The organism is Actinoplanes sp. TFC3, assembly GCF_001553785.1.
Lineage (GTDB): Bacteria > Actinomycetota > Actinomycetes > Mycobacteriales > Micromonosporaceae > Actinoplanes.
The window spans coordinates 5,462,299-5,549,340 of record NZ_LOJP01000001.1 but is presented as its reverse complement, the minus strand read 5'-3'; the positions used below and the strand labels follow the sequence as shown (position 1 = coordinate 5,549,340).

69 protein-coding genes and 3 pseudogenes (1 of these 72 only partly in view) are annotated in these 87,042 nt (G+C 66.4%); 34 read left to right on the top strand and 38 right to left on the bottom strand.

The features are described 5' to 3' along the window. From TFC3_RS24905 to TFC3_RS24850, 12 genes and pseudogenes are all read right to left on the bottom strand, one after another. Nucleotides 1-435 (bottom strand): annotated as a pseudogene (locus tag TFC3_RS24905) (hypothetical protein); the annotation flags it as partial. A gap of 39 nt (nucleotides 436-474) precedes the next feature. After that, the gene (locus TFC3_RS24900) at nucleotides 475-864 is read right to left on the bottom strand and encodes a pilus assembly protein TadG-related protein (RefSeq protein WP_082772526.1); all 390 of its coding nucleotides are present in this window, start codon (nucleotides 862-864) and stop codon (nucleotides 475-477) included. A 65-nt stretch (nucleotides 865-929) separates the two neighbouring features. After that, nucleotides 930-1,418 (bottom strand): TadE/TadG family type IV pilus assembly protein, encoded by a 489-nt coding sequence (locus TFC3_RS24895; protein ID WP_067507480.1) that lies wholly within the window; start codon nucleotides 1,416-1,418, stop codon nucleotides 930-932. Next, complete coding sequence (locus TFC3_RS24890) at nucleotides 1,415-1,885, bottom strand: TadE/TadG family type IV pilus assembly protein (RefSeq protein ID WP_082772287.1); 471 nt, start codon at nucleotides 1,883-1,885, stop codon at nucleotides 1,415-1,417. The genes TFC3_RS24895 and TFC3_RS24890 overlap by 4 nt, the downstream gene beginning before the upstream one ends. A 6-nt stretch (nucleotides 1,886-1,891) precedes the next feature. Continuing rightward, nucleotides 1,892-2,083, bottom strand: coding sequence for a hypothetical protein (locus TFC3_RS24885; protein WP_067504561.1), 192 nt, complete (start codon nucleotides 2,081-2,083; stop codon nucleotides 1,892-1,894). A 59-nt stretch (nucleotides 2,084-2,142) separates the two neighbouring features. Beyond that, nucleotides 2,143-3,039, bottom strand: coding sequence for a type II secretion system F family protein (locus TFC3_RS24880; RefSeq protein WP_067504557.1), 897 nt, complete (start codon nucleotides 3,037-3,039; stop codon nucleotides 2,143-2,145). Further along, nucleotides 3,036-3,956, bottom strand: coding sequence for a type II secretion system F family protein (locus tag TFC3_RS24875; RefSeq protein WP_067504553.1), 921 nt, complete (start codon nucleotides 3,954-3,956; stop codon nucleotides 3,036-3,038). Before TFC3_RS24875 ends, TFC3_RS24880 begins: the two co-directional genes overlap by 4 nt. Next, nucleotides 3,944-5,359 (bottom strand): CpaF family protein, encoded by a 1,416-nt coding sequence (locus TFC3_RS24870; protein ID WP_067504550.1) that lies wholly within the window; start codon nucleotides 5,357-5,359, stop codon nucleotides 3,944-3,946. The genes TFC3_RS24875 and TFC3_RS24870 overlap by 13 nt, the downstream gene beginning before the upstream one ends. Then, nucleotides 5,356-6,159 carry a hypothetical protein gene (locus TFC3_RS24865; protein ID WP_067504547.1) on the bottom strand — a complete coding sequence of 268 codons (804 nt, stop codon included), beginning with the start codon at nucleotides 6,157-6,159 and terminating at the stop codon, nucleotides 5,356-5,358. Before TFC3_RS24865 ends, TFC3_RS24870 begins: the two co-directional genes overlap by 4 nt. A 1-nt stretch (nucleotide 6,160) precedes the next feature. Further along, on the bottom strand, nucleotides 6,161-6,763 hold the full coding sequence (locus tag TFC3_RS24860; RefSeq protein ID WP_067507472.1) for an SAF domain-containing protein: 603 nt from the start codon (nucleotides 6,761-6,763) through the stop codon (nucleotides 6,161-6,163). 169 nt (nucleotides 6,764-6,932) lie between these two features. Further along, nucleotides 6,933-7,865, bottom strand: a complete 933-nt coding sequence (locus TFC3_RS24855) for a hypothetical protein (protein WP_067504544.1) — start codon at nucleotides 7,863-7,865, stop codon at nucleotides 6,933-6,935. After that, on the bottom strand, nucleotides 7,859-8,407 hold the full coding sequence (locus TFC3_RS24850; protein WP_236718301.1) for a hypothetical protein: 549 nt from the start codon (nucleotides 8,405-8,407) through the stop codon (nucleotides 7,859-7,861). The genes TFC3_RS24855 and TFC3_RS24850 overlap by 7 nt, the downstream gene beginning before the upstream one ends. Nucleotides 8,408-8,736: 329 nt before the next feature. Between TFC3_RS24850 and TFC3_RS36235 the strand changes: the two genes are divergently transcribed. From TFC3_RS36235 to TFC3_RS36230, 3 genes are all read left to right on the top strand, one after another. After that, nucleotides 8,737-9,069, top strand: coding sequence for a hypothetical protein (locus TFC3_RS36235; protein ID WP_082772286.1), 333 nt, complete (start codon nucleotides 8,737-8,739; stop codon nucleotides 9,067-9,069). A 174-nt stretch (nucleotides 9,070-9,243) separates the two neighbouring features. Next, nucleotides 9,244-9,570, top strand: a complete 327-nt coding sequence (locus TFC3_RS24845; RefSeq protein ID WP_369819690.1) for a winged helix-turn-helix transcriptional regulator — start codon at nucleotides 9,244-9,246, stop codon at nucleotides 9,568-9,570. 159 nt (nucleotides 9,571-9,729) lie between these two features. After that, nucleotides 9,730-10,242 carry a prepilin peptidase gene (locus tag TFC3_RS36230; RefSeq protein WP_236718300.1) on the top strand — a complete coding sequence of 171 codons (513 nt, stop codon included), beginning with the start codon at nucleotides 9,730-9,732 and terminating at the stop codon, nucleotides 10,240-10,242. Between the two features lie 190 nt (nucleotides 10,243-10,432). Here TFC3_RS36230 and TFC3_RS37335 read toward each other — a convergent pair whose 3' ends face one another. Further along, nucleotides 10,433-10,624, bottom strand: coding sequence for a hypothetical protein (locus TFC3_RS37335; RefSeq protein ID WP_153040381.1), 192 nt, complete (start codon nucleotides 10,622-10,624; stop codon nucleotides 10,433-10,435). Nucleotides 10,625-11,050: 426 nt separating this feature from the next. Between TFC3_RS37335 and TFC3_RS24835 the strand changes: the two genes are divergently transcribed. Together TFC3_RS24835 and TFC3_RS24830 are read left to right on the top strand one after the other, a co-directional pair. After that, nucleotides 11,051-11,908, top strand: coding sequence for a helix-turn-helix transcriptional regulator (locus TFC3_RS24835; protein WP_082772283.1), 858 nt, complete (start codon nucleotides 11,051-11,053; stop codon nucleotides 11,906-11,908). A 15-nt stretch (nucleotides 11,909-11,923) separates the two neighbouring features. Continuing rightward, the gene (locus TFC3_RS24830; RefSeq protein ID WP_067504533.1) at nucleotides 11,924-12,124 is read left to right on the top strand and encodes a DUF397 domain-containing protein; all 201 of its coding nucleotides are present in this window, start codon (nucleotides 11,924-11,926) and stop codon (nucleotides 12,122-12,124) included. A gap of 154 nt (nucleotides 12,125-12,278) precedes the next feature. Here the strand turns inward: TFC3_RS24830 and TFC3_RS24825 are convergent, their stop codons facing one another. Continuing rightward, on the bottom strand, nucleotides 12,279-12,746 hold the full coding sequence (locus TFC3_RS24825) for an NUDIX domain-containing protein (RefSeq protein WP_067504530.1): 468 nt from the start codon (nucleotides 12,744-12,746) through the stop codon (nucleotides 12,279-12,281). A gap of 2 nt (nucleotides 12,747-12,748) precedes the next feature. Beyond that, nucleotides 12,749-13,498: a helix-turn-helix transcriptional regulator gene (locus TFC3_RS36225; RefSeq protein WP_082772525.1), complete on the bottom strand. Its 750-nt coding sequence runs from the start codon at nucleotides 13,496-13,498 to the stop codon at nucleotides 12,749-12,751. A gap of 295 nt (nucleotides 13,499-13,793) precedes the next feature. Between TFC3_RS36225 and TFC3_RS24820 the strand changes: the two genes are divergently transcribed. The 16 genes from TFC3_RS24820 to TFC3_RS24750 all read left to right on the top strand — a co-directional run bounded on the left by TFC3_RS24820 (nucleotide 13,794) and on the right by TFC3_RS24750 (nucleotide 27,299). After that, nucleotides 13,794-15,221, top strand: coding sequence for an APC family permease (locus TFC3_RS24820; protein WP_236718298.1), 1,428 nt, complete (start codon nucleotides 13,794-13,796; stop codon nucleotides 15,219-15,221). Continuing rightward, nucleotides 15,214-16,218 (top strand): acetamidase/formamidase family protein, encoded by a 1,005-nt coding sequence (locus TFC3_RS24815; protein WP_067504524.1) that lies wholly within the window; start codon nucleotides 15,214-15,216, stop codon nucleotides 16,216-16,218. Before TFC3_RS24820 ends, TFC3_RS24815 begins: the two co-directional genes overlap by 8 nt. Further along, on the top strand, nucleotides 16,215-16,925 hold the full coding sequence (locus TFC3_RS24810) for a GPP34 family phosphoprotein (RefSeq protein WP_067504521.1): 711 nt from the start codon (nucleotides 16,215-16,217) through the stop codon (nucleotides 16,923-16,925). The genes TFC3_RS24815 and TFC3_RS24810 overlap by 4 nt, the downstream gene beginning before the upstream one ends. 34 nt (nucleotides 16,926-16,959) lie before the next feature. Continuing rightward, entirely contained in the window at nucleotides 16,960-17,649 is a 690-nt protein-coding gene (locus TFC3_RS24805; RefSeq protein ID WP_153040380.1) for a hypothetical protein, read from the top strand. After that, complete coding sequence (locus tag TFC3_RS24800) at nucleotides 17,646-17,984, top strand: hypothetical protein (protein WP_067504514.1); 339 nt, start codon at nucleotides 17,646-17,648, stop codon at nucleotides 17,982-17,984. The genes TFC3_RS24805 and TFC3_RS24800 overlap by 4 nt, the downstream gene beginning before the upstream one ends. Beyond that, on the top strand, nucleotides 17,981-18,862 hold the full coding sequence (locus TFC3_RS24795; RefSeq protein WP_067504511.1) for an SAM-dependent methyltransferase: 882 nt from the start codon (nucleotides 17,981-17,983) through the stop codon (nucleotides 18,860-18,862). The genes TFC3_RS24800 and TFC3_RS24795 overlap by 4 nt, the downstream gene beginning before the upstream one ends. 106 nt (nucleotides 18,863-18,968) lie before the next feature. Then, nucleotides 18,969-19,799 (top strand): hypothetical protein, encoded by an 831-nt coding sequence (locus tag TFC3_RS24790; RefSeq protein WP_153040379.1) that lies wholly within the window; start codon nucleotides 18,969-18,971, stop codon nucleotides 19,797-19,799. Next, nucleotides 19,796-20,086 carry a hypothetical protein gene (locus TFC3_RS24785; RefSeq protein ID WP_067504506.1) on the top strand — a complete coding sequence of 97 codons (291 nt, stop codon included), beginning with the start codon at nucleotides 19,796-19,798 and terminating at the stop codon, nucleotides 20,084-20,086. Before TFC3_RS24790 ends, TFC3_RS24785 begins: the two co-directional genes overlap by 4 nt. Nucleotides 20,087-20,350: 264 nt before the next feature. Continuing rightward, the gene (locus tag TFC3_RS38210; protein ID WP_161952674.1) at nucleotides 20,351-20,524 is read left to right on the top strand and encodes a hypothetical protein; all 174 of its coding nucleotides are present in this window, start codon (nucleotides 20,351-20,353) and stop codon (nucleotides 20,522-20,524) included. A 105-nt stretch (nucleotides 20,525-20,629) separates the two neighbouring features. After that, nucleotides 20,630-21,490, top strand: coding sequence for a 50S ribosomal protein L11 methyltransferase (locus TFC3_RS24780; RefSeq protein ID WP_067504503.1), 861 nt, complete (start codon nucleotides 20,630-20,632; stop codon nucleotides 21,488-21,490). Between the two features lie 5 nt (nucleotides 21,491-21,495). Next, the gene (locus TFC3_RS24775; protein WP_067507464.1) at nucleotides 21,496-22,908 is read left to right on the top strand and encodes an FAD-binding oxidoreductase; all 1,413 of its coding nucleotides are present in this window, start codon (nucleotides 21,496-21,498) and stop codon (nucleotides 22,906-22,908) included. Further along, a complete protein-coding gene (locus TFC3_RS24770; protein WP_067504500.1) occupies nucleotides 22,905-23,144 on the top strand; it encodes an acyl carrier protein in 240 nt (79 codons plus the stop codon). Before TFC3_RS24775 ends, TFC3_RS24770 begins: the two co-directional genes overlap by 4 nt. After that, nucleotides 23,141-23,758 (top strand): acyltransferase, encoded by a 618-nt coding sequence (locus tag TFC3_RS24765; RefSeq protein ID WP_067504496.1) that lies wholly within the window; start codon nucleotides 23,141-23,143, stop codon nucleotides 23,756-23,758. The genes TFC3_RS24770 and TFC3_RS24765 overlap by 4 nt, the downstream gene beginning before the upstream one ends. A 76-nt stretch (nucleotides 23,759-23,834) precedes the next feature. Next, nucleotides 23,835-25,109, top strand: a complete 1,275-nt coding sequence (gene murA, locus TFC3_RS24760) for a UDP-N-acetylglucosamine 1-carboxyvinyltransferase (protein WP_067504493.1) — start codon at nucleotides 23,835-23,837, stop codon at nucleotides 25,107-25,109. A 67-nt stretch (nucleotides 25,110-25,176) separates the two neighbouring features. Beyond that, a complete protein-coding gene (locus tag TFC3_RS24755) occupies nucleotides 25,177-26,238 on the top strand; it encodes a DegT/DnrJ/EryC1/StrS aminotransferase family protein (protein WP_067504489.1) in 1,062 nt (353 codons plus the stop codon). After that, nucleotides 26,235-27,299: a Gfo/Idh/MocA family protein gene (locus tag TFC3_RS24750; protein ID WP_067504486.1), complete on the top strand. Its 1,065-nt coding sequence runs from the start codon at nucleotides 26,235-26,237 to the stop codon at nucleotides 27,297-27,299. The genes TFC3_RS24755 and TFC3_RS24750 overlap by 4 nt, the downstream gene beginning before the upstream one ends. Here TFC3_RS24750 and TFC3_RS24745 read toward each other — a convergent pair. From TFC3_RS24745 to TFC3_RS24710, 8 genes are all read right to left on the bottom strand, one after another. Next, nucleotides 27,263-27,763 carry an NUDIX hydrolase gene (locus TFC3_RS24745; RefSeq protein WP_236718297.1) on the bottom strand — a complete coding sequence of 167 codons (501 nt, stop codon included), beginning with the start codon at nucleotides 27,761-27,763 and terminating at the stop codon, nucleotides 27,263-27,265. The genes TFC3_RS24750 and TFC3_RS24745 overlap by 37 nt on opposite strands. A gap of 235 nt (nucleotides 27,764-27,998) precedes the next feature. After that, nucleotides 27,999-28,472 (bottom strand): hypothetical protein, encoded by a 474-nt coding sequence (locus TFC3_RS24740; protein ID WP_067504480.1) that lies wholly within the window; start codon nucleotides 28,470-28,472, stop codon nucleotides 27,999-28,001. Nucleotides 28,473-29,552: 1,080 nt separating this feature from the next. Then, nucleotides 29,553-30,479 (bottom strand): GIY-YIG nuclease family protein, encoded by a 927-nt coding sequence (locus TFC3_RS24735; protein ID WP_067504477.1) that lies wholly within the window; start codon nucleotides 30,477-30,479, stop codon nucleotides 29,553-29,555. 158 nt (nucleotides 30,480-30,637) lie between these two features. Next, complete coding sequence (locus tag TFC3_RS24730) at nucleotides 30,638-31,183, bottom strand: hypothetical protein (protein ID WP_067504473.1); 546 nt, start codon at nucleotides 31,181-31,183, stop codon at nucleotides 30,638-30,640. After that, the gene (locus TFC3_RS24725; protein ID WP_153040378.1) at nucleotides 31,155-32,168 is read right to left on the bottom strand and encodes a hypothetical protein; all 1,014 of its coding nucleotides are present in this window, start codon (nucleotides 32,166-32,168) and stop codon (nucleotides 31,155-31,157) included. The genes TFC3_RS24730 and TFC3_RS24725 overlap by 29 nt, the downstream gene beginning before the upstream one ends. A gap of 143 nt (nucleotides 32,169-32,311) precedes the next feature. Then, nucleotides 32,312-35,446, bottom strand: coding sequence for a type I restriction endonuclease subunit R (locus TFC3_RS24720; RefSeq protein WP_067504467.1), 3,135 nt, complete (start codon nucleotides 35,444-35,446; stop codon nucleotides 32,312-32,314). Continuing rightward, the gene (locus TFC3_RS24715) at nucleotides 35,446-36,654 is read right to left on the bottom strand and encodes a restriction endonuclease subunit S (protein WP_067504463.1); all 1,209 of its coding nucleotides are present in this window, start codon (nucleotides 36,652-36,654) and stop codon (nucleotides 35,446-35,448) included. The genes TFC3_RS24720 and TFC3_RS24715 overlap by 1 nt, the downstream gene beginning before the upstream one ends. After that, the gene (locus TFC3_RS24710) at nucleotides 36,651-38,396 is read right to left on the bottom strand and encodes a class I SAM-dependent DNA methyltransferase (RefSeq protein ID WP_067504461.1); all 1,746 of its coding nucleotides are present in this window, start codon (nucleotides 38,394-38,396) and stop codon (nucleotides 36,651-36,653) included. Before TFC3_RS24710 ends, TFC3_RS24715 begins: the two co-directional genes overlap by 4 nt. Nucleotides 38,397-38,976: 580 nt before the next feature. On the opposite strand from TFC3_RS24710, the gene TFC3_RS24705 reads away from it, so the two are divergent. The 7 genes from TFC3_RS24705 to TFC3_RS24675 all read left to right on the top strand — a co-directional run bounded on the left by TFC3_RS24705 (nucleotide 38,977) and on the right by TFC3_RS24675 (nucleotide 47,639). Further along, nucleotides 38,977-39,687 (top strand): TIGR02391 family protein, encoded by a 711-nt coding sequence (locus TFC3_RS24705; protein ID WP_153040377.1) that lies wholly within the window; start codon nucleotides 38,977-38,979, stop codon nucleotides 39,685-39,687. 1,035 nt (nucleotides 39,688-40,722) lie between these two features. After that, nucleotides 40,723-41,487, top strand: a complete 765-nt coding sequence (locus TFC3_RS24700) for a toll/interleukin-1 receptor domain-containing protein (protein ID WP_082772281.1) — start codon at nucleotides 40,723-40,725, stop codon at nucleotides 41,485-41,487. After that, a complete protein-coding gene (locus TFC3_RS24695; protein ID WP_067504422.1) occupies nucleotides 41,484-43,640 on the top strand; it encodes a hypothetical protein in 2,157 nt (718 codons plus the stop codon). Before TFC3_RS24700 ends, TFC3_RS24695 begins: the two co-directional genes overlap by 4 nt. A gap of 8 nt (nucleotides 43,641-43,648) precedes the next feature. Continuing rightward, entirely contained in the window at nucleotides 43,649-44,734 is a 1,086-nt protein-coding gene (locus TFC3_RS24690; RefSeq protein WP_153040376.1) for a hypothetical protein, read from the top strand. Then, on the top strand, nucleotides 44,709-45,839 hold the full coding sequence (locus TFC3_RS24685) for a protein phosphatase 2C domain-containing protein (protein ID WP_153040375.1): 1,131 nt from the start codon (nucleotides 44,709-44,711) through the stop codon (nucleotides 45,837-45,839). Before TFC3_RS24690 ends, TFC3_RS24685 begins: the two co-directional genes overlap by 26 nt. Continuing rightward, the gene (locus TFC3_RS24680) at nucleotides 45,836-46,936 is read left to right on the top strand and encodes a hypothetical protein (RefSeq protein ID WP_161952673.1); all 1,101 of its coding nucleotides are present in this window, start codon (nucleotides 45,836-45,838) and stop codon (nucleotides 46,934-46,936) included. Before TFC3_RS24685 ends, TFC3_RS24680 begins: the two co-directional genes overlap by 4 nt. Before the next feature lie 37 nt (nucleotides 46,937-46,973). Next, nucleotides 46,974-47,639, top strand: coding sequence for a VWA domain-containing protein (locus tag TFC3_RS24675; protein ID WP_067504409.1), 666 nt, complete (start codon nucleotides 46,974-46,976; stop codon nucleotides 47,637-47,639). A gap of 75 nt (nucleotides 47,640-47,714) precedes the next feature. Here TFC3_RS24675 and TFC3_RS24670 read toward each other — a convergent pair whose 3' ends face one another. Then, nucleotides 47,715-48,161 (bottom strand): DUF4231 domain-containing protein, encoded by a 447-nt coding sequence (locus TFC3_RS24670; RefSeq protein WP_067504404.1) that lies wholly within the window; start codon nucleotides 48,159-48,161, stop codon nucleotides 47,715-47,717. Nucleotides 48,162-48,601: 440 nt separating this feature from the next. Then, nucleotides 48,602-48,849, bottom strand: a pseudogene (locus tag TFC3_RS37330) (IS5/IS1182 family transposase); the annotation flags it as partial. Nucleotides 48,850-49,583: 734 nt separating this feature from the next. On the opposite strand from TFC3_RS37330, the gene TFC3_RS24665 reads away from it, so the two are divergent. Then, nucleotides 49,584-50,282, top strand: coding sequence for a hypothetical protein (locus TFC3_RS24665; RefSeq protein WP_067504402.1), 699 nt, complete (start codon nucleotides 49,584-49,586; stop codon nucleotides 50,280-50,282). Nucleotides 50,283-50,284: 2 nt separating this feature from the next. Beyond that, nucleotides 50,285-53,626, top strand: a complete 3,342-nt coding sequence (locus TFC3_RS24660; RefSeq protein ID WP_067504399.1) for a hypothetical protein — start codon at nucleotides 50,285-50,287, stop codon at nucleotides 53,624-53,626. Between the two features lie 300 nt (nucleotides 53,627-53,926). Here TFC3_RS24660 and TFC3_RS24655 read toward each other — a convergent pair whose 3' ends face one another. Then, nucleotides 53,927-54,979 carry a competence protein CoiA family protein gene (locus tag TFC3_RS24655; protein ID WP_067504394.1) on the bottom strand — a complete coding sequence of 351 codons (1,053 nt, stop codon included), beginning with the start codon at nucleotides 54,977-54,979 and terminating at the stop codon, nucleotides 53,927-53,929. Between the two features lie 891 nt (nucleotides 54,980-55,870). On the opposite strand from TFC3_RS24655, the gene TFC3_RS24645 reads away from it, so the two are divergent. Then, complete coding sequence (locus TFC3_RS24645) at nucleotides 55,871-57,169, top strand: hypothetical protein (RefSeq protein ID WP_067504387.1); 1,299 nt, start codon at nucleotides 55,871-55,873, stop codon at nucleotides 57,167-57,169. An 88-nt stretch (nucleotides 57,170-57,257) separates the two neighbouring features. Here TFC3_RS24645 and TFC3_RS36220 read toward each other — a convergent pair whose 3' ends face one another. Beyond that, on the bottom strand, nucleotides 57,258-58,064 hold the full coding sequence (locus tag TFC3_RS36220; protein WP_082772279.1) for a hypothetical protein: 807 nt from the start codon (nucleotides 58,062-58,064) through the stop codon (nucleotides 57,258-57,260). Nucleotides 58,065-58,487: 423 nt separating this feature from the next. Here TFC3_RS36220 and TFC3_RS24640 point away from each other — a divergent pair. Both TFC3_RS24640 and TFC3_RS40545 read left to right on the top strand, forming a co-directional pair. Continuing rightward, nucleotides 58,488-59,738, top strand: a pseudogene (locus TFC3_RS24640) (AAA family ATPase); the annotation flags it as partial. After that, nucleotides 59,738-60,019, top strand: a complete 282-nt coding sequence (locus TFC3_RS40545) for an ImmA/IrrE family metallo-endopeptidase (RefSeq protein ID WP_153040485.1) — start codon at nucleotides 59,738-59,740, stop codon at nucleotides 60,017-60,019. The pseudogene TFC3_RS24640 and the gene TFC3_RS40545, both read left to right, overlap by 1 nt. Nucleotides 60,020-61,027: 1,008 nt before the next feature. On the opposite strand, the gene TFC3_RS24635 is transcribed toward TFC3_RS40545, so the two are convergent. The 11 genes from TFC3_RS24635 to TFC3_RS24585 all read right to left on the bottom strand — a co-directional run bounded on the left by TFC3_RS24635 (nucleotide 61,028) and on the right by TFC3_RS24585 (nucleotide 77,607). Further along, nucleotides 61,028-61,888 (bottom strand): hypothetical protein, encoded by an 861-nt coding sequence (locus TFC3_RS24635; RefSeq protein ID WP_067504383.1) that lies wholly within the window; start codon nucleotides 61,886-61,888, stop codon nucleotides 61,028-61,030. 858 nt (nucleotides 61,889-62,746) lie between these two features. Then, the gene (locus TFC3_RS24630; protein WP_067504380.1) at nucleotides 62,747-64,816 is read right to left on the bottom strand and encodes a DUF262 domain-containing protein; all 2,070 of its coding nucleotides are present in this window, start codon (nucleotides 64,814-64,816) and stop codon (nucleotides 62,747-62,749) included. Between the two features lie 236 nt (nucleotides 64,817-65,052). Further along, nucleotides 65,053-65,349 carry a hypothetical protein gene (locus TFC3_RS24625; protein WP_067504377.1) on the bottom strand — a complete coding sequence of 99 codons (297 nt, stop codon included), beginning with the start codon at nucleotides 65,347-65,349 and terminating at the stop codon, nucleotides 65,053-65,055. Between the two features lie 167 nt (nucleotides 65,350-65,516). Beyond that, on the bottom strand, nucleotides 65,517-66,626 hold the full coding sequence (locus TFC3_RS24620; RefSeq protein WP_201787213.1) for an EcsC family protein: 1,110 nt from the start codon (nucleotides 66,624-66,626) through the stop codon (nucleotides 65,517-65,519). 1,039 nt (nucleotides 66,627-67,665) lie between these two features. After that, on the bottom strand, nucleotides 67,666-68,598 hold the full coding sequence (locus TFC3_RS24615; protein WP_067504374.1) for an ornithine carbamoyltransferase: 933 nt from the start codon (nucleotides 68,596-68,598) through the stop codon (nucleotides 67,666-67,668). 30 nt (nucleotides 68,599-68,628) lie between these two features. Beyond that, complete coding sequence (locus tag TFC3_RS24610; protein ID WP_067504371.1) at nucleotides 68,629-69,873, bottom strand: MFS transporter; 1,245 nt, start codon at nucleotides 69,871-69,873, stop codon at nucleotides 68,629-68,631. Next, nucleotides 69,870-71,393 carry an argininosuccinate lyase gene (locus TFC3_RS24605; protein ID WP_067504368.1) on the bottom strand — a complete coding sequence of 508 codons (1,524 nt, stop codon included), beginning with the start codon at nucleotides 71,391-71,393 and terminating at the stop codon, nucleotides 69,870-69,872. The genes TFC3_RS24610 and TFC3_RS24605 overlap by 4 nt, the downstream gene beginning before the upstream one ends. After that, on the bottom strand, nucleotides 71,390-72,652 hold the full coding sequence (locus TFC3_RS24600; protein ID WP_067504365.1) for an ATP-grasp domain-containing protein: 1,263 nt from the start codon (nucleotides 72,650-72,652) through the stop codon (nucleotides 71,390-71,392). Before TFC3_RS24600 ends, TFC3_RS24605 begins: the two co-directional genes overlap by 4 nt. Next, nucleotides 72,649-73,698, bottom strand: a complete 1,050-nt coding sequence (locus TFC3_RS24595; RefSeq protein WP_067504362.1) for a PLP-dependent cysteine synthase family protein — start codon at nucleotides 73,696-73,698, stop codon at nucleotides 72,649-72,651. The genes TFC3_RS24600 and TFC3_RS24595 overlap by 4 nt, the downstream gene beginning before the upstream one ends. Beyond that, entirely contained in the window at nucleotides 73,691-74,632 is a 942-nt protein-coding gene (locus TFC3_RS24590; protein WP_067504359.1) for a kinase, read from the bottom strand. The genes TFC3_RS24595 and TFC3_RS24590 overlap by 8 nt, the downstream gene beginning before the upstream one ends. After that, nucleotides 74,629-77,607 (bottom strand): amino acid adenylation domain-containing protein, encoded by a 2,979-nt coding sequence (locus TFC3_RS24585; RefSeq protein WP_067504355.1) that lies wholly within the window; start codon nucleotides 77,605-77,607, stop codon nucleotides 74,629-74,631. Before TFC3_RS24585 ends, TFC3_RS24590 begins: the two co-directional genes overlap by 4 nt. Before the next feature lie 858 nt (nucleotides 77,608-78,465). Here TFC3_RS24585 and TFC3_RS24580 point away from each other — a divergent pair. Next, nucleotides 78,466-87,042, top strand: the 5' portion of a protein-coding gene (locus TFC3_RS24580) for a non-ribosomal peptide synthetase (RefSeq protein WP_082772276.1). 1,353 nt of this gene lie beyond the right edge of the window; 8,577 of the gene's 9,930 nt are visible here — the first part of the coding sequence; it begins with the start codon at nucleotides 78,466-78,468; the stop codon falls past the right edge of the window.

Below are 87,042 nucleotides of genomic sequence, written 5' to 3'. Positions count from 1 at the left end.
GGTGGGGCCGGTGGCGGCGCGGGCGGCGTCGAACAGCACCGCGCCGATGATCGCGCCGACCAGCACGGCGGCGACCCAGCGGATCGGGCCGCGTCCGGCGGCCGGTGGGCGACGCTGGCCCCGCCGGGCGGCGGCTACATCGGCGCTGGCCTCGATGATTTCGGCGACGACGTGCCGGACGAAGATCAACCACAGGACCCAGCCGATCGAGGCCAGCAGGCCGAGGATCATCTGGTCCGACCACGGGTTCGTCATAGCGCCCGTGATCTCGGCCAGGCTCGGGACCTCGGCAAGGTGCGCCCAGCCGATCCAGGTCAGCGGCCACCCGGCTGAGGCGCTCAGCAGCCACGGCACTCCGCCGGTGAAGCCAGCCAGGACGGCGAAGGCGGCCACTGCTCGGAGCAGCCGGCCAACGGTGGCCAGGACGCGCACCATGCTCACAACCTCCGTTCACATTCCGAAACAGGAACCTGGTCAGGTGTTCGGGCCGGTCACCCCGTGCACCGCCGTCGCGGTCGCCGTCGCTGACACGTTGAGGCCGCCGACCCCAACCAGTTGCAGGACTTGGGTGCGGCTGGTGCGGCGGACCGTCACGGTGACCGTGGTGGCCGTCGCGGTCGCGTCTCCGGCCAGCCCGGCGGAGGCGAGCCAGGAGCGGGCGGTCGCGGCAGCACGGCCAGGATCCAGGCGGGTGGCCCCGGTGGTGCGGTAGGCGTACAGGTCGAGTTGCTGGGCTCCCGCTCGGGCGGCGGACTCGGCGATGCCGAGGGCCTGCACCTTCGCCGCAATAGCGAGCCCGGCGTCCAGGACGAGCCCGGCCACGGCGATCAGGGCGACGCTGAGCAGCACCACGAAGGGTGTCACCTGTCCGGCGTCGCTGCCGCCGGTGCGCTGGCTTACCCACCGCACGAGCTCATGCAGGCGGTCTTTCACGGGGCGCCTCCGATCCATTCGTCGATGGGTGAGGTGGCCGTGGAGGTGACCACCCGGCTCCCGGGCACCTTGAGCAGGACGAGATCCGACATCCGGACGCGGCACGAGATCGTCACGGTGACCGCTCCGCCCGGCCGCAGACCGCCGGTGCTGACCTGCACGTCGGTGGACTGGCAGGTCACACCCCGGGCGTTGAGGCTGGCGCGGGCGGTGCGTTCAGCACCCGCGACAGCCGCGCCTTGGCTGCGCGCCAGCGGCCCCGAGCGCGCCCCGCTGCTCGCGGCGGCGTCCACATCGATCTGCGCACCCGCCAACCGGCCGCACAACACCACGAACAGCAACAACATGATCAGCAGAGGGGCGAGCAAGGCCATCTCGGCGGTGCTCGACCCGGCGTCCGGGTGCGCCGAAAGCCGCCGCCACCGCGCGATGACAGCCGCATGCAGCGTCCTCACCGCACGCCGGGGGCTGCGATGGGTGGTCATGGTCCGGTCCACCTCTCCACCGGGCGCACCACCACGGCGGTGACCGTCCAATGGACGCCCGGTACGACGGTCTCGGCGGTGCCCCGGATCTCGACGCGGGCCTCAGTGGCAGTGCGGGTCACCTGCACGGAGGGGTTCTTGAGGACGCCGCTGCCGATCGCGGTGAGGGTGCCGGCCCCGACTTCCTGTCCGGCTCTGGCGTTGGACTGGTAGGCGGCGGCGGTGCTCGCGGCGCGGGTGGCGGCGGCCTGGGCGATGTGGGTGGCGTGCCACCACACTCCGGCCTGGATGACCAGCATCACCATCAGCAGCAGCAGGGGCATGGCGATGACCAGCTCGGCGGTGACCGCGCCTGCGTCGGGCCGCTCGGCGACGAGCCGCCAGCGGGCGCGTAGGCGCGCGGCCGTGCCGCGCGCTGCGGGGCAGTAGCGCGCGGCACGGCGGACTCGGGAACGAACGGCAGGCATCGGGGGTCAGCCGAGGTTGATGCTGTTGGCCTTGCCTGCGACCTTCGCGGCGATGATGGCGATAACCGCGATGGCCAGCACGACCAGCAGCGCGGTCACAAGGACGGCTTCGGTGGAGTAGCCGCCGTCGCCGGTATCGCGGACTTGCTTCCAGCGGTGCCGTAGCTCGGCGGTCAAGTAACTGAACAGGGCAGACATGGCAAGACTCCTTTCAATGACAAACTCGTCAGCAATCACGAACCCTAGGTCCGCAAACATCACAGGCCGCCGAGCACGGCAGCGAGAGCCGGATAGCCCAGGAAGATCAGGAATCCGGCGAACAGGGCGACGATGGGCAGGCTCATGCGTTCGGTGGCGGCGTTGGCTTCGCCTTCGGCGTCGGTCAGTTGCCGGTCGCGTAGCGCTGTCGCGCGGGAGCGTAGGGAGGAGCGGACGCGGGCTCCTTCGCTGCCGGCCATGCCGACGCTCGCGGCGAGTTGCTGGAGCTCGGGCAGGGCGAGGCGTTGGCCGAGCACGGCGAGGATGTCCCAGGGTGGTACCCGGGCCAGGCGGGCCTCGGTCAGGGCGTAGCGCAGCTCGGCGTAGGCCGGCCCGGATCCGACGGAGGCGGCTTCGTCGAGGGCTTGGTCGACGCCGGAACCGGCGGCGAGGCTGATCACCACTAGGTCCAGGAACGAGCTGAGTGCGTCGCGGAACGCCGCCCGGTGCTTCGCCGCCTCGGAACGCACCGACAGTTCCGGGGCCGCGAATCCGGCCACCCCGAGTACCAGCGATGCCAGCATGGGAGTGGTGAACCCGAAGCTCCCCCCGCCGAGGCTGAGCAGCGTGGCGAACACCGGCGGGACCAGCACCCCGAACACGGTGGCGGTGGCCTGCTCAGCGAGGTGGATGTCCACAGGCTTATCCACAGTCGCCAAGTCGCGGCGGGTACTCGCGGTGGGCAGGCCGAGGCGGCGCAGCAGCCGCACCGCCGGGCGTCCCCACCGTCCCGCCCACCCGGGCGCGGCGGTCTCGGCGTCGACCTCGGCGTGCCGGGTCCGCCCGTACGGGGCGTCGATCGCGGTGGCGAGGCGGGGCGGGGGGGGCAGCCAGCCGACCACGAGCAGCCACAACCCCACCCCGGTGCCGAGGCCGAACAGCAGGAAGGTGGTCATGACCGCACCACCGCCCGGGTGTCGGCACCGGCGGCGACGCTCTGCAAGATGCGTGAGGTGTCGCGGTCGCGCATCAGCTTCGCGAGCCAGAAGAACGCCAATCCGAAACAGGCTCCGGCCAGGAGCAGGACGAGTTGTCCGGTGGCGGTGTCGAACGGCACGAGATAGCCCCGGTTGAGCAGGGTGAGGAACCCGGCCATGGCCAGGGTGACCGCGACGATGACCCGCGCCGAGGTGCGGTTGCTTTTGCGGCTGGCCGCGATGCGCTGCCGGGAGGCGACCTTCGCCCGCGCGGAGGTGGCCAGCTCACCGAGGACGTCGCCGAGCTGCCCGGCGCTGCCGCGTGCCGCCATCAGCAGCCCGGCCACGACCAGATCAGCGGTCGGGTCGGCCAGCTCGGCGGCGAACGTGCGCAGCGCCGCGCTCAGCCGCCACCCGCGCTGCAGCCGGGTGGCCAGTCGGGTCACCTCGTCACGGACAGGTTGGGGGGATTCGATGGCGCTGGTGGTGATGGCCTGCTCCAGCCCGGCCGCGCCGGACAGGTTGTCGCGCAGCGCCTCGGTCCACGTGGCGATGGCCTCGATCCGCGCGACCCGGCGGGCGTGGTCACGGTCCGGGCCGATGATCGCCGGGAGCACCCACGCCCCCAGCGCGCACAGCACCGCCGCGACCGGCCAGCGGGTCAGCACCGCCACCACCACCCCCACGGCCACACACACCGCCAGCCGCCGCCGGTCGACCGGCCCACGCCCCGCCGTCCACCTCGACCACCACGGGGCGGCATCCGAGTCGGCCGGGGTGGAGTCGGCGGGCCCGGTGTCACGGCCGGAGAAGCCGAGCACGATCAGGGCCAGCCCGAACGCGGTTCCCAGCCCGAGCATGGCGGCCACCGGCACGGTCAACGTCATGACGCCCACCCGCCACCGGGTGCAGCCCGCGCCTCGTCCAACAGGGCCGGGTCGAACCCGGCCTGCACGAGGGTGTTCAGCAGCCGGGTTGACGGCGGCGCGCCGGGCACCGCGCGCCCGTCGGGGCCGGGCCGGAAAATCTCGTTCGAGGCCACCGTCAGGCCGTCGGCGTCGACGACTTCGCGGACGGAGGTCACGACCCGCCGACCGGTGTCGGTCAACGCCAGGTGCAGCACCAGGTGCACCGACTCGGCCACCAACAAATTGGTGGTCGGCGGGTCGAGGCGTTCCGGGGACTGCGCCGCATACAGGGCGAGTTTCTTGAACACGCCGGCGGTCGAGGAGGCGTGGATGGTGCCCAACGAGCCGTCGTTGCCCTGGCTCATCGCGTTGAGCATCGGGATGACCTCATGCCCACGGATCTCACCGACGATGACCCGGTCCGGTGACATACGCAAACCGCTGCGGAACAGCATGGACATGTCGATGGCGCCTTCGCCTTCGACGTTGGCCTCCCGCGATTGCATGGCGACCACGTCCGGATGCAGCACCTTGTCGGCGTTCAACGCCAGTTCGTAGGTGTCCTCGATGGTCACGATACGCTCGGTCGGGGCGATCACCGACGCGAGCGCTCGCAGGAAGGTGGTTTTCCCGGCGCCGGTACGCCCGGCCGCGAGGGTATTCAGCCGGGCTCGGGTCGCCGCGGTGAACACCTCCCGCAACACCGGGTTCAGGGTGCCGAGCTGCTCCAGCTCGCCCAGGGTGACCTTGATGTAGTGGTGACGGCGGATCGACAAAGCGGGGCGTTGGGTCACCGACATGATGGCGTGCAACCGCGAGCCGTCCGGCAGTTGCAGGTTCAGGATCGGCGCGGCCCGGTCCCAGCGGCGTTCCTCCCCGCCTTCACCGCCGGTCTCGGCACGGCCGGCATCCGCAGCCAGGCGGCGGATGAGTTCCACCATCTCGGAGTCGGTGTCCGCGATCGGGGCAACCTGGACCCGGCTGCCGTCGGTGTAGCGCACGAACACCTGGTCACAGCCGTTGGCATGGACTTCCTCGATCCGCTCGTCGTTGAGCAGTGGCTGCAAGCCGCCCGCGCCGAGCAGCATGTCGGCCACCGACCGCGCGACCCGCGACTCCACGTCCGGGCGCAGCGGTGGGCGGCCCGCGTTCATCTCCTCGGCGGCGTAGTCGTCCAACGCGGTGGTGATCAACCGGCGGGTCGTCGCCCGTTGCTCGTCGGCCGACATCACCGTGCCGGTGGCGCTCTCGTGCGCCCGGGTGGCTCGCGTCAGGTGTTCGGCGACCTGGCGGCGGATGCGGCGCACCACCGGGATCTCGCTGGCGTCCGGAGCCGTCTCGAGCGGCACCAGGTCTCGGCCCGGCGGGAAGGTGGGGGTGGGGTGGCTCATCCGAGGGCCTCCTTCGGCAGCGGCTCGGCCGGCGCCACACTCAACTGCGGCGCGAGGTCGGTGAATACGTCGGCGTAGGCACGCATCAGCGGCAGGCGACGCCACCGCCGACCGGCGATCAGGTCCCCGCCGAGCACGGCCGCCGTCTTGCGGTCCTCGGGCAGCGGGCCGAGCACGCTCACCGATCCGGGATCGCGGGCCAGGTCCTCGACCACGTGCTTGGTCAGCACCTCTGCCACGTCCGCGACCGGGTAGAGGCCCCCGGCGGCCAGCAGCACCGCCAGACGGTCCGTGCCGAGGTCGACCAGCTCGCCCAGCGCCTCCCGGAGATGAGCCAGCTCGTCAGGGCGGGCGCGCGCCATGACGAGGACCACATCGGCCAGCCGCAGCAGCGGCCACACCACCGAGCCTGGGGCCAGACGCCCACAGTCGGCAATCACGAGGCGCTCGGGTGTCGTCAGGACCGGACGGCCGGTGCCGGTCAGCTCCGGCAGCGCCGCGCGGGTCTGAGCCCCACCCGCCGGGGCCACCACCACCGGCACCAGCTCCCCGCCCAGCATCGCCGTCTGACGGCCCGCCACAATCGCGGCCTCGGCCGTTGTGGCACCCCGGGCAGCGGCGGCCAAGTCCACCAGACTCGGCGTCGCCGCCAAATCGAGGCGGCGCATCAGATCCCCGCCCGCCGGATCACACTCCAGCACCACCGGCCGCGTCTGCGCCGGGGCTACAGCGGCCAGCCCCAGCGCCGTGGTCGTCGCCCCGGGACGACCCTTGACATAGGTCACCGCCACCAACGGCATGTCAGTTACCTCCCGGCGCGGTCTGCATCAGCACCACCGCACCCGCCGGTGCACCAGCAAGCCGTCCACCGTCAGCGGCATCCAGCAGCAACGAGATCACCGTCGAGCCCTGACCGTCCCCGGCCAGATCCACCCCGAGCACTACCGCCTGCATTCGCACCGGAGCCGATCCCGCCGACTTGGCGGGACTCGCCGGGGCCGGCTGCCCGTCACCACCGGCAGCCGAGGCGGAGACGTACACCGCGACTCGCGCCCCGCTCGCTAGGCCCTGCGGGTACTGGCCCGGCTTCAACGCCACCGACGCGGCCACCTTCCCGGGCGGCGGAAACGCGGCATCCCCGACCAGCGACGGCGTCAGCAGCGTTCCCGGCAGCAATGGCACCACCGCCGTCCGGCCGATCACCTGCTGCACCTGACCCGCCGGGACCAGCTGAACCCCGGGGTCCAACGCCGCCGGGACCTGCCGCACATCGGCGGCCGTGATCGCCTGACCGGCCGCCACCGAACGGGCCACGGCGAGCACCTGGACCCGGTCACCGAGGCGTACGGCACCGAAGGCGTAGCCCAGCACGCACACGATGACCAGCAAGCCACCCAACGCCACGAACGGCAGCCCGCGGCGACGCCGGGCCGCCCGCCACGGCCCCCGCCCCACACGCGGCACGGCACCCGTAGAACGGTCTTGCGGCCCTGATTTTGGGCGCATGGAATCTAGCGCCATGACCAACGTCCTCCCCGACTTGGCGCGCTTCAACAAAAGGGTCGTGCTGGTGTTAGCGGCTCAAGACCGCCTGAGACTCCTGCACCCGGGTCTGCACCTGACCAGTCGTCTCCAGACCCGGCACCGTGCCGGTCTGACCGGCCCCGGCCCAGGTCACCTCCCACGTCACCGTCGCCGTCACCGTGTACGAGCCACCCGCTACACCCGCCGACGAGTGCCGATAGACATGACCACAATCCGGCGACGCCGACCTCGGATTAGTCCCCGGCGTCCACGCCGTCCCCGGTCCTTCACACGTCTCAACACTGCCGTCACCCACCGACCAAGTAACTTTCACCGGTCGCGCAGTCGCCGTCACCGACACCGCTCCCGCTGATGCCGTCGCAGACTGCGGCTTCCACGACGAGCGGTCCAACGCCAACCAGACCGGCAAGTTGACGAGCTGATCACCAAACGGATTTAACGTGATGACTACGGTCGGCAAGTTCAGCCGTTTGCGCGCCTGACGGGCAAGCACCTCCGGCGACACGACTGGCGGCGCTCCGGCAACCCAGACGGGACCGCCGAGACCGGCTGTGGTGGTGCCGTCGTCGTTGTAACAAACCTTGAGGTACCAGCCGCCCTCGCCTCCGGGCTGCCCGCCCAAGGCATCGATCACTGATGGCGGTGGATCACTTGGCTGGTAATAGCACCCGTCCGCGCCCGCATAGCCGCCCTCGCGTTCACAGGGAATCTCCTTCGCCGCTGGATTGCGGCATTTACCATCGCCTCCCTGCCCCCCTGAGCCGCCTTTACCAGGGTTCGTGCCCCCATTACTGCCGCCAGTACCAGCATTAACGTCACAACCCGGATTTGCGGTCCCAGGCCCGCAGTTCACCCCGCCCGTGCCGTCGTCAGCTCGGGCTGGTGCCGCGCCGAGGATCGGCGCGGCGAGTAGAGCCGCGATCAAAGCCGACAGAAGAAGAGTCGACCGGCGGGTCAACATGTGCCAGACCCCCGCAACGCGAAAGCGTCGACCCTCCAAGCACCGTCTTGCTGTTTCTTGATGATGGCGGTATTGCGGTGTTTGCCGCCGGGTTTGTCGTCCCAAAGGCCGCCCGACGCCTTGTATTCGAGCCAGCGTGTGGCATCAACACAGTCCTCTATGGTCAGTGCGGCCGGGGAGACCTCAGGTGTGCGCTTGACGACCTTCGGTTGGAGCGCGACCTCGCCCTTGGTGATCTTGCCAAGCTCTTTGTCTGTGTACAGAGAGCTGACAATGAGCTTCAATGCGTTGCCCGAAGCGTAGGTTCGCAGGCCAGCCGACTCGGCGTCCGAAGTCTTACCTGCCTCCACGAATGCGTTCCACAAGCCGCGGTAGGCAACGAGTGCGTCTTGCTCGGCCTTCGCGCTCCCAGCGATTGACGGCGCTGATGAAGGAACCGGCGGAGGACTGGCGGGAACGCTTGTTTCCTTATCCGCGCTACAGCCTGCAGCGAGAAGGACAGACGCCGCCAGCAGACCGGCCGGAACCTGACGGGTGAACACCGGGCAGTACCTCCCCAACTCGTAGACGGCCCCCATCCCAGAGACCCGCATCCGGTTCCCTCGACAGTGGCCGCTGGAGCCAGCCACCATCAGGTCACAACTCGTGTCTACACCGTCACCCCATGGGGGCCGCAAGCTCCGTACCTGCACGTACGCACCTTTGCAGCGCGAACCTCACGTACCTTGAGGTCCGTACCTTGAGGTACGTGCGGGGCCATTAGTCGAGACCGCAAGCCGATGGATCTGTCGCCTAGGCGACAGATCCATCAACATCTAGCGGCAGCTACACTCCCCGAAACCCCCGGTGGCCGCGAGAAAGGCGGACCGCGATGCGCGATCACGGCCGCACCGATCGAACGCTGGCCTTGCTCGCCAGGCCAGGCGCTTTCGACGTTCTGCATGCCATGTACAGCCGTGGTGGCACGGCTACCTTCGCCCAGATCACTGCCGAGGCGCGTCGGGCAACAGCACTGCTGCGATCTCTTGCCGCCGAGGACTTCGTAAACAGCGCCGGCTGCGGGAGCCTGGACTTCGAGCCGGGTGCCCAGACGGCATTCAACTTGACCGCCAAGGGAGAGGCCGTCGCCGGTCATCTCATCCGTCTTCAGGAATTGATCACGAACCGGCCCGCCTGTCGTGGCGGCCATCGATCCGCTCTATGACGACGACACGCGACCTGCCGAGTACGACCACAACGGACGGTCTTGGACGAGTCTGCCCTTGCAACTAGGTTGAGGAGCAGGTCAGAGCGCTAACAAAGGTATGGCCGATCGCTTGCCCGACCGGCTACAGTGATCGCTTCGCTCGCGCGCTCGTGTCGGGGGAGGTGAGTCGCGCTGACGAACGACCTAGATCCCATCTACAACGTCGCCAGACGCAAGCTGAACCGCGTCATCCTGTACGCCCTTCACGACCAGCCACTTCAGTACTCGAAGCTGCACCATGCTGTGTCACAGGCCAGTCCCGACGTTGTTCATGCCCGCACCCTGACTCGCACGCTGAGGCATCTGGAAGACGAAGGCCTTGTGGAACACCGCCAGGACGCGGATACCGCTGACTATCGCCTCATGACGGCCGGCATCGAACTGGTGGAACTCCTAACCGAGATCGAACGCTGGACCCGCGAGCATCGCACTAACGAAGGCGACGGGGACGGCCGGTAGGGCATGGATGTCCTCGCTGCGAGCGGCTTCACCGTCGCAGGCGCGGTCGCTGCTGTCCCCATGACCGCCGTCGCCTACTCGGCACCGGCACACGGAGGTATTAGCCTGCCAGAGCGATGGTGGCGAGGGGCGCCAGCACGACTTAGCGCCGTCGCCGCCATGTCAGCCCTGACCGGCACGGTGACCGGACTTATTACAACCTGCCTCCCGCGATCGCCGGGTCTGCCCGCATTCTGGGTCTTTGCGGTTCTTGGTGTCGGCCTGGCGGTGATCGACATCCGTCGCCACCGCCTCCCTCACCTACTGACAGCGAGCATGGTGGCCGCCTGTCTGGTGAGCTTCGTCGTTGCCGCCGGGATAAGCGGGAATATCCACCCGCTACTTCGGGCGGTCGCCGTTGGAATGGTATTTGCATCAGTTTTATTTATCGTTGCGCTGTTACTTCCTGGGCAACTTGGCCTCGGTGACGTGGCTCTAACCGGGGCAGTCGCGCTAAATCTTGGTTGGCTTGGCTGGCAAGACGCTATCGTCGGCGTCCTCTGCGGACTCCTAGTACAGGGCATCACTGGCCTCGCCGCCACGATTCGAGCCCACAGCAACGACCCGACACCGATGGGGCCAGCCCTTGTAGCTGGGTGGTTCGTTAGTGTGCTACTGACACAGGTCACGTAGCGGTGGGGCGCTTTGATGCTTGTGCGAGGGGTCGTAGCTTGAAGATCAGGATGCTTAGGTAACGATTCATCCACTGCTACTTGTGCGGGTAGCGGCGTTCGTCTTCGTCGGTGAGCCGGGGCTCGACAGTGGTCTAAATCCACAGTCCGGCGGAGCTAAACGTATTGAGAAGATCAGATATGGTGAAGGGCTACCTGGTCTGCGCGATGTTCTCGTTCCAGTGGCTGGGGGAATTGTAGTCGGCGTTGGAGAAGTACTCCTCGCCCAGGGTGGTCCCGTTCCGTTCGGTACGTTCGACGGCGTACCGGATGGGCTGGGTCCTCGTGAGCAGAATGAACCCGTCCTGGTTCAACATCGCTTGCGCGGCCCGCAAGGCGTGCACCGGGTCCGTTGCGTACGCGAAGGACTGTAGGAACAGGATTCGATCGCAAGTGCGGCCAGGCCAGTTGAGGGAGCAACTCTGGATGGGACAGATCAGCCTGAAAAAACTCAGCACCGGTCGGCGGGCCGGAGATGAAGTTCCCTGCGATGTCTACGCCGGCTGAGGCAACCGCGCCGTCGCGGACCAGCTCCGCTAGCTTGCCACCGTTGCCGCGCGTGTTCGGAGCTGCCGGGGAGGACCTTCCTTCGCTGATGTTCCGATGGCCGGCACAGTCACGCCTTCCGGAGGTGCCGGGGCCATGGGCGAGCGTCGTAGAAACATTCAGTTGTCATGGTCTGGCTTCGTTACCCTCTGACTACGGCGGCTCCTTGCCTCCGGTAGGGGAGGCCGGAACACTATCCATGTCCCCGCAGGTGGAGGTGGAGGTTGCCACGGACATCTGGTCCCACGATCGCGCGCTGGCAACTCGCGCAGGAGCTGCGCACCCTACGCGAGACCGCTGGCCTCACTCATGCTGAGATCTCACGTGTCCTGGACTGCTCAGAGTCAAAAATTTACAAGATCGAGTCGGGAGATTTGGGGGTTGGGAGGCCGGACCTTTTAGTGATCCTCGAGCGCTATGGTGTCGCGGACGAGCGTGTCCGCGAAACCCTCCTGGACCTACAGAAGCAGGGAAGGGAACGCGGCTGGTGGGCCAAGTTTGGGCAGCTCCCCGGTCCGTACGTGATGTACATCGGCCTAGAGTCCGCTGCCACCGAGGTGAAGAACTTCGAACTCGCGGCAGTGCCGGGGTTGCTCCAGACTGCGGACTACGCTCGGGCCCTGTTGACCGCGCAAGGCCTTGTGCCGGACCCGGACCAAATCGAGAAGCGAGTACAGGTACGCATCGCACGGCAAGCCTGCCTCACGGACGAGCCACGGCTCAACCTATGGACGATCATTGACGAGGGAGCCCTGCGTCGTCAGATCGGAGGACGGGTGGTGATGAGGCAGCAACTTGACCACCTGCAGGAGGCGAGCGCCTTGCCGAACATAACGATCCAAGTCTTGCCCTTCACCGAAGGTGGCCACCCAGGCACGCTGGGCAGCATCGCCATCCTAGATTTCCCCCTAGATGTCCACTCGCCAGTCGCTTATGTCGAGAGCTTTGCTGGCGACGTGTACATGGAGAAGGAAGATGATCTTCGACGCGCTAACATGGTGTTCACCCACATGCATGCCGCCGCGTTGAGCGCAACCAAGTCGGTCGAGCTTATCGCCGCGGTCGCGAGGGATCTTGCATAGCAGAAGGAGGGCTCGGTGGACCTCACTCGCGCCAGGTGGCGCAAGAGCTCGCGCAGTCAAAGCAACGGTCAGTGCGTCGAGGTCGCGGATAATTTGCCGGACGTGGTCGGTATGCGCGACAGCAAAAATCCGGCGGGGTTAGTCCTGACCTTTTCGCCGGACCAGTGGAGTGCATTTTTAGAAGGCGTCAAGGCCGGGGAGTTCGATCTCGGCTAGCGAGCTCCGCAAGTGATCTATTGATGACGCCATCGGTCCGCCGCAAACACATCATCTGCATCGGAACAAGATCCGGGCGGAATCTAAGTGAGTAACCGGTGCAGAGGATCAACTTAGCCTCCGCATCGGTCACTTCGCACATTTTAGTTCTCAGCTAATCGATGTGCGGCATAGCTCCGCTTATGTAATCCGAAATCTGACGCCGCATTGAGTCATGTACATCAAGGCGTTCAATCTCGCCTAGGGTGAACCATCCGACCTCGCTGGCCTCTTCGTTTTCTGTTGGGCTGCCACTTACCGGCTCGGCGAGAAGCGTGACCTCATACTCCTGCCTTACCTCTCCATCAGAGTAGGCGACGATGTGGAGCGGGTCTGAATATATTCCGACAAGTCCAATGATTCTTACGCTGATTCCGGTCTCCTCCAGGGTCTCTCGGATCGCGCATTGAGAGGGCGTCTCGCCGAACTCCATTTTGCCCATAGGCAACGCCCATTGCCCAGTGTCCCGTCGACGCTGCATCAGCAGGCGGCCCAGGTGGTCGACGGCCAGCGTACCGCATGCGGGAACGAGCGTGTTTGGCTTAGGTGCGGCCGGATCGTTCCAATACTCAGTGCGCCCCATAATCACTCATTCCCCAACCATGGCCTTCCGAGCAACCAAACTCTCTCGAACGATGAAATGTAATGATCGAACAAGACGCCCCCGTCGATTCTTCTTAGATGAAGGGTTGGGTTCAGGCTCGCCGGCTCGCCGTACACGTGTCCGTTCACTATCACGTGGTCATCATAACGAAATAAGCTGTTGTACAGCGTGGTGTCATGAAGTCGGATCTCAACGTTTTCGACTTCGGTCAGACCGGTGTAATATGTCAGGCTAGCCCTTATTTTTGCCTGAAGGGTGCCTCCTAATCCTTCTTCCAAGTCCCTGACGGAGACGGCTGCGCCCCTAGGGTCGCCGAAGCAAAGCCGGATTTGAACGCCTTCGTCTGCGCGTTTATTAAGCATGCGCGCGATGCGCGGCTGAACCTGCGCAAAAAATGTTCCTGAATGCACCAGGACATCAATTCTATTTTGCGCTTCATTCAGCAATCGGAGCCACGTCTCTCGCGGTACGCTGGCGCGATCCGGATAGAGTTCTACTAGCTCAGATTTGCTTGCGTCCTGCCGACGTGTGCCCTGTCGCAATGTTCCTGGCCACAGGTAGACCTCGTCGGCACCCAGGAGTTTGGCGGCGGCCCATCGATGTTGCCGATGAGGCACTCGATTTAGAGATATCCACCGTTCCACGCTCTTTACATCAATGCCGCACTCGACAGCAAGATCTTCAGTCGTTACGCCCTGCCGCATCATGGACGTTCGCAGGCGTTCGTTCATGACCACAACTGTGCCTGCACGTCCCGGGACGTTTCAAGGACCTGGCGGGACGTTTCCCCTTTGGACAGAAGTCCCCTCAGCGTCCCCGTAGGTAGATGAATCGTCCCAGCATCAGCGGTTAGCTCGGATGAGATCCTCCCGAGCCCGGCGACGACTGCGGCGGAGCTGGGGCTGAGCATGCCGGCGCAACGACCCTCGTCGGTTCTGCCGGGCCCCACGCTACTCGGTCACCTTCGATGAGTCGGTACAGCGCGGCGGCTCCGTAAGCATCCCACATATAGGAAAGGCCAGTTTGGTGACTACGCACACCCTCGACCCCTCCGCTGGTGTGGAACGGTTCGGTTATCGCCAGGAGTTGCAACGGTCGCTGAGCTTCCGCGATCTGGTCACCTACGGGCTGATCTTCATGGTCCCCATCGCCCCGTTCGGGATCTTCGGCAGCGTGTTCCAGGCATCGTCGGGGATGGTCGCGCTCACGTACCTGCTCGGGATGGCCGCGATGATGGTGACCGCCTCGTCGTACGGGGTGATGGTGCGGGCGTATCCGATGGCCGGGTCGGTGTATTCCTACGCCGGGCGGGCGATCGCTCCGTGGTTCGGGTTCCTGTCCGGGTGGACGATCCTGCTCGACTACACCCTGATCCCGTGTCTGCTGTCGCTGGTTGCGGCGGTGTCGATGACCGCGGTGCTGCCCTCGATCCCGGCCTGGATCTGGCTCGTCGCGTTTGTGGCGGTCAACGTCGGGATCAACCTGGCGGGGATCAAGTCCACCCGCCGGGTGAACACCATCGCCCTGGTCGCCGCGCTCGCGGTCCTCGCCTTGTTCGTGGTGACGGCCGTGTCGGCGCTGGCCTCCGGCGCCGGCCGAGGGTTCTCGTGGGAGCCGCTGTTCTCCAGCACCCAGTTCCAGGTCGGCACGCTGCTGACGGGGATGTCGGTGTGCATGCTCAGCTTCCTGGGCTTCGACGCCATGTCCACCCTCGCCGAGGACGTCCAGGGCGGACCGCGCAAGGTCAGCCGGGGCATGGTCGCCGCCCTCGGAATCATCGGCGTGCTCTTCATCGCCCAGGCGATGCTGGCGGCGCTGCTGGTGCCCAACCCGGCCACCCTGATCGCCGACGGCGACCCGGCCGGAACGGCGTTCTACGACGCCGCCCGCGTCGCTGCCGGGCCGTGGCTGGCCACCGTGACCGCCCTGGCAACCGCGCTGGCGTGGGGCCTGTCGAACAACATGGTCGCCCAGGTCGCCACCTCTCGGCTGCTGTACGCGATGGCCCGCGACCGGCAGCTTCCGTCGTTTCTGGCCAGGGTGTCGGTCAGCCGGTCGGTACCGGTCAACGGCATCCTGCTCACCGCCGCCCTGTCCCTCGTGCTCGGCTTGTATATGGCTTCGCGGGACGACGGGATCACGGTGCTGTCGAGTTTGGTGAACTTCGGGGCGCTGTTGTCGTTCATCGTGGTGCACCTGTCGGTCCTGGCCCGCAACCTGCGCACCGATCAGCCGAAGGTCGCCGGGTGGTGGCGCAGCTGGGTCCTCCCGATTGCCGGCGTGGTCATCTTGGTCGCGGTCATCGTGAACGCCAACGCCCTGGCCCAGACGGTCGGTTTTATCTGGCTCGGCATCGGCGTACTCGTGCTGATCTGGCTTGTCGCCACCGGGCGCACCCCCCGCCTGTCCGGCATCGGCGCCGACGAGGACTACCTGGCAGGTCACCGTGGTTGACCCGACATTCATCGACGCCACCGACGATCACATCAGCTACACCTTCGGTGAGAAGCACCCGATCGCCCGGGTGATGCCAGGCGAAGTAGTCCGGCTGCGTACGCGGGACTGTTTCGGCGGCGAAGTCACCTCCGTGCACGACCGGCCGAGCGAGGTGTGCCAGTTCCCGTTCCTCAACCCGGTCACCGGCCCGCTGTACGTGCTGGGCGCCCGGCCCGGTACCACCCTCGCCGTCCACCTCGTTGATCTCACCCCCGCGGGCGAGGTCGGGTATTCCTCCACGTTCCCGCACTTCGGCGCATTGACCGGCACCGCGGCGACGGCGATGCTGCATCCGCCCTTGGAGGAGCGGGTGTGGGAGTACCTGATCGACCACGAGCGGCAGACGGTGCGGTATACGGCCCGCCGGTCACCGTTCACCGCCGACCTGCCGCTGCAGCCGATGCTCGGCACTATCGGGGTCGCCCCCGCCCACGGCGAAGTCCGGGCGTCGATCGTGCCCGGCGTGCACGGCGGCAACCTCGACCTTCCCCTCCTGACCGCCGGCGCCACCCTCTATCTGCCGGTCGGCGTGGACGGAGCGCTCCTCGCCGTCGGGGACGGGCATGCCCGGCAAGGCGACGGGGAGTTGTGCGGCGTCGCGGTCGAGGTGCCGATGGACGTCACCCTGGTCGTGGACGTCACTAGCGAGCCGGGGCCCAGCACCCCGCAGCTGGAGACCGACGCCTCGCTCATGTCGATCGGTGTCGCCCGGCCCCTGGAAGACACCTACCGTGCCGCGCACCACGACCTCGTCCACCACGTGTCCGCCCTTGCCGGGCTCGATCTGCTTGACGCCTATCAGCTGGTGTCGCAGGCCGGGCGGGCGCATGTCGGCAACGTCGTGGACGCCGATTACACCATCGCCGCCGCCATCGACAAACACCTCCTGAAGGCCGCGGCGCCGTATTCCGGGACTCACGAGCGGCTCCGGCAGATCGGGCGGGCACGGTCATGAGCCGCGCGGAGATCGGCACCCTGCGGGAACGGTTGTGGCTGCTGGCCCACGACGACCGCACGGATCTGCAACTGCTGCTGCCGGTCGGGTCGCTGTCAATCGGGTTGATGGCTGCCACCCTGACCGACCTGCTCCTGACCGAGCGCATCACCCTCGACGAGGGCTACCTGTATCCGACGCGCGCAGGCAACCGGCAGACGCCTGCGGACCTGGATCCGGTCACCGCTGGGGTGCTGCACGCCATCACCATCGATCAGCCGCGACTCGCCGAACTCCTGCGGGCGGCTTCCGCGGACTTGGCGGCGGGTGAGCACCATCCGTATGTGCGGCTGTATCAGCGCACCCAGGCCGCCCTCGTCGCGGCCGGCCTGGTGGTCGAGCACCGCCGCACCCTGCGGCCGAGCCGCTACCGCCTCGCCGACCCGTCCGCGTTGAGCTGGAACAAGGGGCAGCTCAATCACCGGCTCGTCTACCACTACCGCACCGGCGACCCGGCCATCGACAGCCTGTGCGCCCTGGTCGCCGCGCTGAATCTACAAGCCGTGCTGGTCACCCCCTACAGCAGCACCGAGGCCGCCCAGGTCCTGCGTCAGATCGTCCATGACCTCGGCGAACACGCCCCTACCGGCTCCCCGCTAACCGCCGTCCCGCAGCTGGTGACCGCCGTCCGCGAGGCGGTCGGGGACCTCGCCACCGCCATCTTCTAACCCCCGCCCCGGCCGAGACCTTGTTGAGGTGATGATGACTGCTCCGACCAGTGCACCCCCGTTGACCACCGTGCTGCGCCTCACCGCTCTGCGGAACCCGGACCGGGCGGCGCATCGCCTGCACAGACTGCTCACCGAGCCGGCCCCCGCCGCCGACCCACCGACGGTGGCCGACCTGCACGCGCTGCGGGTGGAGGCGTTGCTGCAAGCCGGCCACCTCGACGCGGCATTGCACGCCAGCATCAAGGCCGCGCGAGCCGCCGGAGAACTACAACCACAGGACTGGCCGCGCTTGATCACCGCCCTGCTGATCGGCGCGGACCTCGCCGTGCTCGCCGGGCACCCCCACGCGGTCACCGCCTGCGACAGCACCCGCACCGCCTTCACCCACCTGCACCAGCCCGACCCCACCCGCGAGCTGAGCGCCGCCGCGTTGCACGCCGTCGCCGTCTACCACCACCTCGACGCCGCCCACGGCCACCACCTGCTGAACACCCTCGCCCGGCACAATTATCCGCCCACCAGCCAGGCCGCTGCCATCCGCGGCGGACTCGCCGCTATGCACACCGGCATGAGCTCCGGCCGTCTACGAGGAGCACAACACCAGATATCCCCGCCGATACCGGGCGGACTCCTACACCCGCATCCCACCGCCGCCGCGACAGGGTGGCTGGCCGCCCGAGTGCACGCACAACCCGCCCACATCCAGACGGACACACCATGACCCACCTCGACATGCTCACCATCAAGAGCACACACACCCCGCCAAATACCACCGCCAGTGCGGCCGACACCACGATCGGAGATCTGAGCTCCGCGGTCAGGGCCGCCTACGGCACGGACCCGGACTGCTTCAACAATGACTGCCTGTGGACGCTGGCCGACAGGACGGACACCTTCAACCCGGCCACCGCCCCCGACCGCGAGGACATCATCCGGGCAGCACTAACCCTGTTCGTCGATGCCGGTCTCGGCCCGCCTGACCGAGCCGACGCGTGGCTGACCTACCGCCCAGCAAACAACCATGTCGTCCGTCCACGACCGGGGCCCTGCCGATGAGTACCGACCCGACTCGACCGCCGCTGATCGACACCACCGTCGCGCATCCCGCCCGCCGGTACAACTACTGGCTCGGCGGTAAAGACAACTTCGCCGCCGACCGTGACTCCGGCGACTGTATAGAAGCGGTCTTCCCCTGGGTACGCTCCGCCGCCCGTCACAACCGCTCGTTCCTGCACCGCGCCGTGCACTACCTCGCCCAGGACCACGACATCCGGCAGTACATTGACGTCGGCACCGGCCTGCCCATGACCCCCAACACCCACGACGTCGCTCAGCACGTGCACCCTGATGCCCGCGTCGTCTACGTCGACAATGACCCCCTCGTCCTGGTCCACGCCCGCGCCCTGCTCACCGGCACACCGCAGGGCCGCACCGCCTACCTCGACGCCGACCTGCGCCAGCCGCACACCATCCTCGACGACCCCGACCTGGCCAAAACCCTGGATCTCAGCCAGCCCGTCGCGCTGCTCATCGTCGCGACACTGCACTTCGTCACCGACGACACCCAAGCGCTGAACGCGGTGACGACGCTGCTGGACGCCCTGGCACCCGGCAGCTTCCTGGTGGCCTCGCACGCCACCGCCGACACCCTCACCCCTGCCGACCGCGACCAGCTCGCCGCCAGCAACCTCGACTTCGTCTGCCGCACCCGCCAGCAATTCCACCGCTTCTTCACCGGCATGCACCTCACCCCGCCCGGTATCACCTGCGTGCACCGCTGGCACCCCCCACCTGGCCCAGACGCATATACGGCACCCAGTCCCGGTCCGGCGCGTGACATCGATCTGGTGCCCGGCCAAGAACCCGCAACACGCGCTGATCTTGCTCCAGATAGCCAGGTCAACAATTACGGCGCTGTCGCTTGCAAGCCCTGACCCCATCGGTAACCGGCTTATAAAGCGCTACGTGCCCGCGCCCGCATAACTCCTTCTGAGACCCGTCTCCTGCCGTTTCGTGAACCACATTGGAGGGTTTATACCCGTGAGCCATGTTCCTATCGTGCGTGTCGACGGTGACACCGTGTACTCCCCGATCCATCACTACCACCACCCCGGCACCGGCCGTGTCATCGACCTCGTGCTGACCGTGCACTTCGGGGAAAGCGACTACTACGCCCAGCTACGCAAAGCTATCGACAGCCGCACCGCAGCCGGCGCTGTGGTCTACAGCGAGTCCTACAAGCCGAAGCACACCAAACCCACTCTCACCAGGGGTGAACGCAAACTCATCACCGCCATGGTCGCCGAAGCTAAAACCACCCAGGCGCGACTGACCCTGATCGGCTGGCAAATCCAGCCCGAAGGACTCCCGGCGCAACCTGACTGGGTGGACTGCGACCTGCCCACCATCGAGGTCATCCGCAGAATCGGGGTACGCAAACTCCGCCTGGCCACCGGCATCGCCCGCCTCATCAAAGGCCGCCGTATCACCACAGCTGGCGCCAAGAAGGTGAAACAAGAAATCGCCATCGCCGTACGCCTGAACGCCAAGGCACCCCGCAAACGAAAAAGCGCCACCGAAAAGATCATGCTCGACGAACGCGACGCCGCAGCCCTACAAGCGGTACGCAACGAGGACCGCGACACCGTGCTGCTCTGGGGCCTGAGCCACGGCCGCAACCTGCACACCGGCCTGGCAGATCTCGGCTACACCCACACCAGCACCGACTGGTACCGCGTCGCCGCCGACCCCATCATCGCTCGCTACAACCGCCCCCGGCGCCAATCCGCACCGGACGGCAACCCCGCTACCGCCACCGCCGCAGAGACAAAACCCGCCAGCCGCCGCCCCATCAGGGAACACCGGCCATGACCGACTTTTCCCGCGACGAGCTACGCCGCCATCCCCGCCCACCCGCACACCTGGTCGCCGCTGCCGAGCAGGACTACCACTGGGCCAGCGCCCAGACCGATGACTTCACTGTCAAAGTCCGGGTCCTGCTCGACGCCGGATGGACACCCTTCGAAGCCGTGGTCGAGGTCTACCGCACGCTGAGCAGCCAGCCCAGCACCGGTGCCACCATGGTCAGCGCCGTCGCCCTGGTACGCCTCGCCCAGACACCACCCACGGCTAGCAGCGCTGCTGCACCACTAACCTAACGAGGCCAGCTCAAGCACTAACGCCACCCTGCGGATCTAGCCAGCGAAGCGCACAGCTGAGATCCCGTGATGACCTTACGCGGCCGCTTGGATCGGTTCCGGTCACCGATGAGTGTCGAAGGCGTAGCGGCTAGGAACCAGCATCCAGCGCTGTCTCACATCGAACGCACTAGCACCGAGTGGTCGATCTCGTGTCGGTCTATGGCGCTGTCGCTAAGAAGCCGTAACCACCCAGTCAGCCCCCGTCAACGAGTGAGGACGCGCATGTTGCGCAATGACCTGATCACGCTGCTCGCGCAGCACGACAACGACACCGTCACCGTCACCGTCAACGGCCACGCGGTCGACGTCGACACTGTCGCCGTGCAGGACGAGTCGATCACCATCGTGCTGGACGCCGACGGACTCCGAAAGGCAGTCGCGGTAAGCGCCTCATGACCGCGTCCGAAGCGAGTCATCTTGGTGCTCTTTAACGACGCCACATGTGAATGTTCGCTTTCCCCTTTACCAAGGCCCAACGTTGAAGCTCTCAAAGGAGTTCCGATGAGCGATATCGCGCTTCGTGCACCGGCATCGAAGGCCCGGAGGGTCGTGATCCCCGCTGCGCAGACGAATGCGCTATGCCGATTCCGCTTAGACCAGAACGAAGTCAGGTCGGCGGACGCGGACTTTCGCGGCGGCCAGGTTCAGATCGACACGGCCGAGGGCGGCTCAGTGCTTTTCCCCACCGATGTGGGGCTCTCACTGCTAGCGGCGCTTGACGGCGATGTCACGGTGGAGCTGGCAGGAGTGCGAGCGCTCGACGTCGGGTGCGGCTCAGGTCTTTACACCGTAGCCCTGCTGCACGGCGGAGCGGCGCATGTGACCGCCCTCGACATCAACGAGCTGTGCGCCGAGGTCACGACGGACAACGTCGTGCGTAATGGGTTCAGCCCGGACCGGGTCAGCGTGGTTGTGGGTGACGTGGCGGCGCTGGTGGTTGAAGAGCGCTGGGATGTGGTGGTCTGTAACCCGCCGCACTTTCCGGACGACCCGGCGTATGCCGCCGCTGACGGGATCGGCGCTGCGCTGGTGGGCGGCAGTGACGGCCGCGCCCTGTACGACGTGCTGCTCGCCCGGCTGGACGAGCTGCTGGCACCGGGCGGGACGTTGCTGTTGACGCACTCATCGCTGACAGATGTGCCGCGCACTCGCCGGGCTTTGGAGCAGCGGGGCTATGAGTGCCGCACGGTCCAGATATGCGAGCTCGATATCCCGTTGCGCCGGTACGCCGCGCACCGTGACGTGCTGCTGTCGAGGCTCTATCCGCTGCGGGCCGCCGGCCGTGCGCAGTTCCGCGGGCTCCGCTTCGAGGTGCACACCCTCGCCGCCACCCGCGCGACATCAAGCGAGGAGATCAGGTGACGACCATGAGTGAAGCAGTGACGGACGTCGTGGTGGTGGGTTCCGGCCTGCTCGGACTGTCGACCGCCTTCGAGCTGCTGAACCGGGACCTGGACGTGACGATCGTCGGCCCGCGCACCGGGGAGCACAACGGCCAGGCGTCGCGGGCGGCCGGAGCCATGCTGACCGTGTTCAGCGAGGTCGAGGCCACCCACGCGCCGGACAGGATCCGGTTGGAGGTGGCGCAGCGCCTGATCGCCCGGACCGGATATCAAGCGTGGCTGGACCGGATCGGCGAGGCCAGTGGGCGGCAGGTGCCGTTGATCCCGGGGGTGTGGGTGATCGGGAACGGCTACGGCACCGATGACACCGCCCACCTCAAGGCCATCGCCGCCGCCGCAGAAGCGCACGGCTCGCCCGCCGAGTTCGCCGCACCCGGCGACGTGGCGGGACTCGCCCCGCAGGTGCGCGCCTCCGAGGCGCTGTGGCTGCCCGACGAGGCCAGCATCGATCCAGGTGCGCTGGTGGAGGCGTTGACGACGATCCTGAGTGCTCACCGGCGCTGCCGCTGGTTCAACTCCGCCGCCACCGGTGTGCACGAGCACGGCGAGCACCTGGCGGTCCAGGTCGCCGACGGCAGCACCGTGCTGGCGGCCCACCTGGTCCTCGCCGCCGGGGCCGGTGTGACGGGCCTGCTCGATGCGGACCTGGCGCAGGAGGTCGCGGCTCCACCGCTGCGGTCCGGTCGCGGCGTGTCGGTGGTTGTCCGGGCACCGTTCGCATTGCCCGCCGCTGTGCGGTCACCGAACCGGGGATTCGCGTGTGGCAGCCACATGGTGCCGCGTGCCGACGGCCGGGTGTATCTGGGTGCCACGAACCGGCTGTCCACCGAACCGGACTATGGCCGCCGGGCCACCCTGGACGAACTCGCCACGCTGATGCATGACGCCACCGCCGAACTGAACACCACACTGCGCGATGCGGAACTCATCGAGGTGCGGGTCGGGCATCGTCCCGTCACTGCCGATCATCTGCCGCTGTTCGGGCGCACCGGTCACCCGATGGTGCACCTCGCCACCGGCACCTACCGGTGCGGCGTGCTGCTCGCCCCGCACGCCGCGACCATCGTCGCCGACGGGATCACCAGCCCCGGCTCGACCGCCGAGCATCCCTACAGCCCGCGCCGCCAGGTGCACGTGCCGGCGCTGCAGGAGCTGATCGCCACCTCGACGCGGGGTTTGGTGGAAATGCTGTGCCAGCCCGGCGGCAGCCTGCCCGCCGGATCGCAGGAACTGCTCGAACGCTTCCTCGGCGCGGCGCTGCACGAGATCGCCGCCGGTAGTTCACCGCGTGCGGTGGCGGTGCGCCGCCTGTGGGAACGCGCGCCGATGGCCGAGTGCCTGCCGCTGCTGCTCGACGCCGCCGGACGCATCCGATGACCCCGGCACCCGGCCCGGCTCGCAGCGTCCTTGCCGAGATCAGCGGACGCGCGGCATCAACTCTCACCCCCGAGGGACGGCTGGCCGATCTCGGGATGGATTCCCTCGGCCGGCTCACCCTCGCCGTGCTGCTGGAGGAACGCACGGGCCGTCCGCTGTCCGACGAGGCGCTGCTGAAGGTCCGAACCGTCGGTGACCTTGAGCGTCTGCTGGAACCGATGAGGCACCCGGCATGAACACACCGCTGTCTCGGCAGCTCGTATCGGACCCGGATGCGCCGATGATCGTGGCGTCGGCCGAGGTTGCCGCTGGCGCGGTTGTCGGTGCCCGTACCCGCATCTGGCATCAGGCGCAGGTCGACGCCGACGTGCGCCTCGGCGCTGACTGCGTGCTCGGCAAGGGCGTACACATCTCCTCGGCGGCGGTCATCGGTGACAAGGTGAAGATCCAGAACGGCTGCGGGGTCTACGGCGCCGTGCTGGAGGACGGGGTGCTGCTCGCCCCCGGTGTCCGTCTGCTGGAGGACCCCGCGCCCCGGTCCGTCACCCCAGACGGCCACCTGAAAGGCCGCGACGACTGGCGCCGCGAGCCGGTGACGGTCCGCTACGGGGCCACGATCGGGGCCAACGCCGTCATCGTCCCCGGCGTCACCGTCGGCCGGTTCGCCATGGTCGCCGTCGGCACCGTGGTCGGCCACGACGTGCCCGATCACGGGCTGGTCATGGGTAACCCGGCCCGGCAGGTCGGCTGGGCCTGCCAGTGCGGTCACCGCCTCGACGACATCCTCACCTGCCCGAGCTGCGGACGCCGCTACCTGCGACGCCCCCACGGATTGTCTGCCGCCCCCTGAAGACCACCCCCTACCGTCCCCGGACCCGGGCGACGCCCGGATTTCCACAGGTTCATCCACAGGAGGAAGTCTCCGCATGACCGAAGTGCGATACCGCGTTCAGGCCGCCGGGCCATTGCACGGCACCGCCGTCATCCAGGGCGCGAAGAACGCCGCCCTGCCCATGATCGCCGCCGCGCTGCTGGCCAGAAGCGGCCGGACCGTGCTGCGCAACGTCCCGGCCATCACCGACGTGCACCGCGCCGTCGAACTGGCCCGCCTGGTCGGGGCTCACGTCGAGCACCACCCCGGCGACCGGCTGCTCATCATCGACGCCACCAGCGTCTCCAGCCCGCTTCTGCCCGCCGACCTGACCCGCCGGTTCCGCGGCAGTGTCCTCTTCCTGGCCCCAGTCCTGCACCGCTGCGGTGAGGTCATCTTCGAAGGTGCCGGCGGATGCGCGCTCGGCACCCGGGGCCTGGACTTCCACTACCGCGGCCTGGCGCGTCTCGGCGCCCACATCGAGGAACACGACACCACCATCCACATCAAAGGAGCCGCCGACCTCAGCGGTGCCCCGCTCTACCTGGACACCCCGTCGCACACCGGCACCGAGAACCTGATCATGGCCGCGGTGCTCACACCAGGCCAGACCGTGATCGAGAACGCCGCGCTGGAACCGGAAGTCCTCGACGTCGTCGCCATGCTGACCGCCATGGGCGCGAAGATCACCGGCGCGGGCACCGGCCGCATCGTCGTCACCGGCGTCGAACACCTGCACGCCACCGAATACACGGTGATGCCGGACCGCATCGACGCAGGCGTGCTCGCCATGGCCACCGCCATCACCGGCGGCTCCGTCACCCTGGTCGGAGGAGCCGTCCTGGACCACTTCGGGGTCGCCGCGCACAAGCTGCACCAGATGGGCGTGACTCTCGAGCCCGCCGGCGCCGTCACCCTCGTGCAGCGTCCCGGCCCGCTGCACGCGATCAACGTCATCACCGACACCCACCCCGGCTTCGCCACCGACCTGCAACCCCCGCTGATGGCCCTGGCCACGCAGGCGGCGGGCACCAGCTACTTCCGCGAGCGCATCCACGACGCCCGCTACGGCCTGGTCGGCGAACTCGCCAAGCTCGGCGCCGACGTCACCGCCGACGGGGAGAAAGCCGTCGTGCACGGCGGCAAAACCCTCCGGGGCACCGAGGTCATCGCCCGCGACCTGCGCACCGGCATCGGACTCGTCCTGGCCGGACTCGTCGCCGACGGCGAAACCATCGTCACCAACGGAGCCATGATCGACCGAGGGCACTCCGACGTGATCAGCCGCTTCACCGCACTCGGCGCCACCATCGTCCGCGACGAGAACTGAGGAAGCACCCCGGCGGCGCCCCGGCTGGGGCGCCGCCGACCACCCCTTTTCGAGGAAGTGGACTGTCATGACGTTCACCGTTGCGCTCGCCCATCCCGACGTCGGAACCGACGACATCGAGGCCGCCGTCCGGGTGCTGCGCAGCCGACAACTCGCGCAAGGCAGCGAAGTCGCCGCCTTCGAAGACGAGTTCAGCAGCCTCGTCGCAGGCCGGCCCTGCATCGCGGTCAGCTCCGGAACCGACGCCCTGCACCTCGGACTGCGCGCCGTGGACATCGGTCCCGGCGACGAAGTGATCCTGCCGTCGTTCACCTTCGGCGCCACCGCCCACGCCGTCACCCACGCCGGAGCGACCCCGGTGTTCGCCGACATCAGCCCAGAGACGTTCACCCTCGACCCGGATGCGGTCACGGCCGCCATCACCCCCCGCACCGCCGCGATCCTGCCTGTGCACCTGTTCGGCCACCCCGCCGCGATGCACCAGCTCACACCCCTGGCCCAACGGCACGGCCTCGCCATCGTCGAAGACGCCGCCCAAGCCGTCGCAGCGTCCCACGACGGCACACCCGTCGGCGCACTCGGCCACGCTGCGGCCTTCAGCTTCTACCCGACGAAGAACATGCACACGATCGAAGGAGGCATGATCGTCGTCGCCGACCGGCAGGCCGCCCGCAAGGCCCGCCTGCTCCGCAACCAGGGCATGACCGGCCGCTACCAGTACGAGATCGTGGGCTACAACGCCCGCATGACCGACGTCGCCGCCGCCGTCGGCCGCACCCAACTGGCCTGCCTGCCCTGGTGGACGGCCCGCCGACAAGCCCACGCCGCCTACCTCAGCGACCGGCTCACCGGCGTCACCACCCCGGCCGTCATGCCCGGCGCGGTCCACGTCTACCACCAGTACGTGATACGCCACCAAGACCGCGACGCCCTCCAGCAACGCCTCAGCGACGCGGGCATCGAAACCGGCATCCACTACCCGGCACCCGTGCACCGTAGCGCCGCATACCACCAAACCCTTGCGCTGCCGCACACCGAACAAGCGGTCACCGATGTGCTCTCCCTGCCCGTCCACCCGCAGCTCAGTACCACAGACCTGGACCGGCTGATCCAAGCGGTGAACCGATGACCGGCGCGCTCCGGGCCGGGCTCGTCGGTCTCGGCACCATGGGCCGCCACCACGCCCGCATCCTCAGCCATCTACCCGGCGTAGAACTCGTCGCCGCCGCTGACCCCCACGGCGACCTGCATGATGTCGCTCGCAGCCTGCCCGTCGTCGCCACGGTCGAAGAACTCTTGCGCTACCGCCTCGACTACTGCGTAGTGGCGGTGCCCACCGCGCAGCACGCCACCGTGGGCCTCGCCCTCGCCGCCGCCGGCATACCCGCCCTCATCGAAAAGCCCATCGCGCCAGACGTGGAAACAGCTCAAAAACTCGCCAAGGCGTTCGACCAGGCCCGCATCGTCGCAGCAGTCGGACACACCGAGCGGTACAACCCCGCGCTACAAGCCATGCGAGCACGCCTTGCCGACGGAGCCCTCGGCCAGCTCTACCAACTCACCACCCGCAGGCAAGGCCCCTACCCGCCGCGCATCCGCGACGTCGGCGTCGTTCTCGACCTTGCCACCCACGACCTCGACATCACCGCCTGGGTCACCGGCAAACCCCTGGTCTCCGTCTCGGCGCGCACCGTCAGCCGCAGCGGACGCATCCCCGAAGACCTCGTCGCCATCATCGGCGAACTCAGCGACGGCACCGTCACCAGCCACCTCATCAACTGGCTATCGCCCATGAAAGAACGCGTCACCATCGCCACCGGCGCCCACGGTTGCCTCATCGCCGACACCGTCCACGGCGACCTCACCTACTACGCCAACGGATCCACCCGCACCCAATGGGCTGCCGCCGAGGTATTCCGCGGAGTCACCGAGGGAGACGTCACCCGCTTCGCCATTCCTAAAATGGAACCACTGGTCAGCGAGCACGAAGCCTTCCGCGATGCGGTGAACGGCGCCGAGTCGTCAATCGTCACCCTGTGGGAAGCCGCCGCCACCATCGCCGCAGCCGAAGCCGTCCTGGCCGCCGCCACCTCCGATGCGGCGAGAGCACCCACCCTGATCGAACATCGATTGGTTCGGGACGCGTCGAACCGCTATGCCTTCGCGACGGCCACACCGTCTTCGAGGTAGACGCCCCCGCCCCGAGCGCTTGCTTCTAGCGCGGCGTTAACGCGCCGAGCAAGACGCTCGATCAGCACTTCCTGGAGCCTTGCCGGTTCCACGAACTCGAATCGATCCAGCTCCTCGGCGCACAACCGGATGGCACCGATCTGCGCGGCGCTCAGCACACCGCCATCGAAGAGGAACATCAAGCCGCCATCCCACGGCGGACTCGGCGGCACCCAGTCAACGCAGAGCAACTTACCGGTCGACACGACAAGGCCCAGCTCTTCCTCCAGCTCGCGATCACACGCGGCGGCCGGCGACTCATCCAGTTCCAACGTGCCACCGGGCAACTCCCACACGTCCTTGTATGTCGGATGAACAACCAGCACGCGGCCCAACTCATCACGAAGCACCACACCAGCAGCAGCGCGCACCCTCACCACGCTGGCGATGTAGTCGAGCTCGGGGATCTTTTCCGTTTTTAACACGGAGGCGACCATACGCGACCGACCTTCGTTTGCCCGATTTGGGCGCCTTGCTACGGGGCGCCGTCTCGAAGGTTCTGGACGAAGCTCCCCATCTCGGCGATCAGCCTGGCTGTTTTTCCAGGCCGGTACACCTCGTCCTAACTCCGAGCCATCGGGCGGGGACCTCCGCGGTCGCTCAAGATCGGCGAGAACGCCCGCCCGTGGACACTCAGGTGGGCGCTCTCCCTGCCGGTCCTTAGCGAGCGGCCTGCTCCAGCCGCCTGACGTCGCGCCTGCTCATCCCGAACAGCGTGTTTGGAGCATCGTGCCTGTACGGGTAGCCGACAATGAGCGCGGCGGCGATGAACTCACCGTTGGACACGTACCAGCCGCCCGGCGCTCGCTCCAGCACATGCTTAGCGCCGTAACTACTGAAGGTGAGTGTCTTGATCGGAGTGATGTTGTCACGCAGCCAACTCACCACATCCATCACCGTGTCCTCTTGGGAGGCGAGTCTTACACGGCCGACGGCAATTTCATCGCGGCGCTGCTGCGCGGTCTTGCGCCACGGGTCGAAGGCGCCGATACCAAAGTCGTTGAGCTGCGGATGCTGTTGCATCACTTCGGCCAAGGTGGGCAGTGTGACCTGGCGGCGGGCCTCCATGTACGGCAGGCCGGTCGCGGCTTGAAAACTTCGAACCTCAGCCTTGCCGCGGCGGTTTTTCGTCATCGTGTCTCCAACGCGCGGAACGCCCCACACCCGTCCCGCCATGGATAGAGATGACCTGGCGAAGCTGAAACACGCGATTCGGAGAACCTTGTCCTCGACGCCAGGGGGGCGTGGGCCACCACGGCTCGGAGCGGGCAGGCGCTACAGCCCAACTAGAGTGTACACCAGAGGACATCCACCCCGGCCATCTGAACGTTTGGCGTCGAGGCATGTCGGCGCGTATGGAGCTGCACGTCGTCGTGCCGGCCCGGCGACCCTTGGCCCAGAGAAGACCGCTGTGGTCGTGACCCCGGGCCTTCGTTGATCCATATCGGCCATGACGCTGGCTTGCCGCGTGGGTGCACAATAAGTTACGCAGCACATACGAGGAGTGTCAGATGGACTTCACGGCTGGCTTGATGATCATCATTGTCATCATCGCTCTGCCCTTCATCTTCATCCCCAGGTGCGCGTTCGTCTTCGGGATGTTGGGGAAACTGCTCAGAGCGGGGTTCGATGCTTCTCGGACCACAACGCGAGTGCATGATCCGGAAAGTCATCCGACTGTGGCCCTTACGTGCCCGTACTTGGACTGCGGCTTTGCAGCGGGCTACCCCCCCGAGGCGTGTGAACCTGAAGTGTCCCAAATGCCAGAGAGAGTTCGAAGCAGTCCACTAACAGTTAAGCATGTCGCCAAAGGTTCCGAGGCAGGAGCTTAATCGTCCGAAGTGCCGCGGATGTCGCCTCAATGGCCGTCGTTGGAGGTCGCCTACTCACCCTGGGCCTCTCCCCGTGACCCCGCCCGATCATCCGTTGCGGCGCCCAGATACGGCGCGTCCTGCAAGCCGCCCAGTCAACGATCGGCGAAGCGCAGATGGGCAGTCAAGGAGTGATCGCCAACGCTGCCGAACCCCTCCGCAGTTGCCGCGACCTTTGCTGGTCGAGGCCAACTCCGGGCTGCTCGCCGCCGACCGGGCCCGGCTCGGCGGCGCGATACCCACCCCGCCACCGCCTGGGTCACCCGCGAGGTCGCCTGGCTCGTCGGCCAGTCCGACCGGCTGACGCACGATTTAAGACTTCGGGGAATGTGCTCTGCCCGCGTTAGCGGCCGCGTGACTGCAACTGAGTCAGCCAGTGAGCAGCCGTCTGCGGCCGGGTGCCGTATTCGGCAGAACCTAACGCTTGAACCCGAGCCGACTCGGATAGCTCGGGACGGGGAAGCCGACAACTTCCGTGCAGCACCGCTGCCATGGTCGGGGTAGGTTCGATGTCGAACTGGTTGAGCAAGACCGGCCAGCCCTCATCTGTCAGCTGAGGATTCCACGTGCGGCACACCACCTGGCCAAAGGCGTGGAACTCGAACCACCCGATCAGCGTTGCTGGCTTGTTGCACTGGCCGTCCAACCAGAGGAGGCGTTGTCCCGGGTCTAGCCGCTCCTTACCGATAAGCCATCCATTGACCGCGTCCTCCTCGCGGTTGAGATAGGGGACCGGGTCTTCGTCGCCGTCCGGATCCATGAGGGAGAAGCCCGAGACCGAGCGCGGATCGCCCTCGGCCATCAACTCCAGCACATCCCCGTCGCCGTGCGCTTGCCACAAGTCCAACGGTGGTTGCGTCTCGCTGGTCGGGCGGTACGGCAGCACCGCAAACATTTGGCCGGCGCGCAGGCTGAGTGCGATCCGATCGCCGTGGTCGAGTCGTACCGGCTCGTCGGTCTGCCAGCCTTCAATGCCATCCTGCTCGGCGACGGCCTGCCGGACGGCGTTCACCGCGACCGGCACCTCGGTGGCAAAGAACTCCCGTTGTTCACTGACCCGGACCCCGCGCAGGATCCGGTGAGCAGCGCGCTCTACCGCTTGCGGATGCGATGTCAGCATCCGATGCTCAACGGTGAAGTGCAAAGGCACACCGGTCGAGCGCAGCTTGCGGGCCCGATTCTCAGGAAGTAGATCGGTGTAGCCCACCTTGACCAGCCCAGGCATCGCCGGGTTGGAAAGCACATAGACGAATCCCGCGCGATAGGCCACGATCCCAACCTAGTTCCCCGGTCAAACGTGCCATGCCGAGAGAGATGAATCGCCGAGACGCCTTCCACCGGACACGCTCGGCTGAGCTCTCAGCAGCGGTGCGCGGTTCTCGCCGGCCAAGTGCACACGACGCCCAGCGGGAAAACTCACCCATCACGCTACGGAATGATTTCTGCTTGCCGGAGCCGGAAGGAGCGGAACATGGCGCGTACTCGCTTGAGGATCATGAAGACGGTCAAGAGCATGTGCACGCCAACGAAGACCACTAAGGCAGTCATGGCAACGCCGAGCGGCTTTTCAGTGTCGATGAACATCGTCACCCCGCCGAGGATGGCGGTGAAGACGATGCCCACGAGGACGGCGTAGCTGACGTTGGCGCGTAGCTCATCGGCCAGCCGGTCGACCAGTGCCCGGCTTTCGGCCTCCAGCTTGTCGGTAGCCCGTGCGGTCAGATCGAAGATCAAAACGAAGACGTTGAAGATCAGTCCGGTGAAGATCGCAACGGCTGCCAGTACATCTGGGATGTTGCGTGCAGTTGCGCCCAAGGCCCATACGAGGACGGCGAGAGCCACAGGGATACCGAAGTGAACGGCGACGTCCGCCGGACTGTACCGGCCGGTCTGGAAGTTTTTGAGCGTGCCGTAGTGATCGCTGGCAAGTGCGAGTGCCGAGAACTTACTGCGTCGTGTCCGGTTCTGCGTCATCGTCGGATTCCTCCGGCAGCAGGTTCAGCCTGAACTGTTGGGCGTCGTCTGACCACTTCTCATTGTCCCAGCCGGGTGTGACATTTACGCCGACGGCGGGGGCCATCTCACGCACACTGCCGAGCACCTCGTCGTAGAAGCGCTGTTCGTCAGGAATCTCCTGTGTTCGGATGTCGTAGATGAACGTCGGAGCCGAATCGGCGGTGACGGTCAAGGTGGTGCGGCGCTCTCCCACTTCCATCCCCACGCTGAGTTCATCGAACTGGAGCCCGTGCATCTGCAGGAGAGCCGAGCGAGTCGGGTCGTCGCCGCGGAGCCTGCCGATCAGTGCCTGCTGGAAGTGCTTCAAGCGCCCCGGCGTGATCCTCAGCTCCAGCTTGCCGGCCGGAGCCTGCTCTGCGTTCATCTCCACGGCGTCTGCGATGTCGCGCGGTAGGCCGGTGCGTCGCAGTGTGATCTCGTGCGCCTGTGCTTCGGCGATGAACTTTTGCAGGGCGGCCTCGTCGGCGATCGCATCTACGTCCAGTACGAGGCCAGTTTGCCTACGGAAAAGCCGCGCAAGGATGGGAACGAGCAGTGCCTTCGCCCCTGACCGGCCGTGGACCTCCAGGGCCAGCAGGCCGACCGTAGCCCGGGATGGAACGACGATGAGTCCTCGGCGGACGTTTGTTTCGATGTGCTCATCCAGGCGGGTGAAGACCGGTTCGGAGTCATCCGGTCCGAAGAATTCCGATGACTGGCCGCTCTGACCTACGCTGACGCTGAACCGGATGGTCCGGCCGACACCGTCGACCGTGCGAGCCTGGATGTGTTTGCTTTTCTCGGAAATCCGGCGCGTGGTCATCGCCTGCAGAGCCCCGTACAGGACGGTCAAGGCGTCTTGCTCTCCCCGACCGCCGAGTTGTCCCAGGACTGCGGCTTCGTCTGGCGAGCGGTAGGGATGTGCTCGAAAGACGTAGATCATGTAGCCGTACTTCGTGGCCATTGACGCGACTCCCCGGGTCTATTGAGGTCACAGTACGGTACAGCGTTATCACAGCTGGTGATAGCTGCGACGTAGGGATCTACGAGACCGAACGTCTAGAGAACAGGGCCTGTAACGCGTGATGTCCTTTCGGGGTGGCCTGCTCATGCGTCCGTCTGCTGATCGATTGCGGCCTCGTAGAAGGCGTCCGCGAGCGCAATGATGACGGCGCTGATGCTGGGGCCGTCGCTGAAGAAGTAGTCGGCCATGGTGTTGTGGGCCTCCTGATTGTCGACGACCGCCTCGGTGACCGCCGCCTGGAAGTCCTGCGATTCCATGAACTGTTTCTTCGAGTTCACCTTGGCCTGGTTGACCAGGTCCGGGTAGGCGAGCAGCTGCAGTACTAATCCCTGCACGAATTCACGGACCTGAGATGCGGAGAACGACTCGGCGCCGAAGAGGTCGTTCATCTTGTCGATGACGACCTGCAGTGCGACGTACTTCGGCTCCTTCCGGGTGCCAGTGCCGGCGGCACCGATGCCCTTGAGCTCGCCGTCACCGGTCAGCGAGATGTCGACTTCGGTCCCCTTGTTGTGCTTGACCCCAACCAGAACCACATCGGAGAGGTCGACCTCCGCGGCCCAGGAGGAGTCTGCGATGACCTTCTCCAGGAGCCGCAGGAAGATTGAAAGCATTTCCATGTACGGGTCGCCGTAGTCGACGATCTGGCTCATGAAGTCGTAGAGCCGGACGTAGGTCGAGACGTCTTTCCGGAACAGGTCGAGGGTGTTGAGGGTGAGCGTGTCGTCGGCTTCGATCGCGGCCGCGTAGCGGCGGGCGAAGTCGTTCTTGGCCGGGCTGATCGCCGCTGAGAGCGCGTTGTTGCCTTTGCGGGTGACCCACAGTTCGGCGACCTCACGGACCTGCTCTGGCGTGTAGATGCCGGTCTGCGCGAGCTTATTGGCGAGGTGGACGACGATGTACGGGTCGGTCTCAGCCTCGAGGGTGGCGTTGGTGAAGTACGGCTCGAACGCGGTCCGGATGTCCTCGGGCTTGTTCACGAAGTCGATGACGAACGTCTTGCGCTTCTGCTCACCGCCGGCAGTGCGGTGGGTGCGGTTGAGCCGGGAGAGGGTCTGCACGGTGGTGACCCCGGAGAGTTTCTTGTCGACGTACATGGCGGAGAGTAGCGGCTGGTCGAATCCTGTCTGGAACTTGTTGGCGACCAGCATGATCTTGTAGGTCGCGCCTTTGAAGGCGGCGGCCAGGTCTGAGCCGGCGCCGGGGTTCAGGTTGGCCTCGGTGAACTCGTCGTCCTTGCTCGGTTGCGGCCCCCAGTCCGAGACCCACTCTTCATCCTCGGCCATGCTCACCGAGCCGGAGAAGGCGACAAGGGTGCGGTAGTTGTACGAGGCATCCTGGGCGGCCCGCTTGGCGATGTAGGCGTCTATCGCCTTCTTGTACTTCACCGCAGCTTTGCGCGAGTCGGTCACGACCATCGCCTTTGCCTTGCCCTCCAGCAGGTGGGCGACGTTGGCGTGGAAGTGCTCGACGATAATTTGTACTTTCTGGCTGATGTTGGTGGGGTGCAGCTTCACCCACCGCATCAGCCCCTTACGGGCTGCGGACTCCTCCACCTCGCCACCGTTGCCGCTCTCGGCCCGGCCTGCGATCTTCAGGGCGGTGTCGTAGGGCTGGTAGCCCCTGAGCACGTCAAGGATGTAGCCCTCCTCGATCGCCTGCCGCATCGAGTAAAGGTGAAACTCGACCGGCTTCCCGTCAGGACCCTTGCGGCCGAAAAGATCCAAGGTCTTATTCTTCGGCGTCGCCGTGAACGCGAAGTAGGAGATGTTCTCCGACTCGGCCCGCTCGGTCATCTCCGAGGCCAGAATCGCCTCAACGTCGACCTCCCCGCCCTCCTCGATCTCCTTGATCTCTTCCGCCGTCAGCGCAGCCTTCAGCTTGGAGGAGATCTGCCCGGACTGCGAGGAGTGCGCCTCGTCGGCGATCACCGCGAACCGTTTGCCCTTCAGACCCTTGTCGGCCCGGATCTCGTCGAGGGCGAACGGGAAGGTCTGCACCGTCACCGCGATGATCAGCTCACCGTTCTTCAGAGCGGTCGCCAGTAGGCCGGACTTCGACTTCGCCCCGGCCTTGCGGACGTCCTCCGGGCTGATCGTGGCCACGATCCTCCCCGACCCGTCGATCTGCCGGATCGCATCCTGGAGTTGCCCGTCGAGCACAGTGCGGTCCACGACCACAATCACCGAGTCGAAGACCTTTTTGTCATCCAGGTGCAGCCGCGCCAGCCGATGCGCGGTCCAAGCGATGGTGTTCGTCTTTCCCGACCCGGCCGAGTGCTCGATCAGATAGCGCTGCCCCACCCCCTCCTCCCGCACTGCGGCCACCAGGTTCGTCACGGCCTCCCACTGGTGGAACCGGGGGAAGAGCATGCTCGTACGCCGAACTGAGGTTCCGGTCGCGACATCCCACTCTTCCTTGGTTTCCACGATCACCAGCCGGCCGATGATGGTGAGCCAGGCGTCTTTGTCCCAGACCCGCTCCCACAGGTAAGCCGTCGCCGAACGGCCACCCTCAGCTGGCGGATTCCCCGCCCCCTTCTCGTGGCCCATGTTGAACGGTAAGAAGTGCGTCTTTTCGCCCTCCAGCCGGGTCGTCATGGCGGCCAGGTCGTTGGAGACCGCGAAGTGCACCAGCGCCCGGTGCCCGAAGGACAACAGCGGCTCCGGCCGCCCGTTGGTCAGCGGTTGTCGGTTCTTGCGGTACTGGTTGATCGCCTCATCGAGAGACTGCGTGAAGTCGGTCTTCAGCTCGACGGTGGCCACCGGGAGTCCGTTGATGAAGAAGACCAGGTCGATGCTGCGCTGGTCAGCGGTGGAGAAATGCACCTGCCGCATCACCCGCACCCGCATCGCCACATACTGCTCGTTAGTGGTTACGTTCAAGCTGGTCTCAGGCCGGAACTGAGCCATCTTCAAGCGGCCACCACCGATGTACTGCACCCCGTTGCGCAGGATGTTCAGCGTCCCGCCACCATGTTCGAGAGGCTTGTCGAGCGCCGTCGTCAGCACGTCGAGGAACTTCGCCTCTGATCCTGCGGCTTTCAAAGCCTTCGCGTACGCCGCCTGTTGGGTCTCCTCCAGCCACGCGAACAGGTCTTCGGAGAAGATCGCCCGCTCGCGGTCGTAGCCAACGTCGTCCGCCGAGTAAAGCCAGCCGTGGGCTTCCAGGTATGCGCAGATCTCGGACTCGAAGACGACCTCGTTGTGATCGGCCATCACGCCATCTCCCGCACGTCGATCTCCCCTGTCACCGCCGCCGTGATCAGCGCCGCCCGGCGCTCGCGGGCGTAGTCGATGAACCGCTCAGTCTCTGCGACCAACGCATCGATTTGGGTAGTCTGCCTGTCTAAGTGTGCAACCATGCCGCGCTGCTGCTCAATGGGAGCCGTCGGCACGCGAAGCCCTCTAATGTCGTCGAGCGCCAACTGCATCTTCGTGCCGCCCGCTGCGCCTTCGTTGAGCTGGTCCTGGCCTGTAGTGGTGAGCATGAACCAGCCGATGAACCTGGGGTCCACCTGATCACGTTCCAAGCGGCAAAGTGCGACGTGCTGACTGACATATGCGCCCACCCAATCGCCCTCGACCACGGCTACGGATCCCAGATATGCGGTGATTGAAAAGAGTAGGTCGCCTTCCTGGAGCATCGTCCGCGAGCCCTCTGTCACGTTGGACGGAAGGTCCACAAATTGGATGTCACCACGGATTTTGAGGTTGGCTCGCGGCAGGTTCCCAATCCGGAGGAAACGCTCCCCTTGGTCCGCGTAGTAGTCGCCCCAGCCACGGGATCCGCTCGTCAAAAAATCGATGTGTCGGCGCAGCTGGACGCTAGGTTCACCAAGAGTCGAGAACGACTCATCGATGACAGCCTGACGACGCTCGCCAAGCATCTCGATCAGACGCTGCTGCTCCTCGATGAGCGTGTCGATGCGGGCGGTCTCGCGGTCGAGGTAGTCGGCGATAGCGCGCTGTTGCTCGGCTGTGGGCAGGGAAATCTCGATCGTCTTCATCTCATCCCAGTACAGGCGCCACTGGGACGGGCGAATGCCCGTGGAACGGAGGGCGTACTGGTCGATCAGGGCGCGCGAGCGGAGCAGACTGTGGAGGAAACGGCGGTCGTAGTTGGGGACAGTCGGCCGAAGTACCTCGTAGTCTGGGCTGACGATGCCTTGGTGCTCGGAGATTCCGAGCGAGCCCTGCCATGCCTTCATCCGGTTCACGACGAGGTCGCCTGGCTGCACGAGTTGGTAGTTGCTCAGATTCTCGGGCGTGCGATTGAAGTTGTCGGTGCGGCTGTCCTTTGGGACCACGCCGTGGTCGCGGTAGACGCTTAGGACCATCGCCTCTTTGTGGCCGCGATCGGAGACCGGCTGGAACAGCCAGCCGAGACGGGTCTTCGACGGCGCAGGCAATGCGGTCGTACTCACTTCTCGACCTCCCGCAGTAGGTCGAGAATCTTGGCGACCTGCTTCTCCAGGTCGGCGTCGATCTCGGCAAGCGGGCGGGGCGGGGCGTACTTGTAGAAATGCCGGGCGAAGGGGATCTCGTAGCCTGTCTTGACCTTGGTCCAGTCGATCCAGGCGTCAGGCACATGCGGCTTTACCTCGGTGTCGAAGTACGCCTGAATGACCTCGACCTTGCCAGCCGTGCCGGCGGTGGAGTCACCGTAGGTGAACGGGACGTTTTCGGTGTCGCGCTTCTTCGTGTCCGGTTTGGGCTTACCGTTGCGGTCGACGACGGGGTTGCTGGACTCGTCAACGAGGGGGCGTTCGACGGTGATGGTCCAGTAGCCGAACTCGTCGTTGCGCAGGACTCTGGAGTAGTCGGGGTCGGCGTCAGTGAAGTCGGCGTATAGCTTCACGACCTTGGCGCGGTCAGCATCGCTGATCTCGCGGCCCTTGGAGCCGAGGTTCTTGCGCATCTTGGTCCAGAACGAGGTGCCGTCGATGAGCTGTACGAGGCCCTGGCGGTCGGGGTGCTTGGTGTTGTCGAGGATCCAGATGTACGTTGCGATGCTGGTGTTGAAGAACATGCTGGTCGGCAACGCGACGATGGCATCGACCAGGTCGTTCTTCAGCAGCCATTTGCGGATGTTGGAGGGGCCGGACTCGGCGGCCCCGTTGAAGAGCGGCGAGCCGTTCATCACGATCCCGACCCGGCCGCCTCCGTCCTCGGGGGCGCGCATCTTGTGGGCCAGGTGGAGCAGGAAGAGCATCTGCCCATCTGAGGTCGACGGGAGGCCTGGGGCGAACCGGCCGTAAGGGCCGGCGGAATCGCGTTCGGCAGTGACCTTCTTGGCGTACTGCTTCCAGTCGACGCCGTAGGGCGGGTTGGACATGCAGAAGTCGAACTGGCGGCCTTTGAACGCGTCGTCGGTGAGGGTGTTGCCAAAGGCAATGTTGGTCGTGTCGTGGCCCTTGGCCAGCAGATCGGACTTGCAGATCGCGTACGACTGCGGGTTGTACTCCTGGCCGTACAGGCTCAGCTTCGCGTCGGGGTTCTGTGCGAGCAGATGCTCTTCGGCCAGGGCGAGCATGCCACCGGTGCCCGCGGTGGGGTCGTACAGCGTGCGGATGATGTCGGCCTCGGTGAGGTCGGCGTCCTTCTCGGCGAAGAGAAGGTCGACCAGTAGCCGGATCGCGTCCCGCGGGGTGTAGTGGTCACCAGAGGTCTCGTTCGCGGCCTCGTTGAACTTGCGAATGATGTACTCGAACGCATCGCCCATGTCGGCGTTGGAGACGACGTCCGGATGCAGGTCGACGGCCTTGAAGGAGGTGATGACCTCGCGAAGAAGCTCCGCCTTCTCCAGGGCGAGAATTTCCTTCTTGAACTCGAAGTACTGAAACACGTCGACATCGGGCGAGAACCGATCAATGTAGTCGGCCAGATTGTCCGCCAGCCCATCGGCGTCAGCCAGCAGGTTGGCGAAGGAGTAGTTCGAGGTGTTGTAGAACTGCCTACCGGTCGCCTTCTTAATCTCAATATTGAGCCGGTTGGGGTTGTCGTGCTTCGCCGCCAGCGCACGCACTGTCTCCCGGTCGGGTTCGAGGATGCAGTCGAGGCGTCGCAGGATCGTGAGCGGGAGGATCACGTTGCCGTACTGGTTGGGGCGGTAGGGGCCCCGAAGCTGGTCGGCGATCGACCAGATAAAGCTACCGAGGGCGCTCACAAGGCTCCTTACGAAACTCACTCGAGGACAGTGCTGGACGCCCAGAGCAAGCCCGTGCGCGCCGTCTGAGCAGGCGGTGGCGTGCAATCTGCAGCAGTCGGTGCGCCATAGGAACATCATCGCGTATCTCGGCACCCCGCGTGCCACGAGGTCGGCGGCAGCGACCGGCTTGTGGCCGTGCCCCGACCGGACGACGCGCCGCGTTCAGCTGACCGGCAAGCCGCCCGCCGCAGCGCCCGCCCAACGTGATCCATGCGTGATCCACGGTCCTGGTACCGGTTGTCACCCGACAGCATCACCCGGTATTGCGAAACGATGAACCTGCACGTAAATTGGCATCAGGCCGCGTGAGATAACACGACGCGGTAGCGCCTGACAGGTAGATGAGCGGACTCTTAATCCGCTGGTCGCGGGTCCACGGGAGGAGTCGCCAGCTTGGCGATCCGCCCGGCATGACTATCCAACTTCGCCTGTCTCCGTTCCGCCATACAAGCGGCCCCCGCTGCTCGGTGAACAGATCCGCTCTAGCACGCACGGCGTGTGCGGCGTTGATGGACACTGCGGATGACATGCTTCCGGCGTGAAGCTGTGGAGTCATTCCCGAGACGAACTGCTAGATCTGCCCATCGACGCGCTAGCGATGCTCGTGCTCGAAGCCTTCGGCCCCAATGGCTGGAACGTCGACTCGTTCTTCAAGGGTGCCGCCCAGAGTCACACAGTGTTCAACCAGCCAGGAGTTGCCGAACGTATCGCCGACGCATGGTCATGGCTGGAAGCGCACGCACTCATCAGTCCTAACCCTGCTCAAAGCACCAGTCCAAATGCGCGTCGAGTGACCCAGGCCGGCCGCGAGGCACTCCAGCACGGATTGACACGGCTCAAGGCGGGACAGCGACTCGACGTTGACCTGCACCCGTCGCTTGCCTGGACAATCCGACGCCAGTTCCTGCTCGGCGAGTTTGAACTGGCCGCGTTCGCCGCCCTGCGAGAGGTGGAGATCCGCGTCCGCGCCCTTGGTAGCTTCGGCGACGAACTGATCGGCGTTGCGTTGATGGCCAATGCCTTCAACCCGAAGGGCCCGGGACCGCTGGCTGACCCCCAGGCTGAATCGGGCGAGCGGGAGGCGATGATGGCGCTGTTCCGCGGAGCCATCGGTACTTTCAAGAACCCCTCGTCGCACCGAGCGGTGAACTACGACGATCCAGTTCTCGCGGCGGAGGTCGTGCTGCTGGCTGACCTGCTGATGCGCCTCCTGGATCGGGTTGAGGCCCGAAGGACCTCCAGTCCATAGCAGGCAACGCGCATGCGGTCCGCGCACCGACCGGGGCCGCCTAGTCCGCAAAGTTCGTGCCTCGCGAGCCCTTCGACTGCGCGGGCATCCGGTGTCTACTGAGCTGCTGGGCTGCCGCCCAGAACGCGGGTAGGCGACTGCGCAACGGCGAGAAGTTGAAGATGGCGCTTTACAGCAGTCTCGCCACATCGTCACGGTGGTCGGCATCGACGACAGACGCAGGTTGTCCCTAGTCGCAGCCACCGACCTGCACAAAGCTCAGGCACAAGTGTTCGCGGCCTTCGCGCTGCAGAGCCGGAAGGCTGAGCGTCCGGCGCCCACCCTGACGCATTCCAGGGCACGGACGACCTGTAGGGCCAGTCCGATGACCAAACGCCGTAGACACAATGCTGGCCGGGCTGACGGTTCGTTGCGGCGGCGGCCCAGCCGTTCCATTTGCCCCCCGTTTTACCCCCCGAAAACTCATGCCGACGGCTAACGATTGGTGACAAGCATTGATCAACGAGCAACTGCATCTGCGCAGGTCAGCAATCATTCGTGACGACCGGTGACAAGCCGGGGAAGGCCATGGTCGAGCAGCATAGGTTGTCGACTCTTGTCATCGTTGCGCAGTGGTCGAGCGCGAGTGGACGGAGGGCATCGTCTGCCCACCGCGAGCGCGACGTGTGGACCCAGCTCCGCTGAATATTGGCAGGCGGATGCGGTGGCCGCGCGGGGGAATCGGTAGACGGTAGGCCCAGCCGCACGTCGGCACGGCTTTCTTCGTCGGCACCGGTCAGTCTCATGATCAGGAGTCCAGCAGCCGCAAAATGAGCGGAGCCACGCTAGCGAACACGATGTCACTGGCAGCCAGGCTGATCCAGGTGGCGGTGACATCGCGGGTGCCGCACGCAGACCTGCCGTGGTTACACAAAGGATATTAGATTCTGACTTTGAGTCACTGGTACATAACATTGTGCACTTTTAGCCGGAACGGCTCGTTCGCGCGGAGATCTGGCGAACGACTCGGCTGTCCACTGCAGAAAACGTCTTCTATTGACCGTCCGACAGGGCGAGCAGGGCGCGTTGCTCGCAGATGCCGCCACGACCATCATGGAGGGCGAGATCGGTGCCCGTGTCCGGGATCGCACCGATCTCCCTTCGGCAACTCAGGGCGAGAGGCACGTGGCACCCCGCGCCCGTCTCCACGAAAGGCTGCCGATGGCAGACGTGTTCATCAACTACCGCACGGATGACGCCGGCTACGCCGCCGGATGGCTCTACGACAGGCTCGCCGAGAAATTTGGCGCGAAGCAGGTCTTTCGCGACTGCCGGTCCATGCACGGCGGCGACGTCTTTACCGACGAGATCTGGAAAGCGCTGCGCGGAAGCACTGTCCTGCTGGCCGTCATCGGCCGTGACTGGCTGAGCCTGATGGACGAGTCCGGCACTCGCCGCCGCCTGGACGACCCTGCCGATTTCGTCCGCCGCGAGATCAAGGAAGCCCTCAAGTTGTCGATCCGGGTGATCCCGGTGCTCCTCGACGGGGCTTGGCCGTTGACGGCGCACGCCGTACCGGGTGACCTGGCCACGGTTTCGGGCCTGCAAGCCGTCGAGTTCCGCAGCCGCAGCGAGGCCGATCTGAACCATCTTGTTCACGACCTGCAGCGACTGCTTCCCGAGCGAAAATCGCGCAACTCGAAGGATAAGAAACAGAAGGCCGGCGGAGGCATTCAGGTAGGGGGAAATGCGACCTTCAATGGGCTGGTGATTAGCGGCGACGTCAACGGTGATGTCAACGGATTCGGTGGCCCCGGATGACAGCCCCCGGGGCGGGCGGCCAGCCGGTGGAGCCGGCAGCTCCCCCGAGCGACGACGCACCCGCACGGACGATCAACGACGCCGGTGACGAGCTCCGGACCAACGCCGCGACCCCGGGCCGTGCAACCGAGACCAACGAGAACTTGAGGGCGGCCCGGAAGGTCTTCAAGCACGGCGGCATCGGCGTCGACGGCGACGTTCGCGTCGAGGGAACGGTCATCGCCGGCGACCAGAAGATCTATCAGCAGTTCCATTTCGACGGTGCCCGGCCGGTGACCACGCTCGAGGTCAGCCGGCGGCTGGTCGACTTCGCTCGCGACGGGTATGCGACCGGCGAGTCCTATCCGAAACTCGCGGCGGCCGCGCAGGGCAAGCGGCTCATCATCATTCAGGCCCCGCGCGGTTACGGAAAGTCCGCGGCGGCGATACGGGTGTGCACCGACGCCGGGATCACGCAGTTTCTCGCGTACGAGAAGACGGTGCTCCCGGCGGAGATCACCCGCACTGTCAAGGCAAGCACCGCGCACCTGGTCGAGGAGATGGCACCGGCCGTCGCCCAGGCCCTCACCGCCGACCTGCTCACCGACCTGGAGAGCAAGCTAGACTCGCGGTCCCGGGTGGTCATCACGCTCAGCGACGAGGTCACCTTCCGGGATCCGGACGTCCACCAGTTCGTCGTGAAACTCGGCCCGCACCCCACGCCGGTGCAGATGCTCACGGCCCGCCTGACCTACTTGGTGGGCACCTCGCGCAGCAAAGAAGCACTCCGGCGGCCCGATGTCCAAGCACTTCTCGCCGAGGAGATTACTGCGGACAGCCCATGCGATCGGGTCGCCGCGCTAGCCTGGCAGCTGCACGAAAGCTGGGGTCCGGATGGGCCGGACGTCGAAGCCGCCCGGGCCGACATGCGGCATTCGATCGAACGTGAGGTCGAGGGCTGGTTCCTCAGCCTGAAGAGCAATTCCCACAAGGCGCTGGCGATCTCGCTGGCCCTGCTGAGCGGTCTTCCGTACCGGACGGTGTCGACCACCAGCGAGTCACTGAAGAAATTGCTGGACGGGACGACGGCCGTTAACGGGGCGCAGACCAACAAGTTCGCCGAGAGCACAACTACTCGGATCAACGCGGTGCGCGCCGTATTGGCCTGGGCAGCTGTGCCAAGCCGGCTGGGTGCGATGCCCGCTCAGACGATCCGCTTCCTCAACAGCGACTATCCGCCGAAAATAGTGCGGCTGGTGTCGGAGGAATACGACGACGCCCGCGACGACTTGCTGGCGTGGCTGCGCGACCTCGGTGGCCATCCGGACGAAGCGGTCCGGATCCGCGCCGCGACAGGTGTCGGCGAGCTGGCAGGCCGTTCGTTCGAGCAGCTCCTGCCCACGGTCATCATTCCGTGGGCTCGCAGCAGATCGGAGCAACGCCGCGAGCTCGCGGCCTATGCGCTGCAGGAACCCGGCACCCGGCCGGAGCTGCAGCGTCAGGTGCTGGCCCTGGTCGACGAATGGGCAGCGTCGGATGCGCCCTGGCAGCTGCAGGCGACAGCGGCCCGAGTCTACGGCGCCGCGCTGGGCGGCGACTTCCCTGACCGGGCGCTCGACCGGCTGGACCAGCTCGCCGTCACAGCCAACGCCGACGTAGGCCTCGCGATCTCCTACAGCCTGGCCGAACTCGTTGACGCCGAGCACGGTAAGGGCGGCCCCGTCCTCGATCTGGTGGTCCGCTGGATGAATGACCGTCGCCGGACGGCCGCCGGCGAGCTGGTCTTCCTCTACCTCTGCACCGACCTGATCTACGAACGTGAGGGCCCGCTGCTGCTCTCCCTCTCCGCCATCGACCATCGTGTGCGCAATACGCTCGCGTCGGCGTGGTTCCACACCCTCAACGGCCGGCACTTCGCGCCGGAGGCCCGGGCGGTCGCCGGCATCTGGGCCGATGTCGCGGAAGGAGACGAGACATGCCGTCGTGCCCTGGTCGAGCTCCTCGCGGTTTCGGCGGCCGGCAGCACTCGCACCGCCAAAATTATCGCTGTCACCGCCCGGTCGTGGGTAAACCGCTCGGGCAAGACCTTCGCACCGCTCACCGCCGCCGCGGTGCTCGACGCCGTGGAGCACCCGCCCAGCGGCGGCCGCACTCAACTCTCGTACAACCAGTGAGGACTGCCATGTCGCAATCCGTAGTCCTGAGGGAAACTCCGGTCGCGCGCTTTCCCTTGTGGAAGCCGGTGCGGCCGTTCAGCGTGATCACTGTTTACGCCACGGTCGACGGCAAAGTGGAATGTCCCGGCCATCCGTTGTCGCGTTGGGAACTGCTCTCTGGCCGCTACCGGACCATGTACGAGATTGACGAGGCGCCGCAGAGCGTCGCGATCCAGGACCTCCTTCCCTCCCGCAACGACTCCTTCAACTTTGCGGTGAACGCCGTCGTCGAGTGGCGCGTCTCCGACGCCGCTAAGATCATTTCCCAGCGCGCCGACGGCCGGATACAGCCGTCGGTCGTTCGCAGTGCCATGGCCCGGATGGTGGAAGTCAGCCGACGCTACGATATTGAGGATTTCACTTCGGTGCAGAACGGCTGCAATCGGCTCACCGACCGGCAGCCGATCGAGCTGCCGGGCCTCGGCGTGATGATCGAAAGCATCACGGCACACGTGACGCACGACGATGCCACCAAGCAATATCTGCAGCAGCACAAGCACATTGATCGCCAGCTGTCGCTCGGTCAGCGCGGCCACGTGCTCGACACCCAACTCCTGCGGCACGAGAACGAGCTGGAACGGGAGCGGCACGCCGCGGTGGCGAGCATGATCCAGGGAGAGTTCGGGCTGATCACCGCATTCCTGCGCCGCCACCCGGACGAACCACTGACGGTGCTGCAGATGATGCGCGACCAGCAAGCCGAACTGGAACAACGACGACAGAGCAAGTTTGCCAATGCCGCTGCGGTCGTCGACAAGCTGCTGGAAACCGGAAACTTGCAGGACGTAGATATGGAGCCGCTGCGGGACGCGGCCGTACAGATGCTGCGATCGTCGCTGGCCGACGGCACTACCTCCGGCGGTGAAGGGCCGGCAGGCTCGGCTCAGCCCTCGGCGGCCTGGTATCCCGTCGATCTGCCCAAGCAATCACGACCGGCCGCCGGGCTGCCCGCAGCCTCGGAAGCGGTGCCCGGCGAGAGCATCGATTCCGACGGCGTGGTGGAGTGGCAGGGATTCAGGCCGCAGCGTGGTCGCGGCGAAGCGGAACAGTGAAGTGACGACCGGCAACCGCGGCGAACGGCCGGGCGCGGCACGCGAGCTTACCGAACGGATAAGTTCCTGGGTGCGGCGCAGCTTCGGTCCCTTGGTGATGGAACCGACGGGCGGCAGGCCGTCCGTGCCCAAGCAGCCAGCGCCTGGCAAGGGTCCAGCCACATCACCGCTACAGCCGAAACAGGGCCATCGGCAAACCCTCGCAGTGCCGACCGACACCATCGCGCCGCAGGAACCGGTTGTGGCGTGGCCGCCGCGGTTCGGCGCGGGCTCACCGGCAGCGGGCCTGCCGTGGCGGCTGCCGGACAGCTCAGCAGGGCCGTCCGGCCTGGCCGCGGACCAAGCCGTCGTCGGTGACCTGCACGTACGGGCTGCCTCGGTGGTCGGCGCCGGTCACCGATGCGAGCCGCCCGCGACGCCACGGCAGGACGCCTACCGCTTGGCCCAGGATCGCGACGGCCGCTATCTGGTCATCGCGGTCGCCGACGGGCTGGGCGCGAGTTCCCGTTCCGAACTGGGAGCTCAGGTTGCCACCGGACAGGCCGTCGCCGTGATTCGCCGGCATCTCGACGCCGGGCGGCACCCGGACGAGATCGTCGTCACGGATCTCTACCTGCGGATCGCGAGTTCGCTGGTCCAGTCGGCTGAGCAGCGCGGTCTCACCCCTGACGACGTCCGCACGACGCTGACCGTAGCGGTGGTCGACACTCGTCCCCGCCCTGACGGCCTCCGCACGCTGTGGCTGAGCCGTCTCGGTGACTGCGCGGCCTGGTACCGCATCAGCAACGGCTGGGAGGCGATGATCGGAGCCGCGAAGTCTTCGTTCGACGGCAACACCCTTTCCGAGTTCCTGCCGCACTACCCGGAGGCTGTCGTGCAGAAGACATTCACGATCGGCCGGGGAGCCGTCTTCGCGGTGATGACCGACGGCGTGAGCGATGCGCTCGCCGAAGTGAACGGGTTCGGACAATGGCTGCGCGATAGGTGGGCCGAGCCCCCACAGCTCACCTCGTTCGTCCTCGACGTCGATTTTGACGCGCCGGGACAGCAGGACGATCGGACTGCCGTGGTGGTCTGGACCGGTAGAGAGAGCGACGATCAGTGACCGTCACCAGATTCCCCGCGGTCGTCGACATTAGAGAAGTCGGCCGGTTCGCGGCGGCACCGATGGCAACCGGAGGCCAGTGCGAAGGCGTCTGGGTTGTGCCGGCACATCCCAGCATTCTCTTCAAGAGGTACACCCCGCAGGTGTGTACGCAGCTGGATGACGCGGCACTCGACCGGTTGATCGCTGAGCCGTCCCGGCTGACCCGGGTCCAGCGGCACCTGACCGAGAGCGCGACCTCCTGGCCGATCAGCCGGGTCACCGAGGACGGCAGGACGGTGGGTGTGCTGCTGCCACGGGCGCCGGAGTCCTTCACGGTCGCCTGGCGCTCCCCGACGGACACGGAGTCCCCGCACCGCCTGACCACGCTTGAGATCGACCTGCTGGCCATGCCTGACAGCTACCTCGCTCAGCGCAAGATCCCGGCCCAGTCAGCGGCGGACCGGGCGGCGATGTGCACAGTTCTCGCTCAGATCGCCGCCCTCTTCGAAGAGCGCGGGCTCGTGTACGCCGACTGGTCCTATGCGAACGCGTTCTGGCGGCCGGCCGGCCACGAGGTGTTTCTGCTGGACATCGACGGATGCTCGTTCGGGCCGCGAAGTTACGTCATCACCCCCAACTTCGACGATCCAAAGACGCCGCCCGGCACGAAGGTGGACAACTACACCGACCGCTATCGCGCGGCGCTGCTGATCGCCCGGTGCCTGACGAAGATCCGCGACGTCGAGCCCCTGTTCGCCGCGCTGAGAGTGATGTCCGGGCCGGCGCCCGATACGTTGCGAAGAATGCTTGTCTCGGACCGCCGGGACACGCGCCCTTCGCTCGCCGAGCTGGCCGCCGCCTTCGCGGGCACCACTGCGGCACCCGCGGCGGCGCGGGATCCGGACGCCACCGGTGTCGTGGACTGGGTCGAGTGGGAGCGTCCCACGCGCAGATCGGAACCGGCCCGTGCCGCGGCACCGACACCGAACGGTTCCACACCCGCTCCCGGGCAAAACGTCACGGCTGGCAACATGGCGCTGGGTTGCGTGGTGAGCCTTTTAATCCTGGCCGCCGTGATCTTCGGCATCTACGCCCTTATCCACTGGGTCTTCTAAATTCCTGCGAGTTGACGCGAAAGGCAAGGCTTAATTCGTGAGTGACAACACCGGAAAAAAGAAGTGCCTGCCGGTCTACCTTGTCGTGGACACATCCGGTTCGATGGAGAAGCACACCGAATTGCTCAACCAGACGGTCAAGCGGGTGGTCACCCACGTTGCGGACAGCCCAAAGGTCGCCGAATTCGCCCACATCTCGATCATCACTTTCAATACCCTGCCGCACGTGGTCCTCGAAATGACGAGCATCGACGACCTGACCCGCCTCCCGAAGCTCGCCTGCACAGCGAAAACCAACTACGGGGCGATGTTCGCGCAGGTGCGCCAGAGTATCGAAGCAGACGTGCCGAAATTGATCGCCACCGGCCGCGGTGTCCTTCGCCCTGTGGTCTTCATCCTTACCGACGGCGTACCCAGCGACAACGATTGGGCTGCCCAGTTCAACGCTCTCGTCGACAAGAGCTGGAGGCACCATCCGCATACGGTTTCGTTTGGCTTCGGCAACGCGGTGGAGCCCGTACTGGCCCGCATCGGCACCCTCCGCGCCTTCAAAGCGGCGGTCGACGACAAGGTTGCCATCACCAACATGCTCAACACGCTCCTGCACACGTTGGTGCAGTCGGCGGGGGCGGACGGCCTGCGGGTTCCTCGACAGGTCCCTGGGTTCGATACCATCCCCGACGACTACATGATGGACGAGTGACCGGCCGGATCGGATCCGGTAAGGATCCGATCCGGCCGGCCTCCGATCACTGGTGTCAGCTGGCAGGCTCCGGCGTCACGATTCTTGCGTATTCCGCTGCCGAGGATTGGCGACGATCTTCAGCCAGCCGGCCATTTCCTGCTGCTCGATCTCGGTGACCTGGGACGCAAGAACCTCATCCCGGGTGGCCACGTCGTCATACGGCGCGGCACCGATCCGATACAGTCGGCGCAGTGCCTCGACCGCCTCACGGGCAGCGCTAAACCGGATATAGTTTTCCTGCCAATTGAAGGTGCTCCGAACGCCCGACAACACCACGATGGCGGCGCCGAGGACGGCAGGGACCACGGCATTCCTGGGCGAGATGGCCGCCGAAACCGGAATCGCGGCCGCAAGCACTTGCAGCCCTATGGCGGATGCACGATGGCGCTGCCGGGATCGAATCGCCGCCGTTCGATACCACGAATAGGAATCATCTGCGATTCGCGAGGCGTCCTTCTGATCGGACTCAGCGCGTTCCATCCATCACCCCTGTCGCTCGGCCTGATCACATCATCGCGATTGCCCGGCACCTTTCGCTACTGCCACCGGCGAGCCCCGCGGATCGAAGTCCGACGCCAGGAGCGGGCCGGATCAATTCCGGCGGCGGAGGAAGGCGTAAGGGGGTGTGGTCGCCGGAGGCGGAGACGTTGATCAGGTCGCAGTTCCACGGGGAGAGGTGTTCGGCGTGGCTACGAGGTAGGCGACGCGGCTTGGGCCGAGGCCACGTTCGGCTACGAGCACGAGGTAGCGGAACGGGTTGCCGCGCAGGTCGAAGTATTGTCTAGGACGGCGTCAGCGGGAAGCAGAGCCGGGTCTGGGCGATGGCGTCGGCGGTGTAGAACGGCGGCGGCATGGGTTCACTATAGGTGAGGGCAGCGACCGTCATCGAACTGCGAACGCGCGACGTTCTGGGCCCGGCTACGTCTTGCCGGGTTGGCTCTGACCTGCACGTTCACGCCGTGACGGCGGTGCTTACCTGAGTAGTACGGCTTCTGGTCGGCGACCCAGTCGATCGGGATCAAGGTGCCGTCGAGGATCGCGTAGGCCAGCCGGCCGGGGCGAGGCGCCGCCACTGGGACCGACGCCGGTCGCGGTGGGCACGGATAAGGTCGGCGAGGTGGTTCAGGCTGCGGGTGGACAGCGGAATCGCGGCAGGGTAAGACAGCACAGCGAGGCTCCCGGTTGGGGCATCAAATCTTGGTCGTCTGCTGTCTTACCGGAAGCCTCGTCCTGTGTCGACACTGGGTCCGATCGGGCCGTGATCAGCCACCTCACGATGAAAATGGCTCAATATTGCGCTACGCCCATCACCGTACATCCGTACGATCGTATGCAGGCCAGGCGTCTGAGGCGGACAAGTCAGGCGCTGCCATCGGCCCGGCGGCGCACATCACAGGTCACGACTCGGGCTCATCGCAGTGCCGGTGGCCCATCAACGGGATGGACGCCACCAGGGCTTATGCGGCGGTGCGGTCGTCCCAGCACCCGCGATTGCGCCCCCCGTTTACCCCCCGAAAACCCCTGACAACAGATGACTATCGGTGATGAGCAATGACTAGTTCGATCTGGCATCTTCGCAGGTCAGCGGCCACTGGTGACAACCACTGACAAGCCGGGAAACGCGGTGATCGAGCAGCGTAGGTTGTCGACTCTTGTCATCGTTAGCCAGTGGTCGAGGGTGACAGACCGGCGGGAACTACCTGCCGACCGCAGGAGCGACGTGTGGCGAGCCAGCATCGCGGTCTGCAACTAGCCGTTCAGGATCGAGACGTCTTGGCCGCCCGCTCAAGCCCAGGTGGTGACCTGGTGAGTCACCGTGCGGACGCTCAGCGTGTCGAGGAGACCTCGGACGGTCGGTCCCACGGTATCGTCGTGGCCACGCTTCGATGCCTGGGGTGACACTTGCCGGATCCACATCTGAACGAGCAGGGCGTTCAGCCGACCGAGACCAAGGTCCGGGACGCAGTCATCGACGCGTACTATTCCGATCGCGTCCGCGTTGGAACGGCCGCCCGCAGCCGGGCCCAGGCCGCGCAGTCGATCGTGACGATCTTCGCGGGCGCTCTCGTCGCCACCTTCACGTTCACCGCGCTCGGCGATCGTCCGTGGTTCACTCAGGTCAGTGGTTGTATATCTGTGGGCGCTTGGCTAGCAGCCGCTCTCCTCTACGTCCGTGCCGTCGCCGTTCCGGTCGAGGGGACGTACGGGGGAAAGCGGGTCTCGCTCGACGCCGGTAGCGTCATAGAGAAGCTGATCTCACAGGCCGACGCGGAGCGCAGCGGCATCGATAGCCGCCAGAAGCAGGCGAACGGCGTAAGCGTCGTCGCCCTCGGACTGACGCTGCTCACGCTGGTCCTGGCTCTCTTCGGCGGAAAGAAGGACGAGGAAGCCGACGGCGCCCTCATCCTGACCGCCAGCGGGCAGCGATCGGTGGCCGGACTGTGCGGGATCTCGAGCGACCGGCTTAAGGGCGCCGTGGCGCTTGGAACCGTCAACGCCCCTTTTATAGCCGTCACTGTGCCGAAGTGCGGCTCCGAAAGAGGAGTGCGCATCTTCCTCGCGAAAGCGGATGTCGCGGCCATCTACACCGAGAAGGACTGAGGATGTCCGACCCCGCCGTTCTTGCCATCAGCGGCCCGGCTGTCGCTGCCGGCGATTCGGCCAGTACTGCGAAGGTAATCGAAGCTGGCCGCCGCAAGATAGCCAGCTTCACGGCCACCGGCGGCCGTCTGGATGCGCTCGTCTTGCTGGGTAATCTCACCCGAACGGGAAGCGACGAAGACTTCAGGGAGCTCGATCGGGTCGTACAGGAGCTGTCGCTCGATTGCATGTTGGACGGTGACGAGCAACAGCCCCGGATCGTGGCGGTGCCCGGCCCGGCCGACGGAGCAGCCATACCGGCGAGCAGTATGCTGGCCCGGACGCTCACGTCGGGATGGGATGCCACCGAAGAGAGTTTCTGGCGCGGCGAGGATCGGGACCTGGTGGACCTGGTCGCACGGCGGTATGCCGCCTTCACGTCATGGTTCGAGGCCCAGCACCGTCCATCGACATGGCGCGCGGGCAGGCTCCCGGGCGACGGCTCCGGGGTTATCGGCTCTGGCGACCGGCAGCTTCGCATCGTCACGATCAATACCAGCTTCCGGTTGCTGCACGACGCCCCGCTGACCGACTGGAACTTGTACCCGGTGACGCCGCTCCACCTCCGCGACGCCGGGATCGGCAGCTACGCAAACCACGACGTTGCCACGTGGCTGCTGAGCGCTCGGATCGTGCCCGTCCCGGTCGGCGAACTCGGCTCGCCCACGACGCTGATAACCGGTGAGGCGACGCCCGGCCCGTCGTCTGGGTGGAATCTGGTACGCGGGGATGTGGGCACGCTTGTGCTGGGCGCGGACGGCGCGCCGCGCACCGGAAGCGATGTCAGCCTGATCGAGGCCCACCAACCTCCGACCGCCGCCCAGCCGACTTCGCCCACCACGCCTATCGACGAAGTTACCAAGGCGTTCGCTGGCACGCTGCGCAGCGGCCGGCTGGTCCTGGTCGTCACCTCCGGCCCGGAGGCCGGATCAATCAACGAATGGAACGTGCCGGTCAGCAACGCCGACGACTTCCACGAAATCCTGGCCGAGCAGGCCCACACGTCAACAGCCGTGCCATTGCCCGAGCTCGTCCGAAGCCTCCGTCGAACCGACCCGGATCTTCTACACAACAGCACCGCCGCGCTTAAAGCGGTCGCGGATCCGCCCAACAAGCTGGCCGAGGCACTGTTGCGGGGACCCTGGTACCGGGTGTACGACCTGTCCGGCACCAATGTCTTGCGCCTCGCTGCCGAGGCTTGGAACAAGCGCGGGCGGAAGTTCTCCGTGGTGGACGCCGCTCATGAACCCCTCACCCCAGGGTCCGGGCATATGGAACTGGTGATCCTTATGGCCGGCGCCAGCGACTCCGGCCAGCGCGACGTCGACTTTGAGTTGACGGCACCAGCCCGGACACCACGCGAGGTGTGGCTTCGTCAGCTGAAGGCAGACCTGCTGACGAATCCAGCGCTACTCGTCGCGGCGGACGTGTCCAGCCGCCACCTCAGTTATTGCCTGCCGTTGCTGCCCGAGGTCAGTGCCCGGGGCAAGAGCGTACAGAGCTACTTCCTCGTGGCGTCTGGACAGGATGAAACCGTTCAGTTCCGGCTGCGAGAGTATGGGGTTCAGCAGCTCCCTCCGCCGCTGGCCGATGTGATCGGCAAGCATCTCCAGCCGGGCGTCGAGGAGTTCGAGACGGGCACCAAATTGCTCGCCCGCCAGCGCGAAGGACTTCGTCGCGGCTCAGGCATTCAGCTGGTCAACACGCTACTCGAGTCCGCCCGCCCGGGCGACGATGAGTACCTGTACGGACAAGACCCGAGCTGGGGCGACATCCGCGACAGGATCCCCGCCCGGCTGTCCACCGTGCAAGAGATGTGGGACGCGAGTGCAGCCGCGGCGGACAAACTCCCGATCGTGATCCTGGAGGACCGGTCGGGCACTGGCAAATCGACAGCGCTGATGCAGTTCGGCATAGAGCTGATGCAGGATGACCGGTCCGTGGGCTGGCTGGATCGCGACGCCAGCCGCGATCTTCGCGACCTCGTCCGGGAGACCGAGGAGCTGTCCCTCGACGCGATACTGGTCGACGACATCGACATCTTCGGTGCCCGAGCCACGTCCTTGCTGCACGACCTGAACCGTGGTGGCAAGACGCTGGTGGTGGCCACGATCCGTAGCACTCGGTCCGACCTACTGGGATCCGGGTTCCGCCGCATCTCGCCCTTGCAGCTCACCGACGCTGACCTCGGTGCGCTGGTCACGGCGCTTGAGTTGAACGGCAAGCTCGGCCGTCTCAAGGATCAGCTGACTCCCGAGATGCGCATTGACGTACTCCGACGAGCTTCAGATCAGGATCTGATGATGGCGATGAATGAAGCCATCTTCGGCTTCCGCCTCGGGCCGCGGGTACTGTCCGAATTCGACCAGCTCGATACCACCCGCCAGCGCGTCTACTCGTTCGTCTGCCTGTTCTACGCACTGCAGTACGAGGACCGATCACTGACACTGTCGGTCAACGACCTCGTGCAGGTGGCGTCCGAGGACGACCCGGCCGCCGGTGTACTACTGATCATCGACGAGTTGAGGCGCAAGCGGCTGGTCACCCAGAGCGAGACGGGGCAACTGCGCAGTCGGCACCGAGTAATCGCCGAACAGATCTTCACGGAACGAATCCGCCGACAGCCCGGCTACCAGCAAGAACTGATGACCGACCTGATGCTGTTCTACGTCGAGCGGGCATGGCACATCAAGGACCGGACCAACCGGTTCAGACGCGTCATGGTCGCACTCATCAACCACCGCGTGATGGTGCAGAGTGACCTCCCGATCGCAAGTGTGCGAGCGATCTATGACGAGTTGCGTAGCTACCTGGCCGACGACCTGCACTACTGGCTGCAACGCGGTTCCTACGAATTGGAGAAGCAGCAGCTCGACCGAGCGGCCACCGACGTACGCACCGCTCTCGGCTGCACGAACGGCGCCACCGACTACAAGGTACGCACTACCTGGGGCCTGATCGCCTGGCGGCTCGCCCGGCGAGACCTGCACGACGAACGGTCTCAGCAGGAGGCGCTGGACGCGGTGACCGCACTCGACGAGGTCATTCGGATCAAGGGCAGGGACTCGCCTCACACGTTCACCTTCCTCGCCGGCGAGGGCGTCGAATGGCTCGCCGAAACGACGTTCGTAAGCCCGGACGAGAAGCTGATGCTGGCCCGGCGAATCGCCGAGATCATCGAACTAGGCCAGTTCCTCTTGAAGGGCAACCGGGAGTTCGAGAATGCGGTCGAGCGATCGAAACGAGAACTGGTGAAGCTGCTGGTGCCGCCAGGCGCGCAAACCGAGCGCACGATTCCTCTCTGAACCGTCACACGATAGGGAGAACACAATCCTGACTATCGGCCGGGGCCGCGATGTTCAGGACACAGCGGCCAGGAGGCGGCCCAGTCGCCAAGGGCCAGCCTCGAACCTCGGGCATGTCCTCCCGGGGATCCGACCAAGAGCTGTCGGGACTGGAGTTACTTCTACAGGTCTTCGGTGGCCAGGGCGGTCGGCGAGCGTAGTCTGTCCACCCTGAGAGCTAAGTCTGAGGTGCCGGGCATGGCGCAGCAATCTGAAACGAGCAGCTCGGGATCGGGGCGTCGCCGTCTCGGCTCGTCGTCCTCAACGGCACTCGACGAGCTTATGGATGCCGTCGTTGAGTACGTCGCCGGTTACCCAGTTGCAGACTTGGCAGCGGTAGCGCCGTAGCTCTGGATCTGCGTTCGGGGGTAGGGCGTCGATGCGGTGGACTTCGTGAACGCGGAGATCGTGCACGGCTGGTGGGTTGACTCGTCCGAAGTTGACTCGTCCGCCTTGTAGGGCTGGTCGCTTTGGCGTCGGTGGGGCTGAGTGTCGTTGCCGGATTCTGTCGGCCTTCCGCGCGACCGCTGCGGTGGCGTCGCGTAGTTCGGCGATGAATGTCGCGGGGAGCAGTAGGCCGGTTGGCCCGGCGGTGAAGTCGGCGAGGGCGGTCCATCGCACTTCTGTCGGGTCTCCCGCGCATGGCGGGTAATGCAGGGCGCGGACGCGGTGGTCGGGTCGCATCCACCAGGCCCCGTCGAAGCCGTGTGGCCGTGCCAGGGGAACACCGATGGCGTTGAGGTCGGCGGCGAGTCGCCAGTGGCATTGAGGCTCGTCGCGGGCGATGCCGGGTACGCCGAGGCGGGAGTGCCAGAGCCAGATGTCGGTGAGCCCGGCGGCGGTGTAGTCCTGGTGGCGGCGGGTCCATGCCTCATCGGTAAGTGGCTGTTGTTGAACCTTGAGGGCGAGTCGGGTGCCGTCGGTGAGGCTGACTTCGACATCGGTGCGGCGTCGCCCGTCCGCGGTCCGATACTCGGTGACCGCGTCGGCGACTCCGGGCTGTTGGCGGGCCCATCGCAGGAGGGTCTGTTTGGCGTTGGCGTGCCACAAGGTTTCGGGGTGGTGGCCGCCGGCCGGTGCCATGCCCGGAGGGTGCGCGAAGTGAGTCCTGACCTTGCCGTACTTCCTGCCGCCGCGGCACTGCAACGGTACGAGGGTGCCGGGTGGTGCTTCATCGCCGTGGAAGCAGTGCCAGCACACTAGGGGGGCGGTTCCGCCGTACCCGTGCTGGTTCCAGACGTGCTTGGGTGCGTCGTCGACATGGACACTGCGGCCGGTGCGCGTGTCGAAGCCGACGACCGACAGGTCGCCCATGAGTTCGGTTCCTTCGTGCGAGACGGGCCCGCGCGGCAGAGCCCCGGCGGGTGGCATGACAAGACGCGTGAGTCGTACGCGAAATGAGTTGCCCGTCATCGCAAGAAGGTCGATGACCTGTGTATGAGCCGTTCAACGGCTCGGGATCGCCCGCTCAGGCTCCGTGGCCGTCAGCGCGGGTCGACCGTCACTCATTCAAAGTGATGTATGTCGTTGTCGACGGGCTCAGCCAGTATCTCCGCTCGTTGCCGCCTTCGCAACGGCTATGTCTGGTGGGTGCTGGTCCAGCCTGCGAGGTCCCCGGCCGTTTAGTACGCGGTTACCATCGTCGATGGGACGCCGTCGTGCATATGGGGAGTGCTGTGACTGAGCTAGAACCGGATCTTCGAGCGGTGTGCGACCTGTGCGCTCAGAACGTCCCCCCAGATGATGGGTATCTGTGGGTCGACAACGACGAGGTCGCGCGCTGCGAGCAGAAGACGGCAGCATGGGAAGCAGAACACCCGGCCACCGAAAATATGACGGGCGACAACCTCCGTACCCGCCCAGGTCCGGCACGCTGGCGCGTCACCCACACTGCCTGTGACCCCGGGTCGCGCGGCGACGCCTACGCCATCGAACTCGATCGGATCTTGACCTTCCGTGACCTTGCAGGCTGGACAATCCACCTACTGGGCAAAAGGTGGTTCAGGTATTCCGACTGGGACGAGCTCGCCGAGGATGCGTTGGGCGCCGGCGGTGGCCGCCTCGTATCGCGGTACCCGGAGCCGTGGCACGGCTGAGAGCAATAGGGCCGAGCGACGCCGCGCGCCGCGTCCCGGCATCACATAGAGCTGGAGAGATGCCCGGTGGCGCAGCGGTCGGCGTTAAGTAACGGTAATGGGAGGCGCGATGGCCGAGGACGTCATCTTTCTCGATCCACCACCGTTTTCATGGCGCAGCCGCAAGATCTCGATCCGGCCGGCGCGGTGGTACGTGGTAGTGGAACTGGACCGTGACGGCTACGTCGATGTCCACGGGCCCGAAGCGTCCGCTCTCCCAGCGGAAATCGTAGAGGCAGCCGACAAGCTGCGGTCCGCGGCCATGGACCGGATTTACCTGGACGGCTATACCGGCAACTTTCTGTGGGGTGGCGGAGACCGCACCATCACCCTGTTCATGCCGTTCCCATATGTGGACGACACAGTCGACGCCCTCCGCTCAGCTGAAGAAGAGCGTAACGGTTCGAAGCTTGACGCCTTGGCCTCCCGACTGGCCTTACCGATCGGCGACTGGTTGTTGCCGGGCGAGCGGCAACTGCGGCGCGGGGTGGACTTCGACGCTCGGCCGCATACTTTCCTACGCTTCTTGCGTGCGAAAGCACACCACCAGGGACTTCGGCTCAACGGCCGAGCGACACCTTCCGGGGTCTGGATCCGGCCCCAGCTTTCTCGCATCGAAAAACTGAGCCGCGCCGCCTTTCCCGAGGAGTACGTCGATCGGCCAGACCGCTGGAGCCGCGTGCCCCAGACGGACGGCCCGTGGCGCCCGTTGGAAGACCGTATCCGGGATCAGGGTCGCAGCGATGACGTGAGCCCCGTAGTGTTCCGACAGGTCAAGGTCCGACCAACTGTGGATTGCCCCTGTGGGTTCCGCGACGCCTTCGCCGAGTTCGGGATCGGTCGTCACGAAGCACAACACGAGTTGTGGTCCATCGGTCTACCGATCCCGGGGAACATCAACTGGGAGCATGGCAACATCGCCTTGGTAACCCCGCAGTCGGGCGTGGCCTGGCGCCGCCTAGTTGCCAAGATAGCGCTTGCGCCCAAACGGGAAAACGGCTACGACTTCACGACATGGGAAGTCGGCGACCAGGCGAAACCCAGCCTTACCAACCGCCGCGCCTACCTACTCCGCTTCCAGCGATACATCATCGGCTACCTCGTTGCCGAAGACCGCGACCATCACCGGCGGTGGACCCTCGACCCGGACGACCCCTACACCGGCGACGACTCCACCACCCGGCCCTCCATCGACCTCATCTGGACAGCCGCCGTGCACCGGGGCAAAGCAGTCGGCAGTGCACTCGTCCAAGCGCTCGCAGAGTCGGCTGGCTGCCCGCAATCCGAACTGTCATGGTCGACACCTCTCAGCCCTGCCGGCCAGCGGCTCGCACGCCGCGTCTCACCAAACGGCATCTGGGTCCACTAAGCCGCCATCAGACGCAAGAAGCCGCCGACTTGAACGCGCGTTCTCGGCGGCAGAATGATGCGCTCCGCCAGACATCGACCACTCTGTTTCATTCAAGCAGCTTGAACTCACTGACAAGCTGATCGAAATCTTCTTTGCCGTACGAGGAGAGTAACGGGTAATGCTCCTGTTTAATCTGGAAACACCACCGCGCCGAGTTGACTGGCCGGTTCGGTCGGTCGGGGTTAGCCACAATGAGGCCGGCGTCGAGAAATTGGCGGAGCGTAAACGCGCGGACAGATTCTCTGGAGTTCGCGGCGTAAACTTTGCCGTAATTTTCGGTGATCCAATGCATAATGGATCGTACGCCGAGGGCGGGCATCTGCGCCTGATCCCAAGACTTTTCTGGTCCCAGTGCCAGCAGGGCGAGAAGCACATAAGCAGATCTTTCGTTCGATCGTTGCTCGTCAAAACCCATACGATTCAGCAGCTCGCGTGCCTCGTGTATGCGTGCACCGCGCGCCACGTTGTGGCTAGGCGGCGCAAGCCCGTCAAGCTGTCGCTGCGGTCGAACCGGTACGGGCTCCTGCCTCCGTGCGTCCTGCGCTGGTCGTATCCGCGTCTTCGCGATCCTCTCGGCGGCCACGGCGGCTAACGCCGTCTCTGTGTGCCTTCGACGCTCGATCCAGTAGGCGGGGCTGCCACCCCATGCCTTCACCGTCAGCTCTAGTGCATCTAGGCCAGGAAGCTGTCCGCCGGCCAGCCATGCGTAGTAGGTCGTCCGATTGATCCCTGCGGCGGCGCAAGTCGCTTTGCTGCTGCCTGCTGGCCCGGCACTGTCTCGCAGCGTCTTGAGCTCGATGGCAAACGCGTGCAGTGGATCGTCCGGCTTGAGTTGCTTCGGTCGTCGGCCCATGCCGCCCTCGTAATCTGGTTTTGTCCTGAGTAGTTTTGAGGTAGTCCTGAATGATAGCGACTTCGCGAGAAGGATCTCAAGCTAGAACCCATCAGAAGCTCGACTTGCGAAGGGCCGTAAATGAACACGTCACTCACGGTCAAGCTGCTCGTCCTATTTGCAGCAGTCTTGACGGCAATAATCATTGGCCTGTTGGGAGCCATTCTTTATCGTCTAGACGGGCAACAAGTTCCGGCATGCATGATTCGTGGAACGGCCACGTTCGGTGTATCCCTTACCCTGCTCATCCTCACCCTTAACAGCATAGGTATATTGGGATAGGCGAGAATCACGTTGCAACAACGCCTCCGGGGTCTGCCTAAGAAACGAAATCTGCGATTCTGTTAAAGCCGCTCGGCAATGAGCCGATGGACGCCGTCTCAACTGCAGGGCGTGGGGGTGTCCACCTCGATCGCGGTGCGGATTTACAAGAAGTACGGAGACTCCTCGATCAGCGTGGTGAAGAACGAGCCGTACCGGCTTGCCGCCGAGGTGTGGGGGATCGGGTTCAAGACTGCTGACACGATCGCGCAGGCTGTCGGGATCCCGCACGACAGCCCGCAGCGGGTCATGGCGGGGTTGCAGTACACGTTGTCGCAGGCCACCGACAACGGCCACTGCTACCTGCCCACCCCCCAACTGGTCGCCGACGCGGTGAAGATCCTCGACGTACCCGCCGAGCTGACCATCCGCTGCCTCGATGATCTGGTCGGTGAGGAAGGCGTCGTCCGTGAAAGCCTGCCCAGCCCTGATGGGCCGGTTCCGGCGATCTACCTGGTGCCGTTCCACCGCGCCGAACAGTCCCTGGCCGGTTCGGTGCTGCGGCTGCTCGGCGACCGCGCGGACCGGATGGCCCAGTTCACCGGCGTCGACTGGGACAAAGCACTGACCTGGCTGAAGAAGCGCACCGGCACCGACCTCGCCCCGGAACAGCAGCAGGCCGTCCGGCTGGCATTCACGTCGAAAGTCGCCGTGCTTACCGGCGGGCCCGGCTGCGGGAAGAGCTTCACCGTGCGGTCGATCGTCGAACTGGCCGCCGCGAAGAAGGCGAAGATCATGCTCGTCGCCCCGACCGGACGGGCCGCGAAACGCCTCGCCGAACTGACCGGCCAACCCGCCGCGACAGTGCACCGGCTACTGAAACTACAACCCGGCGGCGAACCCACCTACGACCGTGACACCCCCCTCGACGTGGACCTGCTGGTGGCGGACGAGGCGTCCATGCTCGACCTGATCCTGGCCAACAAGCTCATCAAGGCCGTCCCGCCCGGGGCACATCTGCTACTGGTCGGTGACGTCGATCAGCTCCCTTCCGTCGGCGCCGGGGAAGTGCTGCGGGATCTGCTCGCCGCGGACACGGTTCCCCGGGTCCGGCTCACCCAGGTGTTCCGGCAGGCCGCCGACTCCGGGGTGGTCAGCAACGCCCACCGGATCAACGCCGGCCGACCACCGATCCTGCAGGGCATGAGCGACTTCTTCCTCTTCGGTTGTGACGACACCGAAGCCACCGCCGCGCTGACCGTCGACGTGGCGTGCACCCGGATCGCTAAACGCTTCGGGCTCGACCCGCGCCGTGACGTGCAGGTCCTCGCGCCGATGCACCGCGGCCCGGCGGGGGCCGGCAGAACAGCGACATCGCCCACGAGCTCGCCCACATCATCCTGGAACACGACCTGTCCGAGGTCCGAGAGCTCGCTGGCATGCCTTTCAGAACCTGCAAGCCGGACGAGGAGGAAGAAGCGACCGCGCTCGGCGGAACGCTCCTGCTTCCGCGCGACCTGCTCATCTCTGCCGCCCGCCGCGGGGCCAGCATCGACGCCATCGCTGAAAATTACTCAGTCACCGTGGAGATGGCTCGGTTCCGGTACAACACAACTGGCGTAGCCAAGCAGGTCGCGACGGGTCGTTCACGCTGACGCGGTACACGCAGCCGCGCCCCGGGAAGCGGCGGCGCTGCCGTGGCAGTGTCGTTCAGAGTCGTCGAGCAAGACCATGGCAGTTTCCCGCAAGCGGTAGCCGAAGCGATCGGCGCAGGCCAAGGTGGTTGAAGTAACCGCCAACGGAGGCGAACGTAGCGTGCATACAGCTAATCCATGCCTATCGCAGGTCTGACGACCAACGGCCCCGCAGGTACGACGCCGTCCGGGTTCACGGTTCGCTGTGGCGGACGGTGGCCCGGTCCGGCCATGCCCTGCCCCCCGTTTACCCCCCGAAAACCCATGCCAACGGCTGACGACTGGCGGCAAATGTTGAGCAGCGGGTAGCCGCGTTTGCGCAGGTCAGCGATCACTTGTGACGACTAGTGACACACTAGAGAGGGCGATGGTCGAGGAGCGTAGGTTGTCGACTCTTGTCATCGTTACGCAGTGGTCCGAGCATGAAGGGTCAGCGACTGTCGTCCGCTAGTCCATGAGCCAGCCGTGGAGGGTCGACCGGACGGTGCGTCGTCCTCATACGTGTGAGCGTTGTAGGCCTCTCGTCGAGGTTTGCGTCCGCCGCAGACGCGGTGTATCAGCCCGCTTCCACGAGAGCGCGGGGCTGTTCGCCGAACCGGTGGCTCTGCAAGAGTGAATCCATAACACCCGATGAACACGCCGCCCAAGCCGAGAGACTCGTGGCCATGGCTCAGTCGATTCACGCAACCGTGGACGACAACGCTTACCCCGACCGCGAGCTGGCGAGAATGCACAACTTCGCCCTTCTTGCCCAAGTTCACGCCGCTCTCGCACTCCGAGGCAGCCAGCTCGGCGGCAACCAGTGAACGAGGGTCTGCGGCACGTCTGCGCTGAAGTCATGCTCGTTGATGACTGCACCAACGTGGTCTAGGCATGCTCAATTTGACGGACAGCCGACATTGGAGGACCTGGGGTCTCCGCGAGGATGCCGCGCCCATACTCATGAAGAACATGGAAGGGGCGCAGGCGCTATTCAGGTTCAGTCGCCAGATCCTGCAAGTCTTGAAGGCGCTCAGCCCAGTGCTGCCACTCACGTAGCAGCGAGGTGACGAGCATCTGGGCGACCAAGGCGTTGCGGCGGTTCATGTGCACGACAGTCGGTCTGTGCGCTATCACGTGCCGGGACAGGTCGTCCGGGGGCAGATCTTTGCCGTCGCGCCAGGGGGTGAAGAATTTGGGGATTGGGGCGGCGACGATCTGCCACCGGAACGCCAACCGTGACGGGTCAATGCCGGGCTTGTCGAGCAGTGCCCGAGCAAGCTGATAGGTGGAATGCAGCTTACGACCCGCTGCCTTCGCGGCATCTTTCTCGGCGTCGAACGTGGCCTGCAACGCCTGTCGATGCTCCTCGGTGTCGAAGGAGTCGGGTAGTTGAGGTACTGACCACCACTTGGCCAGAGGTTCGCCGAGCGCAATGGCCAAGGCCATCGCGGCTTCATAGTGCCCGTCTTTGTAGGCGCTCAACGCCCGGTGGGCAAGAGCGGCTTCGTCGGCCAGCCACGGATGGACGCATGCGTACAGCGCTTCTACGCAGTCGTCGACGATTGCGCCCTCGTGGGCGAGGAGTACCGCGCTACGGGCAGTCGAGTTGGCGGCCGATGCGAGATCATTCAAAGTTGCGGTTGGCGGCACCCATGCGACCGGAATGCCGTCATCCCGGGAGAGCTGCTGGAGGGTATTTGGGCTTATCCCTGCACCCCACCAGTTCCGGGGTCGAAGCATCTGCAACGCAATGTGCACCTCGGGGGAGTTCTTTGCTCGGTCGAGCACCTTCGGGTCGTCAATCTGTAGCGAGGCTGCGGTGACCCCGGCAAAGCTGATCTTGGGCACCCGTGAATTCCCCTTTCGTCGTGATGCGGCTACGCCCAGTTGCGCCGTACCAACTTATCCGTGCGCCAGCGCAGCCGCACTGTCCGCCCGGCTACTGGCAGATCCCGCGGCCGAGTCATGGTCCACTGCTTCACCGCACCGCCCGTTGCCCGCACCGCAGGCAGCATCGTGCCCGCTCAGGACCAAGGCATACCCCCACCCACAGGGAGGCATCGGCAGCGTCCAGCTCACCCGCTTCACGATGCTGGGCACGCCGATGCGCGGATGCCAGAGCCAGATGTCGGTGAGGCCGGCGGTGATGTAGTCCTGGTGGCGGCAATTCGATGCCTCATCGGTGAAGGGTCGTCGTTGGACCTCGTGGGCAAGGCTGGTGCCCGTCGGTGAGGCTGACCTCCAACGGGGTGGCATACCGGATGCGTAGGAACACCGATAGCGTCCGTCCGTCGAGCTTTCGGAGCTTTCGTGGTATCTGCAGCTTTCGATGTTACGTCTAGCGTAGACTTATGGCTTACACGAACTACACCGCTGACGGTACGTATTGGACCGTGCGCAAGCGTGGCAAGGTTTTCTGAGTAGCGCGCATCGACAACAGCGGCGGGAACTACCACTGGGTAGAGGTCTGGGGCGGATACGAAAACGCAGGTTCGGCTGGAGGCGCTGCTGCGCAGCTCGCCTACCTTCAGGCCAAGCGAGATGCTGCCTCCCAACTGCGAGGAACGTTGCACGATGCGCTCGAGCAGATTGGGCTGGGCCCGATGCCTACCCCTGCTCCGGTCAAACCGGATCTATCGCAAATCAATGCGGTGGATCACCCGGAAGCCGACGAGGAGTAGGCCCACGCGCCAGTCGGCGACAGCTTCAGACGGCGTCACCTACCGCTGAGCTTGGGCCGTCGGTGTCGAGCCCGACGGCTTCAGCGAGTTCGTTGGCGGTCATTCTTCGGTCGGCTGCGGCACGGCCCCATTGGTCGAATCGGATGCCTTCGGCTTCCAGGACGGTCTTGGGATCGTCTTGGCGTTCGGGGTCGGGCCAGCGGAATTCGGGTGAGATGGCGCCGTGGAGTTTGAGGACGCGGTGGGCATTGGGGACTTGGACAGCGGCGAGGCGGGCGCCGACGGCGACTTGGTGTGAGCCGATGACCTCGGCGATGTCGGAGTAGCTAGTCCATCTGCCGGCGGGGATGCTCGCGAGGATCTGGTTCATGAGCGCCCAACGGGGGGTCAGTGGTGTGGTTGCGACGGTCTCGTCAGGTCCGGGCCACATCTTGGTGATGCGTTCGGCGAGTGTCCGGCCGCGGGCGTGGATCTCGGGGCGGCCCCAGCGTTCGGCGCGGGCGAGGTCCCGGTTCATGGCGAGGCCGCTGTCGGCGAGGATCTGCTTCTTCGCGGCGAAACCGTCGTTGGACAGCTTGGAGTTGTAAGCGGTTAGGCTCAGGTTGCCGAGAGTGTGAACCAGCGAGCTGTGAAGTTCCTCGACGGTTTCACCGTCGCGTAGGTCGGCAAGGAGCATCTGGTTCCACTCCTCGGTGGGGGACTGCGGCAAGACATGTTCGATGGTGACTTTGGCCTTATCGAAGTCGAGGGGTTCGCCGTGGCGGTGGTCTTCCTCGATGCAGCGCAAGATGTAGGCGCGTTGAGGTCCGCGGCCGAGCCAGTAGAAGCTGTTGGCCAGTACGGCGTCACGCACATGTTCGTCGGTGGGGAAGCGTTTCCGAGGTCCGGACAAAGCACGGACGATGGCCTTGGCCGACGGGACCTGTTCACCGAGATCCTTGACCAGCGACATCATCAGCCGGTTGTTATTGGAACTGGACAGGCCGACAAGGGTGCGCCGGACCAAGTAGCTCTCAACGACGCGCAGAGCGGCCGCAGCCTCCCCAGCGGTGAGCTGGTCGGCGTGGTGAGCGAGCAGGACGTGCAAGGCGACGGGGTGGACTACGGCGACGCCCCAGCGGTCGAGCCGATCGAGGGCCTGGCGCAGCTTAGGATCGGTCTCGTGCTGTGGGTTGAGGATCTTGCGGAACAGTCGCGCCTTGTGGTGCAGGTCGACGATCCACTGCTCGATCGCGGCCTCGTCCGGTAGCTGTCTGAGGCGTTCCTGCTGGGCTTGGTAAATCGACTCCTGGGTTGCCCGGTCATCACCGCGCAGCACGAGGTCGAGCCAGACGAGCTGCTCGAGCTGCTTGTCAGTCAGCAATTCCTGCAGCTGTAGCCACTGCCGTTCGTAGACGTCGTCGCCCCGGTTCGGCAACCGCATGAACAGGTAGTTGCGTAGCAGGTCGGCCTGGGTGAGTGGTTGACCGGTGTAGTTAAGGGACTCGAAAATCCGATGCACGTTGTCGTCGGCGTGTGCAGCGATCTCGACGATGCTCAACTGTCCGGCGACGGCCTGCTCTAACCGGACGATGTCGTGTTCGTCGTCGGGGTCGTCCGCTTGCAGGAGCGCCGCCCGGAAGTAGCGGTACGCCTCGCCGATGCGGTCCTCGCCGCCGGCGTCGGGTGCGCGTTCGATCAACGCGATCCAGGCCGACCGGTCCGCTTTGGTAGGCAGCAGCGTGTAACGGTCGGGGCCGGAGGCGTACTTGTTGAATAGGTAGAGATCGTCGATCTTGGCCGCGAGTCGGGAATCGGTGTCTCTGACATGATCGCGGATGGCGCAGAGCAAGATGCCCAATGTGGTCAGCCGTTGCTGTCCGTCGACGACCAGCCAGCTCTGCACGCCGGCCGGCGTGTTCGTGGGCGATGGAGCCAGCACGACCGAGCCCAGGAAATGGGAGTGGGTGCCGCCCGCCTCGACCACTCGCGTGAGATCAGCCCACAACTGCGCCAGATCACGGCGCTTCCAGCTGTAACGCCGCTGGTAGAGCGGGACGACATACTGCCTTTCGCCTTGAAGCAGGTTACGAATCGTCGTCTCGTTAGCCTTCACGCGTACTCCTCATGCAGTGCTATTAGTGCTCGGCGAACCGGTAACGTGGGGCTGGGCGGCGAGGACAGAATGTCGTTCTGGCACCGCGCGGCCGAGTACGCCGCCAGCATGCGATGCGACCCTGATCGGGAACCTACCGGCACCCGAACTGAGGCCGTGGCGCGTGCAGCCAATATGTAGGTACTTGGTGTGGCTACGCCGTGGCAGAGTCGGGTCTGTCGACCGACTTGCGGCTCCTAGCCTGGCGACAGACGTCGAGACTTCCGTGCCTCAAACTTCGCTGCGACCGTGAGCGCGGCCAGGCCGAGAGAGACGCAGGACCACAGACCACTACCAGATACGACCGACATGAGCACGGCTGCCGCGATGAACATACTAAAGGTCAACAAGTACTTGGGCCTACGGCCCGGCAGCACCCAGACGATCAGCACGGCACCGACGGCGGCTCCAACCAGAACGAAGAACCATGCGTAGTCCACTTCAGAGTGGTACTGCACCCGAGGCCCGATGTCCATGCCGAACGGCTCCTTCATGCGCTCGCGTAGGACTTTCTTCATTGCGCATTGAGGCAACACTCTTACTTGTTCTCGTTCTCGCCCTGGTGTGCCGCGTGAACCGCTGCGCGGCTCCAGCACGAGGAGCGTCTAGCGCATCACCGCTGGGCCGTTCTACGCGAACGCATCATGCCGTAACTTCTGAATCAAGGCAGGTCGGGCTCGCCCTCCTCGGCGAGCTGGTCGAGCACGCTGAATCCATCGTCGTCCGTGTCGTCGACGACGAACGCTTCGAGCGGCTCCTCGTCACGCAGCTGTGGGTACTTGTCCAGGAGAAACCGCCGCCGGTACGCCATGTCGGCGGTGTCGACGATTCCCTCCAGGGTGGTCCAGTTGAGGGTGCCGCCTACCAGGACTCCGGCGACCGGCACAATTTTGCCGAGGCTCTTCTTGGTGAGGTTGTGGCTGAACGCCTCAGCGAACTGTTTAGCGATCCGGGCGACGACCGACTCGTTCAAAACTTTCCACGTCTTACCGCGGACGAGGGCCTGGGTGAGTCGCGAGATGTCGGCGAAGGCGGCGTTCTTCGCGCTGGTAGACGCGGCCGTTCCGGCGTTGACGACGGACAGCACGAAGAGTTTCTCAGCGGGCTCCTCGGGGTCGTAGCCGTAGAGCAGCGACACGTGGCCGACGGCACGTGATGCCAGGCCGAGAACGATCGCGGCGTCGCCGGCGAAGGCACCGAAGATGGCACCTCCCGACGGCGCCGCCGCGGCGCCGCCGGAGACTGCGGTAGCCAGCTCGCCGCCAGAGATCACCAGGCCCGCGACCATTCCTGATCCTGCGGCGGTAGCCGGGTAGTACCAGCTCAATGCCCTCCCGCGGACCGCATGGATCTGCTCGAGGTCGAGGCGCCGCAGGTCGGAAAGCTTGGTGACGTCGTGCCCGCGCTTCTGGTGGCGTTTCACCACCTGTGTGGGGGAGAGCCCCGCCCGTGAAATCTTCGAGACCGTGCGTTGGGCCGAACCCAGAGCCGTGCCGCTCCAGTCCGCCGCGCTGGTGGGCAGGACGCCGGCGGCTTTGCTGGCCCCGGTGCCGATGGCGCTCGCACCCTTGGAGACGATGCCGCGCCCCCGCGACACCGCTGATTGGGCTCCCGGGTGATTCTCCAGATACGTCGTCGCACGCCGACCAAGTGCTGCGGCACCGTTGGAGACGCCCTCGCCGACGCTGCGCATCGCGGCCGACAGGGGCCGACCCTTGAACCGCTGGATGTCACGCCATGCCGCGAGCTCGTACTCCGAGGGTTCAGCCATGTTGACCAGGTTAGTGACGACAACGCTGCTTCTGATCAGGTAGTCGGCTGAGCGACGTTAGTGCAATCGGCCTTGACCCAAACACACGTCTACGAATCGCCCTATCCGTCGGCGTGACCGACAACCTGGCCGGGGCTGGCCTTGTCGATGCGAAGTGTCTTTGGTTCTCCTCGGCTGCTCAACGTCAACCTCTCTCATCCGCGCGCCTTGGTGTTTGCCAGCGCCGGGCATCTGCCATTAGGCGAGGTCCAGGGGTCTGAAAACGAGCGGTTCGCGGCCTTGCGGATAGGCGGCGGGACACGGAGTATTCGCCGCCGACACTGACGCACGCCAGGCCGTCAGCGACCCTACGGCAGGTCTGAAAGCCGACGGCCGCGCAGGTGCGACGCTGTCGGGTTCGGCGGTTCGCTACGGCGGCGGTGGACCGGTCCTGCCCTGCCCCCCGTTTATCCCCCGAAAACTCATGCCAACGGGGGACGACTGGCGGCAGACGTTGATCAGCGGACGGTCGCGCCTGCGCAGGCCAGAGACTATCTGTGACGACTGGTGACAAGCTAGGGAGGGCGCTGGACGAGGATCGATGGGTGACAATATAGATTTGCTCAACCTCGAACGTACACGAGTCTGGCACCTCCGGTCTGAACGCCTGAGGGTCGTTCAGGAAGCCGCCGCACATGTCATAGACGAGGGAAATCCCCCGGCGATGGCTGGCAGTTGCGACACGCGACGGCGCCTTGGTCAGCCGAGGCGCGAGCGGAGTAGACCGGTGAAACGATCATGCGCACCAGCGAACCCGAGGGCGCTCCGCCCCTGGCACATGCCGGCGCGCCGCCGGCGGGGCTGAATAGGGCTACGCGTGCAAGCGCGCCGCGCAGTATCCCCGCGGTCAGTCGCACGTCCCACGTCTTCCACCGCAGGTACGCCGACCAGGTCCAGCTGTGGCGGACCGGCCGGACACGCCGATGCGCTGGGCGCGACCGAGCGTGGAGGCGGGCACCGAACACGCTGACCCGGAGCCGGCCTCCGATGACGGCCTGATTCAGTGCGTGTGCTCGGTGCCGGTGATGCACCATTCCAGCACCGACATGGCCGCCGTCATCTTGTGGTGTGCCTGGCGCCAGGCCCGGCTGCGCGCGCCGTCGAGCACGTCGTTGCTCACCTCCTGGCCACGGACTGCGGGCAGGTCGTGCAGGAACACGGTGTGGGGAGAGGCCACCTTGGCGACGAAGTCCTCATCGATGCGGAACCCCTCGAACGCCCTCAGCCAGCCGGGGTCCTCCTTCGCGACGCCCATGGTCTGCCAGCGGCTCGTGTAGATGGCGTCCACCGTTCCCGTGACCTGTTCGATGTCGGTGTGCTGTGTTACCTGGGCGTGGCCCGCGCCCAGTCGTTCGGCCCTGGCCAGGACATGGCCGGGGAAGCCGTAGCCGTCCGGGCACAGCAGGGTGAGCCGCAGTCCGGGGGTGAGGGCGGCGGCGTACGCCAGTGCCGTGGCTGAGCTGTTGCCCTCGCCGACACACAGCACGTGCCGTCCGGCCAGGGAACCGAACTCCTCGACGATCGTGGTCAGGTCGGCGATCGCCTGAGTGGGGTGTTCACAGTCGCTCAAAGCGTTGACGACGGGTAGTGCGGCGTTTTCGCTCAGGCTGCGCATGTCCCCGATCGGGCCGTTGGTCCGTACGACCAGAGCGTCGAGGTACTGCGACAGGACCCGGGCGGTGTCCGGGAGCGTCTCGCCGGTGACGAGCTGGAGATCGTCGGGTCCGTAGGCGATGGAGTGGGCGCCGAGCCGGGTGGCGCCGGCCCAGAACGACGTGCGTGTCCGGGTGGAGGACTTGCTGAAGTAGATTCCGACGGCCCGGTTGGCCAGGCTGGTGGCCCGGACGCCGTTGCGGCCGAGGTGGACGGCGCGGGCCACCAGGTAGCCGAGCTCGGCGGAGTTGAGGTCAGTGAGGGAGATCAGGCTGCGCATGGTGGGGTGACAAGCCTTTCTGAAGGGTGGCTATTCATCGGCAGGTGAGGTGACCGGTCGGTGTTCCACTCTGCGTATGCCGGTGTGGGCGACCATGGCGCCCACTGTCAGTGCCAGGATGCCGGCGGCGCACAGCAGCGCGGTCCTGGTGCCCACGGATTCGGCGACGGGGCCGGCGGCTACCTGGCCGGCTGGCATGGCCACGAGACTTCCGAGCAGATCGTAGGAATAGACCCGGGCGAGTTTGTCGGATGGAATGTTCTCCTGCATGGTGGTCTCCCACGCGACGCCGAACTGCCCGAAGCCGGTGCCGGCGAGCAGCGCGGCGGCGACCAGCAGCGTCAGCACCTGCGGGACCAGGGCGAGACTGAGTATGAGCGGGACGATGAGGACCATGCCGGCCACCCCGGCCAGCAGCAGCCGGCGCACCCGCAGGCGCATGGCGATCACCGCACCGACGGCCATACCGGCGGCCCAGGCGGCGAGGACCAGTCCCCAGGCACTGCGGCCGATCGTCTGATCGGCCACCGCGGGTCCCAGCACCATCAGGGCGCCGTAGAAGACCGCATTGATGACCACGGAGGCGCCGACCACTCCCACGAGCCAACTGTGGCTGACGAACTCCGTCCATCCTTCGCGCATCTCCCGCAGGACGCGCCGTCCTGGCGCATTCGCGTCCTGGGTGGCGGCCGGTCGCACGAGGGAGAAGCAGACAGCCGCGGCGGCGAAGGTGGCAGCGTTGACCGCCAGTCCCCACCCCGGGCCTGCCAGTGCCACCAGGACGCCGCCGGCGGCCGAGCCGCCGACCATGCCACTGGTGAAGCTGAGCCGGCTGATGCCGTTGGCCTGCTGGCGCACGGGCGGGGGCACGGTTTGGGGGAGGAGCGCCGCGGCGGCGGGAATGGCGAGCGCGCCGGCCATGCCGTTGGCAAAAGCAAGCGCCACCAGCAGCGGAACGGTGCCAGTGCCCGTGATGATCAGAGCGGCGACGACGGCCTGGGTGACCGCGGCCAGGGTGCCGGCCGTCACCATCGCCAGCTGGCGGGGAATCCGGTCGGCGATCACCCCACCGGCCAGGACGAACACAAGCGTCGCCAGGGCACGGGCGCCGACGATCACGCCGAGATCACTCACTGAGCCGGTGAGGTCGAGCACGGCGAACCCCAGCGCGATGGGGGCGATCGAACTGCCGAACACGCTCACCGTCCGGCCGGCGACCAGCCAGCGGAACGGTGCGTAGCGAAGGGGGGTCAACGATCCGGGCGCGTCGATCATGATTCGCCGATCAGTCCGGACACGACCTCGTCGAGGTGGCGGGCCGCCGTCGTCCAGCGTTCGCTTCGGGCAGCGGATTCCACTCGCAAGGCGGTGAGTTCCTCACGCAGTGCCGCGCCGGAGTCTGTGCCGGGCCCACCGCCGTACGAGCAGGCCTGGGCGACCAGCGCGGGCTGCAGCCACTCCCCGCTCGGATCTGCTGCGGCGACGTGGGCGATCTCGGGAACGTCCCGCGTGGCCTCGGTCAACGAACCGGAGGTCTCCAGCGCGCTGAGGACGGTACGGCCGACGATGTGGTGCGCGGATCGGAAAGGCACACCGGACGCGACGAGTTGTTCCGCGAGGTACGTCGCCGAGGTGAAGCCATCCACCGCACGTGCCGTCATCCGGTCGGCGTCCGGCACCGCCCCCGCGACCACGAGCCGCAACAGCGTCACCGCGTCGGCTGTTGCCCGGAGCGCGGGCTGGACATGGCGCATCGCTTCGTTGCTGACCGCGATCGCGTTGGAATAGGGGGCTGTCGCCATCGCGGATGCCGCGGCCGTGAATGCGCCGAGGCTCCTGGTGGCCCTTCCCTGGATGTGTTCGAGGAGGAAGGGGTTGCGCTTCTGCGGCATCATCGAGCTCGATCCGACCAGGTCGTCGCCGAGACGGATCAGCGCCAGCTCCTCCGAGGTCCACGACGAGAAGTCGCGGGCCGCACGCGCGAGCACGACGCCGAGCACCGTGGCCGCCGACAACAGCCGCAGGCTGAAATCTCGGGAGGCGACGGCGTCCACCGAGTTGAGGGAAGGCCCGGCGAAGCCGAGAAGTCTGCTGGTGCGCCGGGTGTCGATGGCGACCGAGGTGCCACCGACCGCTCCGGCACCGAGCGGGTTGATGTCGAGTTCTTCGCCGGCGGACAGGAGCCCGGACAGGCCGCGCAGGACGGCGTGACCGACGCCGGCGAGATAGTGGCCGTAGGTGATGGGCACTGCGGGCTGCCCGTGGGTGTAGGCAGGCATCGTCACGGCCCGGTACTCTTCCGCCCGGTCCAGCAGGACCTCGGCGAGTTCCTCGACCGCCGCCAGGAGCGGGGCGTAACAGCCGCGGGTCCGCAACCGGGCCGTGGTGGCGTTGAGGTCGTTGCGGGAACGCCCCGTGTGCAGGACTCCGCCGGTCTCCTCACCGAGCTGTTCCACCAGCCAGGACTCGTAGGCGAGGTAGACACCCCTTGGCATCGGGCGCTCGTGGATCGGGGCAAAGTGGACTTGGCGCAGTTCACCGATGGCTGTCAGCAGTGCCGCGGCCCGGGGCGCGGCCACGATGCCGCGCTCGCTGAGCATCACCAGGTGCGCCCGGTCGACTTCGCTGATCAGGCGCAGTTCCTCGCCCAGCCCGTCCCCGCCCAACCCTGGCGCCTCGGGCAGGTACTGGTCGTAGACGATGCGGTGTGCCTCGGCGGCAAGCCCGGTGTGCAGCCGCCCGGTGTCGAGGCCCGAGGTGCCCGGCGCCCGCCGGGGAGCGATGTGCGTGCTCACAGCACTTCCTCCTTCTCAGTCGTGAAGGTGTTGATGGCCTCGGCGAGAGCCTTTCTGCTCTCGTCCGCCGCCAGGCCCGCGGCGATGTGGTGGTCAGCCACGGCGATTACATGGCCGAGGCGGCCCCGGAAGTCTGTGGCGGGAGCCACCCGTGTGCCTGGAGCGACGTAGAGCTCCGCATCCTGGACGCCCTGTACCCGGCGTGCCGCCGACAGGGCCGCCGCTGTCATGGTCCCGTCGGCGAGAGTGCCGGGGGCCTCGGCCGTGAGGAACCGGATGGCCGCGCCGCGGACGGGACCGGCGGCGAGGGTGGGGCGGCGGCCCAGCGCTGCCAGCACCTGTGCGCCGACCAGGTCGACGCCAAGCGCCCGGTGGGTCAGCTCGGGGATCATCCCGCCGGCCAGCCGGGGGTTCACCTCGATCAGCCAGATCTCGTCGCCGGCCATGCGCAGCTCCACATGAGCGGCGCCCCAGCCGAGATCGAGCGCGCGTACGGCACGCACCGCACAGTCCTTCAGATTGGTCTCGTCGACGAAGGGCAGTCCGGCGGGCAGGTCGTGGCCGAGTTCAACGAAGCCCGGGAGCGGACCCAGGTGCTTGCGTACGACGACCACAGCGATGTCCCCGAAGACTTCGACGGAGTACTCGTCACCCCCTACGTATTGTTCAACGAGGATGTCGGACGGCACCGGGGTGCCCCGTCCGTTGACCGCGGCAGAGGTCAGCTCGGCGGCGTGGCCGGCGGTTTCGGCGGCGCTGGCGCACAGGCGCACGCCGAGGCTGCCGGAGCCCTGCAGGGGTTTGAGGACGACGGGGTACCCGAGGCCGTTCGCCGCCTGGACTGCGCTTTCGACGTCCCGCGCCAGGACGGAGTGCGGTACGGGAACGCCTGCCGCGGCGAGCAGCCGGCGCTGGCTGCCCTTGTCCCGGCAGGCGCGGACCGCGTCGGCGTCGGGCCCCGGCAGACCCAGGTGGTGCGCGGTGATCGCGGCGGGGAGCACGTAGTACTCGGAGCTGGACGTGACGCCGGCGATCGGGGCCTGCCCGGCCAGGTCACCCGCCGCGGCGAGCACCGCCTCCACACGGGAGGTGTCCGTGACCACGGTCCGCAGGTGGTCCTCGGCGACGTACGGATAGCGGGCCGGGTCGGCAGTGACCAGAACGGGCTCGACGCCCAGGTCTCGCGCGCACCTGGCGAACTGCCGGCCTGTGCCGGTGGTGTTGCTCTCGATGAGCAGGAGAACGGCGGTGGAGGTCATCCCGGGATCTCCCTGCCGGTGGCGTCCTCGTAGCTGCGCCTGGCCCAGATCATCCGGGACCAAGTATCGCCCGCCTCGTCCGGGTGTTCGACCAGCCGGGGTCCCGCGGTGTTAGGTGCGGGGACGATGTGGTTGTCCGCGAGCCAGCTACGGCTGTAGACGGTCGACTGGTAGCGGTAGCCCTCGTCGGGCAGGAGCATCAAGGTCCTGCTGTACGGGTGGTGCCGCGCCCACCAGGAGGCAACCTGGAAGGCCGCGCCGCTGGTGGGTCCCATGAAGAGGCCGTTCTCGCGATAGAGGTCATGGGTGGCGTGGAAGGCCTCGGTGGGAGAAACCCAGTGCACCTCGTCGAACGCCGTGTGCTCGACGTTGCCGGGCATGATGCTGTTGCCGAGGCCCCGCAGCACCCGGTGCCCTTCGGCGGGACCGAAGATGATCGAGCCGTGGGTGTCGACGCCAACGAGGTGGAGGCCGGGGTTGCTCAGCCGCAGCGAGGCCGCCAGGCCACAGGTCGAGCCGCCCGAGCCGACCGCCCCCACCAGACAGTCCACCGCTCCGAGCGTACGGGTGACCAGATCGCCGACCGTCGCGTAGGCCGCCGGGTTGGCGGGGTTGTCGTACTGGCCGGGGACGAAGCTCCCGGGAAGCTCCCGCCGCAGTTCGGCGACCCGGGCCAGGCGTGCGCCCTGGATGCCGCCGGGTGCTCCTTGGTTCTCCACGAGCTCGATCCGGCAGCCGAGCATCTGAAGCCGGTTGCGCAGGTCGTCGTCGATGGCCGCGTCCCCGATGATGGTGAGCGGATAACCGCGTGGCCGGCACACCAGGGCGAGGCCCAGGCCGAAACTGCCGGACGACGTCTCGATGACGGGGGTGCCGGGGGTGAGGATGCCCTCGGCTTCGGCCCGGTCGATGATGTATCGCGCCGGTAGGAGCTTCATCAGGCTGAAGGCCGCGGCGTAGAGGTTGCCGGTGATCCGGATGATCCGGGGAAGTTCGGTGGCCTCGAGAGCGGACGGGAGTGTGGCTGCCGACTGTGTCTCAGTCATCAGTTGTAAACTTCCATTGATCTAGGACCCCGATGTCACTCAGCATCTGCTGGGCGCGTTCGATGCGGGTGTCGATGCCAGGGTCGTCCCGGTCGAAGAGGATCCCCGCAATGTCTCCACTGTGGGCGGTTTGCAGCCCGACCCCGCCAGTCTCCTCGACGATGGCGAGGATGCGTCGGAGGGCAGGAATGGGTAGGTGACGCTGGTTGATCCGGGTGCTCGCGGTGGCGACCCCGCCCAGGAGCTCCACGTCCTTGGTCAGTACGGCTTCTCGGAGCACCTCTCGCAGGCGGGCGAACTGGTTGATCTCGTCGGTGGTGTATCGGGTGGGCGGCAGAGCCAAAGTGTCGATGCCCCGGTCGCCGGCCTCCGGCCGGCAGCCGAAGCCGAGGACTCGCACCGGGGGCAGTGGGTGCCCGAAGTCCTCGATGACCACACCCTCCCGGTGGGCGAAAAGCACGGCGGTCGACAGGAACATCAGGGAATCCGAGGCCGTTTCGGCCTGTACTGCCAGCCGGGCCAGGTCCGCGGCGGGCAGCGTACCGGAGAAGGCGTCCGTGACCGCGCCGATCGCGGCGAGGACATCGCTGGTGGACGACCCGAAGCCACGGCACGGGGGCACGTCCCCGGAGAGTGCCAGGTGCCCCTGGACCGGCAGCTGCGCTCGCGCCAGGGTGAGTTCGGCGGCGCGCCGCGCCTTGGTCTTCCAGCTCGGCCACACCGTAAGCCCGGCGTCGTGGTCCCGGTCCGCGGGGGTGAACGTCGCCTCGACGGCGTACATGGCGCAGGGGAGGGTGACCAGACCCCGGCTGAGCCCGTCCCCGTGCCAGAAGACCCCTTGCAGGATCTCGCCGTGATGGACGGGGGAGGATGCGACCCCGGCGCGCCGGTTCGACAGCGTCGCCGGCTCGTCACCGCTGAGGTACCGGATCATGAGCTGGCTCCCGTGCGGCGAAACGACCGCAGCCTGGGCCGGCTTGACGTTCCGGCCCGGCCCACCCGTTCATCGAGTTCGGCGACGGTCGGGGTTTCGAAGATGTCGCGGACAGTGACGTCGGCGCCGAGGTCTTTGCGGATGCGGCTGACGAGGCGGGTGGCGAGCAGGGAGTGGCCGCCGAGATGGAAGAAGTTGTCGTCGATGGTGACCTGGGGTAGGTCGAGGACGTCGGCGAAGAGGGTGCAGAGGGCTTCTTCGGCTGGGGTTCGAGGTTGTCGGCCGCTTTCTTGGCTTTGCGGGCGTGGTGTGGGTAGTGCGGCGCGGTCGAGTTTGCCGTGGGCGGTCAGTGGTAGGGAGTCGAGGATGATGATCGCGGACGGCACCATGTATTCGGGCAGTGCTGCGGCGACGGTTCGTCGGAGCGTCGTGGTGTCCACGGTGGAGTCCTCGCTGGGTACGACGTAGCCGATGAGGCGTTTGTCGCCGGGTCGTTCAGCATGGGCGATCACTGCTGCTTGGCCGACACCGTCTGCGTGGAGGAGGACTGTTTCGATTTCGCCGGGTTCGATCCGGTAGCCGCGTAGTTTGACTTGCTGGTCGGCGCGGCCGATGAATTCGATGAGTCCGTTGTGGCGCCAGCGGACGAGGTCGCCGGTGCGGTACATGCGTGTGCCGGGTGGGCCGAAGGGGTTGGCCACGAAGCGTTCTGACGTCAGGCCGGGCCGGCCCACATAACCCCGGGCCAGATGGGTGCCCGCCACGTAGAGCTCGCCGGTGATACCAGGCGGGGCCGGCTGCAGCTGGGCATCCAGGACGTACATCGCCGTGTTCGCCATCGGAACGCCGAGGCTGAGCCCGGCCACGTCCCGGCGGTCTGTGCCGAAGGACTCGTAGCTGCAGAAGACAGTGGTCTCGGTCGGCCCGTAGACGTGGACGACGGTGGTGCCAGGGCAGGTGTCCAGGACGCGGCGCAGGGCAACTGTGGACAACACGTCGCCGCCGGTCCAGATCTCCTGCACGCCGGCGAGCGAACGGGGCGATTCCTGGGCGATGGCGTCGAACAGCGCAGTGGTGAAGTAGACGGCAGTGATGTCGTGCTGCTCGATCGTCCGGGCCAGTTCGAGGGTGTCGATCCGCCGGCTCGGCACGATGACGGCCTGGCCCCCGTGCAGCAGGGGCACCCACAGCTCGTAGGTGGAGGAGTCGAAGGCGAGCGGCGAGTAGGCGAGGACCCGCCTGTGCCGTCCGGTGGCCCAGCAGGGGTCGAGGGCGAGTTCCGCCACGTTGCGATGGGTGGTCGCGACACCCTTGGGCGTGCCGGTCGAGCCGGACGTGTACATCACGTACGCCACTTGATCGGGGTGGACGTCCAGGTCCGGCGCGGTCTGCGGCTCGTCGGCGGCGGTCGCCGCGATCGCGGAAACCGTGAGTACGCGGGCGGCACCCGCGAAGGCGACCTCGTCCGGTTCACGATCGGTGAGGACGATGTCCGCGCCGGTGTCCTCGATCATCCACCGCAGCCGATCCGCAGGCTGGCGCGGGTCTAGGGGTACGTATGCCGCGCCGCACTTGAGGACGGCCAGGACCGCCACGACGAAATCGAGCGAGCGGTCCTGGCGGAGTGCCACCGCGTCGCCCGGGCTCACGCCGAGCCGGACCAGGGCGTGGGCGAGACGGTTCGCCGCAGCGTCCAGGGCGGCGTAGGTGAGCGTGCGGCCCGCGCAGGACAGAGCGGCGGCGCCGGGAGTGCGGGCGGCCTGGGCCGCGAACAGGCCGTGCAGGGAACCACCGGGCAGGGAGGTAGCGGTGTTGTTGTAGTCGACCACCAGCTCACGGCGCAGTTCATCACCGAGCCAGTCGACAGCACCGACGGGCACTCCGGCGTCTGCGGTGACGGCCTGCACCGCACGGGACAGCAGGGCGACCATGGCCCGGGCCTCATCCGCGGTGCACCGGTCGCTGCGATAGACGAGCTCCAGCAACGGAACTGGCCCACCGGTGCGCGCGATCACCGCGGTCGCGTGGCGGGTGGACTCGCGCAGCCGGACACCGTCGTCCCACGGGCAGTCGTCGACCAGCATCGCGGTGTCGAACAGCTCCGACTCGACGCCCGCGACATCGCGCAGGGCGGACTCGGAGATGTCGAGATGATCCGCGACCCGCTCATGGAAGCCCGTGACGGATCGGATGACGTCGCGCATCGCGAGGTGTGCCGCCAGGTTGACTCGCAGCGGCAGGTGGTCAACGCCCATGCCGATCACGACGTCTCGACGGTCCGTCAGCCGGGCGCAGACGACTGCCCAGATGCTCTGGTAGACGGCCGGCGCGCCGAGCCGGGCCGCGAGGGCTGCCAGGCGCTCGGCGGTCTCTCGCGGCAACGAGACGGGCAGCACCTCGCTGCGTGGGGTGGCGCCGGTCGGCCGGCCGAGGAGACAGGGCTCGAAGGGACCGGCCAGCTCGGCCCGCCAGACTCTGACGTCAGCACCGGCATGGGGATCCGGTCGATCCACTGTGGTGGGCAGCCGGGCGACGGCCTCGGCTGGGTCCCGGTTCAGCAGACCGGTGAGCAGGCTGTGCAGGCCGGGGGTGTCGAGAGCCGCCCGGTGTGCGGTCAGGATCAGGGCTTCGCCGCCGCGTTCGGTCTTGGCTAGGGCGAAACGGAGCAGCGGTTCCTCGCCGGTTCCGACGTCGAATCCCCGCTCCCACTCCTCGGCGGCCACCTCGTCGACGTCGGCATCGGGGTGCTCAATCCATGGCAGGGGTGAAGCGGGCAGCGTCGTGCGTACCGGTCTGCCGGTCGGGTCGTGGCCGAGGCGCGCGAGCAGCTCTGGCCGCCGGGTCATCACTCCGGCCGCCGCTTCCTGAAGAACCTCCGCCGACAGACCCGCGGGCACGGCAGCCACGACCTGGCCCATATCGAGGCTGCGTACGGCGGCCGTCAGTTCGTCGGTCTTCTCAGAGAACTGGGACATCTCGACACCTTCCGGGAGGCCTCGGGGCCGGGGCATGAGGGGCGCGGAGCGCCTGGCGGAGACGGCGCGAGATGCCGGCGGACTACGGGCAGACGGCGGCGCGGTCGACCTCGATCCCGCGTGTGGCCAGCGGTTCCCCGGCATCGCGGTAAGCCGGTCCAGAACGCGGGTGCCAATGGACCGCCACCATGATCGCTCCGGCGGGAACCGGATCCCGGCGAACGTCAAACGTCCGAGTCCAGCTGCCCGCCGACGCGATGAAAGCTGCACCTCAGTAAGCCTGCCTCATTCATCGCCATCTAACAACGCCTTTATGTCCGACGATCAAGATCATTCATCGACGTCGCTTAACATAACCCGATCATCATGGTACTTTCGAGCCCGCCCCTGGTAACGGTGGAGTTCCTGGCACTGACTTCTGCAAGCCGGTCGGTCCTTGTCGAACTCCTTAACAACCCCCGGAGGAGCGTTGGACCTCGGTGACTCACACGGCAATATCAGTATGGTTGTGGTGAGGACGCCATCGGATCTGTTGCGAAGTCAAGAACGAGGCCTGATGGCCCCCAGGTGGCTATTCGGGGGCGGGTGAGGCGCGCGGTCTCGCTGTGCATCACGAGTCCCAAGTGCCTGCCGAGGGTGCCTGGGCAGGCCGGGACCAGGGAATCTGCCTGGATTCCTGCTGAGATCCCTGCCTGGAAACGGTAGTCCGTCACTGCCTGCGGCCGACGTCGGAGTCGGCACGTCGTGCGGATAACGCTGCCCGGATGACAGTTTCCGAGCTCGTGGAATAGGTGGACCTCAGTAATCAGCGAAAGCATGGCCGAAGCTGTGACGAATATCAAAGAATAGAGGTACGTCTTGATTTCGTTGTCGTTTGCGCAGCAACGGCTGTGGTTCCTGAATCAGCTGGAAGGCGCCGGTGCGACATATAATATCGCACTCGGATTGCGTTTCGCCGGAGAGCTCAATGTAACGGCTCTGCAGACGGCGATGAACGACGTGGTGGAGCGGCACGAAACGTTACGCACCGTATTTCCCGAGGAAGGCGGGGTGCCGCGGCAGGAGGTGTTGCCGCCGGAGCTCGCACACCTGGAATTGCCGCTGAGCGAGCTGGCTGTCGATCAGCTGCAGGCAACGATGAGTGAGGTGTCCAGGTGCAGCTTCGACCTGGCGCGGGACATACCGGTGCTGGCTCGGCTGTTCCGGCTCGCAGCCGACGAGCATGTGCTGGTGCTGGTGCTGCACCACATCGCCGGTGACGGGATGTCACTGGCACCGTTGACGCGAGATCTGGCAGAGGCCTACCGAGCGCGCTGCCAGGGAGCGCCGCTGACGTTCGCCGAGTTGCCGGTGCGGTACACCGACTACACCTTGTGGTACGACGAGTTGCTGGAGGCGGTGGGGAAGGAGCAGTTGGCCTACTGGCGTAGCGCACTTGCCGGGGCGCCGTCGGAGTTGCAGCTGCCGACCGACAGGCCGTACCCGGCTGTTCGCGCTCACCACGGTGGAGAATCTTGCTTCACCCTGGATGCCGAAGTGCACCGGGCGCTGACGCAGGTGGGACAGGAGCAGGGCGCCAGCCTGTTCATGGTGCTGCAGGCCGGGTTGGCGATCTGGCTGCAGCGGCACGGCGCCGGGGAAGACGTTCTCATCGGCACCGCGATGGCCGGCCGCACCGACGAGGCACTGGAGGACCTCGTCGGATTCTTCGTCAACACCCTGGTGTTACGGACGGACCTGTCGGGCCGGCCGACCTTCGTCGAGCTGCTGAGCCGGGTGCGCGAGACCGACCTCGGTGCCTACCGCAACCAGGACCTCCCCTTCGACGCTCTGGTGGAGGACCTGGCCCCGAACCGGTCGCTGACCCGGCATCCCCTAATCCAGGTCGTGATGGTGCTGCGGCCCGGCGCGCCGACCTGGCCTGCCCTGCCCGGTCTCACCGTCAGCACGGAGCACATCCGGCAGGACGTCGCCAGGTTCGACCTCACGGTCCACTTCGACGAGGTGTTCGACAGCAACGGTGCGCCCGCTGGCATCAACGGCACAATCGAGTACGCCACCGACATCTTCGACCAGATCACCGTGGATGCGATGGCGGACCGGCTGGCGCGGGTCCTCAAGCTGGTGACGGCACAACCGCAGCGTCGCATAGCCGACATCGAGGTGCTGTCCGGAGCGGACCGGCTGACGACTGTCTTCGAGGGGAACGAAGACACCGGAACTCTCCCGACGGCCACATTGCCAGAGCTGTTCGCGGCGCAGGTGGCACTGACCCCGGACGCGCCGGCAGTGGTGGACGAGCAGGGCACCCTCAGCTTTGCGCAGCTGCAGGACCGGGCCGGCGCGGTGGCGCGCTGGCTGGTCGACCGTGGCGTCGGCCCCGAGGATGTGGTGGCGCTGGTGCTGCCGCGTTCCAGCGAGACGGTCGCGGCCGTCCTCGGTGTAAGCATGGCCGGTGCCGCGTGGCTACCGGTGGACCCGGGCTATCCGCAGGCACGGATCGACTACATGCTGACCGATGCGCAACCGAAGCTGGTGCTCGACGAACGGGCACTGGCCACGGTGGACACATTTGTCGGGGCGCCGCTGCCGCCGCGGGCCACCCCGGCGAACCTCGCGTACCTCATCTACACCTCCGGTTCCACCGGGCGGCCCAAGGGTGTCGCGGTCACCCACCACGGGCTGACCGGTGTGCTGGCCGGCCGGGCCCGGGACTTCGCCATCGCGCCGGGTGACCGAGTGCTCCTCTTCGCCTCGTTGAGCTTCGACTCGTCGGTAGCTGAGGTGTGCTATTCGCTGCTGAACGGCGCCACCCTCGTGATGGTGGACGCCGAGCGGCTCACCGCCGGGCCGCCACTGACCGAGACGGTCTCCCGGTATGGCATCAGCCACCTGATGCTGCCACCGGCCGTGCTGGCAGTCCTGCCTGAGGGAACGCTGCAGACGGTACGGACGCTACTGGTGGCCGGAGAAACCCTCCCGATCGAGCTGGTCTCGCGGTGGGCTCCGGGCCGACGCATGATCAACGCCTGGGGTGCCACGGAGTGCACCATCGAGACGACACTCAGCCAACCGCTCCTGCCTGACGGCCGGGTGCCGTCGATCGGCGTCTCGATCCCGGGGAGCCGGGTGCACCTGTTGGACGACGGGCTGCAGCCCGTACCGGCGGGTGTCGTCGGCGAGCTGTACATCGCCGGCGAAGGTCTGGCGCGTGGTTACCTGGGCCGGCCCGGGCTGACCGCGCAGCGGTTCGTGGCGAACCCGTTCGCCGAGCGTCCCGGGCAGGCAGGGGAACGGATGTACCGCACAGGGGACCTGGCCCGGGTGCGCGCCGACGGCCAGATAATCTATGTAGGACGGTCAGACGACCAGGTCAAGGTACGGGGTTTCCGCATCGAGCTGGGCGAGGTCGAAGCCGCACTGCCGGGCCAGGCGGTCGTGGTCGCTCGGCAGGACAGGCTGATCGCCTACACCACCGAGAAGGTGGATGTGGACGCCCTGCGCCAGCAACTGCCCGACTACATGGTGCCGTCAGCATTCGTCGTCCTCGACGCGTTCCCGCTGACCCCCAACGGCAAGATCGACAAGAACGCCCTTCCCGCACCCGCAGTGGTCGCCGCCTCGGCCGCGCCGCGCACCGCCGTCGAAGAGATCCTGTGTGGCCTCTACGCCGAGCTTCTGGAGTTGCCGGAGGTCGGCGTCGAGGACGACTTCTTCCTCCTGGGCGGGCATTCGCTGCTGGCCACCCGGCTGATCTCGCGGACGCGTGCGGCGTTGCGGGCGGAGGTGCGAGTGCGGGACGTGTTCGCCGCCCGTACGCCGGCGGCGTTGGCAGCGACGATTGCGGCAACGGGGGACCAGGTGCGGCCCGCTCTGCGGCAGCTGACCCGGCCCGAGGTGCTGCCACTGTCCGCGGCACAGCAGAGATGGTGGTTCCTGAATCAACTCGAGGGGCCCAGCCCGACCTACAACATGCCCATGGCGCTGCGGCTCACGGGCACACCGAACGTGGCGGCCCTGCAGTCGGCGTTCGGTGATGTGGTGGCCCGGCACGAGGCCCTGCGGACGGTGTTCCCGGCCCACGAGGGGCGACCGCAGCAGAAGGTTCTGGACGCGGTCGAGATTCCGCTGCACCGCGAGGGCATCGAGACCGCGGTGCAACACCGGTTCGATCTGGCCGGGGAGGTACCCATCCGGGTCTGGTTGCGCGACGACCTCCTGGTCGTGGTGATCCACCACATCGCCGGGGACGGCTGGTCGATGGGGCCGCTGTGGCGTGATCTCTCGGCTGCCTACGCGGCCCGGTGCGAGGGACGGGCCCCCGACCTGGTCCCATTGCCGGTGCAGTACGCCGACTACGCGCTCTGGCAGCAGGAGCTGCTCGGGGCCGCCGAGGATCCGGGCAGCCTCCGGAACCAGCAGCTGGTGTACTGGCGCAGGGTCATGGCCGGCGCACCGGCTGAGCTGACTCTGCCCGTCGACCGCCCGCATCCGGCCGTGCCGACCCATCGCGGCGGGCGGGCCGGCGCATCGCTGGACGGGTCGGCATACCAGGAGCTGATCCGGCTGGCCCGGGCGCACGATGCCACGCTATTCATGGTGCTGCACGCCGCGGTCGGGGTGGTCCTGGCCCGGATGGGAGCCGGGGAGGATCTGCCGCTCGGCACCGCCGTCGTCGGCCGCGCTGATGCCGCGCTGGACGACCTGGTGGGGTCCTTCGTGAATACGTTGGTGTTGCGCACCGACCTTTCGGGCAACCCGACCTTCGCGGAGCTGCTGGGGCGGGTCCGCGAAGGAGACCTCGACGCCTTCGCCCACCAAGACATCCCGTTCGACCTGCTGGTGGAGGAGCTGGCGCCGGAACGCTCGCAGTCCCGGTCACCCCTGTTCCAGGTCATGCTGGTGCTGGAGAACAAGGTCGCCAGCGTGGTGGAGATGGCCGGGCTCCGGATGGTCCGGGAGCCGGTTCACATGGAGACGGCCAAATTCGATCTGACCTTCAGCTTCACCGAGACCCCGGACGCACTGCTGTGCAACCTGGGGTACGCCGCCGACGTCTTCGACGAACGCACCGCGCAGGCGATGGTGGACCGGTTGCTCCTCGTGCTGCGTACGGTCATCATGGACCCGGCACGGGCGATCGCCGAGATCGACGTACTGTCCGAGATGGAGCTGCGGACCCTGGACGAGTGGAACGACACTGCTGTCGAGGTCCCGGCGGTCACGTTGCCGGAGCTGTTCGAGGCTCAGGTGGAGCGGACGCCCGGCGCTGTCGCCGTCGTGTCCGGAGCTGAAGAAGTCACCTACGCTCAGCTGAACGCCCGGGCGAACCGCGTGGCGCACCACCTGATCGGCCAGGGTGTGGGACCGGAGACCATCGTGGCTCTGAGCCTGCCGCGGTCCGTGGATCTGGTCGTCGCGTTGCTGGCGACCGTGAAGTCCGGCGCTGCGTACCTGCCCATCGACCAGAACTATCCCGCGGACCGGATCGCATACACACTCGCTAACGCCGCCCCGATTCTGACGCTGACCGAGCTGCCGGACGCCTCTTCCTGCTCCGCCGCCAACCCGGACGTGCGTCTGGCTCCGGCAAACTCGGCGTACGTCGTCTACACCTCCGGTTCCACCGGGGAGCCCAAGGGCGTAGTGATTGAACACGCCTCCCTGGGCGCCTATCTCTACCGTGCGCGGGCGGCCTATCCCGACGCATCCGGTTCAGCACTGCTGCACTCGTCCATCGCGTTCGACCTGACTGTCACAGCGCTCTACACCCCCCTCGTGAGCGGAGGGCGCGTGGTGCTCGCTGACCTGGACGAGTACTCCACCATCGCCGGCCGGCCGACGTTCATGAAGATCACCCCCTCCCATCTCGGAGTGCTCGAGAACCTCCCGGACGAGTTCTCCCCGTCCGGGACCCTGATCGCCGGCGGTGAACTGCTCACCGGTGATGCCGTGCGCAGATGGCGTGCCAGGCATCCGGACGCGACCATGATCAACGCCTACGGCCATACCGAGACCACCGTCAACTGCAGCGAATTCCGCATCAAGCCCGGTCGGCTCCTCGATCCCGGAGCGATCCCCGTCGGCCGCCCGTTCTGGAACACCCGGTTCTCGATCCGGGACGAGTGGCTGCGGCTCGTGCCTCCCGGTGTCGTGGGCGAGTTGTACGTGACGGGTACGGGCCTGGCTCGTGGCTATCTGAACCGGCCGGCCCTGACCGCGGGACGGTTTGTTGCCGATCCCCGAGGGGGCGGGAAGCGCATGTACCGCACCGGTGATCTCGTGCGGTGGAACGCCCAGGGCGAGCTGGAGTTCCAGGGCCGTGTCGACGACCAGGTGAAGGTGCGCGGATTCCGCATCGAGCTGGGTGAAGTCGAGGCCGCTCTCGCCGCGTGTCCGGGTGTCCGGCAGTCCGTGGTCACTGTGCGGGAGGACCGTCCTGGCGACAGGCGCCTGGTCGCCTACCTGACCGGCCCGGGCGTGGACCAGGCGTCGGTTCGCCGGCGGGTGGCCGAGGTGCTCCCGGACTACATGGTGCCCTCGGCGTTCGTGGTGATGGAGGAGCTGCCGCTGACGCCGAACGGGAAGGTGAACCGGAGGGCTTTGCCGACACCGCATTACAGCAGTGCGGCTGCCGGCCGGAAGGCGCGAAGTCCACAGGAGGAGATCCTCTGCGGCCTGTTCGCCGATGTGCTGGGTGCGGCCGAGGTCGGGATCGACGACAACTTCTTCGACCTGGGGGGACACTCGCTCTTGGCGACCCGGCTGATCAACCGCATTCGCGCCGTGCTCGGTGTGGAGCTCAGCATCAGGGCGTTGTTCCAGTCTCCGACGGTGGCTGGTCTCGCCGACGGTCTCGCTGCCGGCGGCGACGGGACCGGTAGGCCCCGGCCGCTGTTGCGCACCCGGGTTCGTCCCGAGGTGGTACCGCTGTCGTTCGCCCAGCGGAGGTTGTGGTTCCTGGACCGGCTGGAGGGCTCCAGCGCCAACTACAACTCCCCCTTGCCCGTGCGTCTGTCAGGGCGGGTGGACGTACCCGCGCTCCAGGAGGCATTGGCCGACGTGGTGGGCCGACACGAGGCCCTGCGCACGGTGTTCCCGGAGCGGGAGGGTGAGCCGTTCCAGAAGGTGCTTTCTCCCGCCGAGGCGCTGCCGGGTCTGCAGGTCACCGCGGTTGACGAGCGGGACCTGGCGCCGGCCCTGGAGGTAGCGGCCGACTACCACTTCAACCTCGGTGCCGAACTCCTGGTGCGGGCGCAGCTGTTCAGCCTGGCCGAAGACGACGCCGTGCTGTTGCTGGTGATGCATCACATCGTCAGTGACGGCTGGTCCCATGGCCCGCTCCTGCGGGACCTGTCGGCGGCCTATGCGGCCCGCTGCCAGGGGCAGGCGCCGGTCTGGGACGACCTCCCGGTCCAGTACGTGGATTTCACGCTGTGGCAGCGTGAGGTGCTCGGTGCGGAGGGCGACCCGGAGAGCGTGCTGGAACGGCGATCCGGCTTCTGGCGCCAGGCCCTGGCCGGCGCACCCGATCTGCTGGAACTGCCGGCCAACCGGGCTCGCCCCGCGGTGGCTAGCTACCACGGTGCCACCGTTCCCCTCACCATCGACGCCGACCTGCACGCGGGGCTCGTGAAAGTGGCCAAGGCGCACGGCTGCACCCTCTACATGGTGCTGCAGGCAGCGGTGGCCGCGTTGCTCACCCGTCTGGGCTCCGGCACGGACATTCCCATCGGGGCGGCGATGGCCGGTCGGAACGACGACGCCCTCAACGACCTGGTCGGCTTCTTCGTCAACACTCTCGTTCTGCGCACCGACACCTCGGGGGATCCCACCTTCGCCGAGCTCCTGGACCGGGTCCGGGAAAGCGATCTGGCCGCCTACGCCAACGCGGACCTCCCCTTCGAACGACTCGTGGAGATCCTTAACCCGCCCCGCAGCCTGGCTCACCACCCCATCTACCAGGTGGTGCTCGTCCTGCAGAACAACACCCGGCACGATGCCGCGCTCCACGGGCTCGAGATCCACGGGCGGCCGATCGACCGCTCCGGCGCCAAGATCGACCTGTCCTTCAGCCTGTCGGAGGAGGGCCGGGGCGCGGCTGCCGGTGGGCTGGCCGGGGTCCTGGAATACGCGACGGACCTGTTCGACCAGGCCACCGCGGAGACGCTGTGTCAGCGGCTGGGCCGCCTGCTGACCGTCTTCGCCCACGACCCCGGGATCCGCATCAGCGAGGCCGACATCCTGGCCCCGCAGGAGCGGCGACGGTTGGTGGTGGAGTGGAACGACACCGACCGCGAGGTTCCTGCCGAGACCTTCCCGCAGTTGTTCGAGGCCCAGGTCCGGCGGGCGCCGGACGCTGTCGCCTTAGTGTACGGAGCCGAGGAAGTCACCTACGCCGAGCTCAACGCCCGGGCGAACAGGCTGGCGCACCATCTGATCGATCGGGGGGTGCGCCCGGAAACTGTCGTGGCTCTGAATCTGCCACGGTCGGTGGACTTAGTGGTGGCCCTGCTGGCGACGGTGAAGGCCGGCGGTGCGTATCTTCCGATCGACCAGAACTACCCGGCGGACAGGACGACGTCCATGCTCGGTGATGCCGAGCCGGCGGTGACGCTGATAGAGCTCCCGGACGTGTCGTCCTATCCGGCGTCCGACCCGGACGTTGCTCTGGGGCTGGCGCATCCTGCATATGTCATTTACACGTCCGGCTCGACGGGGCGTCCCAAGGGTGTTGTCGTCACCCACCACGGGATCGCCGGCCTGGTCGCCAACCAGGCCGACCGGTACGACATCGACTCCGGCAGCAGGGTCCTGCAGCTCGCTTCTCCCAGCTTCGACGTATCCGTTTCCGAATATTGCCTTTCCCTGCTGTCTGGAGCACGTCTGGTGATCCCGCAGGAGACTCTCTACGGGGATCCCCTCAGTCGCTTCATCCGCGATCACAAGATCACTCATGCCCATCTGCCGCCCGCTGTGCTGACCAGCCTTCCCCCCACGCACCATCCAGACCTGCGGGTGCTCATCACGGGCAGCGAGGCGTTGTCGGCCGACCTGGTGGAACGCTGGGCACCGGGCCGGAGGATGGTCAACGCCTACGGACCCTCGGAGGCAACTGTCGACGTGGCGTCCTGGGTCGTTGACGGGCTGTCCGAGAACGAGCGGGTGACCGAGGTTCCCATCGGCCGTCCGGTGTTCAACACGCGGGTCTTTGTGGTGGATGAGCGGCTGCAGCCGGTCCCGCCCGGTGTGGTCGGTGAGCTGTACGTGGCTGGGGCGGGTTTGGCTCGTGGCTATCTGAACCGGCCGGCCCTGACCGCTGAACGGTTCGTCGCCAACCCCTGGGGGACCGGAGAGCGGATGTACCGCACCGGTGACCAGGTGCGGTGGCACCCACGGGGACGTCTGGAGTTCGTCGGGCGCATCGATGACCAG

Excerpts from the sequence above, each read along its gene's own strand:
- TFC3_RS24895 (WP_067507480.1), bottom strand. The coding sequence starts at position 1,418 with ATGACCACCCATCGCAGCCCCCGGCGTGCGGTGAGGACGCTGCATGCG.
- TFC3_RS24890 (WP_082772287.1), bottom strand. The coding sequence starts at position 1,885 with ATGCCTGCCGTTCGTTCCCGAGTCCGCCGTGCCGCGCGCTACTGCCCC.
- TFC3_RS24885 (WP_067504561.1), bottom strand. The coding sequence starts at position 2,083 with ATGTCTGCCCTGTTCAGTTACTTGACCGCCGAGCTACGGCACCGCTGG.
- TFC3_RS24880 (WP_067504557.1), bottom strand. The coding sequence starts at position 3,039 with ATGACCACCTTCCTGCTGTTCGGCCTCGGCACCGGGGTGGGGTTGTGG.
- TFC3_RS24870 (WP_067504550.1), bottom strand. The coding sequence starts at position 5,359 with ATGAGCCACCCCACCCCCACCTTCCCGCCGGGCCGAGACCTGGTGCCG.
- TFC3_RS24865 (WP_067504547.1), bottom strand. The coding sequence starts at position 6,159 with ATGCCGTTGGTGGCGGTGACCTATGTCAAGGGTCGTCCCGGGGCGACG.
- TFC3_RS24855 (WP_067504544.1), bottom strand. The coding sequence starts at position 7,865 with ATGTTGACCCGCCGGTCGACTCTTCTTCTGTCGGCTTTGATCGCGGCT.
- TFC3_RS36235 (WP_082772286.1), top strand. The coding sequence starts at position 8,737 with ATGCGCGATCACGGCCGCACCGATCGAACGCTGGCCTTGCTCGCCAGG.
- TFC3_RS36230 (WP_236718300.1), top strand. The coding sequence starts at position 9,730 with ATGTCAGCCCTGACCGGCACGGTGACCGGACTTATTACAACCTGCCTC.
- TFC3_RS24825 (WP_067504530.1), bottom strand. The coding sequence starts at position 12,746 with ATGGGGCGCACTGAGTATTGGAACGATCCGGCCGCACCTAAGCCAAAC.
- TFC3_RS36225 (WP_082772525.1), bottom strand. The coding sequence starts at position 13,498 with ATGAACGAACGCCTGCGAACGTCCATGATGCGGCAGGGCGTAACGACT.
- TFC3_RS24810 (WP_067504521.1), top strand. The coding sequence starts at position 16,215 with ATGAGCCGCGCGGAGATCGGCACCCTGCGGGAACGGTTGTGGCTGCTG.
- TFC3_RS24805 (WP_153040380.1), top strand. The coding sequence starts at position 16,960 with ATGACTGCTCCGACCAGTGCACCCCCGTTGACCACCGTGCTGCGCCTC.
- TFC3_RS24800 (WP_067504514.1), top strand. The coding sequence starts at position 17,646 with ATGACCCACCTCGACATGCTCACCATCAAGAGCACACACACCCCGCCA.
- TFC3_RS24795 (WP_067504511.1), top strand. The coding sequence starts at position 17,981 with ATGAGTACCGACCCGACTCGACCGCCGCTGATCGACACCACCGTCGCG.
- TFC3_RS24785 (WP_067504506.1), top strand. The coding sequence starts at position 19,796 with ATGACCGACTTTTCCCGCGACGAGCTACGCCGCCATCCCCGCCCACCC.
- TFC3_RS38210 (WP_161952674.1), top strand. The coding sequence starts at position 20,351 with ATGTTGCGCAATGACCTGATCACGCTGCTCGCGCAGCACGACAACGAC.
- TFC3_RS24780 (WP_067504503.1), top strand. The coding sequence starts at position 20,630 with ATGAGCGATATCGCGCTTCGTGCACCGGCATCGAAGGCCCGGAGGGTC.
- TFC3_RS24775 (WP_067507464.1), top strand. The coding sequence starts at position 21,496 with ATGAGTGAAGCAGTGACGGACGTCGTGGTGGTGGGTTCCGGCCTGCTC.
- TFC3_RS24770 (WP_067504500.1), top strand. The coding sequence starts at position 22,905 with ATGACCCCGGCACCCGGCCCGGCTCGCAGCGTCCTTGCCGAGATCAGC.
- TFC3_RS24765 (WP_067504496.1), top strand. The coding sequence starts at position 23,141 with ATGAACACACCGCTGTCTCGGCAGCTCGTATCGGACCCGGATGCGCCG.
- murA (WP_067504493.1), top strand. The coding sequence starts at position 23,835 with ATGACCGAAGTGCGATACCGCGTTCAGGCCGCCGGGCCATTGCACGGC.
- TFC3_RS24755 (WP_067504489.1), top strand. The coding sequence starts at position 25,177 with ATGACGTTCACCGTTGCGCTCGCCCATCCCGACGTCGGAACCGACGAC.
- TFC3_RS24750 (WP_067504486.1), top strand. The coding sequence starts at position 26,235 with ATGACCGGCGCGCTCCGGGCCGGGCTCGTCGGTCTCGGCACCATGGGC.
- TFC3_RS24740 (WP_067504480.1), bottom strand. The coding sequence starts at position 28,472 with ATGACGAAAAACCGCCGCGGCAAGGCTGAGGTTCGAAGTTTTCAAGCC.
- TFC3_RS24730 (WP_067504473.1), bottom strand. The coding sequence starts at position 31,183 with ATGACGCAGAACCGGACACGACGCAGTAAGTTCTCGGCACTCGCACTT.
- TFC3_RS24725 (WP_153040378.1), bottom strand. The coding sequence starts at position 32,168 with ATGGCCACGAAGTACGGCTACATGATCTACGTCTTTCGAGCACATCCC.
- TFC3_RS24720 (WP_067504467.1), bottom strand. The coding sequence starts at position 35,446 with ATGGCCGATCACAACGAGGTCGTCTTCGAGTCCGAGATCTGCGCATAC.
- TFC3_RS24695 (WP_067504422.1), top strand. The coding sequence starts at position 41,484 with ATGACAGCCCCCGGGGCGGGCGGCCAGCCGGTGGAGCCGGCAGCTCCC.
- TFC3_RS24690 (WP_153040376.1), top strand. The coding sequence starts at position 43,649 with ATGTCGCAATCCGTAGTCCTGAGGGAAACTCCGGTCGCGCGCTTTCCC.
- TFC3_RS24670 (WP_067504404.1), bottom strand. The coding sequence starts at position 48,161 with ATGGAACGCGCTGAGTCCGATCAGAAGGACGCCTCGCGAATCGCAGAT.
- TFC3_RS24660 (WP_067504399.1), top strand. The coding sequence starts at position 50,285 with ATGTCCGACCCCGCCGTTCTTGCCATCAGCGGCCCGGCTGTCGCTGCC.
- TFC3_RS24655 (WP_067504394.1), bottom strand. The coding sequence starts at position 54,979 with ATGGGCGACCTGTCGGTCGTCGGCTTCGACACGCGCACCGGCCGCAGT.
- TFC3_RS24645 (WP_067504387.1), top strand. The coding sequence starts at position 55,871 with ATGGCCGAGGACGTCATCTTTCTCGATCCACCACCGTTTTCATGGCGC.
- TFC3_RS36220 (WP_082772279.1), bottom strand. The coding sequence starts at position 58,064 with ATGGGCCGACGACCGAAGCAACTCAAGCCGGACGATCCACTGCACGCG.
- TFC3_RS24625 (WP_067504377.1), bottom strand. The coding sequence starts at position 65,349 with ATGAAGGAGCCGTTCGGCATGGACATCGGGCCTCGGGTGCAGTACCAC.
- TFC3_RS24620 (WP_201787213.1), bottom strand. The coding sequence starts at position 66,626 with ATGGCTGAACCCTCGGAGTACGAGCTCGCGGCATGGCGTGACATCCAG.
- TFC3_RS24615 (WP_067504374.1), bottom strand. The coding sequence starts at position 68,598 with ATGCGCAGCCTGATCTCCCTCACTGACCTCAACTCCGCCGAGCTCGGC.
- TFC3_RS24610 (WP_067504371.1), bottom strand. The coding sequence starts at position 69,873 with ATGATCGACGCGCCCGGATCGTTGACCCCCCTTCGCTACGCACCGTTC.
- TFC3_RS24600 (WP_067504365.1), bottom strand. The coding sequence starts at position 72,652 with ATGACCTCCACCGCCGTTCTCCTGCTCATCGAGAGCAACACCACCGGC.
- TFC3_RS24595 (WP_067504362.1), bottom strand. The coding sequence starts at position 73,698 with ATGACTGAGACACAGTCGGCAGCCACACTCCCGTCCGCTCTCGAGGCC.
- TFC3_RS24590 (WP_067504359.1), bottom strand. The coding sequence starts at position 74,632 with ATGATCCGGTACCTCAGCGGTGACGAGCCGGCGACGCTGTCGAACCGG.
- TFC3_RS24585 (WP_067504355.1), bottom strand. The coding sequence starts at position 77,607 with ATGTCCCAGTTCTCTGAGAAGACCGACGAACTGACGGCCGCCGTACGC.